Source organism: Bacteroides sp. AM41-16, from assembly GCF_003603495.1.
In the GTDB taxonomy this organism is placed as follows: domain Bacteria; phylum Bacteroidota; class Bacteroidia; order Bacteroidales; family Bacteroidaceae; genus Bacteroides; species Bacteroides uniformis.
On sequence record NZ_QTNE01000010.1, the window covers coordinates 57672 to 173014 of the forward strand.

Sequence of the window (115343 nt, forward strand, 5' to 3'; positions counted from 1 at the left end):
GATGAACGGGTTCCGGGAGTCAATGCTTTTTTCAGTAGTGAATTTAACCGTTTGAATACATGGTACTCCCAATTAGATTTGTTTACTTCTTATCTGAAACGGGTAAACTATATGTTACAGCAAGGGGTAAATGTGGCAGATGTAGCCTATTTTATCGGTGAAGATACTCCTAAAATGACTGGAATTGCCGAACCGGCATTACCTAAAGGGTTTCAATTTGACTATATTAACGCTGAGGTGATTGAGCGTGACTTGTTTGTGAAAGATGGTTTGTTGACTTTGCCTCATGGTACACAATACCGTATATTGGTGTTACCACAACTTAAAACTATGCGGCCGGAGTTATTAGAAAAGATCAAAGAATTATTGTATGATGGGGCTGTCGTTTTAGGACCTGCTCCTGAACGCTCACCCAGTGGACAAAATTATGGAGAGGCGGATAAACAAGTGAAGGCTTTGGCTGCTGAGCTTTGGGATGGGTTGGACGGTAACCGGAAAAAGATGGCTTGTATAGGGAAGGGGCTTTTAATGGTGAATATGGATATGGACGAGGCCTTGGCTACCATTCGCTGTGTACCGGATTGCAAGCTTCCAGAAGATGTGCAATTGCTGTACGGACATAGAACAATGGAGCAAACGGAGATTTATTTTATCTCCAACCAGGAAAATAAGGAGGTAACAGTCTACCCGGAATTCCGTGTGCAGCGGAAGCAACCGGAATTATGGAATGCCATTAATGGAAAGATCCGTTCTTTACCGGCTTATTGGAGGACAGAAACTGGAACTGTCGTTCCATTAAAACTCTATCCTTATGAGAGTGCGTTTATTGTGTTCCGTAGAACAGGTGGGGAACCGGCTGGCGAATTGCTGGTGCAAAACTTTCCAAATCCACAAATTCTTTTTCAGATTGACCAACCTTGGACGTTGACTTTCTGTGATACCTTGCGAGGTCCCAAAAAGATACAAACGCATAATGTATTGGAGGATTTGAGTAAAAGCGTAGAGGAAAACATACGTTATTATTCTGGAACCATTATATATGAAACGGACTTCTTTTTCACCGCCAAGCCTAAAGGTTGCATTTATCTGAACCTAAATCGTGTCGGTGTAATGGCGAAGGTAAAGGTAAACGGTCAGTATGCTGGAGGAGTTTGGACACCACCTTATCGGGTTGAAGTGACGGATTTGGTGAAACCCGGTAAGAATCATTTGGAGATCGAACTGGTTACTACTTGGCAAAATCGTTTGATTGGTGATAGTCATTTGCCTGAATCTGAACGGACTACCTGGATACCTATTAATAACTGGACTAATGGTGATTCTTTGCAACCGTCGGGATTGATGGGGCCGGTGTCATTGGAAATAGAAACTTTTCCGGTGCATCGTTAATTCTTCTTTTTATAATAAATTGCCAAATCTGACACCCTTTCAATCAAAAACTGTACAAAAAGTAGGGGGATAATCTCCTATTTTTGTATCGTTGAATAGCAACTAAAACTAATTACCATGAAACAATGCTTTTTTGCGGTCGACTTGGGGGCTACCAGTGGTCGCACAATTCTGGGAACTTTTACTTCGAATGGTTTGGAAATGGAAGAAGTAAACCGTTTCCCAAATCATCTGATTGAAGCTGGCAGACATTTTTACTGGGATATTTATGAACTTTACCGTCATATTATTGAAGGGCTAAGGATTGCCGCCCGTAAAGGTGTAGAAATAACTTCCATCGGTATCGACACTTGGGGAGTAGATTTTGTCAGTGTAGGTAAGGATGGGGGATTTCTTCGCCAGCCGTATTCCTATCGTGACCCTCATACGGTGGGTGCTCCGGAAGCGTTCTTCACACGTATACCTCGTAGCCATGTGTATGGATGGACGGGGATTCAGGTGATGAATTTCAACTCCTTGTTCCAACTTGATACATTACGCCGTAATCATGACAGTGCATTGGCAGCTGCAGATAAATTGCTGTTTATGCCTGATGCTTTGAGCTATATGTTGACCGGTCAGATGGTAACGGAGTATACTATTGCCAGTACGGCACAGTTGGTAAATGCCAATACCTGCAGGCTGGAGGATGCCTTGCTGCAGGAGATTGGACTGACACAAGCTCATTTCGGGCGTTTTGTCTATCCTGGTGAAAAAATAGGGGGCTTGACGGAGGAAGTACAACGAATAACCGGACTTGGCGCTGTCCCCGTGATAGCTGTTGCCGGGCATGATACGGCTTCTGCTGTTGCTGCCGTACCTGCCATGGACCGTAATTTTGCTTATCTAAGTAGTGGTACTTGGTCTCTGATGGGAGTGGAGACGGATGCTCCAGTCATTACTGCTGAAACAGAATCCTTGAATTTTACGAATGAAGGCGGTGTGGAAGGAACCATTCGTTTGTTAAAAAATATTTGTGGTATGTGGCTGCTTGAACGTTGCCGTACCGAATGGGGGGAAATCTCTTATTCCGAACTCATCGTTGAGGCTGGTACTTGTGAACCATTCCGTAGTCTAATTAATCCGGATGATGCTTTGTTTGCCAATCCGGCGAATATGGAGCAAGCCATCAAGACCTATTGTTCCGATTATCGTCAGCCTATTCCCATGACACATGGACAGATAGTACGCTGTATCTTTGAGAGTCTTGCTTTGAGATACCGTCAGGTGCTGGATAGCCTGCGAAATCTTTCACCACGTCCGGTGGAGGCTTTACATGTTATCGGTGGCGGTAGCCGTAACGAACTGCTTAACCAGTGGACAGCCAATGCTGTCGGTATTCCCGTGATTGCCGGACCTTCCGAAGCTACTGCTATCGGTAACGTTATGGTTCAGGCATTGGCTGCCGGAGCAGCTAGAGACATTGCTTCCATGAGACAGCTCATCAACCGTTCCATACCATTAAAGACTTTCTATCCGCAGGATATGGAGGATTGGAATACCGCTTACCTGCACTTCAAGCAATTGACGATGACTAATTATAATGGATAATGATTACCAATAATTTATAACTCATAATCAAATCACGTATCATGAAAGAAGAATTGATAAACAAAGCGTATGAAATTGCTAAAGAGCGTTACGCAGCTCTCGGATTGGATGTAGAAAAAGTAATGGAGCAACTTCAGAAAGTGTCTATCTCTATGCATTGTTGGCAGGCCGATGATGTTCAGGGATTCGAATCTGCCGGCTCATTGACCGGTGGTATCCAGACAACAGGAAACTATCCCGGTAAAGCCCGTAATATGGAAGAACTGCGTTCCGATATTTTGAAAGCTGCTTCTTATATCCCCGGTAAGCACCGTTTGAATTTGCATGAGATTTACGGTGACTTTGGCGGTACCTTCGTAGATCGCGATCAGGTAGAGGTGAAACATTTCGAAAGCTGGATGCAATGGGCAGCCGAGAATGGTATAAAATTGGATTTTAATTCCACTTCTTTCTCTCATCCGAAGAGCGGTAATCTTTCTCTGGCTCATCCGGACCAAGGTATCCGTGACTTTTGGGTCGAACATACTAAACGTTGTCGTGCCATTGCCGAAGAAATGGGGCGCCGCCAGGGAGATCCCTGCATCATGAATCTTTGGGTGCATGATGGTAGCAAGGATATCACTGTAAACCGTATGAAGTATCGTGTGCTTTTCAAAGATTCTCTCGACCGTATTTTTGCTACGGAATACAAGCATATGAAGGACTGCCTTGAATCGAAGGTGTTTGGCATAGGTTTAGAGAGTTATACAGTAGGCTCCAATGAATTCTGTATGGGCTATAGTGTACAGCATCAGAAACTTATTACCATTGATACCGGGCACTTCCATCCTACGGAAAGTGCTGCAGACAAGGTGTCTTCCATGTTGCTCTTTGTCCCTGAGCTGATGCTCCACGTAAGCCGTCCGGTACGTTGGGATTCTGACCATGTAACTATCATGGATGACCCCACTCTTGAACTTTTCCAAGAAATTGTCCGTTGCGATGCACTGGACCGTGTACACATTGGTCTTGATTATTTTGATGCTTCCATCAACCGTATCGGTGCTTATGTAATCGGTACCCGTGCGGCGCAGAAATGCATGTTGCGTGCGTTACTAGAACCATTGGCAAAGCTTCGCGAATATGAGGCCACCGGTCAAGGTTTCCAGCGCCTTGCTTTACTCGAAGAGGCTAAGGCTTTGCCTTGGAACGCTGTTTGGGACATGTTCTGTCTGAAAAACAATGTTCCGGTAGGTGAGGAGTTCATCGCTGAAATAGAGAAGTATGAAGCTAATGTAACCTCTAAAAGAGGATAGGAAACCCTTGTAACTGACAGAAATGGAAATAATATTAGGGTTATTGATTATTGCCATCGGAGCATTCTGCCAATCCAGTTGCTATGTACCCATTAACCGCATCAAGGAGTGGAGCTGGGAGTCGTATTGGATTGTACAAGGTGTTTTCGCTTGGCTGGTTTTTCCGTTCTTGGGCGCGTTGCTGGCAGTACCTGCCGACAATTCGCTGTTCGAGATTTATGCAAACAATCCTGCGGATACGCTTTGGACTATGTTCTTCGGAGCTTTATGGGGAGTGGGGGGACTGACGTTTGGTTTGTCTATGCGCTATTTGGGCGTAGCTCTTGGGCAGTCTATCGCTTTGGGTACTTGTGCCGGATTGGGAACGATATTGACTCCGGTATTTACTGGTAAGGCAGGAGATTTGACAACATCGGTTATTGTTGGTGTAGTGGTCACGTTGGTAGGTATTGGCATTATCGGTCTGGCCGGTAGCATGAAGTCTGCCAGCCTGAGCGAAGAAGAGAAGAAGAAGGCCGTAAAGGATTTCAATTTTACTAAAGGTATTATTGTAGCCCTTCTTGCCGGATTTATGAGTGCGTGTTTCAGTATAGGATTGGGTTTTGGAGAGAAACTCTGTTTTGCTGAAAGTGCGGATATATTCAAGACACTGCCTGCTACATTGATGGTGACACTGGGTGGTTTCATTACGAATGCCGTCTATTGTTTCTATCAGAATTCCAGGAACAAAAGTTGGGGCGATTATGGCAAGAAATCCCTTTATGTAAACAATGTCTTGTTTTGTGCTTTGGCCGGTGTGTTGTGGTACAGCCAGTTCTTTGGTCTTAGCTTGGGTAAGGGATTCCTTGCTGCCTCTCCGGTATTGCTCACATTCTCGTGGTGCATCCTGATGTCGTTGAACGTAACGTTCTCCAATGTTTGGGGGATCCTTTTGAAGGAATGGAAAGGGTGTACACCCAAGACAATTACAGTGCTTGTCATAGGCTTGGCAGTCTTGATAATTTCTTCTTTCCTGCCACAGTTGCTGGGGTAAGTTTAAATACCTATCTTTGAATATAAAACTAAAATATATCTGCATATATGAAATCAATTCTAGAAAATCGTCCGGCGCTGGCTGCGGAAGTTAATAAGGTGGCTGAGGTGGCTGGTTATCTCTGGCAGAAAGGTTGGGCAGAACGTAATGGGGGCAATATTACGGTCAACATCACTGAGTTTGTAGACGATGAAATCAAGGCTATGCCCGCCATTAGTGAGGTGAAATCAATCGGTGCTACTTTACCTTATTTGAAAGACTGCTATTTTTATTGCAAAGGCACCAACAAGCGTATGCGCGATTTGGCCCGTTGGCCGATGGAGAACGGTTCGGTCATCCGCATTCTGGATGACTGTGCCAACTATGTCATTATAGCCGACCAGTCTGTACAGCCTACATCGGAACTTCCTTCCCATCTTAGTGTACACAACAATCTGATAGCGAAAGGTTCTCCCTATAAAGCTTCGGTGCATACGCATCCTATTGAGCTGGTAGCCATGACTCACAACAAGAAGTTTCTGGAAAAAGATGTAGCTTCGAACCTGCTTTGGAGTATGATACCGGAAACAAAGGCTTTCTGTCCCCGCGGTTTGGGCATCATCCCTTATCAACTTCCCAGTTCGGTAGAATTGGCTGAGGCTACCATCCGCGAACTGGATGACTATGATGTAGTGATGTGGGAGAAACATGGTGTGTTTGCTGTGGATGTGGATGTGATGGCTGCTTTCGACCAGGTGGATGTACTCAATAAATCCGCCCTTATTTATATCGCTGCCAAAAATATGGGTTTTGAACCGGATGGTATGAGCCAGCTTCAAATGAAGGAAATGTCCGTAGCGTTTAATTTGCCCAAATAATTGTTTTAACAGATAGTGTGTAATTATGTATAGAATGATATTGAATGAGACCTCTTATTTCGGTGCCGGCTGTCGCGAAACGATTGCCGTGGAGGCTGCCCGCAGAGGTTTCAAAAAGGCTTTCTTTGTAACGGACAGAGATTTGATCCGTTTCAAGGTGGCTGATAAAGTGATTGAAGTTTTCGAGAAGAACAGCATACTTTATGAGCTCTTCAGTGATGTGAAGGCCAATCCTACCATTACCAATGTACAGAATGGTGTGGCTGCTTTCAAGGCATCCGGTGCCGATTTTATCGTGGCTTTGGGTGGCGGCTCTTCCATTGATACGGCAAAAGGTATTGGTATTGTTGTGAATAATCCGGATTTTGCAGATGTGAAGTCTCTGGAAGGTGTGGCGGATACTCGTCAAAAGGCTGTCCCTACTTTTGCTTTACCTACTACGGCGGGAACTGCTGCTGAGGTGACCATCAATTATGTTATCATTGACGAAGAGGTCAAAAAAAAGATGGTTTGTGTAGACCCTAATGATATTCCGGCAGTAGCTATTGTTGACCCGGAGCTGATGTATTCCATGCCGAAAGGATTGACTGCTGCAACCGGTATGGATGCACTGACTCATGCCATAGAAAGCTATATAACGCCGGGTGCATGGGCTATGTCGGATATGTTCGAACTGAAAGCCATTGAAATGATTGCTGTCCATTTGAAAGCTGCCGTAGACAATGGCAGCGATCCGGTTGCCCGCGAGGCCATGTCTCAAGCGCAATACATTGCCGGTATGGGGTTCAGCAATGTCGGTCTGGGCATCGTTCATTCCATGGCCCATCCTTTGGGTGCCCATTATGACACTCCGCATGGGGTGGCCAACGCATTGCTTCTTCCTTACGTAATGGAGTATAATGCAGCGTCCCCGGCTGCTCCTAAATATGTCCATATTGCGAAGGCGATGGGAGTCAATACGGAAGGTATGAGCGTGGAAGAAGGTATATGTGCTGCTATTGATGCTGTCCGGAAATTGTCTTTAAGTATTGGCATTCCACAGCGGTTGCGTGAAATCAATGTTAGGGAAGAGGATTTGCATCAATTGGCTATCGATGCTTTCAATGATGTCTGCACCGGTGGCAATCCGAGACCTACATCTGTGGAAGATATAGAAGCTCTGTATCATAAAGCTTTTTAAGGCAAGCGCTATTTTAGGTTACATGTCTATTCCCGTCCGTGATGAATAATATTCGCTGCGGACGGGATTTTTCATAAATAATCTCTATTTTTGTTCCGGAGCTATTATGGAAGGCACGTGTTATGACTAAAAATTATAATGATTTAGGAGTAGAGTTTAAGTACCTTATTGTAAATGACATGGACCAGAAATATGGTCTTTGGGTAAATACTGTGGGCTTTCAGTCTATCCAGCCTAATTCTCCTTATCCGTTGAAGGATCATCCTACCGGTTATTTTTTCAATGCGCAGAAAGGACGGATTCTGCGCGAGTACCAGTTGGTCTATATTACTAAAGGGAGGGGGGTGTTCTCTTCGGAGACCACGCCAGAGAAGCAAGTGTGCAAAGGACGACTGATGGTGCTGTTTCCTGGTCAGTGGCATACATATTATCCTTATGTGCAGACGGGTTGGAATGAATATTATATTGGTTTCGAGGGAGCTGTGATTGATGATATGGTGAAAGGTGGTTTTCTATCGAAAGAGAATCAAGTGTTGGAGGTGGGGTTGAATGAAGAGCTCGTTTCACTTTTCTCTCGCGCTTTGGAAATTGCGGAAGCTGATAAGATTTCTTCCCAGCAATATCTTGCCGGTATTGTGCTACATATGATAGGGATGATATTGTCCATCTCTAAAAACAAGATTTTCGAAGTGGGTGATGTCGATCAGAAAATAGAGCAGGCTAAAATCATCATGAACGAGAATGTATTCAAGGATGTTGACCCGGAAGAACTGGCAATGAAGTTGAATATCAGTTATTCTTGGTTTCGCAAAGTATTTAAGGATTATACCGGCTATGCTCCTGCAAAATATTTCCAAGAGCTAAAGTTGCGTAAGGCTAAGCAATTGCTGGTGGGTACTTCTTTATCGGTGAAAGAAATCTCTTTTATGCTCGACTATAAGTCTACCGAGCATTTCTTCTCCTCGTTTAAGAAACGTACGGGGTTCACTCCATTGGAGTATCGCTCTTATGGTCGGGAAACCGGAGGAGAGGAGGTATAAAACAAAAAAAGACTTAACTTCTAAAAGTTAAGTCTTTTCTGTCGGAATGAGGCGACTCGAACGCCCGACCCCTACGTCCCGAACGTAGTGCGCTACCAACTGCGCTACATTCCGATTGCTTTTGAAAAGTGGTGCCACCAGGAATCGAACCGGGGACACAAGGATTTTCAGTCCTTTGCTCTACCAACTGAGCTATGGCACCTTTTTCGTTTGCGGGTGCAAAGATAAAGAGTTTTTTTTATACCGCAAGGCTTTTTGAGGAAAAATATCTAAAAAAGGTGCCTCTTGCTCTATGGAGCGAGGCACCTTACTTCTAAAAATCATTTGCTATCGAAGACATCAGTCGATATTCGGATTGATGCTGTGCCAGTCTTTGATGGCAGGCAGTACACCCATTTCTATCACCTCGTCACGAAGTGTGCAGAGATGGGCATAGCTTTCTTTCAGTTTGGCTTCTTCTTCGGGCGTGCCGTTCAGTTCCTTATAGTGTACACCGTCTTTGGTAATTTCAGTTTCCATTGCCATCATGATGTGGTCGAAGCCGTGGCTGTGTACATATGTACCGGCAGGCCAGCGGAACGGTTTGCCACCCATCGCTGCAGCTATCATTTCGATAGAGACGTATGCCGGACTCTGGAAGGAAGAACGTCCACGGAGGGCGATGATGTTGGCACCGCCTTTGGTTACCTTAGTCTGGATTTCGACCCACTGTTCTTTAGTCAGGGCAGGGGTACCGATGATATCAAGTAACGGTTTACCGTCCACCTTGGCGGTAGAGGCATATACAGCCATCTGTTCACCATGACCGCCGTAGGTACGGCAATTTTCGATTTTGTCGGGGGCGATGCCGAAGTGCTTGGAAAGTTCACTGCGCAGGCGGGTGCTGTCGAGGGCAGCCAATGTGGTCACTTGTGAAGGTTTCAGGCCGGAATACAATAGGGTAATCAGACCGGTGATGTCGGCAGGGTTGAAAATGACAACCACGTGCTTCACATCCGGACAGTAGGCTTTTACATTCTTACCGAATTCTTCGGCAATAGCGGCATTGCCTTTCAAAAGGTCTTCGCGGGTCATGCCGGCCTTGCGGGCGGCACCGCCTGATGATACCACATACTTGGCACCGGTCAGCGCTTCTTTGATATCGGAGGTAAATGTGATGTTCATTCCTTCGAATCCGCAGTGGAATAGCTCTTCGGCCACACCTTCCAGTCCGGGAGCATAAGGGTCGTACAGACATAGGTTGGGAGTGAGATGCATCATGATTGCAGTCTGTGCCATGTTTGAACCGATCATGCCGGCTGCGCCGACGATTGTCAATTTGTCATTTGTCAGAAATTCCATAATCTTTTTTATTTAAAGGTGAGTAATATCTTTTCTTGCTAATTGTCACGATACAAAGATAACCCTTTTTGGAGAGAGTTGTTCATAGAAAAAAGTTATCTTTTAGAGCAAAAAGTTATTTCTTCTTTCCGAACTGCTGTATTGTACCTAAATTACTTATCTTTGTTGGGAAAATGAAGATAAGTAAGAAACTATGAGCATTGAGTTAGGAAAGTACAATACGCTGGAAGTGGTGAAGGAGGTAGCCTTCGGCATGTATCTGGACGGTGGCGAAGAAGGTGAAATTCTGCTTCCGTCGCGTTATGTCCCCCAAGACTGTAAGGTGGGAGACAAACTGAACGTTTTTATATATCTTGATAACGAAGAACGTCTGGTAGCTACTACTCTGACACCGTTAGTGCAGGTCGGGCAGTTTGCCTGCTTGGAGGTGGCGTGGATAAACCAGTATGGTGCTTTCCTTAACTGGGGATTGATGAAGGATCTTTTCGTCCCCTTCCGCGAACAGAAAATGAAGATGCAGGTGGGAAAGAAGTATGTGGTTCATGCCCATTTGGATGATGAAAGCTATCGTATCGTGGCATCGGCCAAGGTAGACCGTTATCTTTCCAAAGAGAAGGCCGCCTATGAGTCGGGGCAGGAGGTGGATATCCTGATTTGGCAGAAGACGGATTTGGGATTCAAGGCGATCATCAACGATGAATATAGCGGCTTGCTATATGAGAGCGAGATATTTCAGCCACTGCACACGGGCATGAGGATGAAAGCTTATGTGAAGCAGGTACGTGAAGACGGCAAGATAGACCTGCTGCTTCAAAAACCGGGGCAGGCTAAAGTAGAAGATTTCTCAGCTACGCTGCTGGACTATATCCGTGAACAGGGCGGACGGATAGCTTTGAATGACAAGAGTCCGGCAGAAGAAATCTATGCAACTTTCGGTGTCAGCAAGAAAACCTTCAAAAAGGCTGTGGGAGATTTGTACAAAAAACATCTGGTTGTATTGGAGGAAGATGGAATCAGGATTAGGTATTAGTCCCAGTCATTAGGAATTTCCCTACTTGTAAATAGAGACAATCATTAGGGAGGGGAATTTCCTCTCCCTATTTTTGTCGTACAATAAAAAAAGAAAAGTCATGATACGTCATTTGATATTAAGTGTTTGTCTAGTTCTGGTAGCGTTTCCCGCAATAAAAGCGGCGCCCATAGACGGAATCCGTATAGAAAGTCCATACCGTAGAGTGGTGGTACTGGTCGACGGACAGCAGGTTTGCCTGCCTACTTTCAGTTGTTTTGTAGCCAATCTGCGTGGTAGTTGTCGGGTAGAGGTTTATGAAGCGCCATCCCGTGGGGAGAATTCCCGAAGAGGAAAACTCCTATATGATGAACGTGTGCATTGCTCCATCAATGAAGTGGAAGATATTTTCATTCCAGAGGACAAAAGACCTGGTGGAAACTGGGGTACTTCTAATCATCACAAGCCTGGCAGACCCGGTGACAGACCGTTAGGAGGCGAGCAGCATGAACCGGTGATGTCACCATCTGCCTTCGAACAGTTTATGGGGCTGATGGAAAAACAGAGTTTCGATTCAGACCGTAAGGAAGTGCTCGACCATGCCTTGCTGACCTCTTGGTTCACTACTGACCAGTGTATCCGTCTGATGGATTTTTATCGTTTCGACAGTGAAAAGAAACAGTTGATGAAGAAGATTTATCCTAAAATAGCCGATAAACCGAATTTCTATTATGCGATAGACAAGCTGACCTTCTCGTCGGACAAGAACGAGATAAATGCCTTCATCAAACAATATCATGAGAAGAATAACTAAAAAAAGGAGGGGTTATGAAACGGATTATATTTATATTTTTTGCCGCTATGATGAGTACAGCTGTTTGTAGTGCGGCAATGAGCAACAGCAAAGTGCGTAAAGAGACCCGCTTTCTTACGGACAAGATGGCCTATGAATTGAACCTGAGTACAGAACAGTATAATGACGTGTACGAAATAAACTATGATTTCATTTCCGGTATACGCTATCTGATGGATGACGTTCTTCGGGGGGAGGAATGGGCATTAAATCGCTATTACGATTATCTGGATGTGCGCAATGACGACCTTCGATGGGTGCTGAATAACCGGCAGTACGGCCGTTTCATGCAGGCCGCCTATTTTTACCGTCCGGTTTATGTAAGTGGTGGTCGTTGGTCTTTTAGGGTTTACATCACTTACACCAACCATAATCATTTCTATTTCCCGCGGCCGTATCATTACCGTACATATTGCGGTGGGCATTATCGTACGCACTATCACAACAGCTATTATCGCGGTCGTTACCATCATCCGCACTATACCGGTTCGTGGAGTATTCGGAATGATAAGTCGTACCACACCAGCCGCCGTTCAGATTTCGGTTCGGTGAACATCCGCCCTAATTCGCATAAGCGTCCGGCAGGCAGGGATGATGTATATACCACGCGACGTAGCAACGGTAGTAATAATCGCATTAGCACAGGTACACGTAACAGCAGTACGCGACGTAGTAGTGTGGATAGTGGCAGAAAGTCGAGTAAAGAGAAAATAGAAACCACAAGAACTAAAAATAATGATAAGAGCCCCAGCCGTAGCAGGGTAAAGACGGCAAGCAAGGAAAGAAGAAATGCTTCCGGCGTACGGAGTTCCGAAAGCCGTCGCAGCAGCTCTTCAAGCACTACCCGCAGTTCTACCGGCAGTAGCTCTTCCCGCTCTTCGGAAAGGAGATAGAAGAACAAAAAACTCCCCTCTTGTCAGCCTGGAGGCAGGGAGAGGGGAGAATCAAACACAACAACTAAAATTATACTTCTTTTTTTATTCAATCGGTTCTCCCTTATAGAAATCCAGAATCTTGGTACGGAACAGATAGTCATACTTGGCTTGCAATTCGTCTGATTGGGATTTCATAAGGTTCTGTTTTGCTTCATTGTATTCTACGGCATTTGCTTTTCCGTTCTCATACTTTTCGCTCATCAGCTTGAAAGACTCTTCGCTGGCAACGGTGGCTGTATGGCTACTGGTATATTTGCTTTCGGCAGCAGCGGCGTTGTACCATGCTTGTTGGATTTCTTTATAAAGTGTCTTCTTGGCATTATCCAATTGCAAGGCATAGTTTTCACGTTGCAGGCGTGCCGTGCGTACCCGGTTACGGGTAGAGAGACGGTTGAAAATAGGTACGCTGAGGTTGAATCCTACATATTTGTTGAAGTTATCGTTCATCTGCTGGCTGAAAGTACGGTCGATGGTAGAATAGTAATTCGTACCGAGACTACCGTTCAGGCTCAGTTGCGGGTAGTAGTTGCTCTGGGCAATACGGATATTGTGTTTACTGCCTTCCAAGCGGAACTGTGCAGCTTGTATGGAAGCCTTACTCACCATGGCTGTTTGGAATATCTCATCCGGAGGAGTGAGAGGGACTAAATCCAGATTGACTGCCGGAGATTCCAGATTGAACCCTTCCGGTGTTTCCAGTTCGATAAGCTGGCTAAGGTCGAGCAGGGCCAACTTATAGTTGTTGTTTGTCTGCACTACATTCATCTCGTCTTGTGCCACACGTGCTTTGGCTTCTGCCAGTTCTGCCGGAGAGGCTTTTCCCAAGTCGGCAAGCCGGCTGATGCGGACATATTGCTCTTTGCTCAATTGCACTTGTCCCAACGCCACCTGGTGGAGCTCTTCATTGAACAGCACCTGAAGGTAGGCCGAAGCTATATTGATGGCAATGTCTTCCTTGGCTTTGTCCAGGTCGGCAATGGCAGCTTTGAGGTTTAGTTTGGCCAATGCATACTGGTGGGGAATTTCCAGACCGGTAAAGATAGGTATGCTGGTATTGACAGACATATTAGTGCTGTGGCTGCTGGTGTTGACGTATACAGTGGAATAGTCTCCCGTATCCTCATTTTTGATGGCTGTTTGCGTACGTCCCCAGTTCCAGCTCTGGCCGGCACTGGCATTCAGGTTCGGCAGTCGTGCCCATTTGGCTGTATTTACTTCGACAGCACTCTGTTCGGCAGCGTTGGCTGTCTGGCGGATACTGATGTTATGCTCGATGGCATAGTCTATGCATTGGCGTAAAGACCATCGTTCCTGCGCCTGCACTGAGATACTGCCGAATATTGCGAGGTATAAGAATATCTTTTTATTCATATCGTATATCTTTTTAAGCTATTCCGTTTGTTAATCCTTTTTCTCTGTACCGCGAATCTTATCCTGGGCACTGATACCGCTTTTGATGGCAATCTTTATGCCGTCACTCATGCCGACCTGGATGGGGCGGCGTTCGAACTTCTGTACCGGTACGCTGTCCGTCATTACATATACAAAGGTGCTGTCACCATTGAATTCAACGGTACTTTCCGGTACGGCAAGCGTTTTCTGGGCACGGTCCAATACGATTTCTGCGTTGGCAGAATAGCCGGAACGTATCTGTACGCTGTCCGGTGCGGCAATGGCAGCTTTGATTTCAAACTGGTTGGCACCGTTTTCTTCCACACCCTTCGGAGATATGTATTCCAGTGTGGCATCGAACGAAAGATTCTGCAGGGCGCCGATTGTCAGTTTCACCGGCATGCCTTCGTGCACACGGCCCACTTCCGTTTCGTCAATGTTGCCGCGGAAAATCAAATCGTTCATGTTGGCAACGGTAGCGATGGTGGTTCCGTCATTGAAAGTGTTACTCATGATAACCGAGTTACCGACTTTGATGGGTACATCCAGAATCAGACCGGTAATGGTGGAACGGATCAGGGTACTACTGAAAGAGGCGCTGTTCTTGGTGATGCCTTCCTTTACAATTTCCAGGTTATCTTTTGCTGTCTGCAGTTCCTCGCGTGCCTGCTTCACGCTTACTTCCCCTTTTTCGTACTCTTCAGCGCTGATAAGCTTGTCGTTGTACAGTTTCTGGGTACGGGCGAAATCCGTTTCGGCTTGGGCAGCGTTGATTTCCGCCAATCGTACGCGGCTTTCGGCAGAGTTCAATTGTCCCAGTTCGGGTATCACCTTTACTTTGGCAAGCACTTCCCCTTGCTTCACACTTTGTCCTGCTTCCTTGTATACTTCGGCAATGATACCGGAAATCTGCGGCTTGATAAGGACTTCATCTCTCGGTTCCACTTTGCCGGTGGCTACGGTAGTCTTTTCAAGGTCTGTCACTTCCGGAACTATCGTTTCGTATACTGTTACTTTAGGTTGGGACTTCTGGTACAGAAAAACGAATGTCCAAATGAATAAGGCAGCAATTACTACCAATAATGCGATTTTCAGAAACTTCTTTGTTTTCATCTTATATTTACGATTTAATTATTTACGATTGATATAGCCATTATTTCATGGCTTACGGTTAGTGGTCTCTCTATAAGTTTATTCATCCCTGATGGCTTCAATTGGCTTGATTGCCATGGCGCGATAGGCAGGTGCCAGTCCGGCAAGCACTCCTAATGCGATGAGGAGGATACAGGTTCCGATAGCCAGTCCGAATGAAACCTGGTAGTGGGTTTTGATAACTCCAGGGTCATTGGCGGCCTTTTCAAGTATTTGCAGTACAAATACGGCAAAAGAAATACCTGCCATACCCGCTATAGTGGTCAGCACCATGCTTTCCGAAAGAATTTGTTGCAGAATGTCTTTAGGACGGGCACCTATGGCACGGCGTATGCCTATTTCCGTTGTGCGCTCCTTGACGGTTACCATCATGATATTCGATACGCCGATAGCTCCGGCAAACAGCGTCCCCAAACCTACCATCCAGATTAGAAAGCGCACTCCAATCATCAGGTTGTCCATCATGGAGAACATAGCTTCCGCATTCAGAAGCATGACGGCTTGTTTGTCATCGGGAGCAATGTAGTGCGCCGCTTTTACAAGACGTTCCACTTCGGGCTGCACGTCTTTCACTTTTACTCCCGGTTTCATGATGAAACATACTACATGCAGTTTCTTTCCGAGGTTGTAGGTCTGTTGCATGGTGGAAAAAGGCAATGTAATGGCTTCAGAGGCCTGCCCTTGTATATTGACATTGCCTTCGGATGAACACATTCCGATAACCCGGTAATAGATACCATTTACCCGGACATATTTGCCGCAGGGGTCTTCACCGGGTTTGAAGAGGCTTTCATAAACACGTTTGCCGATTACACACACTTTACGCGACTCTTTAATGTCGACATCATTGATGAAACGTCCATAGGTCATCTCTTGATGTTCTATCTGTTCATATTCGGGATACAAGCCTTTCACACTACAGTCGTACTTGTTGTCTCCGTAGACAGCCACTTGTCCCCATAAGGCAATGGAAGGCGTGGCAAGCGCCACACCGTCCACATTGCGTACACGGTCCACATCTTCCATCTCCAAATCCCACCATCGTCCTTTGCGAAAACCTTTATAAGCCTCGCTTGTCTTTTGTGCAGCGATAAAGCCCGAGTTGGTTGCAAATCCTTCGAACTGGGATTTTAGTTCTTCCTGCATGCCCTGGCCGCCACCGATAAGCGCCACCAGCATAAAGATACCCCAGAATACGCCGAACGCCGTAAGCAGGCTTCTCGTTTTGTTCCTTGTTATTGTGATGAGGATTTCCTCACACGTATCTATGTCTATTCTCATAATCTTTAATCTGCTCTAAGTGCTTCAATAGGACTGATACTTACCGCTTTCTTAGCCGGGAAGAACCCAGCCAACGTACCCGCTATGATAAGGGTCAAGGTAGCTTGGATAGCAATACTGAGGTCTACGGTGGGATCGGAGAACATGGTCTGCTGGAACATGCCGGCATCCATCGTCTGGCTACCGAAAGCAGAGTTCATCCATTCCGTCACCCCGATGCCTGCCACCATACCGATATAACCGAATAGCGTAGTGATAGTCACGCTTTCCACAATAATCAGCCAAAGGATGGAGAAAGGTTTTGCTCCCAATGCCTTACGGATACCAAATTCCCGGGTACGTTCTTTCACGGTAATCAGCATTATGTTCGACACGCCGACAATCCCACTCAACAGTGTGAAGATACCGATAACCCAGATTGCAGTCCGGAGGATACCCATTGCATTCTGTGTCTGCAGATAGTTGGTGAAACGATTCCATATCCATATGGCGCTCTCATCCGTGGGGTCAAAGCGGTGATTGGTGGCAATAGCCTTGCGGTATTCTTTTTCAAAGGCTTCGTTACTTTCTATGCTGTGCAGGTTCTTGGTTGTAAAGATGATGTTATTCAGCTTGTCTCCTTTATTATAGATGGTCTGCAAGGTGGAGAAGGGGATATACGCTTCGTTTGCCTCGCGGTCTCCCTGGTCATTGTAGAGGCCTACTACTTGATAGGCCACTCCACTGGCATTGACAAATTGTCCGATGGGTTCAGTATGCGTTTTTCCGAAAAGGATATCTGCAGATTTCTTATGGAGGATGATGACTTTACGTCGGTCTTTCAGGTCGTTGTAGTTGATGAAACGTCCGTCCGCTGTTTTCACGGTTTCCACTTCGGTGTAGTTGGGATATACGCCCAGCAGAGAGATATTGATATATTCTTGTCCGAAGCTGACGTTTACATTACTTTGCCGCACGGTGGCACCGGCACTGATGACATTTTCAGTGAATTGCTTCTCCGTGTCATCCATGTCCCGGTTGTCCAGTTGGACGCGGCGTCCTTCTTTCAGACCGTCGTATGACTTGGTGGTCCAGCCGGGGAAGATGCGGATAGAGTTCAAGGCGCGCTCCGACGCATTTTGCTCGAAGGCATGTATGATACCGTTTCCGGCTCCGAGCAGCACGATGAGCATGAAGATTCCCCATGCCACGGCAAAGCCCGTCAGGAATGTACGCAGTTTGTTGCGTTTGATGGTTCCGTATATTTCTTGCCAAAGGTCTATCATTGATAATTAAAAATTAAGAATTAAAAATTAAAGGGGGAGGGGGCTCTTCCTTTATTATTTCATGAATCCGTCTTTTCCGAACGGGCTTGCATCGTGGTTCAGATTCGTCTCGATGCTACCTATGATACCGTCTTTGATATGGATAATCTTGTCCGTCTGGTTGGCAACACCGCTTTCGTGGGTCACGACTACGATGGTCATGCCCGTATCGTGCAGTTCCTTTAGAATCTGCATCACCTCTACGGAAGTCTTGCTGTCGAGTGCGCCGGTAGGTTCATCGGCAAGGATAATCTGCGGTTGGGTAATGAGGGCACGGGCGATGGCTACACGTTGTTTCTGTCCACCGGACATCTCATTTGGCATGTGGTGTGCCCACTCTTTCAGCCCCAGGCGGTCCAGATATTCCAGTGCCAGCGCATTACGTTTGCGGCGGCTCACTCCTTGATAAAAGAGAGGAAGCGCCACATTCTCCACTGCATTCTTGAAGGAAATGAGATTGAAGGACTGGAAGATGAAACCAATCATACGGTTGCGGTACTCGGCTGCCTTCGTTTCGCTGAGGTTCTTGATGAGGGTACCGTTCAGATAATATTCCCCCGTGTCGTAACTATCCAGAATACCCAGTATATTGAGTAAAGTGGACTTTCCCGAACCCGATGAGCCCATGATGGAAACAAATTCGCCTTTCTGAATGTCGAGGTTGATACCTTTGAGCACATGCAGCGGTGCTCCGTTGTTGTAGGTCTTGTTAATGTCTTTTAGTTGTATCACTGTTTTCCCTGTTTATTGCTTTACTCTTATTAATTTTCACTATTAGACGCAGCAATGCTACGAAAAGTTGCAAAAGTTGCAAACTTTTTTAAAAAAAGATTTTGCAGTGTCGTTTTTCTTTGTGATTTTTGTAACCATGAATGTGATTAACTAACCCTTTAAACAAAAGTAATATCATGAATTCAAACATGGAAAAGCCCTATGTAGTGGGCATTGACATAGGCGGAACAAACACCGTCTTTGGTATTGTAGACGCACGCGGAACTATTATTGCAAGCAGTTCCATCAAAACCGGAGCTTATGAGGACGTCAATGATTACGTAGACGAAGTTTGCAAGAATCTGTTGCCGCTCATTATTGCCAACGGTGGAGTAGACAAGATAAAAGGTATCGGTATCGGTGCTCCTAACGGAAACTATTACAGCGGTACTATTGAGTTTGCCCCGAACCTTCCCTGGAAGGGTGTAATTCCTTTGGCTGCCATGTTTGAAGAGCGCTTGGGTATCCCTACCGCTTTGACAAACGACGCCAATGCTGCCGGTATCGGTGAAATGACTTACGGTGCGGCTCGTGGTATGAAAGACTTTATCATGATAACTCTTGGCACCGGTGTAGGTAGCGGTATCGTTATTAACGGTCAGATGGTATATGGCCATGACGGTTTTGCCGGAGAGTTGGGACATACTATTATCCGTCGTGAAAACGGACGTCTCTGCGGATGCGGACGTCACGGCTGTCTGGAAACTTATTGTTCGGCTACGGGTGTGGCGCGTTCTGCACGTGAGTTCTTGACCAAGAGTACCGAACCGAGTTTGTTGCGCGACATTCCGGCAGAAAACATTACTTCCAAGGATGTGTATGATGCAGCGGTGAAGGGTGACAAGATTGCTCAAGACATCTTTGAGTTTACCGGAACCATCTTGGGTGAGGCTTTGGCTGACTTCATCGCTTTCTCCAGTCCGGAAGCTATCGTGTTGTTCGGTGGTCTGGCAAAAGCGGGAGACTATATTTTCAAGCCTATCCAGAAAGCTATTGACGACAATGTATTGAATATCTACAAAGGCAAGACCAAGTTGCTGGCTTCCGAGTTGAAGGACTCTGATGCTGCAGTGCTGGGTGCCAGTGCGTTGGGCTGGGAGCTGAGAGATATCAAGTAATCAATATTAGGGAAACTGATAAAGGAGGGGATATGTCAAAACTCCCCTTCTATCGAAGTCACCCTCGCTACACCTATCTGTGGCGAGGGTGATTTTTAGTTTATGAGAGTTTCGACACACCTTTTTTTCTTTGGTGGCACATATTCCTCAGCAATAAAGTTATGCACAAGTTGCTTCCACACTTCCACCCATTCTCTGTATCCCTTTATTCATCGGGGTTGCGGATGCTGTGGAAGCAACTTGAAAAGGTGGAAGCAAAAGTTGCTTCCACCTTAAATTTACGCCAAATAATCTATTAATGTCTTGTAGTACAATAAATTAATAGGATATGGGGCAATTTGCCAATATCGTGTAAACAAGCTATTGGTTTCCTGCAAACACGGTATTAACTTCGTAAAAGCCCGTGCGATAATAGGTGGAAGTCAGGCTTTTGGTATGGATAAGATAGGTATTCAGTATAGGCAAGCTATGCATATGAGAGCTGTTTAACGACCGTGAGGCGTTCGCCTAACGGCCATAAAGCACCTTGTTGACGGTCGTTAGCAGAGCGCCTCACGGCCGTTGGGCGCTGATAAACTAACATATCAGCAAGAAGGAAGGCTTATGTGAAAGGAAAGGAGCGCAGGCTTACAATGTTTTGAATGAGGGAGTAGCAGTAGAGTATCGCATGGTGTGTATGTCTACTGTGTATATCACTAAAAAAGGGAAACCGACATTGTCAGTTTCCCTTTTTTATTTCGAAATAGGAGTCTGGAATTAACCGTTAACTCTTTTTTCTTTGATTCTTGCTTTCTTACCGGTAAGAGCGCGCAGGTAGTACAGTTTAGCGCGACGAACTTTACCCACTTTGTTCACTTCGATGCTGTCGATAGCCGGTGATTCAATCGGGAAAATACGTTCTACGCCTATGGTTCCTGACATCTTACGTACTGTAAAACGCTTCTTGTTTCCATGTCCGGCAATCTTGATAACAACACCACGGTACAGCTGTACACGTTCCTTGTTACCCTCGACAATACGATATGCTACTGTTACAGTGTCACCTGCCTTGAAGCTCGGGTGCTGTTTTCCGGTAGCAAATGCTTCTTCTGCAATTTTAATTAAATCCATTGTTTTTATTATTAAATTGTTTCATCGTTACAACGCAACATACCAGGCTTCTCTCTTGGTGTCCTGACAGCGATTGCGCGAAAGCGGTGCAAAGGAACGAATTATTTGCCAGATACACAAGTGCTTCAAGCTTTTTTTCGCCAGTTGGGATGATTTTTGAGCGTTTCATTCTGCTAAACGCAAGTCTAAATAATCGGTTAATTGTGTGGCTCAGTCGCAAAAGAAAAGTATATTTGTAGCAATTTAAAACTAAATGAATATGAAGAAACAAACTTTCAGTCTCCTTTCGGGGGCAGTGTTGGCGGTTGCGCTTCTATTGGTTTCCTGCCATTCTTCCTACGAAGTGACCAAGGTAGAGGGAGGCAGAATTCCCATGAACTCTGTCTGGGATGCCGAGCCGGATGCCGAAGCCGTGGCTCTGCTGGCGCCCTACAAGGCCCGGATGGACAGCGTTATGTATCATGTGGTGGGAACCGCAGAAATGTCGATGGACAGATTCCGGCCCGAAAGCCTTTTATCCAATCTGATTGCAGATGTACTGCGTGAGGCTGCGGTGGAAGTGCTGGGCAAACCGGCCGATATGGGGCTAATCAATATCGGTGGAATCCGGAACTCCCTGACGGAAGGAGACATCACTACCGAAAACATCTATGAGATATTGCCTTTTGAGAATTCGCTCTGTGTGCTGACGATGAAAGGCTCTGCCATGAAGCACTTGTTTGAAAACATTGCGGTGAGACTTGGTGAAGGGGTGAGTGGTATACAGTTGGAAATCAGCAAGGATGGCAAGCTGCTCCAGGCTTCCATTGCCGGCAAGCCGGTGGAGGATGACCGTGACTATACGGTTGCCACGATTGATTATCTGGCTGATGGAAACGATGGAATGACGGCTTTCCTGCAGGCGGATAAAAGGGAGTGCCCGGATGGGGCTACACTGCGTGGTCTGTTCATGAAGTATGTGGAGAAGCAGACGGCAGCCGGCAAGAAGGTGACTTCGCGCATGGAGGGAAGAGTGGTCGTTAAAGAGTAAGCATTAAAAAAACAGAAGTTCTATGAAACATATGTATTCCTTGGCAGCCCTGCTGCTTTTCATGCTCCCCGCATCGGCACAGCAAGAGGGGCGTGTCATTACTGAAGAACCCCTTTGCCTGGTGTCCGCCGATTCTGTATCGTCCGGCCAATCCGGAAAACAACTGTTTATCCTGCACACCAGCGATACGCACAGCCGTATAGAACCCATCAGCGCCGAGGCTGCCGACGAGTATGCCGGGATGGGCGGTGTGGTGCGCCGTGCCGGTTTTGTAAAGCAGTTTCGCGGCAAGCATCCGGATATGTTGCTGCTGGATTGCGGAGACATCTCGCAAGGCACCCCTTATTATAACTTTTTCAAAGGCGAGCTGGAGGTCAAGATGATGAACCTCATGGGCTATGATGCCATGACGATAGGTAATCATGAATTTGATTTCGGACTTGAGAATATGGCGGAATTGTTCCGTATGGCGGATTTTCCCGTGGTCTGTTCCAATTATGACGTGACGGGTACGGTACTCGAAGGACTGGTGAAGCCTTATATCACCTTGGTGCGCGAAGGGGTGAAAATCGGTATCTTCGGCCTGGCCCCCAAGATGGAAGGGCTGGTGCAGGCGGATAAATGCGTAGGCATTGTCTACAACGACCCGATAAAGGTGGCCCAGGAAATGACAGACCTTCTCAGGGAGAAGGAGAATTGCGAGGTTGTGATTTGCATGTCTCATTTGGGTATCCGCAGTGCAAATCCCGAAGGCGCTTCCGACGAGAACCTGGTAGGCAAGACGCGTGGCATTGATGTCATTTTGGGAGGACATTCGCATACTTTTATGGAAAAGCCTGCCGTTTATCTGAATGCGGACGGCAAGAGCGTTCCCGTGCTGCACACCGGAAAGAGTGGCATCTACGTAGGAGAAATGGTACTTACTTTAACTGAAAAATAGCATGATGAAAAGACTCACCCTCCTTTTATGGGTTGCAGGATTGTTTATATTGGGATTATCTTCACTTCACGCCCAGACGGGAGGCCCGTTTCTTCCTTCGGCTGCAGACAACCGGTGCCGGCAATGGGTGGACTCCGTGTTGTCAGGTCTGAATGTACACGAAAAAGTGGGGCAGCTCATCGTTGCCACCATTCCGGCCAGAGCAGACAAGGCCACGAAAAAGCAGATGCGCGAGCTGGTAAAGAAATACAAGGTCGGTGGCTTGCTGTTTTCCGAAGGTACTCCGGAAGAGCAGGCTATCTTGACCAATATGGCCCGGAAGGATGCCAAGATTCCCGTTATGGTTACTTTCGATGGAGAGTGGGGACTGTCAATGAGGCTGAAAGGCGCTCCGGACTATCCCCGTAATGCCGCCTTGGGATGTATCGAGGACAATGGCCTGATTGAAGAATATGGACGTGAGGTGGCCCGCCAGTTTCGCGAATTGGGGGTACACGTCAATTTTGCACCCGATGCGGATGTCAATACGAATCCGCTGAACCCGGTGATACACGTACGCTCCTTTGGCGAGAACCCGCAGCGGGTGGCGGAAAAGGTGGTGGCATACAGCCGTGGGCTCGAAAGCGGGGGCATACTTTCCGTTTGCAAGCATTTCCCCGGGCATGGCGACACGGATGTGGATTCTCATAAGGCGCTTCCCGCCTTGCACTACGACCGTGCACGCCTGGACAGTGTGGAGCTTTATCCCTTCAAGGAAATGGTACGTGCCGGATTGGGGGGTGTCATGGTAGGCCATCTGCAAGTGCAGGCGCTGGACCCGGACGGGGTGACTCCTTCTTCCTTGTCGCGGAATGTGGTGACCGGGTTGTTGAAGGATGAACTCGGCTTTAAAGGGCTGGTGTTTACCGATGCCTTGGACATGAAGGGTGTGTCTGCCATTCCGCAGGTAACTACCAAAGCGCTGCTGGCGGGAAATGATATGGTGCTGGTACAGTTCAATACGAAGAATGCGGTGCAGGAGCTGGTAGATGCAGTGGAGTCGGGACAACTGAGTAAGGACGAACTTGATGCCAAGTGCCGCAAGGTATTGATGTACAAGTATATGCTTGGTTTGAGAAACCGCCAGCCGCAACTTCGGGTCAGCGGAATGAGCTATCGCATCAATACGGAGGAAGCGCAGGCGTTGGCTGCCAAGTTGCGCCGTTCGGCAGTGACTGTATTGAACAATTATTTCGATGTCCTCCCGCTGGCACCGGTGGAAGGTGATATTGCCGTGCTCAGCATCGGAGAGAAGGAGGCGGATGCTCCCTTTGTGGAAGCTATGAAAAAGAATGCAGGCATCAGCCATTTCCACTTGCCTTGGAATGCCGATGAGGCTCTCTGGCAGGAAGTGCAGGGGCAGTTGGCTGCTTTCCGTCGCGTGGTTATCAGCATCACCGGTTCGGCTTATGTCAGCGACCGTGATGTGGCCTTTCTGGAAGGCTTGAACCTGCGTGCTCCGCTGGTCTATACTTTTTTTACTTCTTACCGTACATTGCAACCTCTGATGCCCGCACTTGCCAAATCTAGCGCTGTGGTGCTGGCACATTCGGCAGAGACGGATTTGCAGCAATACGTGGCTGATGTTCTTTTTGCCAAAAAGCCGGCCAGTGGCAGAATGTCGATGAGTATCGGTAAACTGTTTCCAGCGGGAACGGGCTGTATGATTGAGCCGGGCATGAAACCGGGGAAGACTGTTCCGGAAGATTACGGCATGAAATCGTATGTGCTGCAAAGTATCGATGCCGTTGCCCGGAAGGGACTGGAAGCGGGAGCTTATCCCGGTTGCCGCGTGCTGGTGTGGAAAGACGGACTGCCGGTATATGACAAAGGCTTCGGAACCCACTCTGATAAGGATACCACTACTGTCCGTTCTTCGGACCTTTTTGATTTGGCTTCGCTGACCAAGACTACGGCTACGTTGCTTGCCGTCATGAAACTGTATGATGAGGGCAAGATAAAACTGGATGACAAGGTTTCCGCTTATCTGCCCTTCTTGCGCAATGGCAACAAGCGGAACATTACCATCCGCGAACTTTTGTTCCACGAATCGGGGCTTCCTCCCTATATCCGCTTCTACCTGGACATCATAGACCCGAATTCGGTACACGGCCCGTACTCCCAGAGTTGGGTGGACGAGTGGCATCGTACGCAGGTAAGCGAGCATAGCTATTATTGTTCCGATTTTAAGTTCCGGAAAGGGATGGTGTCCGACAAGAATACACCGGCCTATACTCTGCACATGGCAGATGGCATGTGGCTGAACAAGAGTTTCAAGAATTCCATCCTTCAGCGGATAGCCAAGTGCGAGTTGGATGGCAAACGTTATGTTTACAGCGACCTCGGCTTCGTGCTGTTGCAGCAGGTAGTGGAGAAGGTGACGGAGCTGCCGATGGATTTGTACCTTGCCCGTGAGTTCTATGCCCCGATGGGATTGCAACGTACTATGTTTCTGCCTTTGACGAAGTTCACTAAAGCGGAAATCATGCCCACGGCATCCAATGACTTCCTGCGTCGCCAGGATATATGCGGATATGTGCATGACGAGACTGCTGCCTGCATGGGTGGGGTGTCCGGTAATGCAGGACTTTTCTCTACGGCCGAAGAGGTGGCAAAGGTTTATCAAATGTTGCTGAACGGCGGTGAATTCAATGGCAAGCGTTTCTTGAGTAAGGCAACCTGCCGTTTGTTTACGACGGAGAAATCCGCCATCAGCCGTCGCGGTCTGGGATTCGACAAGCCGGATGTATCCATTGTGAAGCGCAGCCCTTGTGCTCCTTCCGCTCCGGAAGCAGTATATGGACATACCGGATTTACCGGTACTTGTGCTTGGGTGGACCCGGAAAACAAGACAGTGTATGTATTCCTCAGCAACCGCTTGTGCCCCAATGTATGGAACACGAAACTGGGTGACATGAATATAAGAAGAGATATCCAGGAATTGATTTATAAAAGTATTATTCCGCAAATCCCCTAAAAACAATCTATCTATAAGGAATGAAGAGAATATACCTGCTTGCCTATATCACTATATTGTGTTGTCTTTGTCCGCTTCTGAAAGCGCAGCTTGGCCCGATGCCGTTTACTCCGGTGCCGCCGAACGACCCTTCGCTTGTACGTCTCTTGAACAGTGACGTGCGGTGCAGGCAGTGGGTGGATTCCGTCATGCAGCGTCTGACTCTGAAAGAACGCATCGGACAACTGTTCATCTATACGATTGCCCCCCAGCAGGACAAGGCCAACAAGGAACTGCTGCGTAAGGTGGTGGAGGACTATAAGGTAGGCGGTCTGTTATTCTCCGGCGGATTGATGCAGAACCAGGTGATGTTGACCAATGAGGCGCAGCGGATGGCGGAAGTTCCGCTGATGATTACCTTTGACGGTGAATGGGGACTGGCTATGCGCCTCCGCGGTACTCCGAACTTTCCGCGAAACATGGTGCTGGGCTGCATACAGAACGATACACTGATTTATGAATATGGGCGCGAAGTGGCCCGCCAATGCCGTGAACTGGGGGTGCAAGTGAATTTTGCTCCTGTAGCGGATGTGAATATCAATCCCAAGAATCCGGTTATCAATACCCGTTCCTTCGGTGAAAGTCCGTTCAATGTGGCGAACAAGGTTGTTGCCTACTCCAAAGGGTTGGAGGATGGTGGTGTACTTTCTGTCAGCAAGCACTTTCCGGGGCATGGGGATACGGATGTGGATTCTCATAAGGCGTTGCCCGTGCTGCCTTTTACCCGTGCCCGTCTGGACAGTATAGAGCTTTATCCTTTCAGAAAAGCCATTCGTGCCGGATTGGGAGGAATGATGGTGGGGCACTTGGAGGTGCCTACCATAGAGCCGCAAAAGGGGCTCCCGTCTTCGCTTTCGCGTAAGGTAGTTTCCGGTCTGTTGGTGAATGACCTCGGCTTTCAGGGGCTTGTCTTTACAGATGCCCTTGCCATGAAAGGGGTATCGGGCAATGAAAGCATCTGTTTGCAGGCGCTGAAAGCCGGCAATGATTTGCTGCTTGTCCCCCGGCGTATTAAGGAAGAAGTGGAGGCTGTGCTTGCCGCTGTGAAAAAAGGGGAGCTGACAGAGAAAGAGATAGAGGCGAAATGCCGTAAAGTACTGAAATATAAATATGCCCTTGGGTTGGAAAAGAAACCCCATGTACAGCTTTCAGGTTTGGGGACCCGCATCAATACTCCGAAAACGCGTGATTTGATGCGCCGGCTGAACTTGGCGGCCATCACTGTGCTGGATAACCGGGACGAGGTACTTCCGCTGGACCCTTCCATCGGTGAAGTTGCCGTGCTCAATGTGGGAGAAGCGCAGGAAATCCAGCCGTTCCTCAAGGAACTGTCGCAGTATACCCGTCCTGTGGAGTTCCATTTGGGCAAGAATCTGCCGGAGGCTGACGGGAACCGTTTGAGGAATGCGCTGGCCAAGTACAAACGTATTCTGGTCTGTGTCACCGAACACCGTTTGACGCCCTATCAGAATTTCTTTGCAAAGTTCGCTCCTGACGTACCGGTGGTTTATCTGTTCTTTATTCCTGGCAAGCAGGTATTGCAGATAAAACAAGGGGACGCTGCTGCTGAAGCGGTGATTTTGGCACACTCCTCCAACGAGGAGGTACAGCGGCAGGTTGCCCGGATTGTTTATGGCAGCGCTTGTTCAGAGGGACGCTTGTCTGCCAGTATCGGTAGTCGGTTTGCTGCCGGTGCGGGAGTGACGCTGACTCCTCAAAGCGCCCCCCGCTTTGTACCCGAAGAGCATGGTATGAATTCCCGTCTGCTGGCTGAAATAGACAAGATAGCTGAAGAAGGCATTCGTGAAGGGGCTTACCCCGGTTGCCAGGTGGTGGTGCTGAAGGATGGTAGGGAGATGTATAATAAAGTTTTCGGTACCCACGTCTGGAACGAGGCCGGAAGCAAGGCGCTTCCCGTAAAGAAGACGGATGTATACGACATCGCTTCGCTGACAAAGACCACAGCCACGCTGCTTGCTGTGATGAAGTTGTACGATGGCGGACGCCTCAATCTTACAGACCGGGTGTCGGATTATCTGCCTTTCCTACAGGATACGGACAAGAAGAATATTACGGTACGCGAACTGCTGATGCATGAATCCGGTCTACCTTCTACCTTGCTATTCTATCAGGAAGCGATTGATGAAGAGAGCTACACCGGCACTTTGTTCAAGGCACGTCCCGATGCCCGGCATTCCGCACGCATCGGACGGCAGACTTGGGCGAACCCTAAGTTCCGCTTCCGTCAGGGACTGACGTCGAAGGTGCAGACACCGGAATATACGATGCAAGTGTCCGACAGCCTTTGGCTGAACCGTTCCTTCAAGCAAGAGTACTTGCAGAAGATTGTGGATACTTCGCTTAGAGATAAACGTTACCGTTATAGTTGTGTGGGCTTTATCTTGTTGCAGCAGTTGGTCGAGGCGCGCACCGGCATGTCTATGGACGAATATCTGGCCAAGGAATTCTATACTCCGATGGGATTGGAGCGTACGGGGTATCTTCCTCTGCGCTTCTTGAAGAAGGAAGATATTGTACCTTCATCAACAGATCCTTTCTTGCGTAAGACTACCTTGCAAGGATTTGTACATGATGAATCTGCAGCTTTTCAGGGCGGCGTTTCCGGTAATGCCGGGCTGTTCTCCACTGCCGGAGAAGTGGCAAAAGTCTATCAGATGCTGCTGAATGGGGGTGAACTGGACGGTAAACGCTATTTGAGCAAGGAGACCTGCAGGGTATTTACTACCACCGTCTCAAGGATAAGCCGCCGGGGGCTGGGATTTGATAAGCCCGACCGGCATAATCCCCAGAAGAGTCCCTGCGCAGAGTCTGCCCCTGCTTCTGTTTACGGTCATACCGGTTTCACGGGCACTTGCGCCTGGACAGACCCGGAGAACGGCTTGGTTTATGTCTTTTTGAGCAACCGCACCTATCCGGATGTGTGGAATAACAAGTTGATGAGGCTGGATATAAGGACGAGGATTCAGGAGGCGGTATATAAGGCGATGCTGAGAGGAAAAAAATAATTGGTACAAATTAAAAAGAGCCTCCCTTGCTCACGCAGGAAAGGCTCTTTTCTTCTTCAATTTTGAAACAATTAAATTCTATCTGTTAAGCTTTAAGTGTGTGTCTTATCAGAACGCAATACCTACGCGCAGACCGAAATTACTCAAACCGTCTACGCTGTACGTAAAGAGGTCACCTTTGTTCGTACCGTAGCTGTAATAGGCTGCGAAATGCAAGCCCGGTCCATAAGCCCAAGGATACACATTGAAACCAATTTCAGGAGATACATAGAAACCCCATGTATCTTTGTTGGCTTCGAATACGTTGAAAGTTGACTTCAACTGTGCATATTCAGCACCCAGTTTTACACCGGCATACGGCTGGAATGCACCTCCACGGTTCCATACATAGCGGGAGGCCAGACCGAAAGGCAACTGGAATGCAGTGTGCTGCTGGTCGGTATTCAGACTGCCGCCTTCGCCTACGGGAAGTGTCTGGCGACCGAAATACTCATGGTTGCTATGGTAGTTCAAGAAAGCTCCCAATGCAAAATTGTCTGTCAGGAAGTAACCGCCTTCAAAATTCATACCCCAGCCGCTTGATTTGTCGGCGAAGTTGTTGCTGAGGGGAAAGTTATATTGCCAGTCGATATTGGCATAACCGTTATCGGTCATCTGTGCCTTCGTCGGTAGGGCGAAGACGAGAGCAAGAGCGGCAACCGCAAATACTCTCAAGGAAAGATATTTTATTGTTTTCATACTTTGTTCTTGTTTTTTGGTTCAATGGCAACTTCCCAGTCCGGAAAGGATGCTGCCGTATTATTCTTGTTACCTTAATATTGGGTAACCCGTCATTTGTCACTTATAGCTCGTAGCTTGTCACTACTTGTTAGTCAGGTAAGTTGATTGAGTGAAAGCTTGGTTCACACCTTGCACGGCAAGTTTGGTATTGACAGAAGTAGAACCACTCAGCAAGCCGCTCATATAGCTGGTCCACAGAACAGGAAGTTTCTCGCTCTGGCCTTGCGGCGCCTCCAGATTCAACAATTCGCTGATAAAGGAACCGGTACTGTAGGAATAGTTCACGGCATAGGGATAATACCATCCGCCCCAGTTGCCCCAGTAAGGAGCATCCCAGTAGCCTGGATAGTTCCACCACCATTCGGGACGTCCGTAGTCGGTGAAGTAATAGGTACTTCTGACATAGCTTACCTGCAAGCCAAGGTCGGCTTCTTCCCGGTCATCCACACGGATGTAGCCGCGGCTGTTCATGTTAGCAACATAAGCGCTGAGAATTTCCTGGGCATTCTCATCTTTCCAGTATTCGGCGTTTTCCTTATCACCGATGACCAGAATGCTGTCCGGCAAGTAATAAGTTTCGAAGGTTTTGAAATCCGCCTTCTTGTCATAGTTGGTATAAACCAGATAATTATTGTCCAGCTTATCCATGTCAGGGTCTTTTTCGCAAGATGCAAGCGTCACTGCAAAGACCGCTAATAATAGGGGAATAAATTTCTTCATACTTTTATAATTGTTTAGGTTTAATATAAATTCCTGCCCTATGGTACCTTAGGCTTTTGTGAGAAAAAACAAGATAGGATATAAAAGGTTCACGTAGAGGTATGTTAAAAGTGATAAAGGAATAGGGTGACAGCACTTTTAACGTAACTGTCACCCTATTGCACTTATCATGTCATTACTTTATCACCCTATCATCTTTTCCATATCCGTGCTGTCCATCCTCCTCCGGGTGCCATGTGTATGTTCAGCTTGTCTCCCGAGGTCACGGTGCGTACTTCTTTCTTGTAGTCGGTTGCTTCCCGGTCGGCATTGATGCCGTCGGAAAAGATTTCGGCTTCGTAACTTCCTTCTCCGAGGAAGGAAAGGTCGATGGTACAGTCGCGTGGTGTCCAGTCGGTCATGGAGGCGATGTACCAGACGTCTCCCTTGCGGCGTGCCAGTGTAAGGTATTCGCCTACTTCACCGTCCAGTGCCACGGTCTCGTCGAAAACGGTAGGCACTTTGGCAATGAAGTCCGTGCATTCCTGCTCCTTCATATATTTGCTGGGGCTGTCGGCAAGCATTTGCAGCGGGGCTTCGAAGAGGGTGTACATCGCCATCTGGTGGACGCGCGTACCCTGGCTCATCGGATGGTCGTTGACGGCACGGAAGGTTTCGCGGGTTGCGTTCATTGTGGCTCCCGGTGTGTAGTCCATCGGGCCTATAAGCATACGCAGGTAGGGAGCAGTCACGTCATAGCGTGGGAAGTTGTGGAGGGGGGCTCCGTTCACTATCGGTTCCCATTTGGCGTTCTCCAATCCCTTTACACCTTCAAAGTTCAGGACGTTGGGATAGGTGCGCTGTATACCGTATGGCTTGAGGCCATGCAGGTCCAATACCAGGCGGTGCTCGGCGGCGCAGGCTACAATACGTTCTACAGACTGTACCAGTGGCTGGTCGTCACGGTCGAAGAAGTCTATCTTGAAGCCTTTGATACCCATCTGTGCATAGTGGCTGAATGCAGCTTCCGTATCTTTGGCAGAGTTTCGCCAGCTTGCCCAGAGAATGATGCCGACGCCCTTCTGGTTTCCGTAGGCTACCAGTTCCTTTAAATCGATATCCGGATTCAGGTCTTTCAATAAGGATTCGTTTCCGCTCCAGCCGTCATCGATGATGATATATTCCAGGTTGTTGTCGGCGGCAAAGTCGATGAATGCCTTATAAGTCGGGGTGTTCATGCCGGCTTTGAAGTCTACGCCAGTCAGGTTGCAGGTGTTCCACCAGTCCCAAGCCACTTTGCCGGGTTTAATCCAGGAAATGTCTTTGATGCGGCAGGCGGGGGCAAGACGCTGTGCCATGTCATTGTCGGCAAGCTGCGTGTCCTTTTCGGTGACGAGCACCACACGCCAGGGGAGCTCCTGCTTGGCACAACGGGCGATGTAGTCTGCACGTTTTGTCGGTATCAGGTTCAGCCGGTTGTGTCCGCCGATTATTTCTTCCAGCGGATAGGGGGCAAATGCTGCCTGCAGTCCTTGACGTGTCTGGGGATTTACAGTGAGGAACATGCCGGGATAGTTTTCCAATCCGGCTTCCATGATAACGGCTTTCTTTCCTCCGTCCAGGCAAACCATCAGTGGGGTGATGGAGAGTGAGTCGGTGTGCATTTTGGACAACGGGGCTTCGTCGTAGTAAGACTCGAAGGAGAAGCAATAGCGCTCACCATTGCGGTTGTCGTTTATGTAAGGTACAAATGCTTGGTAATCCTTGTCGAAATTGAAGTCCGCTGTTTCGTTGAGGACGATAAACGGCTTGTTCTGTTCGGAAATGAAGCGATAGGCAGCGCCGTCATCGTATGCGCGGAACTGTACACTGTAGCCTCCGCGGCATTTCAGTGTCAGCTGGTTGTAGACATCCTCCACACTTGCCTTTTTGTAGAGGGGAGTGGGGAAGGAGGACTCCACGGACTTGCGTTCTGCACGGATTACTTTTACATTTTTACCGAAAGTTATTGCTTTCTTGGCTGATTTTTCATCTCTGCCTTGCAGGGCGATGGCAGAGGGTTGCAGCACCGTGGTTCCGTTGTGTGCTATCTGCCAGGTGAGGGCTTCTCCGGCATCTACCGTAACGGATAGTTTTCCGTTGGGTGATGCAAGTTGGTATTGCTGTGCACGGACCGTGCCCAAGCAAAGGAATAATAAACAAAAGGTTTGAATAAGGAGGCTTTTCATGTTGATTTATTTTTGAATGATTTTCTTTATCTTCTCCAGTTCCTCGGCAGAGAAGTCTGTATTTTCAGTCGCTTTCAGGTTATCTGCCAGTTGGGCAACGGAGCTCGCTCCGATGATGACGCTTGTCACCAGGTCGTCCTTCAACAGCCAGGCAAGTGACATCTCGGCAAGGGTTTGCCCGCGTGAGGCAGCAGCTTCGTTGAGTGCCTTGATTTTTTGCAGCGTCTCGTCGGTCAGTGCTTCTTTCTTCAGGAAAGCCCCCTTTGCCATGCGCGAATCTTCGGGAATACCATTCAGGTAGCGGTTGGTCAGCAGGCCCTGTGCCAACGGGGAGAAGGCGATGAAGCCGGTCCCGTTCCCTTTGGCTTGCTGCAGGATACCTTCTTCTTCCGGTTCGCGGTTGAAGAGATTGTATCTGCCTTGATAGAGCAGGCAGTGTACATCCCGTTCTTCCAGGTATTTGTAGGCAAACTCGGCCGCCTCTTTGGGATATTTGGAGATTCCTACATAGAGTGCTTTGCCTTGCCGTACGATATCAACCAGTGCTTGCAGGGTCTCTTCAAGCGGAGTAACCGGGTCGTAGCGGTGAGAGTAGAAGATGTCCACATACTCCAGGTTCATCCGTTTCAGACTTTGGTTGAGGCTGCTCATCAAGTACTTGCGTGAACCCCACTCCCCGTAGGGGCCGGGCCACATGTCGTGTCCGGCCTTGGTGGAGATGAATAGTTCGTCCCGATAGGGCATGAAGGATTTCTTCATAATCATTCCGAAAGTCTCTTCGGCGGAACCGTAGGAAGGACCGTAATTGTTGGCGAGGTCGAAATGCGTGATTCCACGGTCGAAGGCATAGTGCGCCATGGCCTGGGAATTGGCAAATGTGTTCACGTCACCGAAGTTGTGCCACAATCCGAGTGATATTTCCGGCAGCAGGATGCCGCTTTGCCCGCAACGGCGGAATTTCATGCCGTTGTCATAGCGTTCGGGCGCTGGAGAATAAATAGGGTTTATCATGATATTGTATTTTGTGGGTTACCCCATTATTACTTCTACTGTATGCGTGCCCGGCAGATGGTTCACCACATTGCCTTCTATCGGCTGGCCGTCTACTGTGACGGACTTGATGCCTTTGCATACACCATCGGGATTCTTCACGGTAATATGATATTCCGCTCCGCGGAACTTGCGCTTCACGTTGAAGCCTTTCCAGTCTGACGGGATACAAGGATTGATTTCCAGACCTTCATACGAAGGCTTGATGCCGAGTATGAATTGCGTGATGGCATACCACATCCAGGCAGCCGTTCCAGTCAGCCAGCTGTTCTTGCCTTCACCGGGGCGGGCGGCGTCCTTGCCGGCCACCATCTGGCAGCATACGTAAGGTTCTACTTTATGCAGGGCACTGTGCTCTTCGGTGTACGACGGGCATATCTTGCGGAAATACTCCCAGGAACGGTCACCACGTCCCAGTACGGTTTCTCCGATGATGACCCACGGGTTGTTGTGGCAGAAGATACCCGCATTCTCCTTGTAGCCGGCGGGATAGGTGGAGATTTCTCCATACTCCACAACGTAGCGGGTGAAGGGCGGATTGTTGAGTACAATACCGTGCTCGCAGTCCAGGCGTTCCTTTACGGAGTCCAGCGCTTTTTTTACCATGCCTTCTTCCAGTCCGATGCCTGCCATGGTGCACCAGCCTTGCGATTCGATGAAGATTTGTCCTTCTTCGTTCTCTTTGGAGCCTACCTTGTGGCCGAAGTAATCGTAGGCGCGCAGATACCAGTCACCGTCCCAGCCATGTTTTTTCACGGCTTCCACCATATTGTCTATATAGGTTTGCGCTCTGTTTGCTTCGTCGTCTTTACCCAGGCGGCGGCATAGTTCCACATAGTCGCGTCCGCATACGACGAACAAGCCGGCAATCATCAGCGATTCTGCCTGGCTGCCTTCCGTCTGGTTTTCTGTGGTCTGGAAGGATTCATTCGGATCCCAGGAGAAGCAGTTCAGGTTCAGGCAGTCGTTCCAGTCGGCACGGCCGATGAGGGGCAGCATGTGAGGGCCGAGGTTCTCGATGACATGGTTGAAGGAGACGCGCAGGTGCTCGAACAGAGACACTTCCGAACCTTCTTTGTTGTCGAAGGGGACGGGCTCATCCAGGATACTGAAGTCTCCCGATTCCTTGATGTATGCCACCGTACCGAAGATAAGCCACATGGGGTCATCGTTGAAGCCGCCGCCGATGTCGTTGTTGCCGCGTTTGGTCAGCGGTTGGTATTGGTGGTAGCATCCTCCGTCGGGGAATTGGGTAGAAGCTATGTCGATGATTCGTTCGCGGGCTCGTTCCGGTATCTGATGCACGAAGCCCACGAGGTCCTGGTTGGAGTCGCGGAAACCCATTCCACGACCGATGCCGCTCTCGAAGAAAGAGGCGGAACGGGACATGTTGAAGGTAATCATGCACTGATACTGGTTCCAGATGTTCACCATGCGGTCCAGTTTTTCTTCGTCGGTCTTCACGACGTAGATGTCCAGCAGGCGGTCCCAGTAGGCTTTCAGTTCGGCAAAGGCAGCATCTACTTTGGCGGTAGTGTCGAAGGCCGAAATCATCGCCTTAGCCTTTACCTTATTTATAATAGGTGAAGAGGGTACACTCTGCTTGAACGCTTCATGCAGAGATTCTTCACGTTCCTCGAACTTTGCCTCCTGCTTGTTTTCCACATAGCCCAGCAGGAAGATGAAGTCGCGGCTTTCGCCGGGTTGCAGTTCTACTTCCAGATAGTGCGAGGCGATGGGACTCCAACCGTGGGCAATGCTGTTGCCCGGTCTGCCTTCTACTACCCGTTCCGGGTCGGCAAACTCGTTGTAGAGTCCCACGAATGTTTCGCGGTCGGTATCGAAACCGTCTACGGGTGTATTGACACTGTAGAAGGCGTAGTGATTGCGGCGTTCCTTGTATTCCGTCTTGTGGTAGATGACAGACCCGTCCACTTCCACCTCTCCCGTGGAGAAGTTACGCTGGAAGTTCTCCATGTCCGTAGCGGCATTCCACAAGCACCATTCGGCAAAGGAGAATAGTTTGAGTTTTCTCACTTTGGCAGAAGTATTCCGCAAGGTCAGCTTCTGCACCTCTCCCCAGGTCTTCAGTGGGACGAAGAAGAGCAGGCTGGCTTCGATGCCGTCTTTGGATCCGGTGATGCGGGTGTAGCTCATGCCGTGGCGACACTCGTAACTGTCGAGTGCAGTCTTGCAGGGCTTCCAGGTGGGAGACCATACGTTGCCGCCTTCATTGATGTAGAAGTAGCGTCCCCCGTTGTCCATCGGCACGTTGTTGTAGCGGTAGCGGGTGATGCGGCGGAACTTGGCGTCCTTGTAGAAGGAATAGCCTCCGGCAGTATTGGAGATGAGTGAGAAGAAATCTTCATTGCCCAGGTAGTTAATCCATGGCCAAGGTGTCTTGGGGTCGGTAATGACGTATTCGCGGTTGTCGTCATCGAAATATCCGAATCTTTTGTCTTGCATATTATTTCTTGTATTTAGTTTGATACATTCTTCATTAGTTGTGCCATCCGGCCATTTTCCCGGAAGCACGCTTCAAATTTAAAAACTTTTCTCCTATCACCCTTGTTTGCCCGGCGTGTTTTTTCCCCTCGGAAACATGAAGTACCGGAAAATGATACAAAAGTATCACCGCACGAATCTTTTTCGCTCTATCTTTGTAAACACATTTTATGATTAACCGATATGAAACACTTATTCGCATTTCTGTTCCTTCTTGGAATTACCTTTTCTCTTTCTGCCCAATCCGTCCGCGAACGTATTTTGCTGGACGACGGCTGGCAGTTTGCTTTTGGCAATGCTTCCTCACCGGAGAAAGACTTCGGCTGCGGAACGGAGTACTTCAACTATCTGACCAAGGCAGCCTCTATCCATAATGAGGGCCCTTACTCTCCCAAGTTCAATCCGGAGAAGTGGGGTGTGGACTGGAAGACGGTCAATCTTCCGCATGACTGGGTGGTTGATTTGCCTTATGCCAAAGAGGCGAGCCACAGTCATGGCTATAAAGCCGTCGGCTATAAATTCCCCGAAAACTCTGTGGGATGGTATCGGAAAAGTATCACTGTTCCGCAAGAGGACCTCGGCAAGCATCTTTATCTTCAGTTCGACGGTATCTTCCGTGATGCCCGTATCTGGATAAACGGTTTCTACCTGGGACACGAACCCAGCGGCTATGCCACGCAGGTATACGACATTACGGAATACCTGAATTACGGAGAAGAGAATCTTATCTGCGTCCGTGCGGATGCCACGCTCGAGGAGGGCTGGTTTTACGAGGGTGCGGGCATCTACCGCCATGTATGGCTGAACAAGACGGCGCCGTTGCATGTAGCTCCTTTCGGCGTATTTGTATCTTCCACGCTGGAAGCTCCTTTCGACAAGGCTGTGCTGGTGACCGAAGTGCAGATGAAGAATTCGGGAAAAGACCCCGTCTCCGGCAAAGTATGGTGCCGTCTGCTTGATGCCGACGGACAAGTGCAGATGGAGGACGAGGCGGAAGAGATAACCCTGCTGCCGCAAGAAACGCGTAGCGTAAAGGTGCGTACCAAAGTGCTGAATCCCCAGCTATGGAGTACAGAACATCCTTACCTTTATAAAATGGAAACCAGCGTCTGGCAAAACGGTAGGCAGGTGGACGTGGTGGCCACCCCGATTGGTATTCGCGACATCCGCTTCGATGCCGACAAGGGCTTCCTCCTGAACGGACAGCCTCTGAAACTGAAAGGTGTGAACATGCACCAAGACCACTCCGGAGTAGGTGCCGGCATTCCCGATGCCCTGCAAGTGTACCGACTGAAGGAACTGAAGAAGTTCGGCTGCAATGCCTACCGTTCTTCCCATAACCCGATGACTCCCGAAATGCTCGATGCCTGCGACAGCCTCGGCATTCTTGTAATAGAGGAAAACCGTCTGACGGGCGTCAACGAGGAACATACCCGCCTGCTGAAACGTATGATAGACCGCGACCGCAACCATCCGTGCATCATCCTTTGGAGCGTAGGCAACGAGGAGTGGGGCATCGAGTGGAAAGAAAGCGGTACACGCATTGCTGCCACGATGCGCGAATATTGCCACCGTTTCGACCCTACGCGCCTCATGACCGTTGCTTCGAGCAGTGGCCCTGCCATTTTGATTCCCGCAGACGTGGCCGGTTATAACTACATCCTTCAGAACCCTGTGGAGCAGCACCGCAAGGATTATCCCGGTCGCCGGGCGCTCGGTTCGGAAGAGACCACGGGCTGTGGTACGCGCGGCATCTACTTTGATGCCCACGGCAAAGGCCACATGGTGGCGCACAACCGTAAACCGAACGGGCCTGACAGCCTGCTGAACTGCATCGAGCGTGGCTGGAAATTCTATGACGAACGCCCCTATCTGGCAGGTCTTTTCTATTGGACGGGTTTCGACTACCGCGGTGAACCCAACCCCATGAAGTTCCCGGCTACGGGCTCACAATTCGGCATTCTGGACTACTGTGGCTTTCCCAAGGACGAAGCCTGGTATCTGAAGTCCTGGTGGACGGATGAGCCGGTGCTGCACATCCTTCCCCACTGGAATCTGCAAGGTCACGAAGGTGATAGCATCGACATTTGGGTATACAGTAATTGCGATGAAGTGGAACTGACTGTGAACGGCAAGAAACTGGAGCGCAAACCGATGCCCCGAAACGGCCATCTTTCCTGGAAAGCCGTTTTCCAGCCCGGTGCAGTGAAGGCTGTAGGCTATAAGAACGGCAAAAAAATATTGGCCCGTACTGTGGAGACTACCGGTGCTCCTGCCCGTATCTCCCTGACGGCAGACCGTTCCGTCATTCAGGCAGACAATCGGGATGTGGCAGTGTGTAACATTGAGTTGCAGGACAAGAAGAAACGTTTTGTCCCCACTGCCTGCAACGACTTGACAATAACCGTCTCCGGTCCGGTACGCATCCTTGGGGTGGGGAATGGAGACCCCGCTTATCGGGCTACGGAACGTCCGGCCGACGCTGATGCACGCACCTATCAGGTAAAGGCATTCAATGGACTTGCACAGGTGCTGTTGCAAAGTACCGGCGAAGTGGGAGAAGCCACAATGACGGTCGTTTCGGAAAACCTGCCGGAAACTTCCTGCGTCTTGAAGCTGCAGAAGTAAGCGACTTATCATTCATATCATCCGGCGAAGCGGAGACCTTTCTTTTGTTTATGGGGCAGGAGAGGGATCTCCGCTTCTTTCTTCCTCAAACTATAGTGTGTAAGTGTACGAGATGCGCATCTCATACATCCTTACATTAGAGCCTGAGGGGGAGAAGAACGGAAGTTTTGCTTTTCCGGGCGGGACTTTCCCGGGTATCTGCTCATATATAACAATTATTACCTCTAAATGTAACAAATGGTACTGTTGTGGGATTAAAAAGAATGAGTATATTTGTGGCATGATATTTTTTTAACCAATGCCTATGGAAAACCAGAACTATATCATGAGGGAGATAACCCCTCTGTCGGAACGTGACTGTTTCTATATTGCCGATCGTCGCAAAACAGAATTTACCTACCCCATCCATTGTCACGCAGAGTATGAACTGAACTTCACGGAACATGCTTCCGGCGTACGCCGTGTGGTGGGCGATTCTGCCGAGATTATCGGTGATTATGACCTGGTGCTGATAACCGGTAAGGAGTTGGAGCATGTATGGGAGCAACATGAATGTACCTCCGGGGATATTCGGGAGATTACCATTCAGTTCTCTCCCGACTTGTTCTTCGGGAACGTTGTCAACAAGAACCAGTTCGACAGTATCCGCCGGATGCTGGAGCGTGCACAGTGCGGACTTAGTTTCCCCATGCAGGCCATCATGAAGGTGTACAACTGGCTGGATAAGCTGGCTTCCGAGGAGCAGGGCTTTTATGCCGTGATGAACTTTCTCCGTATCCTTTACGAACTTTCCCTCTATGACAATGCTCGGGTGTTGTCCAGTTCTTCGTTTGCCAAGATAGAGACTTTCTCTGACAGCCGCCGGGTACAGAAGGTGCAGAAATACATTTCCACCCATTATCAGGAGGATATCCGGTTGGCTTCATTGGCCGATATGGTGGGCATGACCCCGGTCTCTTTCAGCCGTTTCTTTCGCCTGCGCACCGGCAAGACGCTTTCCGACTACATTATTGATATCCGTCTGGGCTTTGCCACGCGTATGTTGGTAGATTCCACGCGTACTATTGCAGAGGTGTGCTATGACTGCGGCTTCAACAATCTGTCCAATTTCAATCGTATGTTCAAGCGGAAGAAGGGATGCTCGCCGAAGGAATTCCGTGAGAATTATCGGAAAAAGAAGCTGGTGATATGATAAAAAAGTATTGGTATTCTTCATTGGAAGTGCCTATTTTTGCACCGATGATTAATACTAATATCTGATATCATGAAAAGAGTTTTTTCCTTATTTTTATGTCTGCTGTGTGTATGTGCTGTGACGGCGCAGATACGTGGCAATGAAATCCGTGTAGTCGTTTCACCTGACCATAGCGATTGGGTGTATCGTCTGAATGAGAAGTGTACGTTTACCGTCCGGGTGCTGAAGGCACAGAACCTCTTGCCCGATGTCAAGATTGACTATGAACTGGGCCCCGAAATGTATCCTACTGAAGTAAAGAAAGACATGGTGCTGAAAGATGGTACCTTGAAGTTGCAAGGCACGATGAAGACTGCAGGCTTCTTGCGTTGCAAGGTCAAGGCGCATGTGGACGGCCGGACTTATGAAGGGCTGGCTACATCGGCCTATGCTCCTGAGCAGCTGCAACCCGTGACGAAACTTCCTGCCGATTTTCAGGATTATTGGGCCAAGACCTTGGAAGAGGCGCGCAAGACTCCGTTGAATCCCCTTATGACGCTGCTTCCCGAACGCTGTACGGAAACGGATAATGTATATCAGGTCAGCTTCCAGACAAAAGCCTGGGGAGGACGTTTTTACGGTATTCTCAGTATTCCCAAGAAAGAAGGGAAGTATCCGGCTTTGCTGCGTGTGCCCGGTGCGGGTGTCCGCCCTTATGCGGGAGATACGTATACGGCTCCTGGAAAGGTAATTATATTGGAGGTGGGTATCCACGGCATTCCCGTCACGATGCAGCAGTCTGTATATGATGCGCTGGCAGGTGGGGGGCTGAGCAATTATTGGATGTTCGGCCGCGACAATCGGGATGCTTCTTACTATAACCGTGTGGTGGTAGGCGCTTTGCGTGCTGTGGATTTTATCTGTTCGCTGCCGCAGTACAACGGGAAAGCGCTGGGCGTTACGGGCTCCAGCCAGGGCGGTGCCTTGTCTGTGATTACGGCGGCTCTTGATTCGCGCGTTACTTTCCTGGCGGCTGTTCATCCTGCCCTGTGCGACCACGAAGCGTTCTTCAAGAAGCGCGCTTGCGGCTGGCCCCATTATTTTTATTATTACGGTGCTCCTGATGAAAAGCAGCTTGAAACGGTGCGCTATTATGATACGGCAAACTTTGCCCGCCTGCTGAATGTGCCCGGTTGGTTCAGTTGGGGGTATAACGATGAGGTCTGTCCTCCCACTTCCATGTATGCAGCCTACAATGTGATTTCTTCTTCGAAGGAACTGCATCCTTATCTGGAAACCGGGCATTACTGGTATCAGGAACAGTGGGATGAATGGCTGGACTGGATACGGAGACAACTTAATGTGCCAATGTGATTAATCACATTGGCACATTAATCTGATAATATAGTATCATTTTTTATGATATGAGCCGCGTATCTTTGTGTATCGCTTAAAAACTGATAATATGAAGAAACAATTCCTTTTGCTGACAGTACTTTTATTCCTTTTGGGGGCATGTGCCCCTAAGCCTGCGGAGCATTCGTTTATTAAGGTCAATGCCGATGGACAGTTCGTTCGCGACGGAAAACCCTATTATTTTGTAGGTACCAATTTCTGGTACGGTGCCATTCTTGGTTCCGAAGGTGAAGGCGGCAATCGTGAACGGTTGCATAAGGAGCTGGACTTTCTGAAAAGTATTGGCATCAACAACCTGCGCGTATTGGTGGGTGCTGACGGTGAAAATGGCATAAAGACGCGGGTAGAGCCCTCTTTACAAGTGGCACCGGGCGTCTATAATGATACTATTTTAGCCGGATTGGATTATTTTATGAATGAACTGCGTGAACGTGATATGACAGCTGTCCTCTATTTGAACAATTCCTGGGAATGGAGCGGTGGCTATTCCGTTTACCTGCAATGGTCCGGACACGGTGATGCCGTGGTACCTGCCGTAGACGGATGGCCCGCCTATATGGAGTATGTCAAGCAGTTCCCCCAATCGGACAGCGCGAAGGCCTTGTTTGCCAATCATGTCAATTATATTGTTTCACGCACCAATAGGTATAATCAGATAAAATATGTGGATGACCCCACTATTATGTCTTGGCAGATTGGTAACGAGCCTCGCGCTTTCTCTGACGAGAACAAGGAACCGTTTGCCCGCTGGATGGCCGATGTGGCTGCACAAATCAAGTCACTTGACCCGAACCACATGGTGTCTTCTGGCAGTGAGGGCTCGTGGGGATGCGAAATGGATATGAATCTTTTCGAGAAGATTCATGCCGACCCCAACATCAATTATCTGAATATCCACATCTGGCCTTACAACTGGAGTTGGGTGAAGGCGGACAGCCTGAAGGAACTTCTTCCGTGTGCCAAGGAAAATACTAAGAAGTATATAGATGACCACATGGTCATTGCTCGGAAGTACAGCAAGCCGATTGTTTTGGAGGAGTTCGGTTTTCCCCGTGACGGTTTCAGCTTTTCCAAAGAGGCACCGACCACTGCCCGCGATGAATATTACCGTTATGTATTCGACCTCATCCGCCAGGACCGTGAGAGCGGCGGACTCTTTGCCGGATGCAACTTCTGGGCATGGGGTGGTTTTGCCGGACAAAATCCCGACCATGTATTCTGGGAAAAGGGAGATGACTATACCGGTGACCCGGCTCAAGAACAACAAGGACTGAACTCTGTCTTTGCCACAGACAGCACTATTGAAATAATTAAAGCGGAAAACCGGAAGCTGCAAAATTGAACCTATCCGTGCTTTTCCGTGTAATCCCTGCCTGAAAATTAGAATGTAAGCGTGTACAAAGCGTTTGTACCGTTATATAAGAAAAATTATTACTCTAAATACTAAGTATGATATGAAAAGCATATGGAAAGTTATGTTGGCGGTTTGTTGCCTAGGTATGACCATTGGTTGTGGAACAAACCCGTCGAAGAATGAAAATGTAAAGGAAACGCTACCGGCATTGGTGGTCAATGGTACGCAGTTGATGAATACCGAAGGAGACACGGTGGTATTGCACGGTGTCAGCTATGGCTGGCATCAGTTCTGGCCCCGTTTCTACAATGCCTCTTCGGTTGCTTATCTGGTCAATGACTGGGGCGCACAAGTGCTTCGGGCCTCTATGGGAGTGGATTTGGATAGCGCCTGCTATGTGAACAAGCCCGAGTTCGGTATTGAGTGTGTTACGAAAGTGGTGGATGCTGCTATCGAGAACGGCGTTTACGTCATCATCGACTGGCATAGCCACAATCTGCGGCAGGAAGAAGCAAAGGAGTTCTTCACCCAAATGGCTACCCGTTACAAAGGGGTTCCTAATGTCATCTATGAGGTTTTCAACGAACCGGTGGAAGACAGTTGGGAGCAGGTGAAGTCATACTCTGTGGAGGTTATCAAGACGATTCGTGCCATAGAACCGGATGCCGTTATCCTCGTTGGTTGTCCGCATTGGGACCAGGACATCCATTTGGCAGCGGACGATCCTATTACCGGATATAGCAATATAATGTATACACTCCACTTTTATGCCAACACCCACGGACAGTGGCTGCGCGACCGCGCCGACTATGCTCTGGGCAAGGGCTTGCCGATTTTCGTTTCCGAATGCGCCGGTATGGAGGCAAGTGGGGACGGCCCCATCAGTAAAGAAGAGTGGGGGAATTGGCTGGACTGGATGCAGCGGCATTCCATCAGCTGGGTGGCCTGGTCTTTGTCTGACAAGGATGAGACTTGCTCCATGTTCTATCCGTCGGCTTCTTCCGAGGGAAACTGGAAAGATGCAGATATGAAGGAATGGGGAAGAATGGTACGGGACGAACTGAAGAAATGACCCTTTCGGGAAAAAGCAATATGATTTAACCATTAATAATTTAAGAAAAAAAGAATTGTGCCTATGGGAAAAAAGGAAAAACGGAACTATGAAGACATGGACTGTTTGGAAGTAAACCTAAATGTCAAGGCTGTGATAGTATATCAGGGCTTTTTGACTCAGTCTCATTTTTGTTAACTAAAAAAATCTTCTTTTGGGAGGTTTTGTGTTTGTTTTAAATCTAAGAAATACAGTATGAATTTGAATTTTAGAAAGACAGCGCTGCTTGCGGGGATATGCTCGGTGTTCAGTCTGGGTTATGCTCCTCAGCTTTTCGCAGTATCATCGACGGATACCGTTGAGGCAGTGCAGCAAACAAAGAAAATTACGGGTGTCGTCAGTGATGCTATGGGCCCTATTATCGGTGCCAATGTATTGGAAAAAGGTACAACGAATGGTGTAATTACCGACATTGACGGTAACTTTGCCTTGAATGTGAAACCAGGAGCTACCATTGTAGTCTCCTTTATAGGCTATGTCAGCCAGGAAATAAAGATAACGAACCAGACAACAGTGAACATCACGCTGAAGGAAGACTCCGAGATGTTGGACGAAGTGGTGGTTGTGGGGTACGGTACGATGAAGAAAAGCGACCTTTCCGGTGCTTCCGTTTCCATGAGTGAAGACAAGATTAAGGGTTCTATTATCACCAATCTCGACCAGTCCCTTCAAGGGCGTGCTGCCGGTGTGACGGCAGTCAGCACTTCCGGTGCTCCGGGTTCTTCCTCCTCTATCCGCGTACGTGGTCAGGCCACTATCAATGCTAATGCCGAGCCGTTGTATGTAATTGACGGTGTGATTGTACAGAGTCAGGGACAAAGCGGTTCATCTTATGGTTTGGGCGATGCACTGGGTAATGGCTCGGTTTCCACCATTTCTCCGCTTTCCACCATCAACCCTGCTGATATCGTCAGTATGGAAATTCTGAAAGATGCTTCGGCAACCGCCATTTACGGTGCGCAAGGTTCCAATGGTGTGGTTTTGATTACGACCAAACGTGGTAAGGCGGGTGAGGCTAAGTTTACTTATGACGGTATGTTTGCCGTTCAACGCCAGACAAAGCGTCTGGATATGATGAATCTGCGTGAGTATGCCACTTATTATAATGATTTGGCAAACATGGGTGAAATCTCTGACCCTAGTAATTATTATGCCGATCCTTCTCTGCTGGGAGTAGGTACAAACTGGCAGGACGCCATCTTCCAGACTGCTTTGCAGCATCAGCACCAGATTTCGGCACAAGGTGGTACAGAGAAGATACAATACTACGTATCAGCTTCCTATATGGATCAGGACGGTACCATCATCGGTTCAAACTTTAACCGTTACAGCTTCCGTGCCAACTTGGATGCCCAACTGAAGAAGTGGTTGAAACTCGGTTTGACCGCCACCTATACAGCAACGGGTGATGACCTGAAACTGGCAGACAGTGATGAAGGTTTGATTAACTACTCGTTGACCACTCTTCCTGATATACCTATCTATAATCTGGATGGCAGCTATGCCACCGTTGTTCGCGAAGGCTACACGAATCCTAACCCGATTGCCCTTGCCATGATGGATGACATTCTGCTGGACCGTCAGAAACTGACGGGTAATATTTTCTTTGAGGTTACTCCGATTAAAAATCTGGTATGGCATGCCGAATTGGGTTATGACATCAGTTCCAGCAAAGGTGAGCGCTACAAGCCGATGGTTGATTTGGGTGGATGGGTACGTTCCAGTAATGAAAGCAATATCCAGAAAAACAGCAGTACATTCTGGCAATTGAAGAACTATGTGACCTATTCCGGAAACATAGGCGACAAGCATCATTATACAGCCATGGTGGGCCAGGAGTGCTGGGAGTCCAGCTATGACTTCACGAGTGTGTTCAATAGCGGTCTGCCTTCGGATGAAGTGCACAATCCTGCCTTGGGTACGGGAACCCCGACTATCAATGCAGGTTTTGGAAGCTCGTCTATGGCATCTTTCTTTACACGTCTGACTTATAACTATGCCGACCGTTATCTGGGTACTTATACCTATCGTTATGACGGCTCTTCAAACTTCGGTCCCGAGAACCGTTGGGCAGGCTTCCATTCATTGGCTACTTCCTGGCGCTTTTCCAACGAAACGTTCTTTGAACCGTTGAAGAAGGTCATCAGTAACGGTAAGTTGCGTCTGGGATGGGGACAAACTGGTAATGCCAACATCGGTGGTTATGCTTGGGGTACATCCATGAGTCGTATGCCTTCCGGTCTGGGTATGGGGTATCGCCCCTCCAATATACCGAATACTTCCATCAAATGGGAGTCCCAGGAGCAATGGAACGTCGGTGTGGATTTGGGATTCCTGCACGACCGTATCAACCTGACGGTAGAGTGGTACAAGAAAACTTCCAGTGATATGTTGATGCCGTTGCAGTTGCCTTCTTATATGGGTACTTCCGGTAATGCCTCTTCTGCATTGGCTGCTCCGAAAGGTAACTATGGTGACATAGAGAATACCGGTTTTGAAATCTCTCTGAACACACATCCTATTACGGGTAAGTTTGAATGGGATTCTGACTTCCAGATTTCTTTCAACAAGAACAAACTGAAAGGATTGGCTGGTACAGCCAATGCGCAGATTGTGGGTTACGGACAGTGGACCGATGTAGTCAGTGTATCCAGTGTAGGCGAATCACTTTATAACTTCTATGGATTTGTTTGTGATGGTGTTTACAAGGACCTGGAGGACCTTCAGACTTCTCCGAAACCTGCCAAGTACCCGGCAAACGGTGTATTCGACCGTACCAATACCGTATGGGTGGGTGATGTGAAATATAAGGATATCAGTGGTCCTGACGGTGTGCCCGATGGCGTTATTGACGACTATGACAAGACCAATATCGGTTCTCCGATGCCTAAGTTTACTTTTGGCTGGACCAATACTTTCCGTTACAAGAACTTCGACTTGTCCGTTTTCATCAACGGTTCCTATGGCAACAAGGTGTACAACTACCTTTCCATGAAGCTGACACATATGAACTCTCCCTGGACTAACCAGCTGAATGCTGTAAACGGACGTGCACAGCTTGTTCCTATCAATCCGAACAAGGTCTACGAAGATGGAACGATGTGGTATAATGATGTGTCTAACGTCATGGTGGCAAACCCGGGAGCTTCCATTCCACGCGCCACTATCAATGACCCGAATGACAACGACCGTATCAGTGACCGTTATATTGAAGATGGTTCTTATATCCGTCTGAAGAACATCTCTTTGGGATATACTTTCCCGAAAAAGACGATTGATAAACTGGGACTGAGCAACTTGCGTATCTATGCCAATATCCAGAACCTGCTGACCATTACCGGTTATGACGGCTATGACCCTGAAATTGGTGCCAGCACTTCAAGCGTCAATGTCTATGGTTTGGACAACGGACGTTATCCGTCTCCTACAGTTTATTCATTCGGCTTGAATGTTTCATTCTAACACTTTAAATTGAAGAAAACATGAAAATCAGATATATTAAATATTGGGCGTTTGCAGCTGTACTCGGTATGGGAACAGTTTCATGCGAGGATTTCCTGAACCGTCCTACCGAAGACAATTATAACGAATCGAACTTCTATCAGAATGACGAACAATGTGTGCAGGGGGTTAATTATCTTTATAACTCACCTTGGTATGACTTTCAGCGCGGTTTTATTAAAGTCGGTGAAATCTTGTCCGGAAACGTATACGAGGGAAACAGCCCTTACTTGAATTTTACGGTGAATGGTACGGATGAAAACCTTGTGAACATGTCCTATTCTCTATGGGCAGTGATTGGCCATGCCAATACTGTATATACTCGTTTGAAGACGGCAAATGCGTCAGAAGCAGTGAAAAATCAGTGTATGGGCGAGTGTCTGGCATGGAAAGCCATGGCTTACTTCTATTTGGTACGTAGTTTTGGCGCAGTACCCATTATCCATGATAATACGGACGAATTGAATTCCGGTAATTATAACTCCAAATTCAAAGTGGAGGCAGCAGATGTGTACGAATATATCATTATGACTCTGGAGAAAGCTATGGAGTTGCTTCCGGCCAGAGGTGAAACGGGACGTATTGACCGCTATTGTGCCGAAGGTCTTTTGGCTAAGGTGTATCTAACTAAGAGTGGCCTTTCCGGTACCCGCAATGCGGATGATTTGGCGAAAGCGGCAGAATATTCCAAGGATGTAATTAATAATTCCGGCCGTAACTTGCTGGCTAACTATTCCGATGTTTTCCGTTTGGCAAACAACAAGAATGAAGAGTGTCTCTTCTCCTGGCACTGGTCGGCAGGACGTGACCCCTGGACACAGCAGAATACGTTGCAGTCGGACTTGGCAATGGTGGGATTCGATGAATTTGGTGATTGCTGGGGCGGCTATGCAGGTCCGTCGGTTGATTTGCAGGATGCATTTGGAATTTCCGCTTTGGAAAGTCCTGAGACGCGTTCGGATACGGATACCCGTCGTAAGGCTACTATGATGATGGCAGGTGATGTATACGATTATTTCTGGCAGGACAAGGGCGGATTTGATTATCTGCGGTTTATTTATGATGCCGAATATGGGAAGGGAGGACCTAATGGCGATTACCAGTCTCCTACCGGTGCCAATCACGTGAAGCATCTCTATGGTAACAATAATGACCATGTATTGGGCTTGGGCGTATCGGCTGGTAATATGTACAGCGGCCTGGCAACCCATATCCTGCGCCTGTCCGATATCTATCTGGTATATGCCGAGGCGAAAATGGGACTGGCTACCTCTACTACAGACCAGAGTGCACTGGATGCTTTCAATGCAGTACGTGGCCGTGCCATTCCGGGAGTTACTCCGAAAACCTCCATTACTTGGGAGGACGTCTGGAAGGAACGCCGGCTGGAACTGGCTTGCGAAGGCGACCGTTGGTATGATTATGTACGTTTGGCATATTATGATTCCCAGCGTGCTATCAATGAGCTGAAGGCACAGCGCCGTGATGTTTATTATAGTCTGGGTACTACTTATAAGGCTTATTATGAAAACGGCAGTTGGACGGTGAATCCGGACGAGACCCGTTACAATCCGGATGCAAAGGCGCCGAATGTGACAGTCTCCAGCTTTACATTGCCGTTCCCGACAGAAGACGTGGTGTTCAATCCTAATTTGATGAAAGACCCGGTACACGTAGATGTACGTTCTGAATTCAGTTATTAATTTAATGCTTGAAAAGATGAAAAATAATAGATATACGAATTGGTTCTTCGCGGCAGCTGTTGTTGTAGCAGGCTTTTCCATGGCGGCTTGTGAGGATGAACCGGATAAATATGAAGTGGCAGGGGGAAAGCCTACCTTGAAATATGTTCGTGTCCCTGATCCGGCAGCGGCAGACTCTTTGCTGACGGGGGCTTATATGGCGAATACGATTTGTCTGGTCGGTGAAAATCTGCGGAGTGTTTACGAGCTCTATTTCAATGACCAGAAGGCGATACTTAATACCAGTTACATCACTGACCATACACTTATGGTAGATGTTCCGAAAGAGATTCCTTCGGTAGTGACTGATAAGATTTATATGGTGACCAAAGCAAAGGATACCATAGATTATGATTTCAAGGTGTTGGTTCCGGCTCCTACCGTGAACTCCATTTCTTGTGAGTTTGCAAAGCCGGGTAGTGAGGTGACACTGATTGGTGACTATTTCATTGATGACCCGAATGTGCCGCTGACCATTACGATGGCCGGTAATGTGGAAGTGACTAATATTACGAACATAACCAAGACTGCGGTCAGCTTTATTCTTCCGGACAATGCTCCTGCAGGCTATATCAACGTGAAGTCCATTTATGGTACCGGACGTTCCAAGTTCCGCTATTATGATACACGTAACATTCTCTTTGACTGGGACGGTTCTCATGGCGGTATGGCTATTGCCCACGGTTGGCGTGATGGTAGCAAGGTGTTGAGAGAAGCCGATGAAAACAGTATTGACGGTGCTTATATCTGTCTCACCGGAGCACTTGACGGTGCTATCGGAGCTACTTGGGCAGAAGATGAGTTCTCGTTCAACTATTGGCCGGAACCGTCTGCCGGTTATCCCGAACTTTCTGCACGTCCTGAGTTTGCAGAACTGCTCGAGGAGTATGGCGTCAATGGCTTGCAACTGAAATTCGAGGTGAATATTCCTTCTTCCAATCCGTGGCAGTCTTGCGCTCTACAAGTGATGTTTACGGGTAATGATGTGGTGACTTATGCGACGGGAACTAATGCTTATTTTAGTGATACGAATGTGCCGCGCGGTTTGTGGTTGCCTTGGAAGAATACGGGTTCGTATGATACGGGTGGTAAATGGACAACCGTTTCCATGAATCTGTCCGAGTTCAACAAGACGCATGAAGGTAATAAGTGTGATAGAACTTTTGACAAGACTATGCTGACCGGATTGACATTCTTTGTCTGGGCAGGTGGTGTGGAAGGTAAGGATTGCAATCCGGTGATTATGATTGACAACATCCGTGTGGTACCTATTGAATAACCTTTTAAATAGAATACTGATATGAATAAAACATATAAATTTCCGGCACTGTGGATGATGTGCCTGATGCTCTTCAGTTGCTTGACGTTTACGGCCTGCGACAATGGGGATGATGAAGATACCAACCAATATAAAGGGGGAATCAGTCTGAATGTATTCGGACCGAGTCCCGTATCCCGCGGCGGTGTACTCCGTTTCCTAGGCAGTGGCATGGATAAAGTGACTGCGGTCGCTATTCCCGGTTGCGACGATATAACAGACATCGAAGTAGTCAGTGATACGGAAATCCGTGTCACTGTACCTCAGACAGCCCAGCCGGGGTTGGTTGTCTTGAAGACTCCGAAAGGGGATATTACAACAAAAACCGAGTTGACATTTACGGAGCCGATTGCTTTGGAGGCTTTTGCACCGGCAGAAGTAAAGCCTGGTAGTGAATTGACCATTACTGGTGAATATTTGAATTTGATTAAAGAAGTGATATTTGCTGACGAGGTAACAGTGCCTGCTGATGAGTTTGTCAGTCAAAGCCGTCAGGAGATTAAAGTTATTGTTCCTGATTCTGCTCAGACCGGTAAGTTCATCTTGTCTGATGGAGCTGAAATCCCCAATTGGATTTATTCTGAAGGGGAACTGGAGGTTACTTTGCCATCGGTAGAGGCTCCACTCGACCTGGTAGATAAGAAGCCGGGGGATGTCATTCGAGTTTCTGGTGAAAACTTTGATTTGGTGAAGAAAGTGCAGATGCCGAATGGGGATGAAGTTGAATTTACGATGACTGCCTCTTCCGAAGGAGATGAACTTACTTTTACATTGCCGGATAATGTCTCGGACGGAGAAGTTACGGTACTTCCTGCTTCGGATGTAAAAGTTGTGGTCGCTACTGTTGTAGTAGCTACGCCTTCGAACGTAGTGGCTGTTCCTGCTGTAAACTTGCGTGGTGGAGATATGATTACCTTGAAAGGTACCAATATGGATTTGGTGACTGATGTAACGTTCCCTGGTGTAGAAGAAGCAGTAGGATTGGAATCACAAAACTCGACTGAAATAAAGGTCTTGATGCCGGCTGCGGCTATTAGTGGTGATTTGCAATTGAATACAAATAGTGGAAAAGCAACTGCCGTATCTATTGCAACGGCAAAGCCGGAAAACATTTCTTATAGTGCGGCGACGGTCCCGGCAGGAGAGGCTTTGACTGTCAAAGGAGTAAATATGGATGTAGTTTCGGCTGTTGTATTCAGTGGTAATGTGGAGGTTACCGTATCCGATGCCACCGCTACTGCCATTTCCTTGACTGTACCCACAACTGCTGAAACCGGGGCCTTACTCTTGAAGATGGCCAATGGTGAATCTGTGGAAGCACCGTCTTTGACAATAGAGAAACCGGTATGTGCCTATTTGCCGGCATTGCCTGACAAATTGGTTCGGGGACGAATTGTGGAACTTGAGATTGTTAATGCTGATAAGCTGACAAATGTATTGCTGAATGAGGCTGCTGTTCAGTATATCAATGATGCAGCTAAAGGGGTATTGATGTTGAATGTACCGGCTGAGCTGGATGGAACTTATAGCCTAAAACTGATTTCTTCAAATGGTGAAATTGCTTATGATGTTCTTGTAGTTGCCAATGAAGAAACAGTTTGGGCTGGTCCGCTTGATATTAGTTGGGGTGATGGAGGACGTGTGTTGGTACCGGCTGTATCTTTTGCCAAGGTAACGGCAGGCACTGTCATGAAAGTCTATTTTGATCAGAAAGACCAGACTTGGGCACAGGCTCAGTTTAACTATGGCGATTGGAGTGGCATAGCTTTCTCTTTGTTTGATACGACTATGGTACCGACAGACATTTACGGATGGAGTTTCGAGAGCCGTGTGATGGAGTTGACGTTGACTCAGGAGATACTTGATAATATTCAAGCTAAACAAGGAGATTGTGAAGACCAGACAAATGTAGGTATCATTATTCAGGGCAGTGATTTGACGTTTACAAAAATAACGATTGTAAATTGATGAATTGTGGCTTGAAGAATGTGACTATGGATGCCCTGATTAAGAATGAAATAAAATCATAATTAAGATGAAGAAACTGAATATAAAATGGATGCTTTCGTTGATAGCAGCTTTTACTTTTGCCTCCTGCGATACTGATGTCGATCATGATATCCCAGCAGTGGATACACCGGTATTGGTGTCTACTACTCCTGAAAGTGGAGCAGCCAAAGTGAAAACGGGAGAAATCACTATTGAGGTGAAATATGACAAGAATATATTCTTTGCAACAGACAATCTGAGCGAAATCAAGTTTACCGGTGGTGAACTGATAAGTGCCGATGTACTTGGCGCAAGCAATATACTGACTGTAAAAGTGAATGTTCCCGGGAGAGAGACGGCTTGTTCTCTCTCTATCCCCGAGGGAATAGTAACCGGACCGAACCAGATGCCTGCTCCGGCTGTATCGGTTCAGTTCTCTACTGTCGCTTTGGACAAGGCACTGGTTGCCGCTAGTTCGGCCAAAGCTGTGAAACTGTACAATTATCTATTGGATAACTTCGAGACGAAGACACTTTCAGCTATGATGGCCAATGTTGCCTGGAATACGGAAATGTCCGAAAAGGTGTATGGATGGACTGGAAAATATCCGGCTATCAACTGTTTCGACTATGTTCATCTGCCGGCATCTGTAGCTGGAGCAGACTGGATTAATTACGGTGACATTACTCCTGTTAAGGATTGGTCTGACAAAGGTGGCATCGTAGCTGCCATGTGGCATTGGAATGTACCCAAGAAAGCTGTAGGCGAAGCTTCTTCTACCCAAATATGGGAAGGAGAGACAGTAATGCCGGGTGATTGGAGTGGAAATGTACAGATGACGGATGATGCTGCAAAAGCTGTCTTTGCTGATGCACAAGTGGGTCAGGTGATACGCGTGGCTGTGAAGGATGTGGCAGCGGGTGCACAAGGTTCGTTCAAAAACAGTGGTTGGAGCGAGATTGCTTCAGGAACTGATTATTTTGACATATCCGGGGACTATACATTGGTGATTACCGAAGATGTTTTGAAATCCCTGCAAGAAGGTGGTCTCATCATTGGTGGACATGATTATACAGCAGTTGCTGTTTATCTTGAAAATAACGGTACAGCTCTCGACCCGAATAAGGATTATGCCTTTTATAAGGCAGATACGGAGTTTGATGCTACCAATGCCACAGTGGAAGGCACTTGGGAAAACAAGGTGTTTACCGAAGACTTGAAAAATGCTGCCGCTTACTTGAAGCTATTGAGAGATGCGGATATTCCGGTATTGTGGCGTCCATTCCACGAGGCAGCCGGTGGCTGGTTCTGGTGGGGTAAGGATGCTGCCAGCTTTAAATCTCTGTGGATTGCTATGTTCAATTACTTCAAGACTGAAGGATTGGATAATCTTATCTGGGTTTGGACTACCGAGGGCAATGATGCCGATTGGTATCCGGGAGATCAATATGTAGACATCGTGGGACGTGATGTTTATAATAAGGAAACTGCAGATTGTGTTTCAGAATATACTTCCATTGCCGAAAATTATGGAAACAAGATTGTTTCGCTGAGTGAATGTGGTACGGTCGGACTTATTTCCGAACAATGGGCATCTGGTGCACGTTGGAGTTGGTTCATGCCGTGGTATGACGGGACAAATGAGGATGGTAGCCCGGTAGTCCATGCTGATGAAGCATGGTGGAAGGATGCTATGAGCCAGGAATTTGTTGTTTCCCGTGAAGAGCTTCCTTCTATGGAATAGCAATTTTTAATAATAAAATAGAAAGGGTTGTCTCTGGTTAGTATCGGGGCAACCCTTTCTGTCTTTTATAGCTTTTAGTTGTTGGTTATAGAATTCATGCTTTATACTTTTTAGGAAAAATAGTAATGGATGTTAAATGAGTGTCGTTATTTGATAAAATAGTATTATAAGGTTTGCTGCTAAAAGTCTACTTTTGTCAAGCCTAATTAAAATTTGATAATAATCATATAATGTTTAACCGCTAATGAAATGAAAAATGCCTATGAGAAAGGAGTGATATGTATACCAACCACTTTATAGAATAAGGTATATTTAATTTTTCCTCAAAAAGAGAAGTTTAACCTTATATTAAACGGTAGATGCCGCCAGGCAATACCAATTCATTAATCTAAGAAAAATACAAGTATGAATTTAAATTTCAGAAGAACCGCGCTGCTCGTGGGTATCTGTTCGGCTGTCAGCCTGACTTATACTCCGCAACTTTTCGCCGCATCGGTCGATGCAATAGATGCTGTGCAGCAAGCAAAAAAAATCACAGGTACTGTAACAGATGCAATGGGACCGGTCATCGGTGCCAATGTATTGGAGAAAGGAACCACAAATGGTGTCATTACCGACATTGACGGTAATTTCACATTGAATGTTCAGCCGGGAGCAACGATTGTTGTGTCTTTTATCGGTTATCAGCCGCAAGAAATAGTGGTAGGTAACCAGACTAGTTTCAAGATTCAGCTAAAGGAAGATACGGAATTGTTGGATGAAGTAGTCGTAGTGGGTTACGGTGTACAGAAGAAGAAACTGGTGACAGGTGCTACGGTTGAGGTAAAAGGCGAAGACATCGCAAAATTAAATACTACGCAGGCATTGGGCGCTTTACAAAGCCAGTCTCCGGGTGTAAATATTCAGGCCGTTTCCGGTCAGCCGGGTGATGGGTTTAAAATTAATATTCGTGGTGCTGGTACTAACGGAAATACAGCTCCAGTTTACGTTATTGATGGTGTAGCCGGTGGCGATATTAACGCCTTGAATCCTGCCGATATTGAACGTATTGACGTGTTGAAAGATGCTGCATCTTGTGCAATTTACGGTTCGAGCGGTGCCAACGGTGTTATCCTTATTACTACGAAGCAGGGTAAGGTAGGAAAGGTTTCTGTATCTTATGATGGAAACATAGGTTGGGCAAATATATATAAGATGCCTGATATGTTGAATGCCAAAGAATATATGGCGGTAATGGATCAAGTGGCCTATAATAATGGAGGCCAACCGTATGATTGGTCAAAATTCGTAGATGCTGATTTGCTGACTGCTTATCAGAATGGTACCAATCCTGGTACAGATTGGGTAAAAGAATTCCGGAATAAAAATGCTGTGGTTACTAATCATGCGTTGAATGTAACAGGTGGTTCTGAATTCTCCAAATTTTCGACAGGTATAGGCTATCAGTATCAGGATGGTGCATTCGGTGGTCCGGTGAAGACTGACTATCGTCGTTTTACTTTCCGCATTAATTCTGAGCATGTGATATATCGTAAGGGAGATGTGGATGTGATAAAGTTTGGTGAGAATATATATTATCAGCACAAACAGAATCAAGGTGTGCAGTTAGGTAATCAATATTCGAATGACCTTTCTAATGCTTTGCGTGCTATTCCTCTGATTCCTGTATATAATGAAAATGGTGATTTCTTCATGTATGATGATTTGAAGAATTTTGGAACGAGTGCTAATGGTATACTTGATTATACTGCATATGCTTCTAATCCGATGGCTCACATGGTATATAATCAGGCTGGGAATAATAAGAATAAGAATTTTAATCTGAACACAGCGGCATATCTGGAAGTACAACCACTTAAGAATCTTATTTATAAAGGTCAGGTTAGTTACAAACAATGGTCAAGTTCATGGCGTTCATATCTTCCCGTTTACCAAATTAATAATCAGGGAGATAGCCGTGATAAAGACCAAACGATAAATAACGTGTCTTTGGGTTGGAACTGGAGTTTGACTAATACGTTGAGTTATCGGTTTGATATTACAGACTTACATCATTTTGATGTTTTGGCTGGTACAGAGTATTCTAAATCAAGACCAACTTATGGCGAATCAGTAGAGGCAACCGGTTATAATAGTGCTTTTGGTGACTTTACACATGCTTATTTGCATAATACAGAACGTAAAGCTACTGCTACAGTAAATGGTTATCCCTCGGATTATGGTTCTAAGATGTCTTATTTTGGACGTTTGAATTATGACTTTAAGGAAACTTATATGTTTTCTGCTATCATTCGTGCCGATGGCTCGTCTAAGTTTGCGAAAGGCAATCAATGGGGATATTTCCCATCATTCTCTGCTGGTTGGGTTATTTCAAACGAGGCTTTTATGAAGAATACTGCTTCTTGGCTTGGTTTCTTGAAAGTCCGTGCTGGTTGGGGACAGAATGGTAATGACAATATCCCTAATTCAAATTGGCGTGCCGGTTACGAGTTTGGCGATTATGGTCTTTATACATTTGGCTCGGATAAGAATGGAGGTACAACCGGAGCTTACCCGAATCGTTTGGCTAACCCCGATTTGACATGGGAAACTTCAGAACAGACCAATATCGGTATTGATGCCCGTTTCTTGGATAACCGTCTGAGTTTTACCATGGACTGGTATAGCAAGCAGACGAAAGACTTGTTAGTGGAAGTGGGTACCAATGCGGCTTCCGGTTTCGCTACTCAATATCAAAATGCTGGTACGGTAAAGAATACTGGCCTTGAACTTTCAATGGGCTGGAGAGATCAGATTGGTAAGGAGTTCAAGTATGGGGTGAATGTCAATATGGCCTATAATAAGAATGAAGTAACGGAGGTTAATAACGCCAATCATTTTATTGAAGGCGGTAATGATTTGTTGGCTCAAAGTACGGGTCGGTTTGTCCGTATGGAAGAAGGACATCCTATTGGCTATTTTTATGGTTATAAGACGGATGGTGTCATTCAGAACCAGAATGACTTGCAGGCATATCTTGACCAGAATTGTAAAGGAAATGCGGCAAACTCTAAGCAAGGTGCAAGTATTAAACCGGGTGATTTGAAGTTTGTGGATGTTGATGGAAATGGGGTGATTAATGATGACGATAAGACTGATTTGGGTAATCCTCATCCTGACGTGACAATGGGTCTTACGTTAAGTGCGGAATATAAAGGATTTGATTTCTCTGTAACAACCTATGGCGCTTTTGGTGCACAGGTAGCTCGCTCTTGGCGAAAGTTCTCAGATGGACAGTATGAAAACTATACGACAGAAGTTTACGATTACTGGCATGGCGAAGGAACCTCAAACAGATATCCGCTGCTTGCGCCGGGAAATAGTGGACAGAATTTCCAGGCCATTTCAGATATTTATATTGATGATGCCGACTATGTTCGCATTCAAAATCTGACTATAGGATACGATTTCAAGAGAATTTGGAAGAACTGTCCGTTCCAGCAACTTCGTGTGTATGCTGCTGCACAGAATCTATTTACTTTTACCGGTTATAAAGGGATGGATCCGGAGAATGGTAGAGCCCTCAATGACAAAGAACCGTGGGTAACCGGTGTTGATGTAGGTAACTATCCTCAACCTCGTACTTATATGGTAGGTGTTAATGTTAAATTCTAAAATTGATACACGATGAAAAAAATAGCATATTTAATAGGTGCAGCTTTGATGATAGCAGGAATGTTTGCTTCTTGTAGCTTGGACTCGATGAGTCTGACGGAAAAAGATACGACCAATTTTCCTAAAACGGCTGAAGATGCCAATCAGGCTTTAGCTGCCATATATCAGAACCTGAATAATGTCAATGCTTTTCCACAGCAGTCTTTCTTGTATAATTCTCTGCTGGCTTGCGATGATATGTTGGGTGGTGGTGGTCCCAATGATAAGTTGATGCAATCTTTGGACCTTATTTGTAATACGGGTACAAATGCTACGCAGGACTACTGGGTGGCTCGCTATCAAGGAATCAACCGTGCCAATACGTTGTTGGAGGCTCTTGCTGGTATTGAAATGGATCCGGAAGTAAGAGCGCAGGCTGAGGGCGAAGCCAAGTTCCTTCGTGCTTTTTATTACTACGAGTTGGCTTCCATGTATGGGCGCGTACCTTTGGTGATTACTGCTTTGTTGCCCGAAGATACTACTCCTCCGACTGCCGCTGTTATCTGGGGGCAGATTCTGCAGGATCTTCGCGATGCGGCTGCAAATATGCCGGCTGTTCGCAAGTCGGATGGGCATGTTGATAAATATACGGCTGAAGCTATGTTAGGACGTGCTTGGTTGTATTATACTGGTATGTATGGCAATGGTGAAACTCTGAACGATTTGGTTAGTACGAACTATAGTCCGTTGACTTCAGTTGATTTGCCTGATGGGACAACTTTGACCAAGCAGGATGTGGTTGGGTATATTGATGATTGTGTGAATAATTCTGGTTATAGTCTTGTTCCTGAGTTTCGTAATTTGTGGGCATATACCAATAAATGTACGGTAGAAGATTTTCCGTTTACTGCCGGTCAGGGATTGAAGTGGGTAGAAGATGATGCAGCGGTAAATCCCGAATCCATGTTTGCCATTAAATATAATAAACTTGCATCTTGGAGCACTACTATCGGTTATGGTAACGGTTATGCTCTGCATTTTGGTGTACGTGGCAATGATCAGGCCAATTCTTTCCCCTTCGGACAAGGATGGGGTGCCGGTCCTGTAGCTCCCAATTTTTATAATGATTGGAGTGTGGCAGAACAAGATGATGCCCGTCGTCCGGCCTCCGTATTCAAGACGGAGGATATGCCGAGTTATAATAAAGGTGGTGGTGACGGCTTTATCCAAGAAACGGATTATTATCAGATGAAAATAGGTTCTATCATGGCTTATAGTACGGATGCGGCTGGAAATAAAACGATTGAGCCGGTATTTGAGAAGATAATGTATGGTGCCGACGGCTGGATTAATGATAATCTGATGCAAACCGGTTCTATTCATGATTTGGTTTTGATTCGTTTTGCGGATGTATTGTTGATGCAGTCTGAATTGAAGGAAGATGTTTCCGGTATAAACAGAGTGCGTAGTCGTGCCGGACTTGAACCTATTGGTACATATTCGTTGGCTGCATTGCAGAATGAACGCCGTTGGGAATTATGTTTTGAAGGTACTCGCTGGAACGATATTCGCCGTTGGCATATTGCTGCCGATGCCCTTGAAAGACAGACGGGAGCAAAGGTTTATACAAATGGGGCTGAAAGCCGTAATGTGGCGCAGAACGGTGGTTATGCCGCACGTTATAAGGCTACGGCAGGTTTCCAGAAGATTCCCGAAAACCAAGTCCTCCTGAATGAAGGAAAGGTAGAACAAAATGAGGGTTATACGGATGCAAGTGCTGAGTATAATGGTTGGCAAGAATAGAATATGAATTTAAAATGAAAAAAGATATGAAAAAGATATTATTCGCAATACCTTTGTTTGCAATGCTGCTGGTGGCTTGCGATCCGATAGTGGATGAAATCAGTCCGGATCCCAATGTCACACCGGAAAATCTTACTTTTGAACTTGTGGCCAAGAACCAGGGAAACAACAACATTCAGATTGTTCCTACTCCGTCACGTTATGTGAAGGTTTATGATGCTACGTCTGATATCAAGTTGGCAGAAGGTACGGCTCCGTCGGTTCAAGTAGCTCCTCCTAATAAAGAATTGCAAGTATATGTAACAACCATTAATTCGGACGGCTCCATAACAAAATCGGCTTCCAAATCAATAGCAGTAACGGAGTATACAGATCTTCCCGCTATTTATGCTGATGTATTCGGCACAACTCCGGACGGTGGTTATGGAACAACCACTTGGGTCTGGAATACAGAAGCTGCAGACGGTTGTTGGGGTAATGGAGGTTATCTCGGCAATACCGGCCCCGGTTGGTGGATTTGTGATGCTGTGGGAGATGTCGGAAACGGTAGAGGGCAAATTGATGAACAAGCTGTAGGAAAAGGATTGCCTGATGATGGATTAAATGGTTGGTTCTCACTTAGTTTGACTGGTGTTCAGACAAGTCGTGGTGAAAGTGGTTCTGTCAAGGTGTCAGAAGATGTGGTGCAATCCGGTTGGGATGTAGGTACTATGGAGTTCTCTGGTACTATTCCATTGTTAGGTATACAGCCGAATCAAGGAAATGCACGTCAGTATGAGTATCATATTTTGAAGATTACAGAAGATGAACTTCGTCTTTGTGCTCCTGAACCCGGTGCTGGCGCTTGGGGTACGGCATGGTTCTGGAACTTCAAGAAAAAATAGTTAATATTGAAAGGTACGGGTGGGTAACGACCACTCGTATACTTTTATTACTAATTAAAAAAATGCAACAATGAAACGAACTTTCTTTTTGATATTACTGTTCTTCTGTGCTCTTTTTGTTAAAGCGGATGTTTTGGGACCGTATACAATGGATAGTAATGTACCTCCCACACCAACCGGATATGCTCGGGTTGTACTTCCGATAGGAGGTGCTGACGCTTCGGTAGCCGTAAGCATAACTGTTTGTGACGAAAGTGGTCAACAGTATGTTTTGAGAACTACTACCCCAAATGCTGCTCCATATTGTTATTTCTTGGCTTATGGCGTTTACCGCGTGGTCGCTTTAGAGGATTGTACAGCACAATCTAATTGGGGCGCACTTACGGTTGGTACAATTTTCGAAGTGACAGGAGGTGGCTATATTTCTTTAAATTATATAGGAACAATCTCTACTCCAAGTATTGTTCAAGCATCGGGTACTGATGATAATGTTCCTCCTTCCAAAGTAGGTTACAATATAATGAAAGTGTATGGAATAGAGACAAACGGCGGTGGGGTGTTGGTTGATTCTGACAAAAAAGAATATGGTATCTTTAATTATACCGGACATATAGGCGGTGCTCATTACTTTTACATTAAGCCAGGCACATACACTATAAAATCTTTGAGTGCTACCAATGGAAATTATATTTATTTGGAGTATGGAAATGTTAGACAACCGCTTTCTGCTGGTAGGACTTTCACAGTTCCTGCGTCATTCTTCTCCATTGTGTTTTCTAAAAAGGCACTTTAAGAATAATCTATAAATGAATTATTCAACTCAAAGCAGTTGTCGTTACCCCCCCGACTTTATTAGTCGCCCGTAACATCGGATAATTGTAAATGCATTAACCGAATAGTACAATTGTTTAATGGTTAAATCAGGAAAAGGCGAGTCGTGAGATTCGCCTTTTCGCATTCATTCTCTATTGCCTTTCCGGATGCAATTCACATTCCTTTTTGTATTACCCCTGATTTCAGGGCGCAGAATGTTTCTTTTTATCCCTGCATCTCCTTCACCTCCTTCTCCCATCCTCCTGTTCATTGGCTTTCCCGGTGAAACCGCTTTCCACCCTCATCGCCCCGCCTTTGCATCGCGCGACACGCCGTAGTATCCCGGCATGGCCCGGTAGATGGGTTGCGTGGGCTTCCCCACATTCTTCAGCTTGCCCTCTTGCTGCAACCGTTTCAGGTGGACGTTCGCGGTGGTGCGCGCCATGCCGCAGAGCGCTTGGAAGTCACTGCGAATCAGCACGTCGTGGTCGGCAAAGTATTCTTTCAGCTTCATGTCTATCTCCACTTCCGAAAGCTTCAGGGAGTGGCGGGTGTATTTACTGCGGATGGCATTGACTCCCGTCATCGCTTGTTTCAGCCTGACGTCGGGACGGAAGCTGATGCTTTTCAGCCGGAGTTTCAGGTGCTTGTTCGGGGTGCTGCGGGTCACTTTCTGTGTGGCTTCCAGGGTGGGGGCGAAGTAGCCCAGCCCTTCGATGTGCACCTCGTGGCCGTCGCGCAGTTCTTCGCCGCAAATTTGCGCCAGGCAGTCTATCGCGTTCATCACGTCGCCCACCGTGAGCGAGCTGCGGGCATGCACGCGGTTGTAGAGCTGCCGCATGGTTACTTTCCCGTTGAGCAACGGGCGGGGATGGAGGCCTCTCTCTTCAGGGGCTTCCTCATTAGTGCCCGGATTCTCGTACCAGTCATATAGTATTGCCATATCAATAGGTTTTAGTGCGTTCAACATACTTGTTTCTTCCCTCGGAAGTGTCTTCCTGTAAGTGAACGACTCCGGTCGGCCGAACGAATAACCCGGGTCGTTCGATTGAACGACCTAAGTCAGTCGATTGGACGACCCGGGGCGTTCACTTATAAAGAACCGTGCAAAGGTACTGAAAATAAAGGGTTCCGAAGCATAAATAAGTATGTTTGTCGGCAGGAATGATTTTTGAAGAATAAGCGGAGAATGGTTTGCAAAACGCCCTCGGCAGGCAGTAACTTTGGCGAAGAGGCGAGAGGAAAGAAAGGATGATTCCCTTCCTCGAAACCTCCCAATAATCATTTTAATAAAAAATATTTATGAAGAAAAAACTGATGACTTTGCAGCAACACCGGCTCTTGAAGGAAGCGGGACAACTGATAGCCTTTTCCGAAAGGCTGAAACACGCACAAAAAGAAACGACCGACCGAAACTGGAAGGAGCGGGAAGAGCAGCGCCGCCGGAGCGCGAAAGCCGCAAGCACCGTGACTGCACTGAGCGGCGACATCGAGGAGTTCCTCACTTCGCGCTACGACTTTCGCTATAATCTGCTGACGGATGAAACCGAGTTCCGCCCCGCCGGACAACGCTCTGCCGCCTTCACCCCCGTGGGCAAGCGCGAGTTGAACACTTTCTGCATCGAAGCCCATGCCGAAGGTATTCCTTGCTGGGACAAGGACTTGAACCGATACGTCTATTCCACTTACATCCCTGCCTACCATCCCTTCCTGCTCTACATGGACGAACTGCCCGATTGGGACGGCAAGGACCGGCTGACTGCGCTTGCCTGCCGCGTCTCTTCTCGGCCTCACTGGGTGCGGGGATTCCATACCTGGATGCTGGGACTTGCCTCGCAATGGATGGGCGTGTCCGGACTGCATGCCAACAGCGTGGCTCCCGTTCTCGTCAGCCGCGAGCAGGGACGACGGAAATCCAGCTTTTGTCGCGCCTTGATGCCTGACGTGCTGACGCGTTACTACGCCGACAACCTGAAACTGACCTCGCAGGGACAAGCTGAGAGAATGCTGGCGGAAATGGGGCTGCTCAATATGGACGAGTTCGACAAGTATGCCGACAACAAAATGCCCTTACTGAAAAATCTGATGCAGATGTCGGTGCTCAACATCCGCAAGGCCTATCAGCAGAACTTCAGGCAACTGCCCCGTATCGCCTCGTTCATCGGCACCAGCAACCGGTTCGACCTGCTGACCGACCCCACCGGGAGCCGGCGCTTCCTCTGCATCGAGGTGAAGCACAATATTGACTGCATAGGCATAGAGCACGACCAGATTTTTGCCCAACTGAAAGCGGAACTCATTGCCGGGCGGCGCAACTGGTTCACCAAGCCGGAGGAGGAGGAACTGCAATGGCATAACGAGGCTTTCTATCGTGTCAGCCTTGTGGAGGAGGCGGTTCACAGCTTGTTTCGTACCCCGCTTCCGGCAGAGAAGAGCTTCGACCTGACTGCCGCCGACATCTTTGATGAGTTACAAAAAACGCATCCCGCCTTGATGCGTGGCAGCAATCCCATGCAGTTCGGTTCGGTGCTGCTGCGGGTGGGACTGAAACGCCGGCATACGAAGTACGGCAATGTATATGAGGTGGTGAGAAGGAAGAAAGAAGTTTCACCGGAAAGGGTTGAACGATAGGGAAATAATGCGAAAGGTGAAGGGGTGAAGGAAGAGAAAGCCGGTTTATAGTCTCATTACGGATTGACATAGATTCCTATTAATTCAGGTTGTAGATGCCGATGGGATAAATATTTTCGCTCATAATAACTGTATATTTTATAGATTTCTATAAAAGTAACTTTTTTATAAGAACAAAACAAGCGAAAGTTGCGATTTTCACTACTCCTTGTCGGATAAAAAACTTATCTTTGCGATTGAAACAATCTCTTGTTAATGATATGAAATACACATCATACTCTTATCCTTCAGGCAGGGCGGAAGTGGCTGCATTTGTTGTGACCGGCGGAGTGACGGAATACCATGTGATGATACATGCCACTGACCCGAAACAGACCTATCGTGAACAGATGAATGTCGTGTTGGATGCGTATGCCGCTTTACTGAAAAAAGAACTGTCCGGAGCCGTGGCGGTTTTTAAAAGATACTTCCTGAGTGATGCCGCCAACCAAGCGGAACTGTTGCTTGCCGCTACGGCGGAAAGCTCCGATTGCGCGCTGTCTGTGGTGGAACAGCCTCCGCTGGATGGCACCAAGATTGCTTTGTGGGCCTATCTGCAGACCGATGTGCAGACACGAGTGCTGCCGAACGGACTGTATGAAGTGAAACACGGTGCTTACCGCCAGCTCTGGATGGGAGGCAGCTTCAATCGTGCCGCCAATTCGGAATACCAGATGCGTCTTTTGCTCAACGACTATGCCATGCAACTGATGGAGGAAGGGTGTACTCTGGCCGACAATTGCCTGCGTACCTGGATATTTGTGCAGAATGTGGATTGCAATTATGCCGGTGTAGTCAAGGCACGCAATGAGATGTTCGTCACCCAGAACCTGACGGAGAACACGCACTATATTGCCAGTACCGGTATCGGTGGGCGTCATGCCGATCCGAAAGCATTGGTGATGCTTGACGCTTTTGCTGTAGCGGGATTAAAGCCCGGACAAATCAAATATCTCTATGCCCGCACACATCTGAACCCCACTTATGAGTATGGAGTCAGTTTCGAACGGGGAACGGCGGTGGATTACGACGACCGTCGGCAAGTACTCATTTCCGGTACGGCGAGTATCAACAACCGTGGGGAAGTGATGTATGCCGGAGATGTACGCCGTCAGACAGAACGGATGTGGGAGAATGTGGAGGCTCTGCTGAAGGAAGCTGACTGCGGCTTTGGAGATGTAGGGCATATCATTGTCTATCTGCGTGATATTGCGGATTATGCTGTAGTGAAAGAGATGTTTGACAAGCGTTTTCCCGATACGCCGAGAGTGATTACGCTGGCTCCCGTCTGTCGCCCGGGGTGGCTGGTGGAAATGGAGTGTATGGCGGTGAAGAAAATCTCTGATTAAAAATATTATCTTTGGTTAATTGAATATTAGGCTGACAGTTGGTAAACGCCTACCTTTGTTGAAATTCTAATGTATAAGGATGAAAACACGTATCTTGCTTTTCTGTATCAGTTGCCTTCTTTGGGCAAGTTGTGGAAATTCCGGACAGAATTATGTGATTGAAGGAACGTTGCCGTCGGTGAAATACGACGGGGAATGGATATACCTCGTGCCGATGGAGAATGCGCCGGGGCGGGTGGATTCTGTAAAGATAACCAATGCCTCTTTTTCTTTTTCCGGACAAGGGGAGGAGATGAGGGTGTTGCGTCTGCGCCATCTGCTGCGTATCTACATCCAGGAACTGCTGGTGGTGACGGAGCCGGGAACCATACATGTGAAGGCCGACTCTGTCGGTTCGGTAACGGGCACTCCGCAAAATGATGCCCTTCAGAAATGGAAAGAGGGGAGGGAAAAGAAGCAAGAGGCTTACCATTTTATCCGGACGGGACTACGGAATGCCACCGGAAAAGATTCACTGCATCTGATACGGATACGTGACAGTCTGAGGATGCAGGAGCAGGAAACGAACTTTCTGTTTTTGAAAGAGCAGGGAAACAATACGTTGGGGACATTCATGCGGAAGATGGTGCGTGGCTCCTTGACGGAAGAACAACAAAAACTGTTGGATGAAAGCTTGCAGAAGGAAATACATTGAATGGGGAGCGGCAGGAATCGGTGCTTTGGCGTTGTTTCTTTTTTTCTTCCGGATATTGCCCTATCATCTGTTCCATCGGGAGCAGACACAGCTCTTTTTGCTTGCCACCGAACCATTGGCCGGGTATCTGCGGCATCCGGCGGCTCTGGCACGTCTGTCAGGAGATTTCCTCACTCAATTCTTTTATTACGAAGGGGGTGGCCCGACCATAATGGCTGTCGTGCTGTTGCTTTGGGGAGTGGTGGTGTTTCGTTTGTTGGCTCCGTACATGGGACGTTGGGCGTGGATTCCTACGGTGTTGGCGGTGGCTTGGGAGGCAGGAAGGCAATGCGGATTGAGTTATCCGCTTTCCGGCACAATCGCTTTAACCGGTATCGGAGGTGTTTTGTTGTTGTGCCGTAGCTGCATGCGACGTTCGTGGAAGTCGGGCTTACCGGTAAGCATATTGGCGGTATTGTCCGGCTATTGGCTGTTTGGCTGTGGCGATTGGTCGTCACGATGGTACAATATGCCCGATTTAGGGCGGGAATATCTTTTGGCGTTGGATTCGGAAATGTATTTCGGCCGTTCGGAAAAAGTACGGAAACTGTTGGTGGAGGGTGAATACCGCTCTCCGTTCACTGCCTATTATTATAATTTGCTGAATGCACAGCAGAACCGGCTTCCCGACCGGCTGATGGATGGTTATCAACCGGCTTCGCAAGGGCTGTTTCTGCCTGTGGCTCCCCATTCTACCTACCTCACTATTTATGCAGCCAATGAAGTCTGGTTTGCGTTGGGAGATATGACGATGGCTGAACATGCCGCCATTCTGGGAATGATTTTTTCTCCGCACCACACCGGGGCAAGAGCTGTCAAGCGTTTGGCGGAAATCAACCTGGTGAACGGTGATGAGGCGGCGGCTATGAAATATCTTCGTCTCCTGCAAAAGACAATGTGTTACCGTGATTGGGCAGAACGACGTATTCCCGGAAAACAGACGGCCGAAGTCTGCCAATGGCTGGAACGGAAGCGGTTGTTGTTGCCTGCAACGGATACTTTGCGTTCTTCTGCCGACATTCCGCTTTCACTTCGTCATCTGTTGCGTAACAATCCTGATAATACGTTGGCATGCGATTACCTTCTCTGCTTTGATTTGCTGAATAAGGATATTGGGGCTTTCGCCGGAGATTATCGGGAGTTTGCTGCAAAGAAGTTTCCTTCCAGATTGTATGCCGAAGGTTTACTTATCTATCTTGCCGGGAAAAAGGCTTCGTTGGATGAAGTGGAAAAATGGAATATACCGCCTCAAGTATTGGATGAATTTGGCGATTATACCCGACTGTACGAGGCGAATGGTGGTAATGGTGCCCCTTTGCAAGCCAAATACGGAAAAACATATTGGTTTTATTTCCACTATGCTACGATGAAAAAGGGGAAGTGATTTATGATGAACATAGATATGAAATATATACAAGTTGTTGTGGGGCTGTTACTGTGCTACTGCCTATATGCTTGCAGTCCCCGTCCGGAGTCTGTACAGCCTGCAGACCGGTTATTGATGCTCTATCCGGAATATCAGGATGTAACCATTCCCTACAATGTGGCTCCTTTGAATTTCCTTGTGCGGAATGAAGGGGTGGATGCGGTATGCGTGAGTGTAAAGGGAGCATCGGACAGCTTGGAGATAAATGCGCGCGGGAACAAGGCGATATTCCCCTTGAAAGCTTGGCGTGCATTGCTTGAAGCGGAGAAGGAACATACTTTGGAAGTAACTGTTACTGCCCGTACCGACGGCCGCTGGCTGCGCTATCCTTCCTTTGCATGGCAGGTAGTGGCGGACAAGCTTGACGCCTATGTCAGTTACCGTCTGATAGAGCCCGGTTATGAGGTATGGAATACCTTGCAGATACGTGAACGTTGTATTGAGAATTTCGAAGAGCGTATTTTGGCGGATAACAGTCAGACAGACGGCAAGTGCATGAACTGTCATGTGCACGGAGGAAATAGTGGCAACCTTTCGATGTTCCATCTTCGGGGTGAGGGAGGGGGGACTGTCCTGAACCGTGACGGCAAGCTCCGTAAGCTTGCCTTGAAGAATGAACAGATGATATCTGCGGCTGTCTACGGGGATTTCCATCCTGACGGGCGGTATGGTGTGTTCTCGTCTAATGTGATTATTCCCATGTTCCATACGGAAAGTAACCGCCGTCTGGAAGTTTACGATACCGTCTCCGATTTGGCTGTCGCCGATTTTGACGGAAACCGGATGATTCTATCTCCGCTTACGGCGGATTCCACCGTATTGGAAACTTTTCCCACATTCTCTGCCGATGGGAAATGGATATATTACTGCTCAGCTCCGACTGTGCCATTGCCGGACAGCGTACAGCAATTACGCTATTCGCTTTGCCGCATTGCGTTCGATGCCAATCACGGCGCATGGGGTGACCGCGTGGATACCCTTTGGAATGCCCGGCTGGAGAAAGGCTCCGTGTGTCATCCGAAAGCCTCACCGGACGGACGCTACCTGCTTTATACCGTTGCTGATTATGGAACATTCCCCATTTGGCACCGGGAGACGGAATTGCAGCTGATGGATTTGCAGACGGGCGCCATCGACTCCCTGCCAATGGTCAACTCCAGCCGTTCGGACACTTATCACAGTTGGTCGTCAGGCAGCCGTTGGTTTGCCTTTGCCAGCAAGCGGGGTGACGGGCAGTACGGGCGGGTTTATTTTGCCTATCTGGATGCTGAAGGGAAGGCGCATAAGCCTTTTGTGCTACCCCAGTCGGACCCTGAAAAAGACGATTTGACATTGAAATCCTACAATATTCCCGATTTGTCGGCTACTCCCGTTCCTTTTGATGCTTCTTCCATCAAGCGGATAAACCGGCAACTGAAGGCTGAGGAATTCAAATGACAAGACATACAGAGAGTACCAAATTGTAAATAATAAATTGTAAATAGTAAATGTTCTTATTTCTGAAAAAGACTTGGAAGATAGGGTTGTCGATACTTTTTGGCGTAGCGGTGCTTCTCTTTTGGGGAAGCGTATATCCGGCCCATATTTCCTATCAGGAGCAGTTCCAGCTTTTCTTGTTCGATGCCGACTACTGGTGGGAACGGATAGTGGTTCCCGGTGGGTTGGCCGATTATATCGCTGAGTATCTGACGCAGTTCTATTATCACGTGTGGGCGGGAGCTTGTATTCTGGCTTTTTTGTACGTGTTGTTGCAACGGTTGGTTTGGAAACTGGCGAAGGAGCAGGGTGCGGCTGATGTGTATTATCCGCTGAGTTTTCTGCCCATCATTGTCTTGTGGCATTTCATGGGTGATGAAAATGCGATGCTGTCATTGGTGGTGGCTCTGCTGTTAGCATTGTCTGCATCCTGCTGGTATGCGGATTTGAAAGGGAAGTGGCAGCGTGTGGCATACATTCTGATAGTCCTTCCGCTGCTTTACTGGACAGCGGGTGCGGCACACTTCATCTTTATGGGCTGGGTGATTGTACGCGAGTTCCGGTTGAATCTTAAAGGTAAGAATTTCTGGGGTGGTGTCGGAGTGTTCTGGGGTGTAGGATTGTGGGGTATCGGTTGTCCGCTATTGGCAAGCATGTGGGTACAATTCCCCATTTACCGTCTGATGGGTGGTATAGGATATTACCGTTTCCCGGCAGTGATTCCCTGGATAGAGATAGGGCTTGCCGTATTACTGGTTGTTCTCCCCTTCCTGCTGTCCGCTTTGCCCGCTTTGAAGAAGAAGCCGGTATTTTATGGAGTTCTGCAAGTGGTGGCGGTAACATTGTTCGGCTATTACTACGTGGCGGCCGGTTGCGATATGGATAAAGAGGAAGCGATGGAGTATGACCAGCTGGTACGTAATAAACAATGGCAGGAGATTATAGAAAAGGCAGAAGAGAAGTCACCGGTTTCACCTTTCGGCGTGACCTGCCTGAATCTTGCTTTGGGAAAGACGGGACAGATGGGCGACCGTATGTTCGAGTTTTACCAGAACGGGACGGAAGGGCTGCTGCCGGAGTTTCAGCGTGATTTTACTTCTCCGTTGCCCACCAGTGAGGCATACTATCATTTGGGTATGGTCAATACGGCACAGCGTTTCACTTTTGAGGCGATGGAGGCCATACCTAACTTCAACAAGAGTGGCCGTTGCTTCAAGCGTCTGGCAGAGACGAACCTGATAAACGGGCAATACGAAGTGGCAGCCAAGTACCTGCGTTTGTTGAGGAAGACAATCTTCTACAGGGATTGGGCAGAGGATGCCATGACCTATCTGTATAATGAGGAAAAAATCAATGCCCACAAGGAGTGGGGTTGGTTAAGGCAGATACGCTATACGGAAGACTTCTTGTTCAGCAGCCAGGAAACGGACATCATGCTGGGGCTGCTTTACCAGCACAACCACCGGAACCGGATGGCATTTGAGTATATGCTGGCCTATGTCCTGCAGCAACGTGATTTGGAACGTTTCATGAAGTACTATCCGCTGGGTAAGCATGCCGGCTACGACCATATTCCCCGCAGCTATCAAGAGGCGTTGATATATGTATGGACACAGACGCACAAGAACTTCCAGGGTATGCCGTGGAGCATTTCGCCCCAAGTGGTGCGGGATGTAACGGAATTTGCGCGGATATATACCTCGCAGCAGAATGCCCGGCAGATGTTGGAGGCGCGTTTCGGCAGTACATACTGGAATTATTTGCTACTAAGAAAGTAAAATGAAAAAGATGAAGAATATAGCTGTTTGCATAATGGCTGCATGGTGGTTTGCCGCTTGCGGCAATCCGGTGACTTCCCCGGAAAGGGTGGATGAATGGCCGGATATCTATCCCGACTATATCGGTGTGACTATTCCTGCAACCATTGCTCCTATGAATTTCAATTGTATTGGTGGAGCGTACGAACGTGTGGATGTGACCGTGACCGGAGGAAAGTCCGGAGAGATGCACGTAAATGATAAAATAGTATCATTTCCGCAAGATGCATGGCAAGAGCTTTTGGAGGAGAACAAGGGTGATAGCCTTCTGTTTACGGTATGTATCCGGAAAGACGGCGAGTGGAAACAGTACCGCTCTTTTCCCATGTATGTCAGTCCGTATCCTATAGATTATGGGGTGGTATACCGCAAGCTGGCTCCCGGATATGAAGTTTATAGCAAGATGGGCATTTATGAGCGTGACCTTGCTTCGTTCGAGGAGCGTCCCTTGCTGGAGAATACCATGGTGCCGGGCATGTGCCTGAATTGTCATGCTTTCAACAAAACAAATCCGGACCATCTGAGCCTGCATATCCGTGGAAAGAACGGAGGGACCTTGATGCAGATAGACGGGAAGCGCGAAATGCTGGATACGAAAACGGATTCCACTCTCTCTGCGGGTGTATACCCCTATTGGCATCCAAGCGGAAAATTCATTGCCTATTCCGTCAACAATACGCGCCAGTCTTTCCATGCGGTGAAGGATGAGCGTGTGGAAGTGCTCGACTTGGAATCGGATGTACTGATCTATCATCCCGAGACACATGAATTACTGCTCTCTCCCTTGCTTCAGAAGAAGGAAGTCTTCGAAACCTTTCCAGTATTTTCACCGGACGGACGCAAACTGTATTTCTGTGCTGCGGAGGCCAAGCCGATACCGGCAGAATATAAGGAAATACGTTATAGCTTGTGTAGTATAGATTTCAATCCGGAAGACGGGACATTTGGCGAAACGATAGATACGCTGGTCAATGCGGCAGCTATGAAGAAAAGCATCTCCTTCCCGAGGCCCTCGTACGACGGTGAGTATATCATGTTTACTTTGTCGGATTACGGGAATTTCTCAATTTGGCATAAAGAAGCCGATTTATGGCTGTTGGATTTGAAGGATGGCGGTATGCGTCCCATAAAGGAGGTGAACAGCGATGATACGGAAAGTTTCCATAACTGGAGCAGTAACTCCCGATGGTTTGTGTTCAGTAGCCGCAGGGGAGATGGGCTTTATACCCGTCTGTATCTGGCAAGTATGGATGAGAATGGGGTGGTGGGCAAGCCTTTCCTGCTTCCTCAGGAAAATCCTTGGGAGTATTACGACCGTCTGGTCTACTCGTACAATGTTCCCGATTTTACAAGCGAACCGGTGAAGCTGGAACGCCGGAAAGTGGAACGGGGAATTGTCTCGCGGAAGCGCGTTCCGGTGAAAGTTAGATGATACGTTTTTTATATTCTGTTTTTTAATACAGTAAAGGGATAAAATTGTATCATTTTCTCTTGGTGCAATCCGCTATCTTTGTGCCAGGAATTAGTGTTACCAATAACAATACCAGATTGAAAAACATGGATATGAGAAAAGTAAAATTTGCTATGATGATTCTGGCGGCAAGTCTGTTGACCGCCTGCGGTTCTTCCAAGAAAGAACAGAGTGTGAATGAAGAGACGGCTGCTGCGCGTACGCAGGAAACGGAGAACTTACTGGCTAACTTGAAAAAAATCCCTTCCAAAGGTATCATGCTCGGCCATCATGACGATACGGTATATGGTATCGGCTGGGAAGGTGAGGAAGGCCGTTCGGATGTGAAAAGCGTGTGTGGCGACTATCCGGCTGTTATCAGCTTTGATTTGGGAGAGCTGGAACTTGGGAATGCCGCCAATCTGGATAAGGTTCCCTTCGATAAAATCAGGAAAGAGATAATCAATCAGTATCAGCGGGGCGGCATGGTTTCGCTCAGTTGGCATGCGCGCAATCCCAAGACGGGCGGTGATGCCTGGGATGTATCGGATACGACGGTGGTGAAGTCCATCTTGCCTGGTGGCGAGAATCACCAGAAATTTGCCGGCTGGTTGGGAGGAGTGGCCGATTTCCTTCATTCGTTGAAGACGGCGGACGGCGTGAAGATACCCGTACTTTTCCGTCCCTGGCACGAACACAGCGGCAGCTGGTTCTGGTGGGGCGAAAAACTGTGTACCCCTGAAGAGTATAAGGCATTGTGGCACATGACAGTGGATACTCTGCAGGCCAAAGGAGTGGACAATGCACTTTATGCTTACTCTCCGGGCACGGAACCCAAGGACACGACGGAATATTTGAAGAAGTATCCGGGCGATGAGTTGATAGACGTTATCGGTTTCGATACCTATCAGTTCGATCGGGATGCCTATCTTGCCGGGATGGATAGGGCACTTTCCATTATCAACAGTGTAGGGAAAGCACACAATAAGGTGATTGCTGTGACCGAAACCGGTTACGAAGGAATTCCCGATGCCAAATGGTGGACTGGTACTCTGCTGCCTGCGTTGGAGAAATATCCGCTTGCCTATGTGCTGGTGTGGCGCAATGCCCGTGAAAAGGTGACCCATTACTATGCCCCCTATCCGGGACAGACATCTGCGGAGGATTTTGTGGAGTTCTATAACAATCCCAAGACGCTGTTTGCAGCTGATGTAAATCTGTATCAATAAACAAACAATCAATATAACAGACATGGAAGCTTTTAAAGAAAAGGTAGAGAGGCTCTTTCAGAAACACGAAGAGTTGATTACGAGAAAGAATGTGGCCGTGGAAGACGGCAATGACATATTCACCCGCTATAAATATCCGGTAGTGACGGCTGCTCATACACCTGTATTCTGGCGGTATGATTTGGATGAGAAGTCCAACCCGTACCTGATGGAACGTATCGGTATGAATGCGACCATGAATTCGGGGGCCATTAAGTGGAATGGCAAGTATCTGATGGTGGTACGTGTAGAGGGCGCTGACCGTAAGTCGTTCTTTGCCGTAGCCGAGAGTCCCAACGGCATTGATAATTTCCGGTTCTGGGATTATCCCATCACCATGCCCGAAGACGCGATTCCGGCAACGAATGTATACGACATGCGCCTCACGGCTCATGAGGACGGCTGGATTTACGGTATCTTCTGCGCCGAACGCCACGACGACAATGCGCCTGCCGGTGATTTGTCCTCGGCTACGGCTACAGCTGCCATTGCCCGCACCAAGGATTTGAAGAACTGGGAACGCCTGCCCGACCTGAAGACCAGGAGTCAGCAGCGCAACGTGGTGCTGCACCCGGAGTTTGTAGATGGCAAGTATGCCCTCTATACCCGTCCGCAGGATGGCTTTATTGATGCCGGCAGCGGTGGTGGTATCGGCTGGGCGCTGGTGGACGACATAACCCATGCCGAGGTGAAGGAAGAGAAGATTATCGACCGGCGCTACTATCACACCATCAAGGAGGTGAAGAATGGTGAAGGTCCGCATCCCATCAAGACTCCGAAAGGCTGGTTGCATCTGGCTCATGGTGTCCGCGGTTGTGCCGCCGGATTGCGTTATGTGCTTTATATGTACATGACTTCCCTGGAAGACCCGACGAAACTGATTGCCACTCCCGGTGGGGCCTTTATGGTACCCGAGGGTGAGGAGCGTATAGGTGACGTAAGCAATGTACTTTTCACCAACGGCTGGATTGCCGACGAAGACGGAACAGTATTCATCTACTACGCTTCTTCCGACACGCGGATGCATGTGGCTACCTCTACCATTGATAAGCTGGTGGACTATTGCATGAATACGCCTGCTGACGGCTTGTCTTCATCAGCTTCGGTAGAAACGTTGAAGAAGCTGATAGACAAGAATTTGCAGATAATGAAATAATAAAAATACAACATACTATGGCAACACTAAAAGAGAAAATCGGTTATGGTTTTGGGGATATGTCTTCCTCTATGTTCTGGAAAATATTCTCCTATTACTTACCGTTCTTCTATTCGAATATTTTTGGTTTGAGCTTGGCTGATGCAGGATTGCTGATGCTGGTGACACGTATTTGGGATGCAGTGTCCGATCCGATGATGGGAGTCATTGCAGACCGTACTCATACGCGTTGGGGTAAATACCGTCCTTATTTGTTGTGGATTGCAGCTCCTTTTGCCATTGCCGGGATTTTACTTTTTACAACGCCCGACATGGGGACAACGGGTAAGCTGGTATGGGCTTATGTCACTTACATCCTGATGATGACGGTATATACGGCAATCAATGTACCATACGGGGCTATGTTGGGAGTAATGACTGATGATTCGAACACAAAAACGGTTTTCTCTTCTTACCGTATGTTTTTTGCATACGGAGGTAGTTTTATCGCTTTGGGAGCATGGGAGCCATTGTGTAATTGGTTTAAATCAATGGACTATAGCAATGCTTCCAGTTGGCAATATGCCATGGTATGCATTGCCACGCTCTGCTTTTTGGGTTTTCTGTTTTGCTTTAGCATGACGCGCGAGCATGTCAAGAGTGTGGCGTCCGAATCCATCGGTAAGGATGTGAAGTCACTGGTGCGCAATTCGCCTTGGTGGATATTGAATGGTGCGGCGTTGTTGTCGAATTTCTTCAATACGGTACGCGGAGCTACTGCCGCCTACTTCTTCAAGGACTATATCAGTGCCAATGCATTCCTCGATTTCGGGGTGTTCAATCTGGTATTGTATGCCGGCTTGTTCCTGATGGTGGGTGAAGTGTGTAATATGATTGGTGTGGCGCTGGCTGTGCCTCTGTCCATGAAGTTTGGAAAGAAGTCCACTTATATCATTTCGCTCGTGTGCCTGGTAGTGCTCAGCGTGCTCTTCTTCTTTGTGCCGAATGACGGGCTGGGATGGTGGCTGATGATGATTTTCCAGGTGCTTATCTCCATCTGCACCGGTATCGTATCTCCGTTGATTTGGAGCATGTATGCGGATGTGGCGGACTATGCCGAGCAAAAGGATGGCACATCCTCTACGGGGCTGATATTCTCTTCCGGTTCTATGGCGCAGAAGTTTGGCGGTGCATTTGCAGGCTGGGCAGTAATGGCACTGTTGGCATTCTTCGGTTACAATACCGCAGAGAATGCCGTGCAGACTCCCGAGGCGCTGGATGGCTTGAAGTATCTGATGAGCTTTATTCCTGCTGCGATAGCCGCACTTTCCATCGTTGTCGTATTCATCTATCCATTGAATAAGACGCGTATGGCAGCCATCAATGCAGACCTGAAAGAGCGCCGTGAGAACCTTCAGCAGAATAACTTATAACTCATAACTCAAAAACTTGTGGATATCAAGAAGATGAAACAGGAGATGGAGGAGGAGTTGGTCTCCAATATCCTCCCCTTCTGGATAAACAGAATGACGGATGAAGTGAACGGCGGCTTCTACGGCCGTATCACGGGTCGAGAGGAGGTGAAGCCCGAAGCTGAAAAGGGGGCCATCCTGAACGCCCGCATCTTGTGGACCTTTTCGGCTGCATACCGCTTGCTGAGGAGGCCGGAGTATCTGGAAACGGCTACGCGTGCCAAACGCACTCTTATCGACCGTTTCTACGACAATGAATTTGGCGGAGTTTACTGGTCTCTCGACTATAAAGGCAATCCGCTCGATACCAAGAAGCAGATTTACGCTTTGGGTTTCGCCATCTACGGGCTGAGTGAATATGCTCGTGCCACGGGCGATGATGAAGCGCTGGCATATGCCATCCGTTTGTTCGAGACTATCGAAGAGCATAGCTTCGACCCCGTGAAGAACGGTTATTGTGAAGCCTTGACCCGCGAATGGGGAGAGATAGCCGACATGCGCCTCAGCGCCAAGGATGAGAACGAGCGCAAGACGATGAATACCCATCTGCATATTCTGGAACCTTATACCAATCTTTTCCGCATGTGGAAGGATACCCGTCTGGAGAGGCAACTGCGCAATTTGATAGGCCTTTTCACGGAACGGATTCTGAATATCAAGACCGGTCATCTGGAATTGTTCTTCAATGATGATTGGGTTAGTAAATACCGCATTGTCTCCTATGGGCACGATATCGAAGCCTCCTGGTTGATACACGAGGCTGCCCTTGTTCTGGGCGATAAGGACCTCCTGGAGAAAGTGGAACCACTTGTAGAATACATCGCTGCCGCTGCCGATGAAGGATTGACGCCCGACGGCAGCATGATATACGAGACTTTTCTGGATAAAGGAAAGACCGATACCGACCGCCACTGGTGGGTGCAGGCCGAGAACGTAGTGGGACATGCCAACCTCTACCAGCACTTTGATGACGAAGTGGCCATGCAGAAGGCTCTCCGATGTTGGGACTTCATCAAGCAGCATCTGGTAGACTACAAGTACGGAGAATGGCATTGGAGCGTGCGTGCTGACGGCACGGTGAACACCGATGATGACAAGGCGGGATTCTGGAAATGTCCGTATCACAACGGACGTATGTGCATGGAAATTATTGAACGTTTTTCATAGGTTTTCTATCATAAGAAGATGAATAGATTGATGGTTTTGGGGATTCTTGTCTGGATGGGGATTGCGCTGCACGCGCAATCTCTTTATCCGGACTTCAGCAAGCTGAACTTCGGGTGCGACGGAAACAGCATTACCGCAGGCGAACAATGGTCTAAGACTGTAGTGGATAAACTCGGATTCGCTACACATCACAACGTGGCGGTCGGTTCTGCCACATGGGCATGCCATCCCGATACTCAGGATTATGGCAGCGAAGCTTTTGCCGGCATCTCTGGCGGTTGGCAGGTTACGGAGGATAGGCATGAGTTACAGATGCGGCACAACAACGTGTCAAAGGTGCATATCCAGAAGTTCATAGCCGAAGTGGAAAGTGGCGCTTACCCTGCGCCCGATGTCTTTGTGTTCTCTATGGGAACGAATGACCGTAACTTGGGTAGTGCCGAAGAGGCCCTTAAAGGGAAGACGCTCGATGAAGTAGATGTCAACACCATGGCGGGCGGTGCCCGTTGGTCCATTCAGACCATTCTGGAGCATTATCCCCAATGCCGCGTATTCGTGTGCACGCCGATTCAGACCGGCAACCCCGAACACAATGCACTGAATCTGCAGAAGATTGCCATCTTGCGTGAGTTGTGCCGGGCGCTTTCCGTGCAGCTGATAGACTGTTACTCCAATTGTGGTATCACCGAAAAGTTTGAGCAGCCTTCCGGTAGCGGGCGCTATCTGCGCGACGGGTTGCATCCCGACAAACCGGGGCAGGAGCTGATGGGCCGTTACATCGCGAAGGAGATACGGAACCATTTCTTTTAGTTCCGTTCTGCATATTCCGGTTGGAATAACTTATCATTTAGGGCTTGTAAAGCCCTTTTTTTGTCTGTATTCTTAATGACGAATGCCACGTCATTATTGCTGCTGCCATATGAAATCATCCGTAGGGGGATGTCCTTTAGCGCCTCCATAATCTTTGCCTCAAACCCGGCATATTCCCATTGCATGTTGCCCACCACGGAGACGATGGTCATGCGGTCTTCTACCAATACATGGGCATATTGGCGTAGTTCGGAGATGATGTTCGATAAACGAGTGCAGTCGTCTATAGCCACAGATACGTCCAGATTGGAGGATACCAGCAGGCAGAGGGGGGTACGGTACTTGGCAAAAATGTCGAAAATCTTGCTGATGAACAGATAGGGACACAGATTATGGTTCGATTCGAACTTTATGTATATGATGTGGTCCTTGGCGGCTATGGCCTTGATGATATTGTCGTCCTGCAGGTTGGAAATTAGCGTGCCTTCTGCCGACGGTTCCATAGAGTTAAGCAACCGGACGGGAATATTCCTTAGGCGTGCCGGGGCGATACAGAAGGGATGCAGTATCTTGGCACCATAGAAGGCCAGTTGTTCGGCTTCGTTGAAGCTGAGGCGTTTCACGGGGCGGGTACCTGACACCTCGCGCGGATCATTGTTGTGCATGCCATCTATGTCCGTCCATATTTGTATCTCGTCTGCTTGGAGGGCGGTGCCAATGAGGGAAGCAGTGTAATCACTGCCGCCGCGTTTCAGGTTATCTGTTTCGTTATAGGCATTCTTGCAGATGAAACCCTGAGTGATGAAGAGATTGATGCCGGGATGGCAGGCAAGCTGTTCTCGGAGTTTTTGTTCTATATATTCCAAGTCGGGTTCGTTGTCGGGGCCGGTACGCATGAAGTCGAATGCACAAAGCAGTGCATTGGGAATTTTCAGCTCGCGCAGGTAGAAATGCATCAGAGCGGTACTGATAAGTTCGCCTTGTGCCAGCACCTCCTTCTCTTCGACGGAGGTGAAAGAGTTCTTGGTAAATTTCCATAGTTGCTGGAAGCGGTCGAGGATATAATCTATTGCTTCCCGTTTCAGTTTCTCGTCGGTCAGCAACCCATTGGCAAATTCGATGAACTGGAATTCCAGCCGGGTGATGCGGTCGTGGGCTTGTTCTATTTCACGGTTGAACAAGTTGGCGGCAATCTCCTCCAGATGGTTGGTGGTGCCTGCGGTGGCAGACAGTACCACAATCTTGGGTGTTGCATCTTTAATGAGTGTTGCTACATGTTTCATTCTCTCTACGGTGCCGACGGAAGTTCCGCCGAATTTACAAACTTTCATTTCTTGTTTCTTTTTTAACAGTTTCATAATTGCATTCATCCGGATGTTCTTCCTTCCGGCTTTTCATTTCAGGTGGCCTCTTTCCAAAATGGAAGGGGGAGGCATGAGGGGCTGTCACTGGGACTAGGCCTGCATAATGCCGCTGTGGCATTGTTGTGGTGGGATATTCATATCCCGGTTGGTGGCAGGCTCTTGCCCCTTCACCTATAAAAGTTCAAAAGATATGCCGTTGGTATTTGGGAAAAGCTTATATTTGCACACCCTGTTTTTTACCGTTATCAGTTTAAAAACTTATCGAATAGATATGAGTAAGATTCTAATCATTGATGATGAGGTACAAATCCGTACCCTTCTGACACGGATGATGGAGTTGGAGGGATATGACGTCTGTCAGGCTGGTGATTGCAGGGCTGCCCTGAAGCAACTGGAACTCCAAAATCCCGATGTAGTTTTGTGTGATGTGTTTCTGCCCGATGGAAATGGGGTAGACCTGGTGTTGGCTATCAAGAAGGCGGCACCCAATGTGGAAGTTATTCTGCTGACAGCGCACGGCAATATTCCCGATGGGGTGCAGGCCATCAAGAACGGTGCTTTCGACTACATCACCAAGGGAGACGATAATAACAAGATTATTCCTCTGATAAGCCGTGCTGTAGAGAAAGCGCGTATGAATGTGCGGTTGGAAAAACTGGAGAAGAAGGTGGGACAGACGTACTCTTTTGATTCTATCCTGGGAGAATCCAAAGTCCTGAAGGATGCTGTTTCATTAGCTCAGAAGGTGTCAGGGACTGATGTTCCTGTACTGTTGACTGGAGAAACGGGCACGGGTAAGGAGGTATTTGCCCAGGCCATCCATTACAGTAGTAAGCGTGCACGGCAGAATTTTGTAGCGGTTAACTGTTCTTCGTTCAGCAAGGAGTTGCTGGAAAGTGAAATGTTCGGTCATAAAGCCGGTTCGTTTACCGGCGCATTGAAGGATAAGAAGGGACTGTTCGAGGAAGCGAATAATGGGACTATTTTTTTGGATGAAATCGGTGAGATGGCGTTTGAACTGCAAGCCAAGTTGCTGCGTATTCTTGAAACCGGTGAGTATATTAAGATAGGTGATACGAAACCTACCCGTGTCAATGTCCGCATCATTGCCGCTACGAACCGCAACTTGTCCCAGGAGATTGTTGCCGGACGTTTCCGCGAGGATTTGTTTTATAGATTAAGCGTATTTCAGATACATCTGCCGCCATTGCGCGAACGTGCAGGTGATATCCGGCTGTTGGCGAAGGCTTTTATAAAGAGTTTTGCGGAACAGCTGGCGCGTCCGGTGGTTGAAATAGCTCCCGCATTTCTTGAAGCATTGGACTCCCAACCGTGGAAGGGAAATATTCGTGAATTACGTAACGTGATAGAACGCAGTATGATTGTTTGCGAGAGCGGATATCTGGACATTGCTGATTTGCCGTTTGATATTCAGAATGCCCATTATGAACACTCCAATGATTCAAGTCCCGGCAGTTTTGAACTTTCAGCTATGGAACGCCGGCACATTGCCCGTGTACTGGAGTATACAAAGGGGAATAAGACAGAAGCAGCCCGGTTATTGAAAATAGGTTTGACGACGTTGTATCGGAAGATTGAGGAATACAAGATCTCAGATCTATAATAGGGGGCTCAGTATACGACTGAGGTACCTTCGATATAGGACCGTGGCAAGATTATTCTTGAAACAGGCTTAGAAGCAGAAAGTGCCTATGGGCTAAAACATATCAAAACAGGTTGCACCTTTTCATTTTGAAAGGGTGCAACCTGTTTCTTTTTATACTTGTTTAGTATGTATTCTGTTGATAATTAATGGTGTATGGTATATGCGCTCTTTTTGGCACATATTTGGCACATTCCTGGCAGACAAAAATATGTAGTAACATTTTAAAAGGTAAAAACATGGGAATAACAGTATCATTTATTTTTTGCCTATTGAGCGGTTTGTTCGCCTTTTGGCTTTTCTGGAAATGCGTAGATTGGTTTGAGAAGATTTAAAAGAGAGAATTATGTACACAGCTTTATTTGTATTAGGTATTGTAATGTTCGGGTATCTGACTTATGTGCTGATAAGACCCGAAAAGTTTTAATGAATGGAGAGTGGAGAAATGAACACTGAAATTTTAGGTGTAGCCTTGCAGATTGTTCTGCTGATTGTGATATCCTATCCTCTGGGAAAGTATATTGCCAAGGTTTACAAAGGCGAAAAGACATGGTCGGATTTCATGAAGCCGGTCGAGAGATTGATTTATAAAGTGGCCGGAGTCAATCCGGAGGAAGAGATGAACTGGAAACAGTTCTTGAAAGCCCTGCTGATTCTGAATGCCTTTTGGTTTGTATGGGGCATGGTGCTACTCTGTACACAGCAGTGGTTGCCGTTAAATCCGGATGGAAACGCTAACCAGACACCGGACCTGGCATTCAATACATGTATCAGTTTTATGGTGAACTGTAATTTGCAGCATTATTCCGGTGAAAGCGGACTGACATATTTTACACAGTTGTTCGTCATTATGTTGTTCCAATTCATTACCGCCGCTACCGGTATGGCAGCTATGGCAGGTATCATGAAGGGTATGGCTGCTAAATCGACGAAGACTATCGGTAACTTCTGGAAGTTCTTGGTTTTGAGCTGTACACGTGTATTATTACCGCTTTCGTTGATTGTGGGCTTCATCCTCATTCTACAAGGTACTCCGATGGGATTTGATGGTAAGCTGGAAGTTCAGACGATGGAAGGACAAACCCAGTTGGTTTCACAAGGTCCTACGGCAGCGATTGTTCCTATCAAGCAATTGGGTACGAACGGTGGCGGTTACTTTGGATGTAACTCTTCACATCCGTTGGAAAATCCTACTTACTTGACAGATATTGCAGAATGTTGGTCTATCCTAATTATACCAATGTCTATGGTGATTGCACTCGGCTTTTACATCAAACGTAAGAAGATGGCTTACTCTATCTATAGCGTAATGCTTTTTGCTTTTCTTGTCGGTGTTTGCATCAATGTTTCGCAGGAGATGGGAGGTAATCCGCGCATTGATGAGATGGGAATTGCCCAAGACAATGGAGCAATGGAAGGTAAAGAAGTCCGTTTAGGGTCTGCTGCTACTGCTCTTTGGAGTATTGTGACTACAGTTACTTCCAATGGCTCTGTGAATGGTATGCATGATTCAACGATGCCTCTTTCCGGTATGATGGAAATGCTGAACATGCAGATTAATACGTGGTTTGGAGGTGTGGGTGTAGGTTTCATGAACTATTATACATTCATCATTATCGCCGTATTCATCAGTGGACTGATGGTGGGACGTACTCCGGAATTTCTCGGTAAGAAGGTAGAGGCGCGTGAAATGAAGATTGCTACCATTGTGGCACTGCTTCATCCGCTTATCATCTTGGGCGGTGTGGCACTTTCTTGCTTTTTGTTCGCTCATTATCCTGAATTTGTGGCAGGTGAGGGCGGCTGGTTGAATAATCCCAGTTTCCACGGACTGAGTGAGCAGCTTTATGAATATACTTCGGCTGCGGCCAATAATGGTTCTGGCTTCGAAGGATTGGGCGACAATACTTACTTCTGGAACTATACTACCGGCTGGACGCTGATTTTAGGACGTTTCCTGCCTATCGTAGGTCAGGTAGCCATTGCTGGTCTGTTGGCCGGAAAGAAATATGTTCCGGAGAGTGCCGGTACGCTGAAGACAGATACAGTAACTTTCGGTGTGATGACTTTTGCCGTTATCTTTATTGTGGCTGCCTTGTCATTCTTCCCGGCACATGCATTGAGTACGATTGCTGAACATTTCAGTTTGTAATAGTAGTTTGTAAAAAGTAATTTCATAGGTATGAAAGATAATAAATCAGCTTCTCTGTTTCAGAAGGAGCAAGTAATGGAAAGTTTGAAGCAATCATTCGTGAAGCTAAATCCACGGGTGATGATAAAGAATCCGATTATGTTTACGGTGGAAGTCGTAACGGTTGTCATGCTGATTGTCTGTTTCCTTTCATTGGGTACTTCGGAATATGGAGCATTCGGATATAATTTATTGGTATTCATCATCTTGTTTGTGACGTTACTGTTTGCTAATTTTGCTGAAGCCATCGCTGAAGCTCGTGGTAAGGCCCAAGCTGACAGTTTGCGTAAAACCCGTGAAGAGACTCCTGCTAAAGTGTTGGTTGACGGTAAAATCCATACCGTTAGCAGTTCACGTTTGAAGAAAGGTGACTATTTTATTTGTGAAGCAGGAGATACGATTCCTGCCGACGGTGAGATTGTGGAAGGTTTGGCCTCCATTGACGAAAGTGCCATTACCGGTGAATCTGCTCCGGTTATCCGTGAGGCCGGTGGTGACAAGAGTTCCGTAACTGGTGGTACAAAAGTTCTTTCTGATAAAATCAAGGTATTGGTGACGCAGCAACCGGGTGAGAGCTTTCTTGACAAGATGATTGCTTTGGTAGAAGGCGCTACTCGCCAGAAGACTCCGAACGAAATAGCATTGACTATTCTTCTGGCTGGTTTCACTTTGGTATTCGTTATTGTATGTGTAACATTGATTCCTATGGCTGATTATACGAATATTGACCATCCGGGAACTTATATCTCCATTGCAGCCATCATATCTTTGTTTGTCTGCTTGATACCGACTACTATCGGCGGACTGCTTTCTGCCATCGGCATTGCTGGGATGGACCGTGCTTTGCGCGCTAATGTAATTACAAAATCCGGTAAGGCGGTAGAAACAGCCGGTGACATTGATACCTTGTTGCTAGACAAGACTGGCACCATTACAATCGGTAACCGTAAAGCTACTAAGTTTCATTCGGCTTCGGGTGTTGACGAGAATTTGTTCGTAGAGGCTTGCTTGTTGTCCTCACTTTCTGACGAGACTCCGGAGGGTAAGTCTATCATTGAACTGGGACGTGAAAACGGTCATCGTATGCGTGATTTGAATACTACCGGTGCTCATATGATTAAGTTTACAGCCGAAACAAAATGTTCGGGTGTGGATTTGCAGGATGGTACTCAGATACGTAAAGGCGCATTCGACGCTATTCGCAAGATTGTGGAAAATGCCGGAAACAAGTTCCCGAAAGAGATTGAAGAGGTGATTGCTGTAATTACCAGCAACGGTGGAACTCCGCTGGTGGTATGTGTCAATCAGAAAGTTACTGGGGTAATTGAGTTGCAGGATATTATCAAACCGGGCATTCAGGAACGTTTTGAACGTCTTCGCAGGATGGGTGTGAAAACTGTGATGGTGACCGGTGACAACCCTTTGACAGCCAAATATATTGCAGAGAAAGCTGGAGTAGATGATTTCATTGCTGAAGCCAAGCCGGAAGACAAGATGGAATATATCAAAAAAGAACAGCAGGCCGGTAAGCTGGTGGCTATGATGGGTGACGGTACAAACGACGCTCCCGCCCTTGCACAAGCTAATGTGGGTGTGGCAATGAACAGCGGTACGCAGGCAGCCAAAGAAGCTGGTAACATGGTGGACCTTGACAACGATCCGACGAAGCTGATTGAAATTGTGGAGATTGGCAAACAGTTGTTAATGACACGCGGTACGTTGACTACCTTCTCCATTGCGAACGACGTTGCCAAGTACTTTGCTATTATCCCTGCTTTGTTTATGGTAGCCATCCCTCAGTTGGCTCCTCTGAACATTATGGGACTGCATAGCCCTGAAACGGCCATTCTTTCGGCTGTCATATTCAACGCTATCATTATTCCTATCTTGATTCCGTTGGCTTTGAAAGGTGTTCAGTATAAGCCGATCGGTGCCAGTGCGCTACTTCGTCGCAATCTGTTGATTTATGGTGTGGGTGGCGTCATTGCTCCGTTTGTCGGTATCAAACTGATAGATATGATAGTTAGTCTGTTTTTTTAAAACTTGGATAAAATGAAAACTCTTTGGAAATCATTTAAAATAACAATTGCATTTTGCATATTTTTCTCTCTGTTCTATATCCTTGTCTTGTGGATATTTGCACAGTTCGCCGGTCCCAACAAGGGAAATGCAGAGGTGGCAACACTCAATGGTAAAGTGGTAGGTGCAGCCAATGTAGGCCAGATGTTTACGCAAGATATTTATTTCTGGGGACGCCCATCTGCGGGTAATTATACAGCCGATGCTTCGGGTGGTAGTAACAAGGGACCTACGAACGATGAATACCTGGCAGAAGTGGAAGCCCGTATCGATACTTTTCTGGTACATCATCCTTATCTGAGCCGCAAGGATGTGCCTGCTGAAATGGTAACCGCCAGTGGTTCCGGTCTAGACCCACATATCACACCTGCTTGTGCTTATGTACAAGTGAAGCGTGTGGCTCAGGCACGTGGCATGAACGAGGCTGAAGTGAAAGCCATTGTAGACAAGAACATCAGCAAACCCTTTTTGGGGGTGTTTGGTACGGAAACTGTCAATGTGCTGGAACTGAACATTGCATTAGAAGAAGCCGATCAGAATAAATAATTTTTTAGTTGTGTTTGTCATGTGTTATGGGCAGGAGCGGAAGTATTTCTGTTCAGGCAGCGAAAGACTGTCATTTTACAGGGGGAGCCGAAACTTCCTTCCTGCCTTTCAACGATTGATTAGTAATGGTAAATAAATAGTTGGATATGAAAAGTTTAAAAATATCAATTCTAGTTTTTGCGAGTATGGTAGCTGCTTGTTTTATGGGAACCGGCAAAGTGCAAGCTCAGGAATTTACAATACAAGGTGATTTAGTCAGTTCTTATGTTTGGCGCGGCTTTTACCAGACGGGAGTCAGTTTTCAGCCCACTTTGGGTTTTGGGGTCGGTGATTTTTCTTTGACGGCATGGGGCTCTACCGATTTTGACGGAGTTTCTTCAGGAGAAGGGGCTGCGGCTAAGGAGATTGATTTGACGGCTGCCTATGCTTTGGGAGAATCAGGTCTAACTTTTTCTGTTGCCAGCTTGTGGTGGGGCGGACAAGGAGCAAGAAAGTATTTTAATTTTAAGAGCCACGAAACAGCTCATCACTTTGAAGCGGGATTAGCCTATACATTGCCGGTTGAAAAGTTTCCTTTGTCAATCGCTTGGTACACTATGTTTGCCGGAGCTGACAAAGATGACAAAGGCAGGCAGAATTATTCTTCGTATGTTGAACTCAACTATCCGTTCAGTGTTAAGTCTGTAGATTTGAACCTTACTTGCGGATTTCTGCCTTATGAAGCTGGGGTAGGAGTATATGGCGTTCCTAACAGCGGGTTTGCTGTAACCAATGTGGCACTGAAAGGCATTACGGAAATCGAGATTACTGACAGTTTCTCAATACCTGTATTTGCACAAGCCATTTGGAACCCTCGTATGGAAGATGCACATCTGGTATTCGGCGTTACTTTAAGGCCATGATTTATTTAGATATAACTTTAGAACTCATGAATTAGTGTTGGATGCCCGTGGCGGTCGTGATGATCGTTGCGGGTTATATGGTATATATAAAACAAGCAAGAAACAGAAGAAATGAGTAGGGAAGAAAGCGTACAACATTTTCTTGATTTGATTAAAAAGTCGCGGCGTGGCAAGTTCAAGGTCTACATCGGCATGATTGCCGGTGTAGGTAAATCTTATCGTATGCTTCAGGAAGCACACGAGTTACTTGACAACGGAGTAGATGTGAAGATAGGCTATATAGAGACACATGGGCGTGCCGGTACGGATGCCATGTTGGAAGGATTGCCCGTTGTTCCTCGTCGTAAGATATTCTATAAAGGGAAAGAACTGGAAGAAATGGATTTGGATGCCATTATCCAGATACACCCTGAGATAGTAGTGGTGGATGAACTGGCACATACCAATGTGGAAGGTAGTCGGAATGAGAAACGCTGGCAGGATGTGATGGATTTGCTTGATGAGGGTATCAATGTGATTTCCGCCGTTAACATCCAGCACATTGAGAGTGTCAATGAAGAAGTGCAGGGCATTTCGGGTATTGAGGTGAAGGAACGTATTCCCGATAGCGTTTTGCAAGAGGCAGATGAGGTGGTGAATATTGACTTGACTGCGGAAGAATTGATAGCCCGTTTGAAAGCTGGAAAAATTTACAAACCGGAAAAGGTCCCTACTGCCTTGAACAATTTCTTCAAAACGGAAAATATTCTCCAATTACGTGAACTGGCTTTGAAAGAGGTGGCTTTGCGGGTGGAAAAGAAAGTGGAGAATGAGGTGGTTACCAGTGTGGGAGTCCGTCATGAGAAGTTTCTGGCATGTATCAGCAGCAACGAGAAAACACCACGACGCATCATTCGTAAAGCTGCACGTCTGGCAACCCGCTACAATACTTCGTTTGTCGCCCTTTATGTACAGACTCCCAGAGAAAGTACTGACCGTATCGGTCTGGCAAATCAAAGGTATTTGTTGAACCACTTCAAATTGGTGACTGAACTGGGGGGGGAGGTTGTTCAGGTACAATCGTCGGATGTGTTGGGAAGCATTGTGGATACTTGTAGGGAGAAACAGATAACAACTGTCTGCATGGGAAGTCCGTCACTTTCTTTTCCGAAATCATTGTTTATGATATTGAAATACCGAAAATTTGTGCATGATTTGGCACAAGTAAACATAGATTTGATTATACTTGCATAATATTAATTCTTAGGAACATTATGAATATTCGTACAAAATTGATACTCAGCGTAGGGGTGTTGGCTGGAATGATTATTTTGCTGGTTGCTCTTTCTGTGGTGAATCTACAGATACTGACGGCTACGGAGCCGGATAGTCCTGCTGCTGTACCGGGATTGCAACGTGCATTGCTCTGGATTTCTGTGATAGGTGGGGTGTGTATTTTTGCCAGTATCATATTATTGGTATGGCTTCCCCGTTCCATCAGCAAACCTATTCAAGAACTGACACGTGGGATTCTTGAAATAGCGAACCATAATTATGAGAAACGTCTGGATATGAGTGGACACGAAGAGTTTCGTGAAGTGGCTGATGGCTTTAATCGGATGGCGGAACGACTGACGGAGTATCGCGCCAGTACGCTGAACGACATACTTTCTGCTAAGAAATTTCTAGAAGCTATTGTGAATAGTATTGATGAACCTATTATTGGCTTGAACCGTAATAGGGAAATTCTCTTTATCAATAATGAGGCTTTAACTGTGCTGAATTTGAAACGGGAGGAAGTAATTCGCCGTTCGGCTGAGGAGCTTTCTTTGAAGAATGATTTGCTTCGCCGTTTAGTTCGTGAATTGGTAACTCCGGGTGAAAAGAAAGAACCGTTGAAAATTTATGCAGACAATAAGGAGAGTTATTTTAAAGCTTCTTACATTACCATTATAAATACAGAGGCTGATGATGACGAACCTCATAATCTTGGCGATGTGATTTTACTGAAAAATATTACAGAATTCAAAGAATTGGACAGTGCCAAGACTACTTTTATCTCGACTATTTCTCATGAACTGAAAACGCCTATATCCGCTATTCTGATGAGTCTGCAGTTGTTGGAGGACAAACGGGTAGGGGTGTTGAACGACGAACAGGAGCAATTGTCGAACAGCATCAAGGAAAATGCTGATCGCCTTCTTGGGATTACCGGGGAATTATTGAACATGACGCAGGTGGAAGCCGGTAAATTGCAGATGATGCCTAAGATAACGAAGCCCATTGAACTGATAGAGTATGCTATCAAGGCCAATCAGGTACAAGCTGATAAATTCGGCATTCAGATAGAAGTGGAGTATCCGGAAGAAAAAATGCCTAAATTGTTTGTCGACAGCGAAAAGATTGCTTGGGTGCTCACCAATTTATTGAGCAATGCTATCCGCTATTCCAAAGAGAACGGGAGGGTGGTTATCGGCGCTAGGCATGACGGGGACTTTGTAGAAATGTATGTGCAGGACTTTGGAAAAGGTATCGACCCGCGTTATCATCAGAGCATTTTTGACCGTTATTTCCGAGTGCCGGGCACTAAAGTGCAAGGTAGTGGTTTAGGTCTTTCCATTTCGAAAGACTTTGTGGAAGCTCATGGCGGTACATTGGCTGTCCAGAGTGAGCTGGGTAAGGGGAGTCGCTTCGTTATCCGGTTGAAAGCGTAACGTTTTCTATTTTTTACGGTACTGTTGCGGAGACATGCCGGTTTGTTTCTTGAAGAATGTTCCAAAATAAGAAGCATTGGGAAAATTGAAGAAGTCGGCGATTTCCTGGATGTTTTTCTGGGTGTTCTTGAGTAGTGAGATGCTTTTGCGGATGATGGATTTAAATATCAGTTCCTGCACCGTGAATCCGCAGACGGACTTGGATAGTGCAGAGAGGTATTTGGGTGATAAGCAGAGTTTGTCTGCATAAAACTCTACGCCGCGTTCTTCCGTGTAGTGTGCATCTATCAGCTGAATCAGCCGGATAAAGATTTCATGTTTGTGACCAACCGTTGTTTTTAGGTTCATCAGTTTACGGTTGTAAATGGAACAGATGCGGTATGTAAGTCCCAGTAGAAGCAGTCTTTGTTCGTAATCATTAAAGGTGTTGTTGTCTAAGTGCAGGGTATTGTCCAATAGGGACATGTATTTCAAAACTTCTTCTTCATCTCCGGTGTTCCATACGTAGCATGGTTCAGTCCGGAGCTGCATGTATAGGTACATGGCTGCCACTGAATTGCCTATGATGTCCCGTATCGGTTCTATCTGGTAAATGAATATGAATAGTTGCAGGTCTTCCGATTCGCTCAGCACTTGGAAGAGGGAATCTTCCGGAATGAAAACTGTTTCGCCAGCCTGGGCCGAGAATACTTTCATATTGAGCGAAAAGGTGAAGTTACCCTGGCGGCAAACTATCAGTCCTGCTCCATTAATCATAAAAGGTTTCTTCAGGGAGGTGGGAAAGGAGCAGAGCATACCTTCTGAACTACAAATGTTTTCTCCGTTTGACAATGCGTGGTCCAAGTGGGATAAACGTTCTTGTTGGGTATCCATAACAGACAAAATTACAGGTTGTACTGAAAATTGTCCGCTAAGTTAGTAATTTTCGTTTAGGATACCGCACGACAAGCACAAATATCATGCAAATCAGGCAGGCATAGAGTGTCCATCCTGCCATTTCCTTTATAGCAGAGAGAGTGGCTTGTACTTGGATGCGTCCTTTGGTGGATATGGCAGCCATGTTGATTGCTTCTTGTTTGCTCTTTCCCTGATATTGCATACCTTGTACAGTTTGGGTAAACGAGGCGGACGCTTCGGGGTGTAGCATGTCTACATTCTGTGCATAGCGGGTGACGTAGTGCTGCTGGCGTTCTTGCAGTACATTCGTATAGAGTGCGGCTCCGATGCTGGGAGCCAATACCATGCGTACGGTAAGCATGGTGCATATCCAGGAAGAAAGATATTTGTAAGGCATGCGTTGGGTGGCGTAGGTTGGAATCAGCGAATAGAGGAACATCATACCGGTAGAACGGATGATGACCGGATACTTCATCCGTTCGTACAGTCCTGCACCTTGTACCTCGAAATACATGAACATGGTGGAAAGCCCCAATAGAAGGAAACCGGCGGCAAAGAGATATTTGAAGTGTACGCCTTTCACACTGAGCCAGATGGTGGCTATACCGCCGATGAGGTAGCCCAGCATGGACCAGTTGCCTAGGGTGGCGTTCTGAAAGTTGTCCAGTTTCATGCCTATGCCTGTGAATACGTTGACAAACATGGCGCTGGAATTCAGTACCATTAACAGAAAATAGAATAGGAAACCCATACGGATGGTGCGCAGTTTGAATACATCGAGTTGATAGTAAGGATTGCGCTGGGTAGACTCGATATAGAGGAATATGCCGCCAGCAATGATGGCGCAGACTGTGGCCCATCGTATGGTTGGGTCGTCGTACCAGTCGAGCACTTTGCCATAAGTAAGCACGTAGGTAATGCAGGTCAGTGTGATGCAGAAGATGGAGGCATTGCCGAACTGCTTGAAGTTGATGGGGAAACGGCGGGTGGTATATTTATGATAAGGCATAGTAATGAAGGTGATGAGGATGCAAAGTAATAGTAGCCCCATCATAAAGTAGTGTATGTACTGCCATTCATATTCAAAAGCGAGCCAGGCGGTGAGCGAGGTTCCCAATTGCCCCAGTACCATGAAGAATAGGTAGATGGCGGGTTGTGCCGCACTCCGTTCGATGTCCAGCTTGTCCCAGCCTTCGTCAGTTGTGGGCTCGTTGCCGGGTGTAATTTTGTCGTACGCCTCGATATGCCCTGCATACTTTATGAGGGTGAAGAGGGTGACCATCATCAGCACCATTCGTAGGAATCCCATAAAGATGCTGCATAGTGCCAGCAGGAAAACGCTGTCTGTCTTGGCACAGATATAGCTGAAGATGTACATCAGGGAGAATCCTGCCAGGCACATCATTTTCTGCCGGCGTATGACTACCAGCCTATACAGAAAAGGGCAGAATGCTGCCATGCCAATGGAAGTGGCGAAGTTGGCAAACTGGATATGCTCGGAAATGATGCCGAGTTCGCTCATCATTTCGGTGCTTGCCACCGAGTAGGTACCGCCCACAGTCAGTATCGGCAAAAAGAATACGAATAGGATGATGATACCTACCGGTTTGGGTACCCAGTTGTAGAAAGGATAGTTCTTGGGGTATGAGGGCATGGGGATAAGGGTTAAGGGGTTAGGGATTAAGGGTTAAAGATTAAGGATTAGGGGGTAAGGATTAAGGAGTTGGTTGCCTTAATCCCTAACCTCTAATCCTTAATCCCTATTTTTTTGTTTTCGCTTTGACTATTACCATCATACCGGCGGCAAGGCTACTGTTGTCTTCTTTAGACAAATCGGTAAAGTCGATGCGGACTGGGATGCGTTGTTGTATCTTCACGAAGTTACCGGCAGAATTATCCGTGGGCACTAGGGAATACTTGGAACCAGTGGCTCCGGAGATGGCAGTGATTTTCCCTTTGAACTCTTTGCCGCTGATGGCATCAACGGTAATGGCTACTTCTTGTCCCAAGTGCAGATTCTCAATTTGGGTTTCCTTGTAGTTGGCTATAATCCACTTTTGTGTGTCAGGCAGAATGTAGGTGATGGTTTGTCCAGCAGTAATGAATTGTCCTTCTTCAAGAGTACGCCGTCCCAATTTCCCATCACAAGGAGCTACTACTACGGTGTAGGAGAGGTTCAGCCGTGCCATTTCGAGTGCGGCTGTTGCCCGTTGTATGGCAGCTTCTGTATTTTCACGGCGATGTGACACTTCGTTCACACCCGACAAGGCAGCTTTCTGTTGCCGTTTCACAGCTTCCAACTTCTTGTGGGTAGCTGCATATTCGGTTTCTATCTGTTCCAATTGAATGGGGGTGGCAGCGTTTCTCTTCACCAAGTTCTGGTATCGCTGGCGGTCTTTCTCCAGCTTGGTAAGGCGGATTTCTATCTCTGCTATGGAGGCGTTGTAGACAGAGGCTGTAGTTTGCGTGGTTTGTAGTGTAGCACCAATGACTGTGGCGCCGGCTTGTGCATCCTTGAGTGCAGCTTCAGCTTCCATGACTCTGATTTTATATTCCCGGTCGTCCAATATAAGTAAGGTATCTCCTTTGTGTACTTCTTGGTGTTCTGTGAAACAAATTTTCTTGATATATCCTGATGCGCGCAGATTGACGGGAGATATGTATTGTTCAATCTGTGCATCATTACTGGTTTCCGTCCGTTTGTAGTTCAAAAAGAGGCAGGTCACTTGAATTATTCCCCAGATAAGGATAGCTATTCCTAATAGGCTGACAACGATTTGCCAACGGCGAAGCTTCTTCAATTTCCGTGCTTTCTCTTGATGGGTACTTGCGGTGTTATTGTTCTCTTTTGTTTCCATATCTTCTATATTATATTGTTTACTCATTATTATATATATATCCGTCCTTGAATACGGACTCTATTCATCTTCCTCTTTAAGGAATTGAGGGGCTCAACGTCTCCAGCTGTCCCGTCAGCTTCAGCAAAGTCAGATTGGTTATCCGGTAATTGTAGTGGGCACTGATATAGTTGTTTTGGGCTTCGCTCATCCGCATTTCGTCCTGCAATACTTCGGTCATTGAAGCGATTCCTTCCCGATAACGGTCCATAGTAACGGTATATACATCTTCAGCAAGTAGATAATTGTCTTTCTGCTTCTTAAAGTTACGCTGACTGTTCATCAGGTCATTGGTAGCATTCAGATATTGTGTCTGAAGATTCTTTCTGGTATTCTCTTGGGCGAGCTTGATGTTCTCTATGTCGATGGTTGCCTTACGCATCTTGTAGCGTTTGTCCAGTCCGTCGAAAATGGGAATGCGTAAGGAGAGGCCCACTCCATAGGAGCGATACCAATGGTTGGAAGGGCCGGAATGGAACCAATGGTAAGCTTTGTCTGTATAGGCGGAGAACATCCAGCTTCCCGTCAGGTTCAAGGAGGGGATGTAACCGTTGCTGATTATTGTTTTCTGTTGTTCAGCAAGTTGTTTTTGTGATTGCAATAGCTGGAGTTCATATAGTGTTTCGGATAGCCCGGTGAGTGCTGCGGGCGTAATCGTTTCTGTATTCACTGGTACCAGTGCTATTCTTTCTTCCGCCGGATAGTCGATAATGTATTTAAGTAGATTCAGTTGCTGTTCCATCATGGCTTGTGCGTTGTCGTGCTGCACCTTGAGGTTCTCCAAGTTGATGTTGACGCGTTTCACATCTACTTCCATAGCCATGCCGTTGTCATAGAAGGCTTGAGTGATATCTCTCAACTCTTCCAGGCGAGTGATGTTGGCTTTTATCAAAATAATCTGTTCAGCTGTAACCTGTCCTAAATAGTACATTTGACTAATTTGGAGGATGAGGTCTTCTCTTGCCTTTCCATAAGAAAGGCGATTCATCTCATCCATGGTTTTGGCTATGGATAGAGTGGTGTAGAGTGTCTGGTTATAAAGTGGTATCTGCAACTGTAATCCAAAGTTGGCGTTGTATTGCAAGGTTTGGGTTACATTGTAGGGATTGCCATACGCTGAACCGTCGGTAACGGAGACGGGTGGATCGATATTGTCGTTATAGTTGGCAAAACCATTGATTTGGGGCAGCAGTTTGGCTCGATTCTCAGAGATGCTGTATTTCCCTTTTTGTATTTCCTTCCGTTTGCTTTGCAAGGACAAGTTGTTTTCGATACCTATTTTGAGGCAGTCCTCCAAGGTTAGGGTATTTTGTGCTCTTGTACCTAGTGCAAGCAGACACAGAAAGGAAAATGTGAACAGTTGTCTTTTCATAATAGTCACTTGATATTTGCACACAAAGTTAGTGGCTTAAAATGCAAGAGGACTATCCATATATCAACTGTTTGTATTCATATTTTCCTTTTTACTATAATTTGAAAACAAACCATAGTAAAAAATGAGTATTAAAAACAAAAAAGACCGCCAAGAGTGGAAGCCTCCTAACAGTCTAAATCTTCTTTGTAGCGGGACCCGGGATTGAACCGGGGACCTCATGATTATGAATCATGCGCTCTAACCAGCTGAGCTATCCCGCCATCATTTCTCGATTGCGGGTGCAAAGATATAGCTTTTATTTAAATTGCCAAAACTTTTATGGATATTTTCTGCTTTTTCTTTTGCTGATAGGGTGCTGAAGTGGTTTGCAGTACTTTTTATTAAACGTCTTTGTATAACATTATCAATGAATTAGGGGTGTATGGAAAGGGAGGTATAAATAAATTTGATGATTTATTTTCTGTAATTAGAAAAAAGTATTTATCTTGGCTGGCGCAATAAAAAGCAGAATAGACTATGGAAAGAAAGAAAATACATTTGGAATATCTCTTGAATGCGACTTCTAAAAGTATTCTTTGGGCAGCGATAAGTACCCCTACTGGTTTGGAGGGCTGGTTTGCTGATAGGGTTCAGTCAGACGATAAAACAGTAACCTTTTTTTGGGGAAAAACAGAAAAACGTGATGCCGAGATTATTGCCGTGCGGGCGTATTCATTCATCCGCTTCCGCTGGCTGGACGATGAGAACGAGCGAGAATACTTTGAACTGAAGATGACAAACAATGAGTTGACCAATGATTTCGTATTGGAGATAACAGACTTTGCCGATATAGACGAGGTGGGTGATTCGCGTGAATTATGGGAATCGCAAGTGGATACTTTGCGAAGAACTTGTGGTTTTTAGTTAACTTTAGATTAAAAATTTCCCGTACTCCCTTTTTTGTACTACTTTTGTGCTCTCATTGCATGAAACGAGTAAAATGCTGCGCATAAAAAAGTTAGATATATTTGTTTTGAAGAGCTTTTGCATGCTCTTTATGGGTACTTTCTTCATCTGCCTCTTCATCTTTATGATGCAGTTTTTATGGAGGTATGTGGACGAAATGGTAGGAAAAGGATTGGAGATGACTGTCCTTGCACAGTTTTTCTTTTATTCTGCGCTTTCGTTGGTACCTGCGTCGTTGCCGCTGGCTATTCTGCTGGCTGCCCTTATCACCTTTGGAAATTTCGGAGAACGTTTTGAATTACTTGCCATGAAGGCAGCCGGTATTTCTTTATTGAAAATCATGCGGCCCCTGATTATCTTTATTTGTTTCATCTGTTGTGTCTCTTTCTATTTCCAAAATGTCATAGGACCAAAAGCCCAAACAAAATTATGGACTTTGCTTATTTCCATGAAGCAGAAATCTCCCGAAGTGGATATTCCTGAAGGTGTGTTCTACGATGAAATAGATGGTTATAATCTGTATGTGAAGCATAAGAACCGCAAAACTGGTATGCTGTATGACGTACTGATATATAATTTTGAGAAAGGTTTTGAGAATGCTCAAATTATCAAGTCTGATTCGGGACGTCTGGAGATGACGGCTGACAAACAGCATTTATATTTGCATTTATACAGTGGTGAGCAGTTTGAGAATTTGAAATCGCAGAACATGAACCAAAGGAATGTGCCTTACCGGCGTGAGACATTCCGCGAAAAGCATGCAATCATTGAGTTCAATTCGGATTTTAATATGGTGGATGCAGGTATCATGAGTAATCAGTCCAACAGTAAGGATATGAGAATGCTGCAGGCGGATATTGATTCCATGAAATTGCAGAATGACAGTGTGGGACGTGGTTATTATAAAGAAGCTATGGCAGGAACTTATAAGGTGACAGCCAGCTTGTCTAAAGAGGATACATTGAAGATTGAAAAGGCCTATTTAGGTGAGTACAATGTAGACAGCCTCTACAATGTGGCTACACTGATGCAGAAACAGAAGGTTATATCCACAGCCGTCAGCCGTGCAGAGAGTGCGGGAAGTGACTGGAGTTTTAAGAGCTTTAATATATCGCAGACTGAAAGCAGCCTTCGACGGCACATGACTTCCTGGCATGAGAAACTGACTCTTTCTCTGGCATGTCTCATCTTCTTCTTTATTGGTGCGCCACTCGGAGGAATTATCCGTAAAGGAGGCTTGGGAATGCCGGTGGTGGTTTCTGTATTGATTTTTATTATCTATTACATCATCAACAATACGGGGTATAAGATGGCCCGTGACGGACAGTGGGTTGTCTGGATGGGTATGTGGACCAGTACTGCTGTCTTGGCTCCATTGGGTGCGTTCTTGACATATAAATCCAACAATGATTCAGTGGTATTGAATGCTGATGCTTATATAAATTGGTTCAAGAAGGTTGTGGGTATTCGCAGTGTACGCCATCTGTTCCGTAAGGAAGTAATCATCCATGATCCTGATTATACACGTATTCCGGAAGAGCTGAAGGCTTTGTCCGTAGACTGTCGTGAATATGCTGATAGAAAGGGGTTGAAACGTGCTCCCAATTACTTTAAATTGTGGATGACTGATAGCCAGGATGAGGCAGTGGAAGATATTAACGAACGTTTGGAGAGTCTGATAGATGAGATGTCGAATACAAGATCCGTTACTTTGTTGACAGCGCTGAACACCTATCCGGTCATCCCCATCCATGCGCATGTCCGTCCGTTCCGCAATTATTGGTTAAACTTGCTCTGCGGTATTGTTTTCCCGATAGGCTTGTTCTTTTATTTCCGTATCTGGGCATTCCGTATCCGTCTGAATAAGGATATGGAGCGGATTATCAAGACAAATGAAGATGTGATTGGAATTATAGAAAGGGATCAGAATAAATAAAAACAAAATAGATTATGGAAAATGTAAAGTTGAATACGATAGAAGAGGCCATTGAAGACTTCAAAGCCGGTAACTTTGTGATTGTTGTGGATGATGAGGACCGTGAGAATGAGGGTGATTTGATAATTGCAGCTGAAAAGATTACACCGGAGAAAGTAAACTTTATGTTGAAGCATGCCCGTGGTGTGCTTTGTGCTCCAATTACAGTTTCGCGTTGCAAGGAACTGGATTTGCCGCATCAGGTATCGGATAATACTTCTGTATTGGGTACTCCCTTTACGGTGACTATTGACAAGTTGGAAGGTTGCAGTACCGGGGTTTCTGCGGCAGACCGCGCTGCTACTATCCAGGCGTTGGCCGATCCGGCTTCTACTCCGGCCACTTTCGGGCGTCCTGGCCACATTAATCCATTGTATGCTCAGGAGAAAGGTGTGTTGCGCCGTGCCGGACATACGGAGGCTACTATTGATATGGCACGTTTGGCTGGACTTTATCCGGCGGGAGCCCTTATGGAAATAATGAATGAGGATGGTACAATGGCCCGTTTGCCCGAATTGCGCAGAATGGCAGATGAATTTGGCTTGAAATTGATTTCTATCCGTGACTTGATTGCCTACCGTTTGAAGCAGGAGTCTATTGTAGAAAAAGGAGTGGAAGTGGATATGCCTACAGACCACGGTCATTTCCGTTTGATTCCTTTCCGCCAGAAGTCGAACGGTTTGGAACATGTAGCTTTGTTCAAGGGTACTTGGGAATTGGATGAACCGATTCTGGTGCGTGTACATTCTTCTTGTGCCACTGGTGATATATTCAATTCCAAACGCTGTGATTGTGGCGAGCAGCTGCATAAGGCAATGGAGATGATAGAGAAAGCCGGTAAGGGGGTAGTTGTATATCTGAATCAGGAAGGTCGCGGCATTGGCCTGATGGAAAAAATGAAAGCATATAAATTGCAGGAAGAAGGCATGGATACTGTGGATGCTAATATTTGCCTGGGACATCTGGCAGACGAGCGTGATTATGGTGTGGGTGCCCAGATTCTTCGTGAGATAGGAGTGCACAAAATGCGGCTGATGACCAATAATCCCGTGAAACGTGTGGGCTTGGAGGCTTACGGTTTGGAAATAACGGAGAACGTAGCTATTGAGACTACTCCGAATCCATACAACGAGCGTTATCTCCGTACCAAGAAAGAACGTATGGGACATACACTTCATTTCAATAAGTAACTGTCTTTTTGTTTTCTTATATCAAAGAAAATCGCTTATTTTGCAACCGGATTTGCGTAACAATCATTAAATAGTAACAAAATGAACCAATTATCAGATCGTTTAAACAGTTTGTCGCCTTCTGCGACACTGGCTATGTCTCAAAAGAGCGCAGAGCTGAAGGCTCAAGGCGTAGACGTAATTAACCTGAGTGTGGGAGAACCGGACTTCAATACTCCCGACCACATTAAAGAGGCTGCGAAAAAGGCGATAGACGATAACTTTTCTCGCTATTCTCCAGTGCCGGGTTATCCTGCCTTACGTAATGCAATTGTAGAGAAGTTGAAGAAGGAAAACGGTCTGGAATATACCGCCGCACAAATTTCTTGCGCCAATGGTGCCAAGCAGTCGGTTTGCAATGCAATCCTGGTATTGGTAAATCCGGGTGACGAAGTAATTGTACCTGCTCCCTATTGGGTCAGTTATCCGGAAATGGTAAAGTTGGCTGAGGGTACGCCGGTTATCGTACCTGCCGGTATCGACCAGGACTTTAAGATAACACCTGCACAGCTGGAGGCTGCCATCACCCCGAAGACAAAGGCGCTGATTCTTTGCTCTCCCTCTAACCCTACGGGTTCGGTGTACAGCAAGGAGGAGTTGGCAGGCCTGGCCGCAGTATTGGCAAAGTATCCGCAGGTTGTTGTGATTGCCGATGAGATTTACGAACATATCAACTATATCGGCAAGCATCAGAGCATAGCACAATTCCCCGAAATGAAAGAGCGTACGGTCATTGTGAATGGTGTTTCCAAAGCATATGCAATGACTGGTTGGCGTATCGGTTTCATTGCAGGTCCGGAATGGCTTGTGAAGGCTTGCAATAAATTGCAGGGACAGTATACTTCCGGTCCTTGTTCTGTATCTCAGAAGGCTGCTGAGGCTGCTTATACGGGTACACAAGTTCCGGTGGAGGAAATGCGCAAGGCTTTCGAGCGTCGTCGTGATTTGATTGTAAAGTTGGCCAAGGAAGTTCCGGGTTTCGAGGTGAATGTACCGGAAGGTGCTTTCTATCTGTTCCCTAAATGCGATTCATTCTTCGGTAAATCTGCCGGAGAACGTAAAATCAATGATTCAGATGATTTGGCCATGTATCTGTTGGAAGTGGCTCATGTGGCTTGCGTAGGTGGTGCTTCTTTCGGAGCTCCCGAATGCATTCGTATGAGTTATGCAACCAGCGATGAAAATATAGTTGAAGCTATCCGTCGTATAAAAGAAGTACTGGCTAATCTGAAGTGATTCTAACTTCTTCTACAAACTTATTTTAGCAAGACATCTGTCATGCTGTCACGAACAGTTCGTTTCATCAAAGCGGACTGTTCGTTTTGTTATGACGAACACTTTGTTTTGTTATGACGAACACTTTGTTTCATTATAGCGAACACTCTGTTCCATACAGTATAAACACTTTGTTTTATATTATACGAACATTTTGTTTTCTACTATATGAACACTTTGTTTTATACTTATGGAACAAAGTGTTCATGTCTGTGAACTAACGTATTATCCGTATATAGAAAATAACAATGAGGGGGGTGAAGGTACTGAATTTCACGTGGGGGATATAAAAAAGCGCAGGCAGTTTATCTACCCACGCTTTTGTTTTTGATACTGGGATTGTATTATTCTCCCGGATGAATTGCTTCAGAAGGACAAACATCTGCACAAGTACCACACTCTGTGCAAGTCTCAGGGTCGATATGATAGATATCACCTTCAGAGATAGCGCCAACCGGACACTCGTCGATACAAGTTCCGCAAGCAATACAATCGTCACTAATTACGTAAGCCATTTTCTTTTAGATTTAAATTATTATTAGTACTAATTCGTTCGGCAAAAATAGTGGTTTTCTTTATTACTTGCTATCAATCTTGATTAAAAACGTATAATTTGTATGTCGTCTAAATAAGGAGTCGAGAAAGCGACACAGCATACCGCAGAGACTGAAAAATGTTCGTTTTTGAATTTCGTAAACGAATTGCTCTGATACTATTGGCTTTAGCTGGAGCTTAAGCCGATTTTCAACTTTTAAGAAAGAGTCGGATAGGTAAAAGTAATCACTGCGATTTCTCCTTCTTCGACATTCTCGGTTTGATAGGTACCTTTGAAATGTTCAAAGAACAACTGGTTGATTTTCTGTTGCACTGATACTTTTTGAGAGGCAAACCTGGAATCGGCTATAGGACTGTTCTCTATCCGGCATGCGATGATGTGTTTGTCCGGATGGTTGACCAAGAACATGCTGACTTTGCGCGTTTCTTTGCAGTCGTTCGGATAAAGCAGCATACTTGTCACTATTTGTGTAAGGCGGTTGACGTCGGTATGGATACGCACATCTCCCACCTCCACTTGTAGTTCCAGGAGGATACGGCCTTCACTACGCATTTGTATTAGACAACCTAGTTCGTTGCACCATTCTTTTACATTACAATCCTGCAATTGAAATTTCATCATATTCGCTTCCAGGCGTGAGAGGTCCAATACGTCGTTTACCAGTTGGATAAGCTCACCCGAATTGGTCTGGATAATACCGGAATACTCTTTTCGCTCTTCTTCATCCAGTTCGTTGTCGGTGGAAAGCAGTTGGGAGAAACCGACTACATTGTTCAGTGGAATACGGATATTATAACTCATATTGGCAAGGAAACGGCTTTTTATTTCGTTGGCTTCTTCGGCAATAATTGCCAATTTACGCATTTCCTTCTCATCTTGTTGCAGCCGCTTCCTGCTTCTATACATATGTAGGTTGAAAAGTAACAAGGCTATAATGATGATGATGGAGGTAACGAGACAGATACGGTGAAAAGTGGCTTGCCGCTGTTCTTTTTGGAAAAGCAGTTGGTCCATATTATATAGGCTTTGTATCTGTTCTATCTGTGAGGTGGAGAATACTGTATATAACGAATCTTTTGCCTTGGTTATTTGTTTATAGACAGGAAGTGCGTCGTCCGGAAACCCCATCTTTACTAATATATCCGCTTTCTGAAGTCCATAAATCATGGCATCATCCAGTGAAATAGGGGTTACAAGTTCAATGGCGTCTTCTAAATAAACCAAAGCTTTGTCGTATTCTTTTGTCAGTTGGTAATATTCGGCATATGCTGCCAAACGTATCAACCGATAAGGAAGAAATGAAGATGTACTGAGATGCCGCTCTGCTTTCTGCAAATATTCCCATGCTTCCGCAGGACGTTGAAGGCGGGTATAGTAAAGGGCGTATTGTAAATCTATGAGCAGATACAAATTGGTATAGCCGTTTGTCAGTACGGTGGTGCCTTCTTCCTGCAATCTGTTTTTTGCATTGTTGAGTTCCTCCAGATACCGGAACATGTTGTCATTGTCATGCAGATATGAGTAAGCCAGTACCGCTTTTGTCAATAAATCAATCTGAGTGGCAAGGGAGGAATCCGGACTTGTCAGTTCAAAAGCCTTGTTTAGGTAGGTGATTCCTTCTTTGTAACGTAAGGTATTGAAATATCCAGTCATCAGGCATAGGCATGCTTCGCGCATACCGTCATGGTTGCCAAGACTTTGAGCCTTGTCGTACATGTCTTGTGCTTGTTTGAGGGCTAATTCAATCTTCTGGCTGATGACATAGAATTCTATCATCATCTTTTTGCCTCTGAAGTAATGACGGTAGTAGTTGTGCTCTTCAGACAACTGTTCGAGCCTCTTCAGCCATTGTTCTGCATGTTTTTGGTCCAGTAGGTTGTAGTAATAAATAATGTGCGCATATATGGCCGCACTCTGGTAAAGTATATTTTTCTGGGCGATGGCCTCTTCCAGTAATTTGTTCTCGTAATAGATGAATGTCGGTGACAGTTGGTCAAGCAGTGCTATCTGATATAGGGTTTCCAATCTGGTGGTATCGGCTGGGGAGGCAAGATATATACGTAGCAGGCTATCCTTGGCTTCTGTCCGTCGCACATCTGCGTGTGCGGACGGTAACAGCCAGCATAAGGCAATGAGCAATGTAAATATCTGTTTCATTTCTTATTCTCCTTTCTGCCTTTCTGGCTTATGGGATGGGTGAAGCAGAAGCGTGAGCCTTCGGCATACTCTGAATCAATCCATATTTGTCCGCCGATATGCTCTATGATAAGTTGGCATATGGAGAGTCCCAACCCACTGCCTTGAGCATTCTCATTCAGCTTTTCAAAACGTTGGAAAATGTTGGCTTGCTTGTCTTTGGGAATGCCGCAACCGGTATCTGTTACGGTGAATAGTACGGTATCGTCCGTTTCTTTTTCCAGCTTTAGGACAATGCTGCCTTGTGGGGTAAATTTGGTAGCATTTATCAGTAGGTTAATCAGGACTTGCTGCAGGCGTGAGTCGTCAGTCTCGATGGGCATTTCTTCCAGCTCGGTGGTGAATGTGAGTTCAGCTTGTGTCTGTTTCACTTTATTCACGGTATCTATCACGTTTCTGCAGATGCTTACGGCATCATGTAGTGCAATACAGAATTGCAGTTTGCCGAATTCAAGACTCGATAGATCTATCACGTCGTTAATAAGCTTCAGCAATAGTTCTGAGTTCTGTTGGATAACTTCATTGCATTGACGGCGTGTCTCATCGTCCAGTCCCTCTTCCGTCAATAGGGATGAAAAGCCCGATAATGCATTGAGTGGGGTACGGATTTCGTGGCTCATGTTCGAGAGGAACACGCTTTTTGCACGCATGGCATTTTCGGCATTTATCCGTGATGTTGCCAGTTTTTGGGTGGAGAGTTTCACCTTTTCCCGTTGCCTTTTGAGTAGGATGGCAAGTAGAACAAATAACGTTACTAATGCCATCGTTCCTACCAATATGCTGGTTATGATTTTATTGTATTCGTTATTGCTGGCCGTCTCTGCCTTATCTACCTGGTATTTTGCCTTTATCGTATTGATTTGCCGGATATAGCTTTGTGAAGCGAGTGTATCTATAGGAGGATACAATTCCTGGTAGATTCGGCAGGCTTCCATGGCCATGCCTTGTATTTTACAGAGATAGATTTTTTCCAGCGAAGTCCAGCGGTAATACGTGGAGCGCTTATTACCGGAGTATTCTGCTTGCAATTTGGAGTAGATGTCCAGAGCTTGTTTCCAGTATTGTTTGTCCCAATTTCCCATGGCTCTATAGTAGGCGGCAGTGGTATAATCCAAGTGAAACCGATAGAACTTCTCTGGGTGCAGTTGGTAAATGGAGTCCATTTTGTGGAGCCAGATGTTTGCTTCATCAAGATAGTCTTGTGAGAGGTGTCCATGGGAAATGGCAAAATTCGTCTTTTCGATGCAGAAAAAGAAGTCTGTCGGGTAGTCAGGCTCCTGATATAATATTTTCTCCAGCTCTTCCAGGATTTTTTCCGCTTCTTCCAGACGTCCTTTCCGTTGCAGAACGTTGGACATTTTTAAAAGAAGCTGTGTCCTATATGGATGCTGGTCTGAAATGTTGGATAGTTCAGTCAAAGCATCCTGGTATGATTCCAGGGCTTTATCCCCCATGTTGGCTATTGTATTATAGGCGTCTCCGATGGCTTGGTTGGCCACTACCATACCAAATTGGTAGTCTGTTGCTTTAGCTTCTTCGTACATAAGTTGTGCCCGGTTCGTTGCTAAGCTGATATCGCCGCGCAATGTATAGGCATTGGCCAATTGAAGTTGTAATAGAAAATATGTTGTTCTATCTTCATTTGATTGTAGGATGGGAAGAAGTTGCTCACTCCACGCAATGACACTGTCTATGGATATAGAGTCATCATAGAGAACTTGTCTTTTGACCAATGATTGCAGAATACTCTGCTTTTCTTGATTGGCTATTGTATGTGCTGATAAGACAGAAGTATACAGTATCTGCCCCAATAGCATCCATATAATTGTTTTTGTTCTCAAATGTTTGTTTGCCTCTTTTGTTTATTATTGGCAAAAATAAATATAAATGAATAAATAAAAAATTAAATAGATGTTTTTTTATCCTTTATACTCAATTTGTTAGCAACTTTATGCAGGCGATTGGAAGGGATTAATAGAGTTCCAAACCAAACTCTTCTTTTAGTTGTAATAGTGCACTGTTCTTTTGTGCCATCATTTGGAATTTTTCAACGCGTCCATAGGCACGTACCTTTTCAGTAGGAGCACTAATCCGGACAGTCATGGTGACTTTGCGGTTCTTTAGCCGGGTACGTAGGTAATTTTGCAGAGTGGGTATCATGCCGGTAAATTCCTTGGCAACGATTTCATTGTCTACCACAGCCTCAAAAGTTGTGTCATTTATTAAAGTGATGCGCATGTTCTGCATGCGCTTGGCTATGGCTACTTGCTCCTTGGGCATACGTCCGGCATACTCCTGCCAGTAATAGTTCAAATCCCTTTCATTGAAGATGTAGTCTTCTTCCGGTTGTGCTGCTTGGTGGGCGGCAGTAGGGTTAGATGAAGGGTTTCTTTGTTCCTCTTCTATATGGGGGCGTTTGATGGAGACCCCTAATCCGGACATTTTCATGACCGGAATTTTTTTCTCTTCTCTCCCTTGCGCCATTAATACGGCAGCAGGTGTGGCATGTGGAGTTGTTGCATTACTATGCTGCGTGGCAGCAGGTTGGGGAGTGCTGTTTGTCTGTACTGCCGGCTGTACGGTTTGTTGGGGCATGGCAGCAGTGGCCTGTGGCTGCTGAGCGGCGGCAGGCTGCGTGAATATGGGTTTTATAGCTTGTTTAGGGCTGCGCCCATTGGCACCGTCGTCCTCCTCGGCGGTCAGTTGTGCCACTTGTATCAGAGTGAGCTCTACCAGTAGCCGTTTGTTTTTACTGGCACGGTAGTTCAGGTCACAATCGTTGCAGAGCTTCATGGCACGGTAAAGAAAAGGGAGGGGGCATTGCTGTGCTTGTGCTTGGTAACGTTCGCGGATGCTTGCGCCCACTTCAAGCAACGGCAGTGTCGCCGGGTCTTTGCTGACAAGCAAGTCGCGCAGGTGGGATGAAAGTCCGGTGATGAAGTGGCTGCCGTCGAAGCCTTTGTTGAGCACATCATTCAGTAATAGCAACGCGTCACTGATTTTGTTCTCAAGAAAGAATCCGGTTAGTTTGAAGTAGTATTCATAGTCCAGCACATTGAGGTTTTCAATCACGCTCTTATAGGTGATGTGTCCTCCGGTGAAGCTTACCACCTGGTCGAAGATGGATAGTGCGTCGCGCATACCGCCGTCTGCTTTGAGGGCAATGACATTCAACGCTTCCGGTTCAGCAGTGATACCTTCTTTGGAGGCGACATATGCGAGGTGTGCTACGGTATCTTCCACACCAATCCGGCTGAAATCATATATTTGGCAGCGTGAAAGGATGGTGGGCAATATCTTGTGCTTCTCGGTAGTGGCAAGGATGAATATGGCATGGCGTGGAGGCTCTTCCAGTGTTTTCAGGAAAGCATTGAAAGCCGAGGCGGACAGCATATGTACCTCGTCAATGATATATACTTTGTATTTGCCTATCTGAGGTGGAATGCGTACCTGCTCCACCAATTGGCGGATGTCATCCACAGAGTTGTTTGAGGCGGCATCCAGCTCATGGATATTGTAGGAGCGCTGCTCATTGAAGGCAGTGCAGGATTCACATTGGTTGCATGCCTCGCCGTCTGCTGTGGGGCTCATGCAGTTGATTGTTTTAGCAAAGATACGGGCACAAGTTGTTTTTCCCACGCCTCTTGGACCGCAAAAAAGATAGGCATGCGCCAATTTTCCGGTGGCAATGGCGTTCTTCAAGGTAGTGGTCAGTGCACGTTGGCCTACCACAGACTCAAAGGTCGAGGGACGATATTTCCGTGCAGATACGATATAGTTTTCCATATTCGGGATATTCTTTGCTTTTTGTGCAAATGTACACAAAAAAAAGAAATCTTTCGGTTATTCCTCTTATCTTTGTGACGTGAAGTTATATGATGGACAAGCTCCATCATGAATGATAAATTGCTAAATAGTAGATAACGAGATGGATAAACTTGCTTCTCTTTGGTCTTTTGTCCGCAAGCATAAATATTTGATTACGCTTGCGTTGTTTGCTGTAATTATCGGGTTCCTGGATGAGAACAGTGTTGTACGCCGTTTGGGTTACGCCCGGGAAGAAAGCCGTCTGCGCGATGAAATAGAAAAGTACCGCAAGGAATACGAGGAGAATACCGAACGGCTCAATGAGCTTGCCGTCGACTCCGGTGCCATCGAACGGATTGCCCGTGAGAAGTATCTGATGAAAAAGCCCAATGAGGATATTTATGTATTTGAAGAAGATATAGAAGAATGAAACAACTGATACCTGCCCTTTTCGCAGTAGGGGCCGTGATGCTCTTGGCAGGAGCTGCCGTTTATATCACGGGCTGGCCTCTTTCACCTTATATATATACTATCGGCGCTACGATGGTTGCTTTGGCCCAAATTAATTCTCCGTCCAAATGTAAAAGTCCCACTGTCAAACGCCTGCGCCGACAGCAAATATTCGGTGCGCTTTTGCTGGTGCTTACGGGGGCATTCATGCTCTTTACAAGGGGCAATGAATGGATTGTGTCTCTGACGATAGCCGCCATTCTTGAGCTTTACACTTCGATACGTATTCCACAAGAAGAGGCGAAAGAAGGTTTAAGCTAAATCCGGAACATATATTCTGCATAAACAAGAGGGGCTGAACTCTTTTATAGAGCCAGCCCCTTTCTCATTTAGTTAATCTTCTGCGTTATCCGTCTATCTTTCTACCTTTTCTACTGTCAGAACTGCCGAAGAGACACCTGCCGTTACGTCAACTGTGAACCGGTAAGCGACACCGTTTTCCAGGCTTTTGCCTTCTACGAGGCCCAAGTTGCCGGCATCACGTCCGTTGGTACCGTCACCTATAAATACTAAGTCACTGGTGGTAGACAAGGCATCGTTTTTATATTCACCTCCCCAACCTTGCTGGTGGAAGAACTTGAAGTTGATGTCATCAGATTTGATTTGCTCTCCCGCTACTACTGTTACCTGATACTTCTTCGCTTCAATCTGTGACATACAGAGTCCTTTCTCTGTGGTCCAACCTACGGCATTGGTCGCTACGGAAGGTTTACCGATACCGTCACCGATAATCCAAAGGGCGCCGGTTCCGTCATCGTTCAGAGTGGCGGTGCTTGTTCCGTTCATTTTCAATACTTCCAGATAATTCAGGGCCAGGTTGGCAATGACGCGATAAGTTCCATCGATGGGCAGGAACTTCAGCGAACCGTCTTCATTCTTTTCGAAGAAGTCGGGGTCTATCCAATATTGGTCGAAGTTGGGAATGTCTGCAGTGATGTTGTCCCCTTGCTTCAGATTGAGGTCGATGCTGTAATGGTCATCATCCACCATCTCCATTTCAGAACCGTTCAGCAGTAGTTTCACGAAAGGAGCGGCTGCATAAGTCAACGTATTGAAGGAGATGGAATATTCTCCAGCTGACAGATTGGAGAAGGTAATTTCACTGGAGGTACCTTGTGTAATGGCACCGTTGCTCCATCCGAAGTTGATTTCATTCCCGTTGGCGCCTACTTTAGGAGCTTTGATGTAACCTTTCACTTTTTGTGCAAATTCACCGGTCACGCTATACTGATTGGCTGCGACTTTTTCCATGCGGTATTCTTGGTCTCCGGAAATCAGAGTTAGGTAGGGGAAGTCCGGACGACTCAGCGCCACGTCATAGCTTTTTTCTGTAATTGTGAAATTGATGTTCTGCAGAATGAACTTCAATGTAGCTGTTCCGTTGGGAATATTTGCCAGATAGGGAACATATATTTTCCCGGTATAGTCTTGACCGTTTACTTTTGTACGGATTATAGTCTCTGACACCATTTCGTCGCTGAAGTATAACCGCGCTTTTAACGTGGAAAGGGGTACATCTGCGTCCGATGCCTTGATTGTAAAAGGCAGACTGTCTCCGAACAAGGCTGAAGAAGGTTCTGCCTGAAAGTCCATTGTCGGGTTGCCGGGAACCGGATCGTCATCGCTGCAAGCATTCAGCATGGCTATGCCTGCCAATGCCATTAGATAGTATTTTAAGCTTTTCATTATAATCTTCTGTTTAAATTATTAGTTTTATTTTTTCCAACGGTAAGAAACGACTGCTTTGGCCGGAACTTCGTAGGAAAAGTAGTGTGTGCCGTCGCTTACGGTGATTCGCTTGGCATCTGCATTGTTGTTTGCCAATACGAATGCATAGGTACCGTCCGTATTCTCGAAGGCGGAGTAGGTGATTCCGTTGGCTGTGTAACCGGTCGTTCCGATACGTACAGCTCCCGGTTTCACGACTGAAGACATGTGCCCGATAAGGTAATAATGGGAATTACGGACAATTTTAGAATAGTTTGTATTGTCAATATCCACTGCACCGTAGCAGGTCTTGCAAGAACCATCTGAGGGGCTTACCGGTCCCAGGTCACTGTCTAACATCAGATTCCACACAATGGTGCCGCGGCACCAGTTGTTGGCTGTTCCCAATGCTATTTCTTCCATATCGTTAAGCAGGCGTGCTTCCAAATCGCGACCGGAGTTCCAAGTACCGATGGAGGTTTCCGTAAAAAGCAGTTCCTTGTTGGGATAGAGTTTGTGGATATTCAGCAACTCAGAACGGTTACCGCCATAATTATGGTAGGCAGCGCCCGCAATGTATTGTGAGGCTTCCGCATCATCATAAATCTTGGTAGGGTAACTTTTTTGGTCGGCCAGATTGTCGTAGTTGTAGTTATGGTCGAAAACATAAATCTTTGTAGTAACTCCGGCTTCTTTGAAGGCAGGGCCCAGGCCGGTCTTGATGAAGTCACGGGCTTCTTCCCATCCCATGAACAAGGATGCTGAGTTACCGTGGTTCAGCGGTTCGTTCTGCGGAGTCACAGCGTGGATTTTGATGCCTTCCTTTTCGAAAGCTTGTATCCATTTTACGAAATAGTCGCCATACGTTCTGTAATATTCGGGGTTCAAGTGTCCGCTGGTCCATGAGTCAAAGGGTACACGTTCCTCCAGGCTTTTCACTTTCATCCACTTCGGACATGTCCAGGGAGCGGCAATTATTTTGACGGCAGGATTGATTGCCAGAATTTCCTTCAATATAGGAATCACATATTTGGTGTCTTCCATCGGAAGGGCAAAGTGCTCAAGCCCCTTTTCGTCACAGCAAGTGAATTCACTGAATGAGAAGTCGGAACAACCGATGGCAATACGTACATAGCTGAAGCCATAGCCTTCTTTGTCCGAGAATGTTTCAGTCAGAAACTTCGTGCGGTTCTCTTGTGTCATCTGCATCAGGTTGTAACCGGTAGAGCCGGTGATGGCTGCACCGAAACCGTCCATTTCCTGATAGCGGGTGGCAGGGTCAAGTGTCACGGTAGAAGGTGACATGTTGCTTCCGGTGCCGAAGGTCAGCCCGGACTTTGTCAAATCATAAGTACGACTGGTGTTCGTTACATAGAGGGTAACATCCTTTGCCTCTTCCGTGGGTTGGTCTGGCTTGGGTTCCGGTGTAGGGGTGATGTTACTGTCATTGTCATTGCCGCAGGCTGCCAGTATGGTGAAGCAGCCTAATGCGGTAGTGAATATATTTCTTAAATTCATATTCAATTGATTTTTATATTACTCATTAGTATTAATAGCCCGGGTTCTGTATCAGATTTTCGTTCTGGTCGATGGCTCCTTGGGGAATAGCCAGCAGATAGGAGTTCTCATTGAACAGATTTTCTTGTGCATGGCGGCCGCTGTCTTTGGCGTAAACGGCGTTCATCACTTCTTCTACCTTATTGAGGCGGCAAAGGTCGTACCAGCGCTGTCCTTCAAAGGCAAGCTCCATGCGGCGTTCGTCCATATAAGCTTGGAGCAATGCTTCTTTACTGCTGCGGGTACTTTGTGGAAGTTTGCCCAGTCCGGCGCGGTTGCGGATGCGGTCGATGATGTCGGCTGCACCGTTCAGGTCGGGAGCCTCTCCCATAATTTTTGCTTCGGCTTTGAGGAGCAGGATATCGGCATATCGCAGATAGATAATGCTGTTGAACGCAGAGCGGCATTTGTACATGAAGGCATAATGGTCTGCCGGATAATAGTTGCTCCATCCGCAGTCATACCATACAACAGATTCATTGTAACGTTTCGTGTCTCCTTGCTCTTCATAGAGGCGGATAAGGTCACGGGAAGGGGTAATCCATTTGGCCCAGGTGAAACTTTCATCCCAGTTGCTCAAGTTACGGCCGAACATCCAAGTACACCAGTTGCCGGAGCCGGGAGGAAAGTGGGCTTCGAGAATTGCCTCCTTGGTATTGCGTACCCGGCAGTCTTTTTTTTCCGTATCATACGCCCAAAGGTCGCTGAAGTCTTCCACGAGGTCGAAGCCGTCGGCAGCAAGTTCATCGGCATATTTGATAACCTTTGCATAATCGCGCAGAGGTTTTTCTGCATAGACCTTGGCAAGCATGGCACGTGCCACCGATTTGGTAAGTATGCTCTTGTCTGATGTGTCGTTTGTCGGTGTGTTGGGGTTTTCCACTGCTTCAGTCAGGTCTTTCTCTATTTGGGCGTAAGCCTCTTCAGCCGTATTCTGTGGAGGAAAATAGGTCGGGTACATTTCTTCTACGTTGTCTTCGGTAATGTCACCGCCCACGGTAGTGATGACCGGGAAGTTACCCCATAAGCGTACCATATCGAACATGACCATGGCACGGAATATCTTGGCTTGTGACTGATACTTGCCGCGTTCACTTTCACTGAGTGCCTTGAGCTGGTCACAGCCCACGATGATGCGGTTGGCAACGGCAATGTCGCCTAAGAAACGGTCCCAGTCACGTTTTAGTACAGAATTAGAGCCTTCAATGGAGTTGGTTTCGTAAGGCACCACTTCGGCCCCCGTTGTTCCGGCGTAGGCATTATCGGAATGAGCGTCACCGATAAGCAGTTTGTCGACATACCAGTGCTCCTGCCGGTCACGAAATTTTTTGTGAAGGGTTACCATTGAAGTTTCCACGTCTTGCACACTGTTGAAAATAGGCTTTTCATCAGTTTTGTTCACTCCTTCCGTTACATCCGAGTAGGTGTCTACCGGATTATAGTCCAAGTCACATGAGGTTGCGGTCATTGCCAACAATACACCGCAAGCTATACTTTTATATATATGGTTTAGTTTCATAAGTTATTTCTTCCTTTTTTAGAATTCAACATTGATACCGAAAACGAATGATTTGCTCTGCGGGTAAGTTCCATAGTCGATGCCCTGTACAGAACCGCTGTTGCCATATTGGTTCACTTCGGGGTCCATACCTGAATAGCTGGTCCAGGTCAGCAAGTTGCTGGCGGTAAAGTAAGGCTGTACGCGGCTGATACCCCATTTCTTGAACTGGCGGCAACGGATGTTGTAAGAGAGTGAAATGTCTTTGACACGCAGGTAGCTGCCGTCTTCTACAAAATAAGTGGAGTTCTTGATGTTGAAGTTGGCTTTCGGGACATTCGTAATCTGTCCGGGGATTCTCCAGCGTTTCAATACTTCCGTTGACTGGTTTTTGCCGTCGTACATGCCTTCGGTTTCCATACGGGACACATTGAAGATGTCGTTTCCGTAGCTTCCCTGGATGAAGATGCTCAGGCTGAGGTCTTTCCATGTAAAGGTGTTTGTCAATCCGTAGATGAAGTCGGGGTTCGGGTCGCCGATATAGGTACGGTCGGAAGTGGAAATCTTGCCGTCTTCGTTAAGGTCGCGATAGATCAGGTTACCGGTTTCAGGGTCTACGCCGTCGCTGATGTAACCGTAGAAACCACCCAAAGGACGTCCGGGCTCATTGCGTACGATATTCTCTTTCACCACCTCGGCACTGCTTGCTGCGGTATAGATTTTCTGCAATGACAGCTTGGTCAGCTTGTTCTTATTGAAAGAAATGTTGAAGTCTGTATCCCAGGAAAACTCGCCGGTCAGGTTGTGGGAGTTGATGGCGAACTCGAATCCCTTGTTGGTCATCTCGCCTTCGTTACGGGTGATGCTGGTGGTTGCTGCCGCACCCGCAGGCAGACTTACGTTCATCAACATGTCTGTGGTTTTCTTGTAATAGTAGTCCATGCTGAAGGTCAGTCTGTTGTTCAGTACGGTCAGGTCAAGGCCGATGTTGGTCTGGCTGGTGGTTTCCCATTTCAGGTCACTTGTTCTCAGGTTGGCCTGGCTGATGCCGGGAACAGCATGGTCGTTGCCCTCTTCGAACCACGGTATGCGGTTGATGTTGTAGCGTTGCAGATACGAGTAATCGCCTATGCCGCTTTGGTTACCGGTCTGTCCCCAGCCGCCACGGAGTTTCAGGTCATCAATCCAAGTGATGTCTTTCATGAATTTTTCCGATGAAATGCGCCAGGCAGCCGAGAAGGACGGGAAAATGCCCCAACGATGGTCGGGATGCAGTTTGGACGAACCGTCGGCACGCATGTTCATGGTAAGCATGTACTTGCTGTCATAATTGTAGGACACGCGGGCGAAATAGGAAGAGATAGCCCACTGTGAAGCTCCTGTTCCGGTACCGTCCCATGAAATTTTATTGGCGGCATTCAGAGTCTGTATCTTATCGTCCCGGAAGTGTGAGCCGTTTATCCAGCTGTTGGTATAGTCCGATTTGGTATAGGAAGAACCTGCCATGACGTCGATACCATGTTTCTTGATGTTGGTGTTGTAAGTCAATATATTGTCGAAAACCAATACGGTATTCATGTTTCGGTTGTCGGAAGCTGTACCGAAGCTGTTGCGTCCGTCGGTGGTCGATATTGGATCGAGGAATGTGGTGCTTACACCGTTACGGCGGTCCAGGGCTACGGATGATTTCAACTTCAGGTTGGGCAGAAAGCTGATGGTAGCGGCTCCGGATGCGATGAGGCGGTTCTCCTTGTTCTTGTTGTTTTTCTGGCGGGCCAGGTTTTCCATCGGGTTCATGATATTTACCCCGTAGAAGTTCTTATTGTATTGATTCGGCTTTTCAGGGTCCCAAATAGGAGCATAGGTCGGTGTGTTGATAACCGAGAGGACTACACCGCCACGGTTGGCACCCGTACCGGAAATGATGCCGGTGTTTCCGATATTGTCGGAGTAGGAGATATTGGCACTTACGTTCAGCCAACTGCGTATCTGGTTGTCAATGTTGGCACGGAAGCTATATCGTTTGAAGTACGTGCCTTCCAAAATGCCTTTTTCATTCAGATAACCGGCAGAGAGGAAGTATTTCATCTTTTCGTTTCCGTTAGATACGGACACCTGGTAGTTTTGGGTCTGTCCGGTTTTGTAAACTTCATCAAACCAGTCTGTCTGGTCTGTTAGACCTTCAAGGGCAGCGGGGTTGACAGCCCCGATTTCTTCCTGTAACTCACGGTATTGTTCTGTATTCAGGGCATCCATGCTCTTGGCTACTTTCGTCATACCATATTGTACGTTCAGTGCCACTTTGGCATTGCCTTCTGCTCCGGCTTTGGTCGTAATCAGTACCACACCGTTGGCTGCACGCGAACCATAGATGGCTGCCGATGAGGCATCCTTTAGGATAGAGAGACTTTCAATGTCGTTGGGAGAGAGAAAGTTGATGTTGTCCACGGGCACACCGTCCACTACGTAGAGCGGGTCGTTGCTGCCGTTGAATGAGGTGGTACCACGTACGCGGATGCTCATGCCTCCGCCCGGTTCACCGCTGGGTTGCATAACCGACACGCCGGCTGCTTTGCCTTGCAGGGCTTGGGCTGCCGATACAATGGGGCGTTGGTCCAAATCCTTTGTAGAAACCGTGGATACGGCTGTGGTTACGTCTTTACGCTTCACACTTCCATAACCGATAACTACCACTTCGTCCAGCAGTTCGTTATCTTCCTGCAATGTGATATTCATGTTGGTGGTTGCTTTTACCTCTATCGTTTTGTAGCCGATGAAGGATATTACCAGTGTGGCATTCTGTCCTACACTCAGGGAAAACTCCCCGTCCAGATTGGTAACAACACCGTTGGCGGTACCCTTTTCCAATACGGATGCGCCAATGACCTCCAGGCCTGCAGCATCTGTTACTTTACCCGTAGCTGTCAATCGTTGGGCAAATGCATTTGTTGACATTAGCAGTACGAGTAATGTCAAAAGGAGCTTGTAACTCCGCGTAAGAAGATTTCTTGTAATCATTCTCATAGTACTTTAATTGAAAGATTTAATTTATTATTAGAAAAGTATGTCCTAATAGAGATTGGTGGTTTTCCATAGTACACTTTTCTTTCTGTGCTGCAAAGATAGCGGACAACCCTATTCGTCCGATAGGCAGGTAATATGGAGAAGTAAGTCTGTGTGAAATGTAAATATCAGATATATAATAAGTTGTATTCTTGCTGATTACTGTGTAAAGTAAAGGTCGGCCACTATGGAAGGAGGTCTGTATATACTGTTTTGTCGCTTTGAGCGGTCGAAATATCTCTTAAATTTCATGTACTTTTTAGGGTGGAGGTAGTTTATGTTTAGATAGATTAATTTATCTTTGTGCTCTCAGCCTTATATAGATAATAGAAATGAAAAGAAAAATCATAGCTTTACTATTTTTGCTGATGGGGTGTACCTTTCTGAATGCGGCACCTTACAGTGAAAAGATAAAAGAACTGCTGGTGCGTCTTGATTCTCTGATTGCGCAAAAAAACACGTTTGCTATGCTTAAAGAGGCGAAGATTGCCCAGTTGCACAAGTTGCGAAAGGATGTGCGTACTTTGGAGGAGAGATATTGGCTGAATAAAAATCTTTATGATGAGTATTGT

Annotated in this window: 82 protein-coding genes and 3 tRNA genes (2 of these 85 cut by a window edge); 56 read left to right on the forward strand and 29 right to left on the reverse strand. The window is 46.9% G+C overall.

The window, feature by feature from the left end; all coding sequences use genetic code 11:
• The 7 genes from DW896_RS10830 to DW896_RS10860 form a co-directional block, all read left to right on the forward strand.
• On the forward strand, positions 1 to 1389 hold the end of the coding sequence (locus DW896_RS10830; protein WP_057281517.1) for a glycosyl hydrolase. 1785 nt of this gene lie to the left of the window's left edge; the window shows 1389 of its 3174 coding nt (coding positions 1786-3174); the start codon falls outside the window, past its left edge; it ends in the stop codon at positions 1387 to 1389.
• Between the two features lie 117 nt (positions 1390 to 1506).
• Complete coding sequence (locus tag DW896_RS10835) at positions 1507 to 2979, forward strand: rhamnulokinase family protein (protein WP_119993228.1); 1473 nt, start codon at positions 1507 to 1509, stop codon at positions 2977 to 2979.
• A gap of 41 nt (positions 2980 to 3020) precedes the next feature.
• Positions 3021 to 4274 (forward strand): L-rhamnose isomerase, encoded by a 1254-nt coding sequence (locus tag DW896_RS10840; protein ID WP_009037783.1) that lies wholly within the window; start codon positions 3021 to 3023, stop codon positions 4272 to 4274.
• Positions 4275 to 4296: 22 nt separating this feature from the next.
• The gene (locus DW896_RS10845; RefSeq protein ID WP_016274087.1) at positions 4297 to 5307 is read left to right on the forward strand and encodes an L-rhamnose/proton symporter RhaT; all 1011 of its coding nucleotides are present in this window, start codon (positions 4297 to 4299) and stop codon (positions 5305 to 5307) included.
• Between the two features lie 47 nt (positions 5308 to 5354).
• The gene (gene rhaD, locus DW896_RS10850; RefSeq protein WP_057281354.1) at positions 5355 to 6164 is read left to right on the forward strand and encodes a rhamnulose-1-phosphate aldolase; all 810 of its coding nucleotides are present in this window, start codon (positions 5355 to 5357) and stop codon (positions 6162 to 6164) included.
• A 25-nt stretch (positions 6165 to 6189) separates the two neighbouring features.
• Positions 6190 to 7344 (forward strand): lactaldehyde reductase, encoded by a 1155-nt coding sequence (gene fucO / locus DW896_RS10855; protein WP_057281353.1) that lies wholly within the window; start codon positions 6190 to 6192, stop codon positions 7342 to 7344.
• Between the two features lie 122 nt (positions 7345 to 7466).
• A complete protein-coding gene (locus DW896_RS10860) occupies positions 7467 to 8384 on the forward strand; it encodes an AraC family transcriptional regulator (protein ID WP_005834782.1) in 918 nt (305 codons plus the stop codon).
• Between the two features lie 41 nt (positions 8385 to 8425).
• On the opposite strand, the gene DW896_RS10865 is transcribed toward DW896_RS10860, so the two are convergent.
• The 3 genes from DW896_RS10865 to DW896_RS10875 all read right to left on the reverse strand — a co-directional run bounded on the left by DW896_RS10865 (position 8426) and on the right by DW896_RS10875 (position 9725).
• Positions 8426 to 8498: transfer RNA gene (locus DW896_RS10865), tRNA-Pro, on the reverse strand.
• Between the two features lie 15 nt (positions 8499 to 8513).
• Positions 8514 to 8586 (reverse strand) — tRNA-Phe (locus DW896_RS10870).
• Positions 8587 to 8723: 137 nt separating this feature from the next.
• Positions 8724 to 9725, reverse strand: a complete 1002-nt coding sequence (locus DW896_RS10875; RefSeq protein ID WP_005825092.1) for a malate dehydrogenase — start codon at positions 9723 to 9725, stop codon at positions 8724 to 8726.
• 193 nt (positions 9726 to 9918) lie between these two features.
• On the opposite strand from DW896_RS10875, the gene DW896_RS10880 reads away from it, so the two are divergent.
• The 3 genes from DW896_RS10880 (at position 9919) to DW896_RS10890 (ending at position 12480) form a co-directional block, all read left to right on the forward strand.
• Complete coding sequence (locus tag DW896_RS10880; protein WP_009037785.1) at positions 9919 to 10755, forward strand: S1 RNA-binding domain-containing protein; 837 nt, start codon at positions 9919 to 9921, stop codon at positions 10753 to 10755.
• A gap of 100 nt (positions 10756 to 10855) precedes the next feature.
• Positions 10856 to 11548: a DUF4476 domain-containing protein gene (locus DW896_RS10885; protein WP_005825088.1), complete on the forward strand. Its 693-nt coding sequence runs from the start codon at positions 10856 to 10858 to the stop codon at positions 11546 to 11548.
• A 14-nt stretch (positions 11549 to 11562) separates the two neighbouring features.
• Positions 11563 to 12480, forward strand: coding sequence for a hypothetical protein (locus tag DW896_RS10890; protein WP_009037786.1), 918 nt, complete (start codon positions 11563 to 11565; stop codon positions 12478 to 12480).
• 84 nt (positions 12481 to 12564) lie between these two features.
• Here the strand turns inward: DW896_RS10890 and DW896_RS10895 are convergent, their stop codons facing one another.
• From DW896_RS10895 to DW896_RS10915, 5 genes are all read right to left on the reverse strand, one after another.
• A complete protein-coding gene (locus DW896_RS10895) occupies positions 12565 to 13893 on the reverse strand; it encodes a TolC family protein (RefSeq protein ID WP_119993231.1) in 1329 nt (442 codons plus the stop codon).
• 30 nt (positions 13894 to 13923) lie between these two features.
• Entirely contained in the window at positions 13924 to 15027 is a 1104-nt protein-coding gene (locus DW896_RS10900; RefSeq protein WP_008662889.1) for an efflux RND transporter periplasmic adaptor subunit, read from the reverse strand.
• Positions 15028 to 15105: 78 nt separating this feature from the next.
• A complete protein-coding gene (locus DW896_RS10905) occupies positions 15106 to 16347 on the reverse strand; it encodes an ABC transporter permease (RefSeq protein WP_005825074.1) in 1242 nt (413 codons plus the stop codon).
• 5 nt (positions 16348 to 16352) lie between these two features.
• Positions 16353 to 17612 (reverse strand): ABC transporter permease, encoded by a 1260-nt coding sequence (locus DW896_RS10910; protein WP_005825072.1) that lies wholly within the window; start codon positions 17610 to 17612, stop codon positions 16353 to 16355.
• Between the two features lie 54 nt (positions 17613 to 17666).
• Entirely contained in the window at positions 17667 to 18383 is a 717-nt protein-coding gene (locus DW896_RS10915; protein WP_005825069.1) for an ABC transporter ATP-binding protein, read from the reverse strand.
• Positions 18384 to 18559: 176 nt separating this feature from the next.
• Here DW896_RS10915 and DW896_RS10920 point away from each other — a divergent pair, with 176 nt between their 5' ends.
• On the forward strand, positions 18560 to 19540 hold the full coding sequence (locus DW896_RS10920) for an ROK family protein (RefSeq protein WP_005825067.1): 981 nt from the start codon (positions 18560 to 18562) through the stop codon (positions 19538 to 19540).
• A 756-nt stretch (positions 19541 to 20296) separates the two neighbouring features.
• Here DW896_RS10920 and rplS read toward each other — a convergent pair.
• Positions 20297 to 20650 carry a 50S ribosomal protein L19 gene (rplS, locus tag DW896_RS10925; protein ID WP_009037787.1) on the reverse strand — a complete coding sequence of 118 codons (354 nt, stop codon included), beginning with the start codon at positions 20648 to 20650 and terminating at the stop codon, positions 20297 to 20299.
• A 259-nt stretch (positions 20651 to 20909) separates the two neighbouring features.
• Here rplS and DW896_RS10930 point away from each other — a divergent pair, with 259 nt between their 5' ends.
• Genes DW896_RS10930 through DW896_RS10945 form a run of 4 tightly spaced genes read left to right on the forward strand, consistent with a single transcriptional unit; the run spans position 20910 to position 28701 of the window.
• A complete protein-coding gene (locus tag DW896_RS10930; protein ID WP_005834787.1) occupies positions 20910 to 21680 on the forward strand; it encodes a 5'-nucleotidase C-terminal domain-containing protein in 771 nt (256 codons plus the stop codon).
• A 22-nt stretch (positions 21681 to 21702) separates the two neighbouring features.
• Positions 21703 to 22620: a bifunctional UDP-sugar hydrolase/5'-nucleotidase gene (locus DW896_RS10935; protein ID WP_009037789.1), complete on the forward strand. Its 918-nt coding sequence runs from the start codon at positions 21703 to 21705 to the stop codon at positions 22618 to 22620.
• A gap of 1 nt (position 22621) precedes the next feature.
• The gene (locus DW896_RS10940; RefSeq protein ID WP_119993234.1) at positions 22622 to 25636 is read left to right on the forward strand and encodes a glycoside hydrolase family 3 N-terminal domain-containing protein; all 3015 of its coding nucleotides are present in this window, start codon (positions 22622 to 22624) and stop codon (positions 25634 to 25636) included.
• 20 nt (positions 25637 to 25656) lie between these two features.
• Positions 25657 to 28701, forward strand: coding sequence for a glycoside hydrolase family 3 N-terminal domain-containing protein (locus tag DW896_RS10945; RefSeq protein WP_005834792.1), 3045 nt, complete (start codon positions 25657 to 25659; stop codon positions 28699 to 28701).
• Between the two features lie 108 nt (positions 28702 to 28809).
• On the opposite strand, the gene DW896_RS10950 is transcribed toward DW896_RS10945, so the two are convergent.
• The 5 genes from DW896_RS10950 to DW896_RS10970 all read right to left on the reverse strand — a co-directional run bounded on the left by DW896_RS10950 (position 28810) and on the right by DW896_RS10970 (position 35924).
• Positions 28810 to 29439 (reverse strand): outer membrane beta-barrel protein, encoded by a 630-nt coding sequence (locus DW896_RS10950; protein WP_005834794.1) that lies wholly within the window; start codon positions 29437 to 29439, stop codon positions 28810 to 28812.
• Between the two features lie 123 nt (positions 29440 to 29562).
• Complete coding sequence (locus tag DW896_RS10955; protein ID WP_005834796.1) at positions 29563 to 30201, reverse strand: DUF4136 domain-containing protein; 639 nt, start codon at positions 30199 to 30201, stop codon at positions 29563 to 29565.
• 191 nt (positions 30202 to 30392) lie between these two features.
• Positions 30393 to 32408: a glycoside hydrolase family 97 protein gene (locus DW896_RS10960; protein WP_119993236.1), complete on the reverse strand. Its 2016-nt coding sequence runs from the start codon at positions 32406 to 32408 to the stop codon at positions 30393 to 30395.
• A gap of 6 nt (positions 32409 to 32414) precedes the next feature.
• A complete protein-coding gene (locus DW896_RS10965) occupies positions 32415 to 33419 on the reverse strand; it encodes an aldo/keto reductase (protein ID WP_119993238.1) in 1005 nt (334 codons plus the stop codon).
• Positions 33420 to 33437: 18 nt separating this feature from the next.
• Positions 33438 to 35924, reverse strand: a complete 2487-nt coding sequence (locus DW896_RS10970) for a GH36-type glycosyl hydrolase domain-containing protein (protein ID WP_119993241.1) — start codon at positions 35922 to 35924, stop codon at positions 33438 to 33440.
• Positions 35925 to 36146: 222 nt separating this feature from the next.
• Between DW896_RS10970 and galA the strand changes: the two genes are divergently transcribed.
• The 14 genes from galA to DW896_RS11040 all read left to right on the forward strand — a co-directional run bounded on the left by galA (position 36147) and on the right by DW896_RS11040 (position 61053).
• Entirely contained in the window at positions 36147 to 38591 is a 2445-nt protein-coding gene (galA, locus tag DW896_RS10975; RefSeq protein ID WP_057097725.1) for a beta-galactosidase GalA, read from the forward strand.
• A gap of 304 nt (positions 38592 to 38895) precedes the next feature.
• Entirely contained in the window at positions 38896 to 39783 is an 888-nt protein-coding gene (locus DW896_RS10980) for an AraC family transcriptional regulator (RefSeq protein ID WP_009037794.1), read from the forward strand.
• Positions 39784 to 39855: 72 nt separating this feature from the next.
• The gene (locus tag DW896_RS10985) at positions 39856 to 41139 is read left to right on the forward strand and encodes an acetylxylan esterase (protein WP_119993244.1); all 1284 of its coding nucleotides are present in this window, start codon (positions 39856 to 39858) and stop codon (positions 41137 to 41139) included.
• Between the two features lie 91 nt (positions 41140 to 41230).
• On the forward strand, positions 41231 to 42523 hold the full coding sequence (locus DW896_RS10990; RefSeq protein ID WP_119993246.1) for a beta-mannosidase: 1293 nt from the start codon (positions 41231 to 41233) through the stop codon (positions 42521 to 42523).
• Positions 42524 to 42635: 112 nt separating this feature from the next.
• The gene (locus tag DW896_RS10995) at positions 42636 to 43607 is read left to right on the forward strand and encodes a glycoside hydrolase family 5 protein (RefSeq protein ID WP_035449719.1); all 972 of its coding nucleotides are present in this window, start codon (positions 42636 to 42638) and stop codon (positions 43605 to 43607) included.
• Between the two features lie 234 nt (positions 43608 to 43841).
• Positions 43842 to 47108 carry a TonB-dependent receptor gene (locus tag DW896_RS11000; protein WP_005825021.1) on the forward strand — a complete coding sequence of 1089 codons (3267 nt, stop codon included), beginning with the start codon at positions 43842 to 43844 and terminating at the stop codon, positions 47106 to 47108.
• Positions 47109 to 47128: 20 nt separating this feature from the next.
• Positions 47129 to 48850, forward strand: a complete 1722-nt coding sequence (locus tag DW896_RS11005; protein ID WP_005825019.1) for a RagB/SusD family nutrient uptake outer membrane protein — start codon at positions 47129 to 47131, stop codon at positions 48848 to 48850.
• 16 nt (positions 48851 to 48866) lie between these two features.
• Positions 48867 to 50168, forward strand: coding sequence for a glycan-binding surface protein (locus DW896_RS11010; protein ID WP_005834814.1), 1302 nt, complete (start codon positions 48867 to 48869; stop codon positions 50166 to 50168).
• Positions 50169 to 50189: 21 nt separating this feature from the next.
• Positions 50190 to 52175: a hypothetical protein gene (locus DW896_RS11015; RefSeq protein ID WP_005825014.1), complete on the forward strand. Its 1986-nt coding sequence runs from the start codon at positions 50190 to 50192 to the stop codon at positions 52173 to 52175.
• Between the two features lie 67 nt (positions 52176 to 52242).
• A complete protein-coding gene (locus tag DW896_RS11020; protein WP_005825012.1) occupies positions 52243 to 53940 on the forward strand; it encodes a glycosyl hydrolase in 1698 nt (565 codons plus the stop codon).
• Between the two features lie 405 nt (positions 53941 to 54345).
• The gene (locus DW896_RS11025; protein ID WP_005825009.1) at positions 54346 to 57594 is read left to right on the forward strand and encodes a TonB-dependent receptor; all 3249 of its coding nucleotides are present in this window, start codon (positions 54346 to 54348) and stop codon (positions 57592 to 57594) included.
• A gap of 12 nt (positions 57595 to 57606) precedes the next feature.
• On the forward strand, positions 57607 to 59376 hold the full coding sequence (locus tag DW896_RS11030) for a RagB/SusD family nutrient uptake outer membrane protein (RefSeq protein WP_005825008.1): 1770 nt from the start codon (positions 57607 to 57609) through the stop codon (positions 59374 to 59376).
• A 26-nt stretch (positions 59377 to 59402) separates the two neighbouring features.
• Positions 59403 to 60260, forward strand: coding sequence for a hypothetical protein (locus tag DW896_RS11035; protein WP_005834823.1), 858 nt, complete (start codon positions 59403 to 59405; stop codon positions 60258 to 60260).
• 70 nt (positions 60261 to 60330) lie between these two features.
• The gene (locus DW896_RS11040; RefSeq protein WP_005825006.1) at positions 60331 to 61053 is read left to right on the forward strand and encodes a hypothetical protein; all 723 of its coding nucleotides are present in this window, start codon (positions 60331 to 60333) and stop codon (positions 61051 to 61053) included.
• A gap of 321 nt (positions 61054 to 61374) precedes the next feature.
• Here DW896_RS11040 and DW896_RS11045 read toward each other — a convergent pair whose 3' ends face one another.
• On the reverse strand, positions 61375 to 62016 hold the full coding sequence (locus DW896_RS11045) for an HU family DNA-binding protein (RefSeq protein ID WP_005834825.1): 642 nt from the start codon (positions 62014 to 62016) through the stop codon (positions 61375 to 61377).
• A gap of 359 nt (positions 62017 to 62375) precedes the next feature.
• On the opposite strand from DW896_RS11045, the gene DW896_RS11050 reads away from it, so the two are divergent.
• From DW896_RS11050 to DW896_RS11105, 12 genes are all read left to right on the forward strand, one after another.
• Positions 62376 to 63704: a VapE domain-containing protein gene (locus DW896_RS11050; RefSeq protein WP_005825002.1), complete on the forward strand. Its 1329-nt coding sequence runs from the start codon at positions 62376 to 62378 to the stop codon at positions 63702 to 63704.
• Between the two features lie 260 nt (positions 63705 to 63964).
• Entirely contained in the window at positions 63965 to 65092 is a 1128-nt protein-coding gene (locus tag DW896_RS11055) for a Rid family hydrolase (protein ID WP_005825000.1), read from the forward strand.
• A 79-nt stretch (positions 65093 to 65171) separates the two neighbouring features.
• Positions 65172 to 65786 carry a DUF4369 domain-containing protein gene (locus tag DW896_RS11060; protein WP_005824998.1) on the forward strand — a complete coding sequence of 205 codons (615 nt, stop codon included), beginning with the start codon at positions 65172 to 65174 and terminating at the stop codon, positions 65784 to 65786.
• Complete coding sequence (locus tag DW896_RS11065) at positions 65758 to 67209, forward strand: DUF6057 family protein (RefSeq protein ID WP_005824997.1); 1452 nt, start codon at positions 65758 to 65760, stop codon at positions 67207 to 67209. The genes DW896_RS11060 and DW896_RS11065 overlap by 29 nt, the downstream gene beginning before the upstream one ends.
• Before the next feature lie 3 nt (positions 67210 to 67212).
• Positions 67213 to 68688: a PD40 domain-containing protein gene (locus DW896_RS11070; protein ID WP_005824996.1), complete on the forward strand. Its 1476-nt coding sequence runs from the start codon at positions 67213 to 67215 to the stop codon at positions 68686 to 68688.
• 50 nt (positions 68689 to 68738) lie between these two features.
• A complete protein-coding gene (locus tag DW896_RS11075) occupies positions 68739 to 70505 on the forward strand; it encodes a DUF6057 family protein (protein ID WP_005824995.1) in 1767 nt (588 codons plus the stop codon).
• Between the two features lie 10 nt (positions 70506 to 70515).
• Entirely contained in the window at positions 70516 to 71976 is a 1461-nt protein-coding gene (locus DW896_RS11080) for a hypothetical protein (protein WP_227741004.1), read from the forward strand.
• 131 nt (positions 71977 to 72107) lie between these two features.
• Positions 72108 to 73223 carry a glycoside hydrolase family 26 protein gene (locus DW896_RS11085; RefSeq protein ID WP_009037803.1) on the forward strand — a complete coding sequence of 372 codons (1116 nt, stop codon included), beginning with the start codon at positions 72108 to 72110 and terminating at the stop codon, positions 73221 to 73223.
• Between the two features lie 22 nt (positions 73224 to 73245).
• A complete protein-coding gene (locus tag DW896_RS11090; protein ID WP_009037804.1) occupies positions 73246 to 74418 on the forward strand; it encodes a glycosidase in 1173 nt (390 codons plus the stop codon).
• Positions 74419 to 74435: 17 nt separating this feature from the next.
• Positions 74436 to 75830: an MFS transporter gene (locus DW896_RS11095; protein WP_005834847.1), complete on the forward strand. Its 1395-nt coding sequence runs from the start codon at positions 74436 to 74438 to the stop codon at positions 75828 to 75830.
• Positions 75831 to 75848: 18 nt separating this feature from the next.
• Positions 75849 to 77036 (forward strand): AGE family epimerase/isomerase, encoded by a 1188-nt coding sequence (locus DW896_RS11100; protein ID WP_005834850.1) that lies wholly within the window; start codon positions 75849 to 75851, stop codon positions 77034 to 77036.
• An 18-nt stretch (positions 77037 to 77054) separates the two neighbouring features.
• Positions 77055 to 77846, forward strand: coding sequence for an SGNH/GDSL hydrolase family protein (locus DW896_RS11105; RefSeq protein ID WP_005834852.1), 792 nt, complete (start codon positions 77055 to 77057; stop codon positions 77844 to 77846).
• Here the strand turns inward: DW896_RS11105 and DW896_RS11110 are convergent.
• On the reverse strand, positions 77843 to 79177 hold the full coding sequence (locus DW896_RS11110; RefSeq protein WP_005834854.1) for an aspartate kinase: 1335 nt from the start codon (positions 79175 to 79177) through the stop codon (positions 77843 to 77845). The genes DW896_RS11105 and DW896_RS11110 overlap by 4 nt on opposite strands.
• Before the next feature lie 304 nt (positions 79178 to 79481).
• Between DW896_RS11110 and DW896_RS11115 the strand changes: the two genes are divergently transcribed.
• The 8 genes from DW896_RS11115 (at position 79482) to DW896_RS11150 (ending at position 89284) form a co-directional block, all read left to right on the forward strand.
• Positions 79482 to 80834: a sigma-54 dependent transcriptional regulator gene (locus DW896_RS11115; RefSeq protein ID WP_008662930.1), complete on the forward strand. Its 1353-nt coding sequence runs from the start codon at positions 79482 to 79484 to the stop codon at positions 80832 to 80834.
• 418 nt (positions 80835 to 81252) lie between these two features.
• Positions 81253 to 81300: a potassium-transporting ATPase subunit F gene (locus tag DW896_RS21880; protein ID WP_353795016.1), complete on the forward strand. Its 48-nt coding sequence runs from the start codon at positions 81253 to 81255 to the stop codon at positions 81298 to 81300.
• 18 nt (positions 81301 to 81318) lie between these two features.
• Positions 81319 to 83025 (forward strand): potassium-transporting ATPase subunit KdpA, encoded by a 1707-nt coding sequence (kdpA, locus tag DW896_RS11125; RefSeq protein WP_009037805.1) that lies wholly within the window; start codon positions 81319 to 81321, stop codon positions 83023 to 83025.
• Positions 83026 to 83055: 30 nt separating this feature from the next.
• Complete coding sequence (gene kdpB, locus DW896_RS11130; RefSeq protein WP_005834857.1) at positions 83056 to 85104, forward strand: potassium-transporting ATPase subunit KdpB; 2049 nt, start codon at positions 83056 to 83058, stop codon at positions 85102 to 85104.
• Positions 85105 to 85116: 12 nt separating this feature from the next.
• Entirely contained in the window at positions 85117 to 85689 is a 573-nt protein-coding gene (locus DW896_RS11135; protein WP_005834858.1) for a K(+)-transporting ATPase subunit C, read from the forward strand.
• Between the two features lie 146 nt (positions 85690 to 85835).
• Positions 85836 to 86591, forward strand: a complete 756-nt coding sequence (locus DW896_RS11140) for a hypothetical protein (RefSeq protein WP_119993248.1) — start codon at positions 85836 to 85838, stop codon at positions 86589 to 86591.
• 111 nt (positions 86592 to 86702) lie between these two features.
• A complete protein-coding gene (locus DW896_RS11145; RefSeq protein ID WP_119993250.1) occupies positions 86703 to 87824 on the forward strand; it encodes a sensor protein KdpD in 1122 nt (373 codons plus the stop codon).
• A gap of 20 nt (positions 87825 to 87844) precedes the next feature.
• Complete coding sequence (locus tag DW896_RS11150) at positions 87845 to 89284, forward strand: PAS domain-containing sensor histidine kinase (RefSeq protein ID WP_117601302.1); 1440 nt, start codon at positions 87845 to 87847, stop codon at positions 89282 to 89284.
• 6 nt (positions 89285 to 89290) lie between these two features.
• On the opposite strand, the gene DW896_RS11155 is transcribed toward DW896_RS11150, so the two are convergent.
• The 5 genes from DW896_RS11155 to DW896_RS11175 all read right to left on the reverse strand — a co-directional run bounded on the left by DW896_RS11155 (position 89291) and on the right by DW896_RS11175 (position 94713).
• Positions 89291 to 90157, reverse strand: a complete 867-nt coding sequence (locus DW896_RS11155; RefSeq protein WP_119993252.1) for an AraC family transcriptional regulator — start codon at positions 90155 to 90157, stop codon at positions 89291 to 89293.
• Between the two features lie 37 nt (positions 90158 to 90194).
• Positions 90195 to 91835 (reverse strand): MFS transporter, encoded by a 1641-nt coding sequence (locus tag DW896_RS11160; RefSeq protein WP_119993253.1) that lies wholly within the window; start codon positions 91833 to 91835, stop codon positions 90195 to 90197.
• 106 nt (positions 91836 to 91941) lie between these two features.
• Complete coding sequence (locus DW896_RS11165) at positions 91942 to 93039, reverse strand: HlyD family secretion protein (protein ID WP_119993260.1); 1098 nt, start codon at positions 93037 to 93039, stop codon at positions 91942 to 91944.
• Between the two features lie 76 nt (positions 93040 to 93115).
• On the reverse strand, positions 93116 to 94450 hold the full coding sequence (locus DW896_RS11170) for a TolC family protein (RefSeq protein ID WP_035449691.1): 1335 nt from the start codon (positions 94448 to 94450) through the stop codon (positions 93116 to 93118).
• Positions 94451 to 94639: 189 nt separating this feature from the next.
• A tRNA-Met gene (locus DW896_RS11175) sits at positions 94640 to 94713 on the reverse strand.
• 256 nt (positions 94714 to 94969) lie between these two features.
• Between DW896_RS11175 and DW896_RS11180 the strand changes: the two genes are divergently transcribed.
• The 4 genes from DW896_RS11180 (at position 94970) to DW896_RS11195 (ending at position 99838) form a co-directional block, all read left to right on the forward strand.
• Entirely contained in the window at positions 94970 to 95356 is a 387-nt protein-coding gene (locus DW896_RS11180) for an START-like domain-containing protein (protein ID WP_005824726.1), read from the forward strand.
• A 76-nt stretch (positions 95357 to 95432) separates the two neighbouring features.
• Positions 95433 to 97334 carry an LptF/LptG family permease gene (locus DW896_RS11185; protein WP_005824727.1) on the forward strand — a complete coding sequence of 634 codons (1902 nt, stop codon included), beginning with the start codon at positions 95433 to 95435 and terminating at the stop codon, positions 97332 to 97334.
• A gap of 14 nt (positions 97335 to 97348) precedes the next feature.
• Positions 97349 to 98563 (forward strand): bifunctional 3,4-dihydroxy-2-butanone-4-phosphate synthase/GTP cyclohydrolase II, encoded by a 1215-nt coding sequence (locus DW896_RS11190; RefSeq protein WP_005824728.1) that lies wholly within the window; start codon positions 97349 to 97351, stop codon positions 98561 to 98563.
• An 81-nt stretch (positions 98564 to 98644) separates the two neighbouring features.
• Positions 98645 to 99838 (forward strand): pyridoxal phosphate-dependent aminotransferase, encoded by a 1194-nt coding sequence (locus DW896_RS11195; protein WP_117652759.1) that lies wholly within the window; start codon positions 98645 to 98647, stop codon positions 99836 to 99838.
• 383 nt (positions 99839 to 100221) lie between these two features.
• On the opposite strand, the gene DW896_RS11200 is transcribed toward DW896_RS11195, so the two are convergent.
• The 4 genes from DW896_RS11200 to DW896_RS11215 form a co-directional block, all read right to left on the reverse strand.
• The gene (locus DW896_RS11200) at positions 100222 to 100392 is read right to left on the reverse strand and encodes a DUF362 domain-containing protein (RefSeq protein ID WP_005834872.1); all 171 of its coding nucleotides are present in this window, start codon (positions 100390 to 100392) and stop codon (positions 100222 to 100224) included.
• Positions 100393 to 100628: 236 nt separating this feature from the next.
• Positions 100629 to 102590 (reverse strand): HAMP domain-containing sensor histidine kinase, encoded by a 1962-nt coding sequence (locus tag DW896_RS11205; RefSeq protein ID WP_057258909.1) that lies wholly within the window; start codon positions 102588 to 102590, stop codon positions 100629 to 100631.
• The gene (locus tag DW896_RS11210) at positions 102587 to 104446 is read right to left on the reverse strand and encodes a sensor histidine kinase (protein WP_057097715.1); all 1860 of its coding nucleotides are present in this window, start codon (positions 104444 to 104446) and stop codon (positions 102587 to 102589) included. Before DW896_RS11210 ends, DW896_RS11205 begins: the two co-directional genes overlap by 4 nt.
• Positions 104447 to 104600: 154 nt before the next feature.
• Positions 104601 to 106415: a DNA polymerase III subunit gamma/tau gene (locus DW896_RS11215; protein WP_005824735.1), complete on the reverse strand. Its 1815-nt coding sequence runs from the start codon at positions 106413 to 106415 to the stop codon at positions 104601 to 104603.
• A gap of 142 nt (positions 106416 to 106557) precedes the next feature.
• Here DW896_RS11215 and DW896_RS11220 point away from each other — a divergent pair, with 142 nt between their 5' ends.
• On the forward strand, positions 106558 to 106866 hold the full coding sequence (locus tag DW896_RS11220; protein ID WP_005824736.1) for a septum formation initiator family protein: 309 nt from the start codon (positions 106558 to 106560) through the stop codon (positions 106864 to 106866).
• Positions 106863 to 107207: a hypothetical protein gene (locus DW896_RS11225; RefSeq protein ID WP_005834878.1), complete on the forward strand. Its 345-nt coding sequence runs from the start codon at positions 106863 to 106865 to the stop codon at positions 107205 to 107207. The genes DW896_RS11220 and DW896_RS11225 overlap by 4 nt, the downstream gene beginning before the upstream one ends.
• A 93-nt stretch (positions 107208 to 107300) precedes the next feature.
• Here the strand turns inward: DW896_RS11225 and DW896_RS11230 are convergent, their stop codons facing one another.
• Genes DW896_RS11230 through DW896_RS11245 form a run of 4 tightly spaced genes read right to left on the reverse strand, consistent with a single transcriptional unit; the run spans position 107301 to position 114663 of the window.
• Positions 107301 to 108632 (reverse strand): DUF5125 domain-containing protein, encoded by a 1332-nt coding sequence (locus DW896_RS11230; RefSeq protein ID WP_005834880.1) that lies wholly within the window; start codon positions 108630 to 108632, stop codon positions 107301 to 107303.
• A 27-nt stretch (positions 108633 to 108659) separates the two neighbouring features.
• Entirely contained in the window at positions 108660 to 110171 is a 1512-nt protein-coding gene (locus DW896_RS11235; protein WP_117652758.1) for a glycoside hydrolase family 30 beta sandwich domain-containing protein, read from the reverse strand.
• Between the two features lie 31 nt (positions 110172 to 110202).
• Positions 110203 to 111729, reverse strand: coding sequence for a RagB/SusD family nutrient uptake outer membrane protein (locus tag DW896_RS11240; RefSeq protein ID WP_005834883.1), 1527 nt, complete (start codon positions 111727 to 111729; stop codon positions 110203 to 110205).
• An 18-nt stretch (positions 111730 to 111747) separates the two neighbouring features.
• The gene (locus DW896_RS11245; protein WP_371413383.1) at positions 111748 to 114663 is read right to left on the reverse strand and encodes a SusC/RagA family TonB-linked outer membrane protein; all 2916 of its coding nucleotides are present in this window, start codon (positions 114661 to 114663) and stop codon (positions 111748 to 111750) included.
• A gap of 440 nt (positions 114664 to 115103) precedes the next feature.
• On the opposite strand from DW896_RS11245, the gene DW896_RS11250 reads away from it, so the two are divergent.
• Positions 115104 to 115343, forward strand: partial view of a DUF6377 domain-containing protein gene (locus DW896_RS11250; RefSeq protein WP_005824747.1) — the 5' portion only. The gene runs 1476 nt beyond the window's last position; only the first 240 of its 1716 coding nucleotides appear in the window; its start codon is at positions 115104 to 115106; its stop codon lies beyond the right edge, outside the window.

What these genes read in the sequence shown, in the direction of transcription:
- DW896_RS10835 (WP_119993228.1), top strand. Translation starts at nt 1,507, where the DNA reads ATGAAACAATGCTTTTTTGCGGTCGACTTGGGGGCTACCAGTGGTCGC.
- DW896_RS10840 (WP_009037783.1), top strand. Translation starts at nt 3,021, where the DNA reads ATGAAAGAAGAATTGATAAACAAAGCGTATGAAATTGCTAAAGAGCGT.
- DW896_RS10845 (WP_016274087.1), top strand. Translation starts at nt 4,297, where the DNA reads ATGGAAATAATATTAGGGTTATTGATTATTGCCATCGGAGCATTCTGC.
- rhaD (WP_057281354.1), top strand. Translation starts at nt 5,355, where the DNA reads ATGAAATCAATTCTAGAAAATCGTCCGGCGCTGGCTGCGGAAGTTAAT.
- fucO (WP_057281353.1), top strand. Translation starts at nt 6,190, where the DNA reads ATGTATAGAATGATATTGAATGAGACCTCTTATTTCGGTGCCGGCTGT.
- DW896_RS10860 (WP_005834782.1), top strand. Translation starts at nt 7,467, where the DNA reads ATGACTAAAAATTATAATGATTTAGGAGTAGAGTTTAAGTACCTTATT.
- DW896_RS10875 (WP_005825092.1), bottom strand. Translation starts at nt 9,725, where the DNA reads ATGGAATTTCTGACAAATGACAAATTGACAATCGTCGGCGCAGCCGGC.
- DW896_RS10880 (WP_009037785.1), top strand. Translation starts at nt 9,919, where the DNA reads ATGAGCATTGAGTTAGGAAAGTACAATACGCTGGAAGTGGTGAAGGAG.
- DW896_RS10885 (WP_005825088.1), top strand. Translation starts at nt 10,856, where the DNA reads ATGATACGTCATTTGATATTAAGTGTTTGTCTAGTTCTGGTAGCGTTT.
- DW896_RS10890 (WP_009037786.1), top strand. Translation starts at nt 11,563, where the DNA reads ATGAAACGGATTATATTTATATTTTTTGCCGCTATGATGAGTACAGCT.
- DW896_RS10895 (WP_119993231.1), bottom strand. Translation starts at nt 13,893, where the DNA reads ATGAATAAAAAGATATTCTTATACCTCGCAATATTCGGCAGTATCTCA.
- DW896_RS10900 (WP_008662889.1), bottom strand. Translation starts at nt 15,027, where the DNA reads ATGAAAACAAAGAAGTTTCTGAAAATCGCATTATTGGTAGTAATTGCT.
- DW896_RS10905 (WP_005825074.1), bottom strand. Translation starts at nt 16,347, where the DNA reads ATGAGAATAGACATAGATACGTGTGAGGAAATCCTCATCACAATAACA.
- DW896_RS10910 (WP_005825072.1), bottom strand. Translation starts at nt 17,612, where the DNA reads ATGATAGACCTTTGGCAAGAAATATACGGAACCATCAAACGCAACAAA.
- DW896_RS10920 (WP_005825067.1), top strand. Translation starts at nt 18,560, where the DNA reads ATGAATTCAAACATGGAAAAGCCCTATGTAGTGGGCATTGACATAGGC.
- rplS (WP_009037787.1), bottom strand. Translation starts at nt 20,650, where the DNA reads ATGGATTTAATTAAAATTGCAGAAGAAGCATTTGCTACCGGAAAACAG.
- DW896_RS10930 (WP_005834787.1), top strand. Translation starts at nt 20,910, where the DNA reads ATGAAGAAACAAACTTTCAGTCTCCTTTCGGGGGCAGTGTTGGCGGTT.
- DW896_RS10935 (WP_009037789.1), top strand. Translation starts at nt 21,703, where the DNA reads ATGAAACATATGTATTCCTTGGCAGCCCTGCTGCTTTTCATGCTCCCC.
- DW896_RS10940 (WP_119993234.1), top strand. Translation starts at nt 22,622, where the DNA reads ATGATGAAAAGACTCACCCTCCTTTTATGGGTTGCAGGATTGTTTATA.
- DW896_RS10945 (WP_005834792.1), top strand. Translation starts at nt 25,657, where the DNA reads ATGAAGAGAATATACCTGCTTGCCTATATCACTATATTGTGTTGTCTT.
- DW896_RS10950 (WP_005834794.1), bottom strand. Translation starts at nt 29,439, where the DNA reads ATGAAAACAATAAAATATCTTTCCTTGAGAGTATTTGCGGTTGCCGCT.
- DW896_RS10955 (WP_005834796.1), bottom strand. Translation starts at nt 30,201, where the DNA reads ATGAAGAAATTTATTCCCCTATTATTAGCGGTCTTTGCAGTGACGCTT.
- DW896_RS10960 (WP_119993236.1), bottom strand. Translation starts at nt 32,408, where the DNA reads ATGAAAAGCCTCCTTATTCAAACCTTTTGTTTATTATTCCTTTGCTTG.
- DW896_RS10965 (WP_119993238.1), bottom strand. Translation starts at nt 33,419, where the DNA reads ATGATAAACCCTATTTATTCTCCAGCGCCCGAACGCTATGACAACGGC.
- DW896_RS10970 (WP_119993241.1), bottom strand. Translation starts at nt 35,924, where the DNA reads ATGCAAGACAAAAGATTCGGATATTTCGATGACGACAACCGCGAATAC.
- galA (WP_057097725.1), top strand. Translation starts at nt 36,147, where the DNA reads ATGAAACACTTATTCGCATTTCTGTTCCTTCTTGGAATTACCTTTTCT.
- DW896_RS10980 (WP_009037794.1), top strand. Translation starts at nt 38,896, where the DNA reads ATGGAAAACCAGAACTATATCATGAGGGAGATAACCCCTCTGTCGGAA.
- DW896_RS10985 (WP_119993244.1), top strand. Translation starts at nt 39,856, where the DNA reads ATGAAAAGAGTTTTTTCCTTATTTTTATGTCTGCTGTGTGTATGTGCT.
- DW896_RS10990 (WP_119993246.1), top strand. Translation starts at nt 41,231, where the DNA reads ATGAAGAAACAATTCCTTTTGCTGACAGTACTTTTATTCCTTTTGGGG.
- DW896_RS10995 (WP_035449719.1), top strand. Translation starts at nt 42,636, where the DNA reads ATGAAAAGCATATGGAAAGTTATGTTGGCGGTTTGTTGCCTAGGTATG.
- DW896_RS11000 (WP_005825021.1), top strand. Translation starts at nt 43,842, where the DNA reads ATGAATTTGAATTTTAGAAAGACAGCGCTGCTTGCGGGGATATGCTCG.
- DW896_RS11005 (WP_005825019.1), top strand. Translation starts at nt 47,129, where the DNA reads ATGAAAATCAGATATATTAAATATTGGGCGTTTGCAGCTGTACTCGGT.
- DW896_RS11010 (WP_005834814.1), top strand. Translation starts at nt 48,867, where the DNA reads ATGAAAAATAATAGATATACGAATTGGTTCTTCGCGGCAGCTGTTGTT.
- DW896_RS11015 (WP_005825014.1), top strand. Translation starts at nt 50,190, where the DNA reads ATGAATAAAACATATAAATTTCCGGCACTGTGGATGATGTGCCTGATG.
- DW896_RS11020 (WP_005825012.1), top strand. Translation starts at nt 52,243, where the DNA reads ATGAAGAAACTGAATATAAAATGGATGCTTTCGTTGATAGCAGCTTTT.
- DW896_RS11025 (WP_005825009.1), top strand. Translation starts at nt 54,346, where the DNA reads ATGAATTTAAATTTCAGAAGAACCGCGCTGCTCGTGGGTATCTGTTCG.
- DW896_RS11030 (WP_005825008.1), top strand. Translation starts at nt 57,607, where the DNA reads ATGAAAAAAATAGCATATTTAATAGGTGCAGCTTTGATGATAGCAGGA.
- DW896_RS11035 (WP_005834823.1), top strand. Translation starts at nt 59,403, where the DNA reads ATGAAAAAGATATTATTCGCAATACCTTTGTTTGCAATGCTGCTGGTG.
- DW896_RS11040 (WP_005825006.1), top strand. Translation starts at nt 60,331, where the DNA reads ATGAAACGAACTTTCTTTTTGATATTACTGTTCTTCTGTGCTCTTTTT.
- DW896_RS11045 (WP_005834825.1), bottom strand. Translation starts at nt 62,016, where the DNA reads ATGGCAATACTATATGACTGGTACGAGAATCCGGGCACTAATGAGGAA.
- DW896_RS11050 (WP_005825002.1), top strand. Translation starts at nt 62,376, where the DNA reads ATGAAGAAAAAACTGATGACTTTGCAGCAACACCGGCTCTTGAAGGAA.
- DW896_RS11055 (WP_005825000.1), top strand. Translation starts at nt 63,965, where the DNA reads ATGAAATACACATCATACTCTTATCCTTCAGGCAGGGCGGAAGTGGCT.
- DW896_RS11060 (WP_005824998.1), top strand. Translation starts at nt 65,172, where the DNA reads ATGAAAACACGTATCTTGCTTTTCTGTATCAGTTGCCTTCTTTGGGCA.
- DW896_RS11065 (WP_005824997.1), top strand. Translation starts at nt 65,758, where the DNA reads ATGAAAGCTTGCAGAAGGAAATACATTGAATGGGGAGCGGCAGGAATC.
- DW896_RS11070 (WP_005824996.1), top strand. Translation starts at nt 67,213, where the DNA reads ATGATGAACATAGATATGAAATATATACAAGTTGTTGTGGGGCTGTTA.
- DW896_RS11075 (WP_005824995.1), top strand. Translation starts at nt 68,739, where the DNA reads ATGTTCTTATTTCTGAAAAAGACTTGGAAGATAGGGTTGTCGATACTT.
- DW896_RS11080 (WP_227741004.1), top strand. Translation starts at nt 70,516, where the DNA reads ATGAAGAATATAGCTGTTTGCATAATGGCTGCATGGTGGTTTGCCGCT.
- DW896_RS11085 (WP_009037803.1), top strand. Translation starts at nt 72,108, where the DNA reads ATGAGAAAAGTAAAATTTGCTATGATGATTCTGGCGGCAAGTCTGTTG.
- DW896_RS11090 (WP_009037804.1), top strand. Translation starts at nt 73,246, where the DNA reads ATGGAAGCTTTTAAAGAAAAGGTAGAGAGGCTCTTTCAGAAACACGAA.
- DW896_RS11095 (WP_005834847.1), top strand. Translation starts at nt 74,436, where the DNA reads ATGGCAACACTAAAAGAGAAAATCGGTTATGGTTTTGGGGATATGTCT.
- DW896_RS11105 (WP_005834852.1), top strand. Translation starts at nt 77,055, where the DNA reads ATGAATAGATTGATGGTTTTGGGGATTCTTGTCTGGATGGGGATTGCG.
- DW896_RS11110 (WP_005834854.1), bottom strand. Translation starts at nt 79,177, where the DNA reads ATGAAAGTTTGTAAATTCGGCGGAACTTCCGTCGGCACCGTAGAGAGA.
- DW896_RS11115 (WP_008662930.1), top strand. Translation starts at nt 79,482, where the DNA reads ATGAGTAAGATTCTAATCATTGATGATGAGGTACAAATCCGTACCCTT.
- kdpA (WP_009037805.1), top strand. Translation starts at nt 81,319, where the DNA reads ATGAACACTGAAATTTTAGGTGTAGCCTTGCAGATTGTTCTGCTGATT.
- kdpB (WP_005834857.1), top strand. Translation starts at nt 83,056, where the DNA reads ATGAAAGATAATAAATCAGCTTCTCTGTTTCAGAAGGAGCAAGTAATG.
- DW896_RS11135 (WP_005834858.1), top strand. Translation starts at nt 85,117, where the DNA reads ATGAAAACTCTTTGGAAATCATTTAAAATAACAATTGCATTTTGCATA.
- DW896_RS11140 (WP_119993248.1), top strand. Translation starts at nt 85,836, where the DNA reads ATGAAAAGTTTAAAAATATCAATTCTAGTTTTTGCGAGTATGGTAGCT.
- DW896_RS11145 (WP_119993250.1), top strand. Translation starts at nt 86,703, where the DNA reads ATGAGTAGGGAAGAAAGCGTACAACATTTTCTTGATTTGATTAAAAAG.
- DW896_RS11150 (WP_117601302.1), top strand. Translation starts at nt 87,845, where the DNA reads ATGAATATTCGTACAAAATTGATACTCAGCGTAGGGGTGTTGGCTGGA.
- DW896_RS11155 (WP_119993252.1), bottom strand. Translation starts at nt 90,157, where the DNA reads ATGGATACCCAACAAGAACGTTTATCCCACTTGGACCACGCATTGTCA.
- DW896_RS11160 (WP_119993253.1), bottom strand. Translation starts at nt 91,835, where the DNA reads ATGCCCTCATACCCCAAGAACTATCCTTTCTACAACTGGGTACCCAAA.
- DW896_RS11165 (WP_119993260.1), bottom strand. Translation starts at nt 93,039, where the DNA reads ATGGAAACAAAAGAGAACAATAACACCGCAAGTACCCATCAAGAGAAA.
- DW896_RS11170 (WP_035449691.1), bottom strand. Translation starts at nt 94,450, where the DNA reads ATGAAAAGACAACTGTTCACATTTTCCTTTCTGTGTCTGCTTGCACTA.
- DW896_RS11180 (WP_005824726.1), top strand. Translation starts at nt 94,970, where the DNA reads ATGGAAAGAAAGAAAATACATTTGGAATATCTCTTGAATGCGACTTCT.
- DW896_RS11185 (WP_005824727.1), top strand. Translation starts at nt 95,433, where the DNA reads ATGCTGCGCATAAAAAAGTTAGATATATTTGTTTTGAAGAGCTTTTGC.
- DW896_RS11190 (WP_005824728.1), top strand. Translation starts at nt 97,349, where the DNA reads ATGGAAAATGTAAAGTTGAATACGATAGAAGAGGCCATTGAAGACTTC.
- DW896_RS11195 (WP_117652759.1), top strand. Translation starts at nt 98,645, where the DNA reads ATGAACCAATTATCAGATCGTTTAAACAGTTTGTCGCCTTCTGCGACA.
- DW896_RS11200 (WP_005834872.1), bottom strand. Translation starts at nt 100,392, where the DNA reads ATGGCTTACGTAATTAGTGACGATTGTATTGCTTGCGGAACTTGTATC.
- DW896_RS11205 (WP_057258909.1), bottom strand. Translation starts at nt 102,590, where the DNA reads ATGAAACAGATATTTACATTGCTCATTGCCTTATGCTGGCTGTTACCG.
- DW896_RS11210 (WP_057097715.1), bottom strand. Translation starts at nt 104,446, where the DNA reads ATGCTATTGGGGCAGATACTGTATACTTCTGTCTTATCAGCACATACA.
- DW896_RS11215 (WP_005824735.1), bottom strand. Translation starts at nt 106,415, where the DNA reads ATGGAAAACTATATCGTATCTGCACGGAAATATCGTCCCTCGACCTTT.
- DW896_RS11220 (WP_005824736.1), top strand. Translation starts at nt 106,558, where the DNA reads ATGGATAAACTTGCTTCTCTTTGGTCTTTTGTCCGCAAGCATAAATAT.
- DW896_RS11225 (WP_005834878.1), top strand. Translation starts at nt 106,863, where the DNA reads ATGAAACAACTGATACCTGCCCTTTTCGCAGTAGGGGCCGTGATGCTC.
- DW896_RS11230 (WP_005834880.1), bottom strand. Translation starts at nt 108,632, where the DNA reads ATGAAAAGCTTAAAATACTATCTAATGGCATTGGCAGGCATAGCCATG.
- DW896_RS11235 (WP_117652758.1), bottom strand. Translation starts at nt 110,171, where the DNA reads ATGAATTTAAGAAATATATTCACTACCGCATTAGGCTGCTTCACCATA.
- DW896_RS11240 (WP_005834883.1), bottom strand. Translation starts at nt 111,729, where the DNA reads ATGAAACTAAACCATATATATAAAAGTATAGCTTGCGGTGTATTGTTG.
- DW896_RS11245 (WP_371413383.1), bottom strand. Translation starts at nt 114,663, where the DNA reads ATGTCAACAAATGCATTTGCCCAACGATTGACAGCTACGGGTAAAGTA.